Origin of the sequence: Chryseobacterium sp. SC28 (assembly GCF_003932955.1) — a bacterium.
Lineage (GTDB): Bacteria > Bacteroidota > Bacteroidia > Flavobacteriales > Weeksellaceae > Epilithonimonas.
In genome coordinates this window covers 57,284-147,637 of record NZ_QOVY01000005.1, presented here as the reverse complement: position 1 = coordinate 147,637, position 90,354 = coordinate 57,284, and the positions used below count along the sequence as shown (strand labels likewise).

General features: G+C 40.0%; 80 protein-coding genes, 6 tRNA genes and 1 pseudogene. 56 read left to right on the top strand and 31 right to left on the bottom strand.

Going from position 1 to position 90,354, the window contains the following annotated elements:
• Window positions 1-118 precede the first annotated feature (118 nt).
• On the bottom strand, window positions 119-2,905 hold the full coding sequence (gene uvrA / locus DTW91_RS05055; protein ID WP_125202302.1) for an excinuclease ABC subunit UvrA: 2,787 nt from the start codon (window positions 2,903-2,905) through the stop codon (window positions 119-121).
• Window positions 2,906-3,066: 161 nt separating this feature from the next.
• On the opposite strand from uvrA, the gene prmA reads away from it, so the two are divergent.
• The gene (prmA, locus tag DTW91_RS05050) at window positions 3,067-3,894 is read left to right on the top strand and encodes a 50S ribosomal protein L11 methyltransferase (protein ID WP_125202301.1); all 828 of its coding nucleotides are present in this window, start codon (window positions 3,067-3,069) and stop codon (window positions 3,892-3,894) included.
• A 40-nt stretch (window positions 3,895-3,934) separates the two neighbouring features.
• Here the strand turns inward: prmA and DTW91_RS05045 are convergent, their stop codons facing one another.
• Window positions 3,935-4,942, bottom strand: a complete 1,008-nt coding sequence (locus tag DTW91_RS05045) for an N-acetylmuramoyl-L-alanine amidase (protein WP_125202300.1) — start codon at window positions 4,940-4,942, stop codon at window positions 3,935-3,937.
• A gap of 134 nt (window positions 4,943-5,076) precedes the next feature.
• On the opposite strand from DTW91_RS05045, the gene DTW91_RS05040 reads away from it, so the two are divergent.
• The 5 genes from DTW91_RS05040 to DTW91_RS05020 all read left to right on the top strand — a co-directional run bounded on the left by DTW91_RS05040 (window position 5,077) and on the right by DTW91_RS05020 (window position 8,254).
• A tRNA-Ser gene (locus DTW91_RS05040) sits at window positions 5,077-5,163 on the top strand.
• Window positions 5,164-5,182: 19 nt separating this feature from the next.
• Window positions 5,183-5,257 (top strand) — tRNA-Pro (locus DTW91_RS05035).
• Window positions 5,258-5,302: 45 nt separating this feature from the next.
• A tRNA-Arg gene (locus DTW91_RS05030) sits at window positions 5,303-5,376 on the top strand.
• A gap of 186 nt (window positions 5,377-5,562) precedes the next feature.
• Window positions 5,563-6,210 (top strand): monofunctional biosynthetic peptidoglycan transglycosylase, encoded by a 648-nt coding sequence (mtgA, locus tag DTW91_RS05025; protein WP_125202299.1) that lies wholly within the window; start codon window positions 5,563-5,565, stop codon window positions 6,208-6,210.
• Between the two features lie 16 nt (window positions 6,211-6,226).
• Complete coding sequence (locus DTW91_RS05020; RefSeq protein WP_125202298.1) at window positions 6,227-8,254, top strand: recombinase; 2,028 nt, start codon at window positions 6,227-6,229, stop codon at window positions 8,252-8,254.
• On the opposite strand, the gene DTW91_RS05015 is transcribed toward DTW91_RS05020, so the two are convergent.
• Window positions 8,232-8,528, bottom strand: a complete 297-nt coding sequence (locus DTW91_RS05015; RefSeq protein ID WP_125202297.1) for a hypothetical protein — start codon at window positions 8,526-8,528, stop codon at window positions 8,232-8,234. The two genes, DTW91_RS05020 and DTW91_RS05015, sit on opposite strands and share 23 nt — an antisense overlap.
• A 153-nt stretch (window positions 8,529-8,681) precedes the next feature.
• On the opposite strand from DTW91_RS05015, the gene ychF reads away from it, so the two are divergent.
• The 5 genes from ychF to DTW91_RS04990 all read left to right on the top strand — a co-directional run bounded on the left by ychF (window position 8,682) and on the right by DTW91_RS04990 (window position 15,677).
• The gene (gene ychF, locus DTW91_RS05010; RefSeq protein WP_125202296.1) at window positions 8,682-9,773 is read left to right on the top strand and encodes a redox-regulated ATPase YchF; all 1,092 of its coding nucleotides are present in this window, start codon (window positions 8,682-8,684) and stop codon (window positions 9,771-9,773) included.
• A gap of 225 nt (window positions 9,774-9,998) precedes the next feature.
• Complete coding sequence (locus DTW91_RS05005; protein ID WP_125202295.1) at window positions 9,999-11,876, top strand: DNA topoisomerase IV subunit B; 1,878 nt, start codon at window positions 9,999-10,001, stop codon at window positions 11,874-11,876.
• Between the two features lie 68 nt (window positions 11,877-11,944).
• Complete coding sequence (locus tag DTW91_RS05000) at window positions 11,945-12,379, top strand: hypothetical protein (protein WP_228412654.1); 435 nt, start codon at window positions 11,945-11,947, stop codon at window positions 12,377-12,379.
• Entirely contained in the window at window positions 12,379-14,955 is a 2,577-nt protein-coding gene (locus DTW91_RS04995; RefSeq protein WP_125202293.1) for a DNA gyrase/topoisomerase IV subunit A, read from the top strand. The genes DTW91_RS05000 and DTW91_RS04995 overlap by 1 nt, the downstream gene beginning before the upstream one ends.
• A gap of 80 nt (window positions 14,956-15,035) precedes the next feature.
• The gene (locus tag DTW91_RS04990) at window positions 15,036-15,677 is read left to right on the top strand and encodes a rhomboid family intramembrane serine protease (protein WP_125202292.1); all 642 of its coding nucleotides are present in this window, start codon (window positions 15,036-15,038) and stop codon (window positions 15,675-15,677) included.
• A gap of 95 nt (window positions 15,678-15,772) precedes the next feature.
• Here DTW91_RS04990 and prmC read toward each other — a convergent pair whose 3' ends face one another.
• The 4 genes from prmC to mscL all read right to left on the bottom strand — a co-directional run bounded on the left by prmC (window position 15,773) and on the right by mscL (window position 18,696).
• Complete coding sequence (gene prmC / locus DTW91_RS04985) at window positions 15,773-16,636, bottom strand: peptide chain release factor N(5)-glutamine methyltransferase (RefSeq protein WP_125202291.1); 864 nt, start codon at window positions 16,634-16,636, stop codon at window positions 15,773-15,775.
• Window positions 16,637-16,639: 3 nt separating this feature from the next.
• Entirely contained in the window at window positions 16,640-17,401 is a 762-nt protein-coding gene (gene yaaA / locus DTW91_RS04980; RefSeq protein ID WP_125202290.1) for a peroxide stress protein YaaA, read from the bottom strand.
• Between the two features lie 91 nt (window positions 17,402-17,492).
• Entirely contained in the window at window positions 17,493-18,104 is a 612-nt protein-coding gene (locus DTW91_RS04975) for an L-threonylcarbamoyladenylate synthase (RefSeq protein WP_125202289.1), read from the bottom strand.
• Window positions 18,105-18,306: 202 nt separating this feature from the next.
• Window positions 18,307-18,696 carry a large conductance mechanosensitive channel protein MscL gene (gene mscL / locus DTW91_RS04970; protein ID WP_125202288.1) on the bottom strand — a complete coding sequence of 130 codons (390 nt, stop codon included), beginning with the start codon at window positions 18,694-18,696 and terminating at the stop codon, window positions 18,307-18,309.
• A 123-nt stretch (window positions 18,697-18,819) separates the two neighbouring features.
• Between mscL and DTW91_RS04965 the strand changes: the two genes are divergently transcribed.
• Window positions 18,820-20,310 (top strand): NAD(P)H-hydrate dehydratase, encoded by a 1,491-nt coding sequence (locus DTW91_RS04965; protein ID WP_125202287.1) that lies wholly within the window; start codon window positions 18,820-18,822, stop codon window positions 20,308-20,310.
• Window positions 20,311-20,351: 41 nt separating this feature from the next.
• Here the strand turns inward: DTW91_RS04965 and DTW91_RS04960 are convergent, their stop codons facing one another.
• Window positions 20,352-21,356 carry a DNA topoisomerase IB gene (locus tag DTW91_RS04960; protein ID WP_228412653.1) on the bottom strand — a complete coding sequence of 335 codons (1,005 nt, stop codon included), beginning with the start codon at window positions 21,354-21,356 and terminating at the stop codon, window positions 20,352-20,354.
• A gap of 153 nt (window positions 21,357-21,509) precedes the next feature.
• On the opposite strand from DTW91_RS04960, the gene DTW91_RS04955 reads away from it, so the two are divergent.
• From DTW91_RS04955 to rluF, 5 genes are all read left to right on the top strand, one after another.
• Window positions 21,510-22,409: a cell division protein FtsX gene (locus DTW91_RS04955; RefSeq protein ID WP_125202286.1), complete on the top strand. Its 900-nt coding sequence runs from the start codon at window positions 21,510-21,512 to the stop codon at window positions 22,407-22,409.
• Window positions 22,410-22,412: 3 nt separating this feature from the next.
• Entirely contained in the window at window positions 22,413-22,715 is a 303-nt protein-coding gene (locus DTW91_RS04950) for a DUF3098 domain-containing protein (RefSeq protein ID WP_125202285.1), read from the top strand.
• A gap of 90 nt (window positions 22,716-22,805) precedes the next feature.
• Window positions 22,806-23,624, top strand: a complete 819-nt coding sequence (locus DTW91_RS04945; RefSeq protein WP_125202284.1) for an undecaprenyl-diphosphate phosphatase — start codon at window positions 22,806-22,808, stop codon at window positions 23,622-23,624.
• Window positions 23,625-23,684: 60 nt separating this feature from the next.
• The gene (truB, locus tag DTW91_RS04940) at window positions 23,685-24,416 is read left to right on the top strand and encodes a tRNA pseudouridine(55) synthase TruB (protein WP_125202283.1); all 732 of its coding nucleotides are present in this window, start codon (window positions 23,685-23,687) and stop codon (window positions 24,414-24,416) included.
• Window positions 24,394-25,116, top strand: coding sequence for a 23S rRNA pseudouridine(2604) synthase RluF (gene rluF, locus DTW91_RS04935; RefSeq protein WP_125202282.1), 723 nt, complete (start codon window positions 24,394-24,396; stop codon window positions 25,114-25,116). Before truB ends, rluF begins: the two co-directional genes overlap by 23 nt.
• 2 nt (window positions 25,117-25,118) lie before the next feature.
• Here the strand turns inward: rluF and DTW91_RS04930 are convergent, their stop codons facing one another.
• The 6 genes from DTW91_RS04930 to DTW91_RS04905 all read right to left on the bottom strand — a co-directional run bounded on the left by DTW91_RS04930 (window position 25,119) and on the right by DTW91_RS04905 (window position 31,591).
• Window positions 25,119-26,444: a helix-hairpin-helix domain-containing protein gene (locus DTW91_RS04930; protein ID WP_125202281.1), complete on the bottom strand. Its 1,326-nt coding sequence runs from the start codon at window positions 26,442-26,444 to the stop codon at window positions 25,119-25,121.
• A 69-nt stretch (window positions 26,445-26,513) separates the two neighbouring features.
• On the bottom strand, window positions 26,514-26,846 hold the full coding sequence (locus DTW91_RS04925; protein ID WP_125202280.1) for a MerR family transcriptional regulator: 333 nt from the start codon (window positions 26,844-26,846) through the stop codon (window positions 26,514-26,516).
• A gap of 49 nt (window positions 26,847-26,895) precedes the next feature.
• Complete coding sequence (locus DTW91_RS04920; protein ID WP_125202279.1) at window positions 26,896-28,203, bottom strand: DEAD/DEAH box helicase; 1,308 nt, start codon at window positions 28,201-28,203, stop codon at window positions 26,896-26,898.
• Between the two features lie 141 nt (window positions 28,204-28,344).
• Window positions 28,345-29,181, bottom strand: a complete 837-nt coding sequence (locus DTW91_RS04915) for a GLPGLI family protein (protein ID WP_125202278.1) — start codon at window positions 29,179-29,181, stop codon at window positions 28,345-28,347.
• Window positions 29,182-29,231: 50 nt separating this feature from the next.
• Window positions 29,232-31,232, bottom strand: coding sequence for a M56 family metallopeptidase (locus DTW91_RS04910; protein WP_125202277.1), 2,001 nt, complete (start codon window positions 31,230-31,232; stop codon window positions 29,232-29,234).
• Window positions 31,232-31,591 carry a BlaI/MecI/CopY family transcriptional regulator gene (locus DTW91_RS04905; RefSeq protein WP_125202276.1) on the bottom strand — a complete coding sequence of 120 codons (360 nt, stop codon included), beginning with the start codon at window positions 31,589-31,591 and terminating at the stop codon, window positions 31,232-31,234. The genes DTW91_RS04910 and DTW91_RS04905 overlap by 1 nt, the downstream gene beginning before the upstream one ends.
• Before the next feature lie 180 nt (window positions 31,592-31,771).
• Here DTW91_RS04905 and DTW91_RS04900 point away from each other — a divergent pair.
• From DTW91_RS04900 to DTW91_RS04890, 3 genes are all read left to right on the top strand, one after another.
• Window positions 31,772-31,844 (top strand) — tRNA-Met (locus DTW91_RS04900).
• 300 nt (window positions 31,845-32,144) lie between these two features.
• Window positions 32,145-33,959, top strand: coding sequence for a 30S ribosomal protein S1 (gene rpsA, locus DTW91_RS04895; protein WP_125202275.1), 1,815 nt, complete (start codon window positions 32,145-32,147; stop codon window positions 33,957-33,959).
• Window positions 33,960-34,087: 128 nt separating this feature from the next.
• A complete protein-coding gene (locus DTW91_RS04890) occupies window positions 34,088-36,694 on the top strand; it encodes a T9SS-dependent M36 family metallopeptidase (RefSeq protein ID WP_125202274.1) in 2,607 nt (868 codons plus the stop codon).
• A 91-nt stretch (window positions 36,695-36,785) separates the two neighbouring features.
• Here the strand turns inward: DTW91_RS04890 and DTW91_RS04885 are convergent, their stop codons facing one another.
• On the bottom strand, window positions 36,786-37,088 hold the full coding sequence (locus DTW91_RS04885; RefSeq protein ID WP_125202273.1) for a YtxH domain-containing protein: 303 nt from the start codon (window positions 37,086-37,088) through the stop codon (window positions 36,786-36,788).
• 131 nt (window positions 37,089-37,219) lie between these two features.
• The gene (locus DTW91_RS04880) at window positions 37,220-38,551 is read right to left on the bottom strand and encodes a glycosyl transferase family 1 (protein ID WP_125202272.1); all 1,332 of its coding nucleotides are present in this window, start codon (window positions 38,549-38,551) and stop codon (window positions 37,220-37,222) included.
• Window positions 38,552-38,643: 92 nt separating this feature from the next.
• Between DTW91_RS04880 and DTW91_RS04875 the strand changes: the two genes are divergently transcribed.
• The 3 genes from DTW91_RS04875 (at window position 38,644) to ggt (ending at window position 41,910) form a co-directional block, all read left to right on the top strand.
• Window positions 38,644-39,567 carry a bestrophin family protein gene (locus tag DTW91_RS04875; RefSeq protein ID WP_125202271.1) on the top strand — a complete coding sequence of 308 codons (924 nt, stop codon included), beginning with the start codon at window positions 38,644-38,646 and terminating at the stop codon, window positions 39,565-39,567.
• The gene (locus DTW91_RS04870; RefSeq protein WP_125202270.1) at window positions 39,567-40,127 is read left to right on the top strand and encodes a pentapeptide repeat-containing protein; all 561 of its coding nucleotides are present in this window, start codon (window positions 39,567-39,569) and stop codon (window positions 40,125-40,127) included. The genes DTW91_RS04875 and DTW91_RS04870 overlap by 1 nt, the downstream gene beginning before the upstream one ends.
• A 94-nt stretch (window positions 40,128-40,221) precedes the next feature.
• Window positions 40,222-41,910: a gamma-glutamyltransferase gene (gene ggt / locus DTW91_RS04865; protein ID WP_125202269.1), complete on the top strand. Its 1,689-nt coding sequence runs from the start codon at window positions 40,222-40,224 to the stop codon at window positions 41,908-41,910.
• 80 nt (window positions 41,911-41,990) lie between these two features.
• Here ggt and rny read toward each other — a convergent pair whose 3' ends face one another.
• The 9 genes from rny to nadE all read right to left on the bottom strand — a co-directional run bounded on the left by rny (window position 41,991) and on the right by nadE (window position 49,491).
• Window positions 41,991-43,565: a ribonuclease Y gene (gene rny, locus DTW91_RS04860; protein ID WP_125202268.1), complete on the bottom strand. Its 1,575-nt coding sequence runs from the start codon at window positions 43,563-43,565 to the stop codon at window positions 41,991-41,993.
• A gap of 355 nt (window positions 43,566-43,920) precedes the next feature.
• Window positions 43,921-44,208, bottom strand: a complete 288-nt coding sequence (locus DTW91_RS04855) for a cell division protein ZapA (RefSeq protein WP_125202267.1) — start codon at window positions 44,206-44,208, stop codon at window positions 43,921-43,923.
• Between the two features lie 2 nt (window positions 44,209-44,210).
• Complete coding sequence (locus DTW91_RS04850) at window positions 44,211-44,513, bottom strand: hypothetical protein (RefSeq protein ID WP_125202266.1); 303 nt, start codon at window positions 44,511-44,513, stop codon at window positions 44,211-44,213.
• Between the two features lie 180 nt (window positions 44,514-44,693).
• Window positions 44,694-45,494: a porin family protein gene (locus DTW91_RS04845; RefSeq protein WP_125202265.1), complete on the bottom strand. Its 801-nt coding sequence runs from the start codon at window positions 45,492-45,494 to the stop codon at window positions 44,694-44,696.
• A gap of 1 nt (window position 45,495) precedes the next feature.
• On the bottom strand, window positions 45,496-46,221 hold the full coding sequence (ubiE, locus tag DTW91_RS04840) for a bifunctional demethylmenaquinone methyltransferase/2-methoxy-6-polyprenyl-1,4-benzoquinol methylase UbiE (RefSeq protein ID WP_125202264.1): 726 nt from the start codon (window positions 46,219-46,221) through the stop codon (window positions 45,496-45,498).
• Window positions 46,222-46,286: 65 nt separating this feature from the next.
• Entirely contained in the window at window positions 46,287-46,862 is a 576-nt protein-coding gene (locus DTW91_RS04835) for a hypothetical protein (protein WP_125202263.1), read from the bottom strand.
• A gap of 73 nt (window positions 46,863-46,935) precedes the next feature.
• The gene (gene ribD, locus DTW91_RS04830; protein ID WP_125202262.1) at window positions 46,936-47,973 is read right to left on the bottom strand and encodes a bifunctional diaminohydroxyphosphoribosylaminopyrimidine deaminase/5-amino-6-(5-phosphoribosylamino)uracil reductase RibD; all 1,038 of its coding nucleotides are present in this window, start codon (window positions 47,971-47,973) and stop codon (window positions 46,936-46,938) included.
• 26 nt (window positions 47,974-47,999) lie between these two features.
• A complete protein-coding gene (locus DTW91_RS04825; RefSeq protein WP_125202261.1) occupies window positions 48,000-48,653 on the bottom strand; it encodes a hypothetical protein in 654 nt (217 codons plus the stop codon).
• A 46-nt stretch (window positions 48,654-48,699) separates the two neighbouring features.
• A complete protein-coding gene (gene nadE, locus DTW91_RS04820) occupies window positions 48,700-49,491 on the bottom strand; it encodes an NAD(+) synthase (protein WP_125202260.1) in 792 nt (263 codons plus the stop codon).
• Between the two features lie 75 nt (window positions 49,492-49,566).
• Between nadE and DTW91_RS04815 the strand changes: the two genes are divergently transcribed.
• The 5 genes from DTW91_RS04815 to pheA all read left to right on the top strand — a co-directional run bounded on the left by DTW91_RS04815 (window position 49,567) and on the right by pheA (window position 53,621).
• On the top strand, window positions 49,567-50,550 hold the full coding sequence (locus DTW91_RS04815) for a gliding motility protein GldB (RefSeq protein ID WP_125202259.1): 984 nt from the start codon (window positions 49,567-49,569) through the stop codon (window positions 50,548-50,550).
• An 86-nt stretch (window positions 50,551-50,636) separates the two neighbouring features.
• Window positions 50,637-50,963, top strand: a complete 327-nt coding sequence (gene gldC, locus DTW91_RS04810; RefSeq protein ID WP_125202258.1) for a gliding motility protein GldC — start codon at window positions 50,637-50,639, stop codon at window positions 50,961-50,963.
• An 83-nt stretch (window positions 50,964-51,046) separates the two neighbouring features.
• The gene (locus DTW91_RS04805; protein ID WP_125202257.1) at window positions 51,047-52,198 is read left to right on the top strand and encodes a cystathionine gamma-synthase; all 1,152 of its coding nucleotides are present in this window, start codon (window positions 51,047-51,049) and stop codon (window positions 52,196-52,198) included.
• Between the two features lie 51 nt (window positions 52,199-52,249).
• Window positions 52,250-52,744, top strand: a complete 495-nt coding sequence (locus DTW91_RS04800) for a GNAT family N-acetyltransferase (protein WP_125202256.1) — start codon at window positions 52,250-52,252, stop codon at window positions 52,742-52,744.
• A gap of 28 nt (window positions 52,745-52,772) precedes the next feature.
• Window positions 52,773-53,621 carry a prephenate dehydratase gene (pheA, locus tag DTW91_RS04795; protein ID WP_125202255.1) on the top strand — a complete coding sequence of 283 codons (849 nt, stop codon included), beginning with the start codon at window positions 52,773-52,775 and terminating at the stop codon, window positions 53,619-53,621.
• Between the two features lie 4 nt (window positions 53,622-53,625).
• Here the strand turns inward: pheA and DTW91_RS04790 are convergent, their stop codons facing one another.
• The gene (locus DTW91_RS04790) at window positions 53,626-54,249 is read right to left on the bottom strand and encodes a hypothetical protein (protein WP_185144742.1); all 624 of its coding nucleotides are present in this window, start codon (window positions 54,247-54,249) and stop codon (window positions 53,626-53,628) included.
• A gap of 548 nt (window positions 54,250-54,797) precedes the next feature.
• Here DTW91_RS04790 and DTW91_RS04780 point away from each other — a divergent pair.
• The 3 genes from DTW91_RS04780 to DTW91_RS04770 all read left to right on the top strand — a co-directional run bounded on the left by DTW91_RS04780 (window position 54,798) and on the right by DTW91_RS04770 (window position 59,302).
• Entirely contained in the window at window positions 54,798-55,625 is an 828-nt protein-coding gene (locus DTW91_RS04780) for a GLPGLI family protein (protein WP_125202254.1), read from the top strand.
• Window positions 55,626-56,042: 417 nt separating this feature from the next.
• Window positions 56,043-58,820, top strand: a complete 2,778-nt coding sequence (locus tag DTW91_RS04775) for an RHS repeat-associated core domain-containing protein (RefSeq protein ID WP_228412652.1) — start codon at window positions 56,043-56,045, stop codon at window positions 58,818-58,820.
• A 20-nt stretch (window positions 58,821-58,840) separates the two neighbouring features.
• Window positions 58,841-59,302, top strand: a complete 462-nt coding sequence (locus DTW91_RS04770) for a hypothetical protein (protein WP_125202252.1) — start codon at window positions 58,841-58,843, stop codon at window positions 59,300-59,302.
• A 598-nt stretch (window positions 59,303-59,900) separates the two neighbouring features.
• Here the strand turns inward: DTW91_RS04770 and DTW91_RS04765 are convergent.
• A complete protein-coding gene (locus DTW91_RS04765; RefSeq protein WP_125202251.1) occupies window positions 59,901-61,292 on the bottom strand; it encodes an APC family permease in 1,392 nt (463 codons plus the stop codon).
• 219 nt (window positions 61,293-61,511) lie between these two features.
• Between DTW91_RS04765 and DTW91_RS04760 the strand changes: the two genes are divergently transcribed.
• From DTW91_RS04760 to DTW91_RS13055, 17 genes are all read left to right on the top strand, one after another.
• Complete coding sequence (locus DTW91_RS04760; protein ID WP_125202250.1) at window positions 61,512-61,913, top strand: phosphoheptose isomerase; 402 nt, start codon at window positions 61,512-61,514, stop codon at window positions 61,911-61,913.
• A gap of 236 nt (window positions 61,914-62,149) precedes the next feature.
• A complete protein-coding gene (locus DTW91_RS04755) occupies window positions 62,150-63,106 on the top strand; it encodes a D-2-hydroxyacid dehydrogenase (RefSeq protein WP_125202249.1) in 957 nt (318 codons plus the stop codon).
• 117 nt (window positions 63,107-63,223) lie between these two features.
• Entirely contained in the window at window positions 63,224-64,240 is a 1,017-nt protein-coding gene (locus DTW91_RS04750) for an asparaginase (RefSeq protein ID WP_125202248.1), read from the top strand.
• An 87-nt stretch (window positions 64,241-64,327) separates the two neighbouring features.
• Window positions 64,328-64,414: transfer RNA gene (locus tag DTW91_RS04745), tRNA-Ser, on the top strand.
• Between the two features lie 468 nt (window positions 64,415-64,882).
• The gene (locus tag DTW91_RS12690) at window positions 64,883-65,038 is read left to right on the top strand and encodes a hypothetical protein (protein WP_185144741.1); all 156 of its coding nucleotides are present in this window, start codon (window positions 64,883-64,885) and stop codon (window positions 65,036-65,038) included.
• 210 nt (window positions 65,039-65,248) lie between these two features.
• A complete protein-coding gene (locus tag DTW91_RS04740; protein ID WP_125202247.1) occupies window positions 65,249-65,980 on the top strand; it encodes a hypothetical protein in 732 nt (243 codons plus the stop codon).
• A gap of 96 nt (window positions 65,981-66,076) precedes the next feature.
• Complete coding sequence (locus DTW91_RS04735; protein WP_125202246.1) at window positions 66,077-66,346, top strand: hypothetical protein; 270 nt, start codon at window positions 66,077-66,079, stop codon at window positions 66,344-66,346.
• 64 nt (window positions 66,347-66,410) lie between these two features.
• Window positions 66,411-67,100: a recombinase family protein gene (locus DTW91_RS04730; protein WP_125202245.1), complete on the top strand. Its 690-nt coding sequence runs from the start codon at window positions 66,411-66,413 to the stop codon at window positions 67,098-67,100.
• Window positions 67,101-67,539: 439 nt separating this feature from the next.
• Window positions 67,540-68,154, top strand: coding sequence for a hypothetical protein (locus tag DTW91_RS04725; protein ID WP_125202244.1), 615 nt, complete (start codon window positions 67,540-67,542; stop codon window positions 68,152-68,154).
• 192 nt (window positions 68,155-68,346) lie between these two features.
• Window positions 68,347-70,011, top strand: coding sequence for a T9SS type A sorting domain-containing protein (locus DTW91_RS04720; RefSeq protein ID WP_125202243.1), 1,665 nt, complete (start codon window positions 68,347-68,349; stop codon window positions 70,009-70,011).
• Between the two features lie 8 nt (window positions 70,012-70,019).
• Window positions 70,020-72,938 carry a hypothetical protein gene (locus tag DTW91_RS04715; protein ID WP_125202242.1) on the top strand — a complete coding sequence of 973 codons (2,919 nt, stop codon included), beginning with the start codon at window positions 70,020-70,022 and terminating at the stop codon, window positions 72,936-72,938.
• Between the two features lie 39 nt (window positions 72,939-72,977).
• Window positions 72,978-76,712, top strand: coding sequence for a DUF6443 domain-containing protein (locus tag DTW91_RS04710; protein WP_125202241.1), 3,735 nt, complete (start codon window positions 72,978-72,980; stop codon window positions 76,710-76,712).
• 8 nt (window positions 76,713-76,720) lie between these two features.
• Entirely contained in the window at window positions 76,721-77,254 is a 534-nt protein-coding gene (locus DTW91_RS04705; protein ID WP_125202240.1) for a hypothetical protein, read from the top strand.
• A gap of 20 nt (window positions 77,255-77,274) precedes the next feature.
• On the top strand, window positions 77,275-77,715 hold the full coding sequence (locus DTW91_RS04700; protein WP_125202239.1) for a hypothetical protein: 441 nt from the start codon (window positions 77,275-77,277) through the stop codon (window positions 77,713-77,715).
• A 4-nt stretch (window positions 77,716-77,719) separates the two neighbouring features.
• A complete protein-coding gene (locus tag DTW91_RS04695; RefSeq protein ID WP_125202238.1) occupies window positions 77,720-77,989 on the top strand; it encodes a hypothetical protein in 270 nt (89 codons plus the stop codon).
• Window positions 77,990-78,224: 235 nt separating this feature from the next.
• Window positions 78,225-79,046 (top strand): MerR family transcriptional regulator, encoded by an 822-nt coding sequence (locus DTW91_RS04690; RefSeq protein WP_125202237.1) that lies wholly within the window; start codon window positions 78,225-78,227, stop codon window positions 79,044-79,046.
• 216 nt (window positions 79,047-79,262) lie between these two features.
• Entirely contained in the window at window positions 79,263-80,840 is a 1,578-nt protein-coding gene (locus tag DTW91_RS13055) for a recombinase family protein (RefSeq protein WP_410493723.1), read from the top strand.
• Here DTW91_RS13055 and DTW91_RS04680 read toward each other — a convergent pair.
• Both DTW91_RS04680 and DTW91_RS04675 read right to left on the bottom strand, forming a co-directional pair.
• Window positions 80,794-80,865: transfer RNA gene (locus tag DTW91_RS04680), tRNA-Glu, on the bottom strand. The two genes, DTW91_RS13055 and DTW91_RS04680, sit on opposite strands and share 47 nt — an antisense overlap.
• Window positions 80,866-80,923: 58 nt before the next feature.
• Complete coding sequence (locus DTW91_RS04675) at window positions 80,924-82,207, bottom strand: N-acetylmuramoyl-L-alanine amidase (protein WP_125202236.1); 1,284 nt, start codon at window positions 82,205-82,207, stop codon at window positions 80,924-80,926.
• 42 nt (window positions 82,208-82,249) lie between these two features.
• On the opposite strand from DTW91_RS04675, the gene DTW91_RS04670 reads away from it, so the two are divergent.
• The 8 genes and pseudogenes from DTW91_RS04670 to DTW91_RS04635 all read left to right on the top strand — a co-directional run.
• Window positions 82,250-84,871, top strand: coding sequence for a putative LPS assembly protein LptD (locus DTW91_RS04670; protein ID WP_125202235.1), 2,622 nt, complete (start codon window positions 82,250-82,252; stop codon window positions 84,869-84,871).
• A 48-nt stretch (window positions 84,872-84,919) separates the two neighbouring features.
• Window positions 84,920-85,300, top strand: coding sequence for a RidA family protein (locus tag DTW91_RS04665; protein WP_125202234.1), 381 nt, complete (start codon window positions 84,920-84,922; stop codon window positions 85,298-85,300).
• Window positions 85,301-85,303: 3 nt separating this feature from the next.
• Window positions 85,304-85,753 carry a hypothetical protein gene (locus DTW91_RS04660; RefSeq protein ID WP_125202233.1) on the top strand — a complete coding sequence of 150 codons (450 nt, stop codon included), beginning with the start codon at window positions 85,304-85,306 and terminating at the stop codon, window positions 85,751-85,753.
• A gap of 198 nt (window positions 85,754-85,951) precedes the next feature.
• Window positions 85,952-86,122, top strand: coding sequence for a lmo0937 family membrane protein (locus DTW91_RS04655; protein WP_125202232.1), 171 nt, complete (start codon window positions 85,952-85,954; stop codon window positions 86,120-86,122).
• A 154-nt stretch (window positions 86,123-86,276) separates the two neighbouring features.
• A complete protein-coding gene (locus DTW91_RS04650) occupies window positions 86,277-86,645 on the top strand; it encodes a hypothetical protein (protein WP_125202231.1) in 369 nt (122 codons plus the stop codon).
• A gap of 65 nt (window positions 86,646-86,710) precedes the next feature.
• On the top strand, window positions 86,711-86,992 hold the full coding sequence (locus tag DTW91_RS04645) for a YHS domain-containing protein (protein ID WP_185144739.1): 282 nt from the start codon (window positions 86,711-86,713) through the stop codon (window positions 86,990-86,992).
• Entirely contained in the window at window positions 86,973-87,650 is a 678-nt protein-coding gene (locus DTW91_RS04640) for an SCO family protein (protein ID WP_228412651.1), read from the top strand. The genes DTW91_RS04645 and DTW91_RS04640 overlap by 20 nt, the downstream gene beginning before the upstream one ends.
• A gap of 25 nt (window positions 87,651-87,675) precedes the next feature.
• Window positions 87,676-88,347 (top strand): annotated as a pseudogene (locus DTW91_RS04635) (superoxide dismutase); the annotation flags it as partial.
• A gap of 434 nt (window positions 88,348-88,781) precedes the next feature.
• Here the strand turns inward: DTW91_RS04635 and coaD are convergent.
• Together coaD and DTW91_RS04625 are read right to left on the bottom strand one after the other, a co-directional pair.
• Complete coding sequence (coaD, locus tag DTW91_RS04630; RefSeq protein ID WP_125202229.1) at window positions 88,782-89,267, bottom strand: pantetheine-phosphate adenylyltransferase; 486 nt, start codon at window positions 89,265-89,267, stop codon at window positions 88,782-88,784.
• A gap of 90 nt (window positions 89,268-89,357) precedes the next feature.
• Window positions 89,358-90,341, bottom strand: coding sequence for a D-alanine--D-alanine ligase (locus tag DTW91_RS04625; RefSeq protein WP_125202228.1), 984 nt, complete (start codon window positions 90,339-90,341; stop codon window positions 89,358-89,360).
• Window positions 90,342-90,354: the final 13 nt, after the last annotated feature.

Below are 90,354 nucleotides of genomic sequence, written 5' to 3'. Positions count from 1 at the left end.
ATCTGATTTTCAGATAAATATACGAAAAATTATTTGAAAAACCAAATATAAAACCCTGAATTTCAGCAATTTAATGAAAATTATTTGAAATATTTTTTAATGCGTTTGGCCTGCATTCCTACAATTTCTCCGCAATATACTTCGCCGTAGCAGACTCTTTCACTTTCACCAGATCCTCCGGCGTTCCTGCAAAAACAACTTCTCCACCGTATTTTCCGGCATTGGGACCGATGTCGATAATGTAATCTGCCGTTTTAATAATATCCGGCTGATGCTCAATCACCACAACCGAATGTCCCAATTCTATCAAAGCCTGAAGCGATTTCAGCAACTTTTTGATATCGTGAAAATGCAGTCCTGTCGAAGGTTCGTCAAATACGAAAAGCGTCTTTTCCGTCGTGACACCTTTCACAAGGAAGGAAGCGAGCTTCACCCGCTGCGCCTCGCCACCAGAAAGGGTGGAAGAGGATTGCCCAAGTTGCAGATAACCCAAACCCACGTCCTGCAAAGGCTGTATCTTGGTGGCGATTTTTTCTTCGTGGTTTTCCGAAAAGAATTCCAAAGCTTCGTCAACGGTCATATGAAGGATGTCGGAGATGTTCTTTTCGTCGTATTTTACTTCCAAGATTTCTTTTTTGAAACGCGTGCCGTGGCAAACTTCACATTCCAATTCTATGTCTGCCATAAACTGCATCGAGACGGTGATGATGCCCTCGCCTTTACATTCTTCGCAACGTCCCCCATCCACATTGAAGGAAAAATGTTTCGGTTTCAAACCTTGAACCTTCGCCGATTTTTGTTTCGCAAAAAGATCGCGGATTTCGTCGTAAGCTTTCAAATAAGTCACCGGATTGGAACGGGACGATTTTCCGATGGGATTTTGATCAATCAGCTCAATATTTTGAATCAGTTTTTTAGGAAATTCCACAGAATCATAATCCGCTTTTTTTCCGCCCATTCCGAGTTGGATTTGAATCGCATTCGTCATCACATCCTTCATCAAAGTAGATTTTCCACTACCGGAAACGCCGGTGATTACCGCAAGACATTCCAGCGGAACATTCACGTCGATATTCTTCAAATTGTTTTCACGAGCGCCTTTTATTTCAATGAAAGATTGCGGTTTTCTGCGTTTTTTAGGAACTTCGATTTTCATCTCGCCATTCAGATATTTCGCAGTCAGCGTATCAGATTTCATCATTTCCTCATAGTTTCCGTTGAAAACCAAATCACCGCCGAGATAGCCAGCTTCCGGTCCAATATCGATGATGTGGTCCGCAGATTTCATCACATCTTCATCGTGTTCTACGACGATTACTGTATTTCCGAGGTCTCGAAGTTGTTTTAAAACGCCGATCAGATTTTCCGTGTCTCGGGAATGTAAGCCAATACTCGGCTCATCCAAAATATAAATCGAACCAACGAGCGAACTACCCAAGCTCGTTGCCAGATTGATTCTCTGGCTTTCGCCGCCGGAAAGCGTATTCGAAGTTCTGTTTAATGTCAAATATCCGAGACCTACTTTCGTCAAAAACTCCAATCGGGTTTCAATTTCGTAAGTCAGTCGTTTGGCGATTTCTCGGTCGTGCTCATTGAGTTTTAAAGTTTTGATTAAGGGCAAAAGTTCGTCCAAGGGCAATTCGATGAACGACTGAATATTATGGCCGTCAATCTTCACCCAGCTCGTTTCCTCTCTCAATCTTAATCCTTCGCAAGTCGGGCAAAGTGTTTTTCCGCGGTAGCGCGACAGCATCACACGATATTGAATTTTATACAGATTTTCCTCCAGCATTTTGAAGAAATTATCGATGCTGGGAAACATTCTCGCTTTGTCGCCTCGCCAGAGCAATTGTTTTTGTTCTTTGCTGAGTTGATGATAAGGCTTGTGGATTGGGAAATCTTTCGTTTGTTTGATGAATTCTCTTTTCCATTCGCTCATCGTTTCGCCACGCCAGCAAGCCACGGCATCTTCGTAGACCGACAGGTTTTTGTTGGGAATTACCAGGTCTTCATCAATTCCGATCACCTTTCCGTAGCCTTCGCAAGTTGGGCAAGCGCCGTAAGGATTATTAAAACTGAAATAATGAACATTCGGTTCGTTGAAAACGATGCCGTCCAATTCAAATTTGTTGGAGAATTCCCGTACTTTTTCGGTGTCTGTATTTTTCAAAGAACAGTAGCCGCGCCCTTCGTAGAAAGCCATTTGGATAGAGTCGGCCAATCTTTGGAGGAAATTTTCATCTTCCTCGTAACTGAATCTGTCGATGACCAAATTAATCGTCATATCCTTCTCCGGCACGAATCCGAAACTCTCCAAATCCTCGATCCCGGCAACATTTCCATTAATTTCCAATCTGGTAAAGCCCGAGGCTTTGAGTGTTTTCAGTTGTTCTTGGAAATTTTTATGATCAAATTCCAGCGGCGCCAGCAGTAGAAAGGTAGATTCTTTTTTAGAATTTTTGATAAAATCAATAACATCGGTTACGCTGTCTTTCTTCACTTCTTCGTCCGAAATCGGGGAGTAAGTTCTGCCCACTCGCGCAAAAAAAAGTTTCAGATAGTCATAGATTTCTGTGGAGGTTCCAACGGTCGACCGTGGATTGGACGAAATTACCTTTTGTTGGATGGCGATCGATGGTGCCAGACCTTTGATGTCGTCGATTTTTGGTTTTTCTAATTTTCCCAAAAACTGCCGTGCATAGGAACTCAAACTTTCTACATAACGCCTTTGTCCTTCGGCATAAATGGTGTCGAAAGCCAAGGAAGATTTTCCACTTCCCGAGACGCCTGTGATCACGATCAGTTTATTCTTTGGAATAAGAACATCGATGTGTTTCAGGTTGTTGAGATGGGCGTTTTTAACGAAAAGAAATTTTTTGATATCGAGGTCGGTTGTTGTAGCCATAGTAAAAATGAGACTTACAAAATTACGGAAAATTAACCGATTGTCATAATATGAATTGGGTTCCGAATCGGAATGCCAAGACGTGGCAAAGTGGATTTTTAATGTCAAATTGTGCTGCTCGAAATGCCTTCAAAAAACCTAAATTTGCAAAAAATCAAACAATGGCAGCTTACCTGGAATTCAATTTTAAAATAAAACCTCTCCAACCCTGGAACGAAATATTGATGGCAGAACTGATAGAAATCGGTTTCGACAGCTTCACAGAAGAATACGATGGCATACTTGGCTATATCCAGAAAGACCTTTTCAACGAGGACGAACTGAAAAATATTCATCTCCTTCAAAATGAAGAAATCGAGATTTATTACACCTACAAGGAAATGCCGAACATCAATTGGAACGAGGAATGGGAAAAGAATTTCTCACCCATCAATGTGGAAGATAAAGTGCTTATCAGAGCAGAATTCCACGACTCGGACCCGCATATGCACGAGATTGTGATTCAGCCAAAAATGTCTTTCGGAACCGGGCATCATCCTACGACGCACCTGATGATTCAGCAAATGCTGGATATGGATTTGGAAAATAAAAAAGTGCTTGATATGGGCTGCGGAACTTCGGTTTTGGCCATTTTCGCAAAACAGAAAGGAGCTGGAAGAACCGTAGCCATCGATATCGACGAATGGTCTGTAGAAAATTCCAAAGAAAACGCTATCCGAAACAATGTAGAATTTGACATCGAACTGGGAACTGCCGACAATCTTGGCAAAGAAAAATTTGATGTCATTTTGGCAAACATCAACAGAAATATTTTGATTTCCGACATCCCAACTTATGTTTCCGTTTTGGAAGATGGCGGAAAACTACTGCTGTCCGGACTTTGCTTCTTCGATGTGGACGATATTCTGGAAGTTTGCACAGAACAAAACCTGAAACTTGAGAAGAAGATTCAGAGAGAAGAATGGGTTTCTTTGTTGTTAAGCAAATAATATAAAACCTCGATAAGCTGATTTTCGAGGTTTCAATCTATTACTTCTGTGGATACTTCTGAATCAAAGCCTGCAAAATCGCTAACGTCTCCGCATCCATAATCCCACTATAATTCGTCGGTCTGAAGTGGAATTGGAACGCTTCAATCGTTTGTTTCGTGGCTTTGTCCCAAACGCTACTCACCGGCGTTGCATAGCCAAACTGAACCAATTGTTGCTGAACTCTGAAAACAAATTCCGGATTGTTGTATTGAAATGTTATATCGTTCGTCGTTAAGATTTGATTGAGGAAAGTCTGCTTCGCCGTTTCGTCGTACCACATCCCGATTTGATATTCGTCGTACAATCTCTTCCACGGGAAAAGTGGTCCCGGATCCTGCTTCCTCGTTGGTGCGATGTCCGAATGCCCAAGAACGTTTGTCGGCGGAATGTTGTATCGCGTTACAAGATCTTTTACCAAAGCAGCCACTTTTTTGATTTGATCTTCCGGATATGGCGCGAAAATCCGGTAGCCGGTAGAGTCCACTTTGTAGCCCGTGTTGACGATCTCTACGCCGATAGAAGTGTCATTCAGTTGCTGATCTCTTCTCCAGAAACTGATGCCGGCGTGGTAAGCCCTTTTATTCTCGTCCACCAATTGGTAGATTTCTTTATCGGGCAAGCTATTCACGAGGTAATGCGCGCTTACCGACTGCTGCGTGAGGGTGGAAATAGATTTGGCATCGTCCAGAGCCGTGTAGTGAATAATAATGTATCTCTGGCGGAAATTTTGCCCGATAGAAGGGAAGTAGGTCTTTGTTACTTTGTATCCCGCCGGATTTGCGCTCACAATCGAGCCATAGCTTACGGTATTATCATTTTTGGTAATATCCGCAATATTGACTCTGTAATATTCGCCGTCATCCTGTTTGATTTCAGGCTTTTTTACTTGTACTGCAGGCTTCGGGAGGGTGTTCCCGGCGGCTGTTTTGCGTTGCACAGTTTTTTGTTGAGATCCGCAAGAAATTATGATTAATCCTAAGGTCGTGAGATATAACGAATTACGCATTGTAGGCTTTTTTTAGGTTTGAATTATGATTCAAAAATATGAAAAAAAAAGAATAAAAACTTTTGGCGGATATAGTAAACTCTCTTATATTTGCACTCGCAATTGAGCAATAACCCATCTCTGAACTATTGCAAGGAGAGTTGCCTGAGAGGCCGAAAGGACATGTTTGCTAAACATGCGTACTGGAAACGGTACCAAGGGTTCGAATCCCTTACTCTCCGCAACTACAGAAGACTTACTCGGGGCGTAGCGTAGTCCGGTCATCGCGCCTGGTTTGGGACCAGGAGGTCGCAGGTTCGAATCCTGCCGCCCCGACTTTTTGAATATTTTCCTCCGGAAATTTTTTATTTTGCAGCCTTCGGGTGCGTAGCTCAGCTGGATAGAGCATCTGCCTTCTAAGCAGACGGTCTCAGGTTCGAATCCTGACGCGCTCACTGGACTCACAATCTGTATTGTGAGTTTTTTATTTCTATTCCATCCTAAATTCCTAAAAATATTACGAACATATTCCATAACTGAATGGAGCGACCAACGCTACATCGGGAGGTATTTAAGTGTCGACCTTCTAATAAGGTAGGATAAAATATTTTTTTGTTTTATTTTCGCTTAAAATTTGATGTATGTGGAAGTTTATCAAAAGACTGATTTTCGTTCTGGTGATTGCCAATATACTGTTCATCGTTTTGGGAATATTTTTTAATCCTCCCATCACTTGGACACAGTTGGGAAGCGTCTTTAAATACGGAAAACTTCAGCGCGACTACATTCCCTATGATGAAATGGGAAGCAATATAAAAAAAGCCGTCATTGCATCGGAAGATCAGGCATTTTTCAGTCACAATGGTTTCGATTACAAAGCCATTGAAAAAGCCATCAAGAAAAATGAAAAAAAAGGGAAAGTAGTCCGAGGCGGCAGTACCATCTCGCAGCAGACGGCGAAAAATGTTTTCCTTTGGCAAGGCAGAAGCTGGATACGCAAGGGTCTGGAGGCCATCTACACCTTTATCATTGAGCAAGTTTGGGGTAAAGAGATTATCTTGGAAAGATACCTGAACGTCATCGAAATGGGGCAGGGCGTTTTCGGGATAGAGGCTGCCGCACAGTATTATTACAACAAGCCGGCAAAGGATCTTACCAAGACTGAGGCCGCATGGATTGCTGCCGTTTTGCCAAATCCCAAAAAATATGATCCGAAAAATCCGAGTCCTTATTTGCGAAAAAAACACAGTTGGATTTTGCGACAAATGAATCATATTGTTCTGAAATGATTACTTTTGTGATAAGATGGCAATTTCATTTAAAAAAAAAGACAGTTTCAGCACCATTCTGAAGAATTATTTCGGAGAACGAAATGAGACGCTGTCTTTGCAGCCTTTATCAGAAATCATAAAAAGCCTGAAGCGGGAGGAGCTGGGCGTTTTTACGGCCTATCTCAAAGACAACGAGACGATTAGGGAAAATCTGATATTTTATATCAACAATATTTTCAAGGACAAATCATTCAACCTTTCTTTGACGGAGGCGGATATTCTCTCGGAAAATGCATTTTTTCCGGAATTGAAAAAGCGACTCCTCAACAAAGTTCTGCCGCCGATAGAAAATGAAAACACCGTATGGTATCTCGTAGATAACGTCTTGGTAACGCCCAAGAAGGATCTCGAGTATTTTCAGAATTCGCCCGAAGACAAGATGAATGAGCTTTTCCAACTGCTGAAAATCGACCATTTTATCAGTCGACCATCTGTCAAAAAAGAACTTTTGTTTTCCCTCAACATCCTCGCGTGGCGCGTTATCGGAAATGTGCTGGATGTGGACGTCATGAAAATGGCTCCGGAATACCGCAATTTTGACAATCCTTTTTTGGCACTCCAAAATGAATTGGATCTAATCAATGCCCAGTTCAATGAAGATCCGGAGTTCAAATTTTCCTCCACAGACGAGCTTTATAAGCAGACGAAGATCTATATGGATCAATGTTTGGAATTTGTGGATATTGCCTTCAGCAATTCATCCAAATATGGGATTTCCAGCAAGACCAATCAATCTTTGCTCAAGATTCGGCAGCAACTGAATAGGATGTACGACATCCTAAAATTGTTCGTCATCGATGATGAAAAAGATTATCTGATCAACTCCAAACAGTTGTTTTTCAATATTTTAAAATACAAATCTCACAAAAATAACATTCGCGAGCTGGTGTCCGATAGCACCAGACTGATGTCGCACCTTATTACCAATCACACGGCAGAGACCGGCACGCATTACATCACGTCTACCTTCAAATCCTATATGACAATGTTTTGGAAGGCTTCCGGCGGTGGCGTCGTCGTTGGTGCGCTCTGTGTTTTGAAGATGCTGTACAGTTACATCCCGACCAGCGAGTTTGCCCACGCATTTTTGTTTTCTATGAATTACGCGATGGGATTTGTGATGATCTATCTGATGAATTTCACGCTCGCAACCAAGCAGCCCGCTATGACCGCTGCTACGATGGCGAAAGTACTGTCCGAGGGCAATAGCAGAAATACCTATATCGATTTTGCCCACTTGGTTTCGCAGTTATTCCGCTCGCAGTTTATCGCTTTTGTGGGCAATGTTTTGTTGTCATTTCCTGTGGCGCTAATTATTATTTACGGTTTGGAAATTCTTTTTAAGCAAAACTTTGCCTTTGATAAGTCGAGCAAATTGCTGCACGATTTGGATCCAATTCAGTCCAAAGCTATTTTGCACGCATCAATCGCCGGTTTTTTTCTCTTTATTTCAGGCATTATTTCCGGCAATATCAGCAACAACGCGGTTTTTTTTCAGATTCCTAAAAGAATTGCGAAAAACCATTTTATCAATTCTTTTTTCGGACAGCGTTTTGCGAAGCAACTTTCCATCTATTATTCTCGGAATTGGGCCGGGATTGTTTCCAATTTTTGGTTTGGCGTTTTTCTCGGTGCCACTGCGCCCATTGGGCTCTTCTTGGGTCTGGATCTCGACATTCGTCACATTACCTTTGCAGCGGGCAATTTTGCTTTAGGTCTTTATGGTAAAGATTTTGTCATCACCTCATACACGTTTTGGATTTGTTTCGCAACGGTTTTCATCATTGGATTTTTCAATTTTATAGTAAGTTTCGGATTGTCGATGCTGCTGGCATTCCGCTCCAGAAAAGTGGAAGCCAGCGAGGCAGGAGAGATTTTCAGAGAGATTTTCAGGTACTTTATCAAAAATCCGTTTCGTTTTTTTATTCCACTGAGATCAAGATTGGACGAGAGAAGCAAACAAATGATCGAGGAAATTACTACAAAATCAGCAGATCATTAATCAGAGATTCGTCTTTCAAAACCTCGCGGAATTTCTTAAGGAAAAAAGTCTTTCTCAGCCGGAAGTCATTCTTCAGCATTGCAGATTTTATTCGGATAATGAGAACTTGTTCTTTCAAATTCACGCTCACGATTTCTGCAAAAAGTTCTTCCGAAAGATAATCTTCCAAAAAATCCTTGATTTCAAAAGCCTTCAACTTGTCTTCGAAACCATAGCTTTTGGCAAAAGCATTGACCAATTCCGAAGAGAGATATTCGCGTTTTTTTCTGCTCATTTTGATTCGATTCCAAGCCTTAATTAAGACTGTAAAAGTAGAAAATTCAAATTCAAAAATCAGTATCTTTGCACGCTAAAAGTTGAAAGTTTAAAAGCGAAAGTTTTTGTGGTGCGCCTTAAGCCGAAACTTTAATCCAAAATCCTGTAATTTATGAAATGTGGAATCGTGGGTCTTCCCAATGTTGGAAAATCAACCCTTTTTAATTGTCTCAGCAATGCCAAAGCGCAATCTGCCAACTATCCGTTTTGTACCATAGAACCGAATTTGGGTACGGTTTCGGTGCCGGATCCGCGACTTTTTGAATTGGAAAAAATCGTCAATCCGGAGCGCGTTTTGCCCGCCGTGGTAGAGATTGTGGACATCGCCGGATTGGTAAAAGGAGCGAGCAAAGGCGAAGGCCTTGGCAATCAGTTTTTGGCAAATATCCGAGAGTGCGAAGCGATCATTCACGTTTTGAGATGTTTTGAAAATGGCAATATCATCCACGTGGAAGGGTCTGTAGATCCCATCAGAGATAAGGAAATTATTGATATAGAACTTCAATTAAAAGATCTTGAAACACTCGGAAAAGCAGTCGATAAAGCTAAAAAATTCATTAAATCCGGAAAAAAAGAAGATATCCAGGCATACGAAACTTTGCTCAATCTGCAAAAATTTGTCGAAGGTGGCAAAAACGTAAGAGAGTTTCCCGCGGATGATTTTGCAAAATCGGTCATTAGAGACATTCAGTTACTTACGAACAAACCGGTCTTGTATGTCTGCAACGTGGACGAAAATTCTATCAAAAACGGAAATCCGTGGATTGCCAAGATTGAGGAAATGGCCAAAAATGAAAATGCCGAAGTGGTAGTTTTGGCGGCACAAATCGAAGCTGATATCAATGAACTGGAGACTTTTGAAGAAAGACAAATGTTCCTGGAAGAATTGGGCTTGGAAGAGCCGGGCGTGAACAGATTGATCCGGAAAGCTTATGATCTTTTAAAATTGCAGACGTATTTTACAGCCGGCGTGAAGGAAGTGAGAGCCTGGACTATTGGAAAAGGCTGGACGGCGCCGCAAGCAGCCGGCGTGATCCATTCAGATTTCGAGAAAGGATTTATCCGTGCAGAAGTTATTAAATACGATGATTATATTAATTACGGCTCCGAAGCAAAAGTAAAAGAAGCCGGGAAATTATCTGTAGAAGGAAAAGAATATATTGTCCAAGATGGTGATATTATGCATTTTAGATTTAATGTTTAAAGGAATTACAACTTTAATTACATTAAAGATAAAAGCACTTTGCAAGTGATTTACATTAAAAATAAACGCACTTTGTAAGCGATATCATCGTTGGAGTTTTGTATTGAACTGCATTAAATAGTTATCAACATTGGTCAAAATTAATTCTCAAAACTTTCAAATTAAAATTCATTTCGCTATTTTTGTGAGTTACTGATTTTAAAAGAAAGCCAATCCAAATTTTATATGAGCGAAATAAATCCTGTAAACTATTCCGAAGACAATATCCGAACCCTCGACTGGCAGGAACATATCAGGCTGCGTCCCGGGATGTATATCGGCAAACTGGGCGACGGTTCTTCGGCAGATGATGGGATTTATATTCTTCTCAAAGAAATCATCGACAACTCCGTGGACGAGTTTGTGATGAAGGCCGGAAAACGCATTGAAATCAAAGTAGATGAAGGCAAAGTCACCGTTCGCGATTTCGGGCGCGGAATCCCGCTTGGGAAGGTCATCGACGCCGTTTCCAAAATGAATACCGGTGGGAAATATGACAGCAAAGCCTTCAAAAAATCAGTCGGGCTAAACGGTGTCGGTACCAAAGCCGTCAACGCCCTGTCCGCATTTTTCCGCGTGAAGTCGGTAAGAGAAAACCGAATGAAAATGGCAGAATTCTCGAAGGGAATCCTGACAACCGATTATCCCGAAGCCGACTCCACCGAAAGGAACGGAACGGAAATTACCTTCGTCCCCGATGAGGAAATTTTTATCAATTTCAAATTCCGAAAAGAATATGTGGAACGGATGCTGCGGAATTATGCGTACTTGAATCCCGGATTGACTATTCTTTTCAACGGCGAAAAATTCTACTCAGAAAACGGATTGAAGGATCTTCTGGAAGAGGAATTGGAAGGCGATATCCTCTATCCCATCATCCATTTGAAAGAAGAAGACATCGAAGTGGCCATCACCCATTCGGATAAATCTCAGACAGAAACCTATTTCTCGTTTGTAAACGGCCAGAATACTACCCAAGGCGGAACGCATTTGAACGCGTTTCGGGAGGCTTTTGTAAAAACAATTAGAGAATTTTACAATAAAAACTTTGAAGCAGCCGATATTCGCAAATCCATTATCGCGGCAGTTTCCATCAAAGTCATCGAGCCGGTTTTTGAGTCTCAAACCAAAACCAAATTGGGCTCCAACGAAATCGAACCCGGCGGAACTACGGTGCGAACCTTCATCATCGATTCGCTAAAAAACAAATTGGACAATTATCTGCACAGAAATCCCGAAACGGCCGAAGCCATTCTGAGAAAAATTATGGTCTCGGAGCGCGAAAGAAAAGAACTCTCCGGAATACAAAAACTCGCGAGAGAAAGAGCCAAAAAAGTGTCGCTCCACAACAAAAAACTCCGAGATTGTCGCAATCATTATAACGATCAAAAGGCGACCAGAAAGGCAGAAACGATGATCTTCATTACGGAAGGCGATTCGGCTTCGGGATCTATCACCAAATCGCGAGATGTAGAAACGCAGGCCGTCTTTTCCTTGAAGGGAAAACCGCTCAATTGTTTTGGACTGACCAAGAAAGTGGTTTATGAAAACGAAGAATTCAACCTGCTGCAAGCGGCGCTCAATATCGAAGAAAGTTTGGAAGATTTGCGCTATAATCACGTCATTATTGCCACAGATGCCGACGTCGATGGGATGCACATCCGGCTGCTGATGATCACATTTTTCCTTCAGTTCTTCCCAGATTTAATCAAAAATGGACATTTGTATATTCTTCAAACCCCGCTTTTTCGTGTTAGGAATAAAAAAGAAACCCGATATTGCTATTCTGATGCAGAACGTTTGAAAGCATTGGACGAATTGGGAAAGAATCCCGAGATCACCCGCTTCAAAGGGCTTGGAGAGATTTCGCCGGACGAGTTCAAACATTTTATCGGGAAAGATATCAGATTGGAGCCCGTTGTACTCGGCAAGGATCAAACGATTGCGCAGATTTTGGAATTTTATATGGGTAAAAATACTTCGGACAGACAAATGTTCATTTTGGACAATCTGGTGGTAGAAGATAATGATATCGATAAAAAAGAAAACCTTGAAACAGTCTGACAATGCGGTTGAGCAATAGAAATCGGATGCCGGTTTACAATTTTTTATATTCACTTTGTAGCATTTTTTTGATATTAGGAATAATAGCCTTTGTGCTGGAAATCAATACGTTTGATGTTTTGGGAAATAAATCTTGGATCTTGCTGTTGATTCCGGTTCTGCTGCTTCTTTTATTGTATTTCCTAGGAAGACCTATATTTGAATACGATAGCGACGGCGAAGCACTGAACTTCCGAAACAATCATATTTTGCTTGTGTTCTCAAAAAAAAATATAAAGGATGAATTTCCGAAATATAAACTGATCAAGTTTAATATCATCAATGCATTGATTTTCAAGAGATTGTATGTTTATATTTCCAGCAAAAAAACACACATCTCGATACTTAAATATGATATCTCTTTTCTAAGCAGGAAACAGATAAATGATCTTAAGTTCTCTCTCAACAAAGTAGTGAAAAATAATCAGGAAAATAAGCAAGAAGATAATACTGCAAAAGATTAATGGAAGAAAGCACACATCACGAGGAAAGCCTGAAAAAAGTTTCCGGTCTGTACAAAGATTGGTTCTTAGATTATGCTTCATACGTCATTTTGGATCGTGCGATTCCTTCTATTTTTGATGGTTTCAAGCCGGTCCAGCGCAGGATTATGCATTCGATGCGCGAGCTGGAAGATGGGCGCTACAACAAAGTTGCCAACATTGTTGGGAACACGATGAAGTACCATCCGCACGGCGATGCTTCCATTACCGATGCAATGGTGCAGCTGGGCCAAAAGGAGTTGTTGATCGATACGCAGGGAAATTGGGGCAATATTTTCACTGGCGATTCTGCAGCAGCAGCAAGATACATCGAGGCGCGGTTGACGCCCTTTGCCCTGGAGGTCGTCTTCAATCCGAAAACGACGCACTGGACCAAATCCTACGACGGCCGGAACAACGAGCCGGTAGATCTTCCTGTGAAATTCCCGTTGCTGCTTGCTCAAGGCGTAGAAGGCATTGGCGTAGGTCTTTCGACCAAAATAATGCCTCACAATTTCAACGAATTGATTACCGCTTCAATCCTTTATCTGAAAGGGAAAAAATTTGAACTTTTCCCGGATTTTTTAACGCAAGGATTGCTGGATGTCACCCACTACAACGATGGAAAACGAGGCGGCCGAATCCGCGCCAGAGCCAGAATTATCCAAAAAGACCGGCACACACTCTGCATCACGGAGTTGCCTTTTTCCAAAAACACCGGCGACCTGATCGATAGTATTATCAAGGCTAATGAACGGGGAAAAATTAAAATCAAAAAAATTGAAGACAACACCTCCGACGTCGTCGAGATCAATATTCATCTTCATCCCGATGTTTCGCCGGACAAAACGATCGACGCGCTTTACGCTTTTACGGATTGCGAAGTCCCGATTTCTCCAAATGCCTGCGTGATCGTTGGAGACAAACCAATGTTTCTTTCGGTTTCAGATATTCTAAAACACAATACCGACCACACCGTTGCGTTGCTGAAAAGAGAGTTGGAAATCGAACTTCACGAGTTGCAGGAAAATTGGCATTTCTCTTCTTTGGAAAGAATTTTCATCGAGAATCGTATTTACCACGACATCGAGGAGGTCAAATCTTGGGAAGATGTGATTTCTACCATCGATGAAGGTCTCAAACCGCATACACAAAACCTCTTGCGGGCGGTGACAGAAGATGATATCGTGCGACTCACCGAAATCCGAATCAAAAGAATTTCACGATTTGACCTCGATAAATTCAAGGAAAATATCTTGGCCTTAGAAGGAAAAATCGAACAAGTAAAATATCATTTGGAAAATCTAATACCTTATGCCATAGATTATTATACCAATATTCAGAAAAAATACGGAAAAGGAAAAGAACGAAGAACCGAACTGAGAATCTTTGATACCATAGATGCCTCGAAAGTGGCTGTGGCAAACGAAAAACTATATGTCAATCGTGAGGAAGGCTTTATAGGTACTTCGCTCAAAAAAGACGAATACCTCTTCGATTGTTCGGATATAGACGACATCATCACCTTCCAAAAAGACGGAACGATGAAGGTCGTAAAAGTGGAAGGCAAAACCTTTATCGGGAAGAATATCATACACGTAGGAATTTGGAAAAAGAACGATCAACGCACGGTTTACAACTGCATTTATCGCGAAGGCAGAGAAGGGCCCTATTATATGAAGCGTTTTTCCGTCACGGGCGTTACCAGAAATACAGAGTACAAACTCGCCTCCGACAAAAAAGGATCGGAGATGCTTTATTTCTCGGCCAATCCCAATGGTGAGGCAGAGGTAGTTTCCGTTTTGCTGAAACCCAATGCCAGAGTCAGAAAAAATAAAATCGACATCGATTTTTCTACAATTGCCATCAAAGGTCGCGATTCCAAAGGCAATCTCGTTACCAAATATCCCGTCAAAAAAGTAGAACTGAAGGAAGAAGGAATCTCGACCTTGGCTCCGAGAAAAATATGGTTCGACGATTCGGTGCGCCGGTTGAATGCCGACGGCAGAGGGACTTTGCTCGGCAGCTTCAAAGGTGATGATAAGATATTGACAATCAATTCGCAAGGCGAAGCCAAACTGGTTACTTTTGATCTGATGAACCGTTTTGACGACGATTATCTGCTCCTCGAAAAGTGGAAGCCGGAGCAGCCCATCACGTGCATCTATTTCGATGGCGATAAGGGTAAATATTTCGTCAAACGCTTTCTTCTGGAGAATACGACAAGCGTGCAGTCTTTTTTCAACAACGATAATCCAAAGTCGTTTTTGGAATTTGTAACGTCCGAAAGTGGAGCGGTCGCAGAATTGATTTTCCCCAAAATCAACGACAAGCAAAAAGATCCGGAAACTGTAGATTTAGACGAATTTATTACCGTCAAAGGAATAAAAGCTATTGGAAATCAATTGACTAAGGATAAAGTTAAAAGCATTAATATTACGATCCCGGAACCAACGGAAATCATCGAAGAAGAAGCTGCAACCGACGAAATGCCAGACGAAGATTTGGATGATGACGGCGGAACTATCGGAAGCCTTTTCGATGATGAAATGACTTAAAATTGAATATAAAACAAACGCCCGCAAGGGAAATTTTAACAAAATAAAGGGACGAAAAATCCTTTTTAAAAATAAAATATATGAACATCATATTGCTCGCTATTATCGTAATCACCTGTATCACAAGCTATATAGGATTCCAAAAACCCGAAGTGTTTGAGAAGTACAAGTTCGAAGTGGGCGCCATCCAAAGACGTAAAGAGTACATCCGACTATTGTCTGCTGGTTTTCTTCACGCCGATTTTATGCATTTGTTTTTCAATATGTTGACGCTTTATTTCTTTGCGCCCATCGCCTTATACGGCTTTCATGTTTACGGTTTTCTCATCATTTATTTTGGCTCGATGATTTTGGGCAACGTATTTTGCCTCTATCATTATCGCAACGTTCCGTCTTACTCTGCCATTGGTGCGAGTGGCGGCGTTTCGGGTGTGTTGTTTGCGGCCGTTGCGTTGGCGCCTAAAGAGTTGGAAATCAATTTTTTACCGGGTTATCTTTTTGGTGCGTTGTATTTTGGATATTCTGTTTATATGATGCTGAATCCCAAGCAATGGGACAATCTGGGTCACGCTGCGCATCTTGGAGGCGCATTTTTTGGGCTCGTTTACGCCATTATTATTTATCCGGAATTAGCGATGCAGAACGCGCTTTACATCGGGATTATGGCTTTGCCGCTGATTTATTTGGCTTATCAGATTTTCGTAAACAAGAAAATCGGCTAAGTTTTTAGATCTGATTTTTTGGAGCGGTAGTTTCAAACAAAACCGTTGTTGCGAATTTTAATAGGCTACGAATTTAGGGTGAGAATTTTTCAAGATTATTTTCGGCCGAAAATCATACGATCATTTCCAGAAATATCTTTCAAAAGATGAACTTTTGAAAAGCTGTCCTGAAATAATTCCAAAGTTTGTTGTCCCAATTTCTGATTGATTTCCAGAAACAAAAATCCATTTTTTGCCAGATGATTTTTGCAATCTTCGGCAATTTGTCTGTAGAAAATCAAAGCGTCCGAAGTGGGAGAGAAGAGCGCGAGATGGGGTTCAAAACCTTTCACAGCATCTTCAATTTCTGGGTTTTCTTCAGCTCCGATGTACGGCGGATTGCTGATGATGACGTCATAAACTTCATTGGTCTGAGCACTATCGAAGATTTCATTCAGATAATCTTTTTGGATAAAGTTGATTTCGGTTTTATGAAAATCTGAATTTTTGCGTGCGATTTTCAATGCTTCCTCAGAAATGTCAAGTGCCGTAACCGCCGCTTCGGGAAAATATTTTTTCAAAACAATCGGAATAATGCCGCTTCCGGTTCCAATATCAAGGATTTTGATTTCTTTCTTCGTTGTCCGTTCTTTTATCTTATTTATAGCTAATTCCAGCAATTCTTCAGTTTCCGGGCGTGGAATCAAAACGTGCTCGTTGACAAAGAATTTCAAACCAAAAAATTTGGTTTCGCCCAGAATCTGCTGGAATGGTTTTCCTGTTTTAAGTTCAGAAATGGCTTCTGAAAAACGATTAGAATTACTTTCGGACAGATTATTTTCCAAATGATTTCGCAATTCAATTTTATTCAAATTCAAAAAATAGTCGCAAAAAATCGAGAACAATTCCTGAATTTCCGATTTGGAATATAAGCCGGAAAGTTCTTCTTGAAATTGAATCTTGATTTCGGAAAGCTTCATAAATTATCTTGTAAAAACCAAATTACTTTCGGTAGAAAGCGACTCATCCAACAAATAATTTTCAGAATTGAATGCCTTCAATTCGTCCAAAGTTTGAACATTATTTTTGGCGCAAAAACGGAGCAGCATTCCTCTGGCGTGCTTGGTGTACACCACGATGGTCTTCAGTTTTCCATCAGATTGTATTTGCTTGAAGTCGAAATCGATTATTTTTCCTTTCAGTTTTTTGCGGTCAATCACTTTTGCATATTCCGCACTGGCAAGATTGATGAGCAATTCATCTTTTGCAAGTTCCGAATTTAATTGTTGTGTCACTTTTTCGCTCCAGAATTGATACAGATTTTTGTAATCGCCAAATCGGAAAGGTCTTCCCATTTCCAGCCGGTAAAGCATCACTTTGTCCGATGGTTTTAGCAATCCGTACAAACCCGACAAGATTCGGTAATTTTTTTGAAGATAATCAACCGCTGGTTTATTCAAAGTTTTCGCGTCCAAGCCTCGATAAACTTCGCCTGTGAAGGCAAACATCGCCGGCGCAGAATTTTTAGCAGTCGGTTTTGAGCTCCATTTCTGGTTTCGTTCCCAGTTCTCGTCTGCCAGTTTAGAAGAAATTTGCATCAGTTCTGCAAGATATTTTGGCGATTTTTCTTTTAAATAGGATTGTATGAATTCAGAATCCTTGATGAATTTTGGCGTCGTACCTTTCAGCAGTTCTGTCGAATTTTCTATGTTCATCAATTTGGCTGGAGAAGTAATGAATTTCATTTGGTTATTAGTTGATCGTTGTTTGTGGTAAGTCTGAAACTCGCGTAGATTTTAGTTAATATCTTGATTTTTTTGCTTGTATCTTGTTTCTTTACAAAACTCCTTTTCCTTGTCGGATGATTTCAGGTTCGCCGGAGGTAAGATCTACGATGGTGGAGGCTACATTGTCTCCATAGCCGGAATCGATTACCAGATCGACCAATTTATCATATTTCTCGGCAATCAGTTCCGGATCGGTAGAATATTCCAATATTTCGTCATCGGAACTAGTGGTGGTCGAGACAATCGGGTGTCCCAGCTTCTTGACGATCAACTGCGGAATCAAATGATCCGGCACGCGGATTCCGACGGTTTTATGACCCTTGTAAGCGGTTGGTAAGTTGCGGTTGGCTTCCAAAATAAAGGTAAACGGTCCCGGCAAATGGGTTTTTAGAAATCGGAAAGTGGAAGTTTCGATGGGTTTGGTAAATTCGGAAAGATGGCTGAGATCGTTGCAAATAATGGAAAACTGATGCTGATCGAGTTTGATTCCTTTGATCTGGGCAAGCCTTTCCATCGCTTTGTGATTATAGATGTCACAGCCAATGGTGTAGATCGTATCCGATGGGTAGATGATCACGCCGCCATTTTCCAAGACTTTAACAGCTTCGTCTATGAGGTTTTCCTGCGGATTTTGCGGATGTATTTTGAGAATTTTGGCCATAATCAAAGGTACAAAATATTTAAAAATTTTTCGTTTAAAGCCATATACTTATTACTGCGATGAAGAACCACATTTAGGAATCGTGCGCATTTTGTACAAGCATTTGGAGAGCGATTAGTGGAATAAATCTTCAAAACAAAATCCGCCACTCTTATTGCTTAGGAGACGGATTTTTGGTTTTTATTAAAATAAAAAAAAACAGTTAGGATTTTTTCTTCAGTTCATCGCGGATTTCCATCAGTAAGGCGTCGGTAGATGAGGGTTGTGCGGGCATCGTTTCTTTTTTTTCCTCGTTTCTTTTCAGGATGTTTATTCCCTTGATCAATAGGAACAATGCAAATGCGACAATTACAAAAGAGATGGCGGCCGCTAAAAAATTCCCATATTTTATGGCCGTTCCGGGCACAACCAGCTGAGATAAGTTTTCGGCATTCACAGCTTTCAGCGCAGGATCCAAAATCGCCGGGGTGATGATATCTTCAACCAGGGAGGTCACAATCTTTCCGAAAGCGCCTCCAATAATGACGCCTACTGCCAGATCAATCACATTACCTCTAACAGCAAAATCTTTAAATTCTTTAAAAAAACCCATAAGTCATAATTATTTAAAGGTGTTGTAACACAAAAATATAATTTTTTTCGATAATTCACATTACATTTGGCAAATGCCCCCGATTTTATTATTTAAATTTGAATAAATTTTTTTAGGTTTAATATGAAAATTCTGACTGCGGAGCAAATCAAGGCCTGCGATGCTGCCACCATCGCAAAAGGAATTTCTTCGGGAAACCTGATGGAGAAGGCCGCGAGAGCTTGCGTAGACTGGATCAAAATGAATTGTCAGTCGAAGCAGAAGTTCTCGATTTTCTGCGGCAACGGAAACAACGGCGGAGATGGATTTGCAATTGCCCGAATGCTCTATGAAAAAGGATTGGATACGGAAGTGTTTATCGATAAAAGCAACAAACAATTTTCGCCCGATGCCCATATTAATTTCAAAAAAATAAAACAACTCAGCGGAATCAGCATCAGGGATTTTTCCGATTTTTCTCCCGACAGCCACGAAAACGTGGTTCTCATCGATGCTATTTTCGGCTATGGTCTCAATAGGGAATTATCCGGATCGGTTAAAAAAGTGGTCGAAAAGATGAATCAACCGGCCGCGACGAAGATCTCCATTGATATCCCATCGGGGCTTTTTGCCGACCGATTGATTGACGAAAAATCCACAGTCTTCGAAGCAGATTTTACATTGACGTTTCAGTTTTACAAACGAAGTTTTCTGCATCCCGAAAGTGGCAAGTTTTGTGGAAAAATTATCGTTTTGGATATCGATTTGGATGCCGATTTTATTGCAAAAGCCGAAACCGGCTATTTCGTTATCGACGAAGATTTGATCCGAGATATTTACAAGCCTCGCGACGACTTCGCCAATAAGGGAACCTACGGAAAAAGTATTTTGGTCGGGGGCAGTTACGGCAAAATAGGAGCCATTTTGATGTCGAGTTGGGCCGCTCTGAGAACAGGAAGCGGTTTGACTTTCGTGATTGCTCCTGAATGTGGCAATTTCATTCTTCAATCTCAGATTCCCGAAGCGATGTTCATCAATTCCGGTGAAAAATATCTGGAAAAAATTGAAATTATAGATAAAGCCACGTACGGAATCGGGCCGGGCTTTGGCAAAGAGAAACACTCGCAGAAAGCCTTAGTGGATTTTCTCAAAAATCACGATCGCCCCATTCTTCTGGATGCGGACGCTCTAAATATTATTGCAGAAAATAATAAAAGCAAACTGATTCCCAAACATTCCATCATCACGCCGCATCCGTTGGAGTTTGAGAGACTTTTCGGTAGCACAGAAAACTCTTTCGAAAGATTGGAATTGGCTAAGCAGAAAGCAGAAGAGTTGCAGATTTTTATCGTTCTCAAAGATCATCACACCGCCATAATTACGCCGGACGGCCGGGTTTTTTACAACATTACAGGCAACTCCGGAATGGCCAAAGGAGGCAGCGGCGATGCGCTCACGGGAATTATCACGTCATTGATTTCTCAAAAATATGCCATCGAAGAAGCCTGTATTTTCGGAGTGTGGCTTCACGGGAAAGCCGGCGATCTCGCTGCAGAATCTTTCTCCAAAGAAGCAATGTTGCCCACTGATCTGATCCAAAAAATTGGAGAAGTTTTCAAATATTTGTCCGGTTAATTAGCCGGAAAGCGAGTGCAAATACGGGATAACTGTGCATCTTAGGCGCGCGACGCTTCATTTTTCAACTTTGATTTCAGCATATACAAGACACCCACTTCCGTTTCCGACAGATTCTCATTTTTCTTCAGTAATTTTTTTATTTCTTTTTGAAAATAATGGATGGTTTGCCCATTTTTATAATGCTCAAAAATCCTTGGATCTATGTACGAATCTCTTGCTACAGAAGGCGTATTGCCTAACTTTTCCGAAACGCCCACGATCGCATTTCTAATTCTCTTTTTAAGTTCGCTCTGTTGTTTTTTTTCGCAGACTCCCAGTTCATCCAAGATCCCCGCCGCAATCATAGTTCCGGCCCAAGTTCTGAAATCTTTTGCAGAGAACTCCTCGCCCATTATTTCGCGGATGTAATTATTCAAATCCTGGCTTTCGACGGTTATTAAATTACCATCTTTATCAAAATATTTAAACAATCTATAGCCGGGCAACTCCGCAATTTCTGAAATGACTTTGGATATTTTGGCGTCGATAATATGTTTTTCCTGAAATTTTCCCGATTTTCCTTTATACGAAAAGACCAGTTCGTCGCCGTCAATAGTCAGGTGCTTTTTTCGGATGGTGGTCAATCCGTAGCTTTGGTTTTGCTGCGTATACTTCGGACTTCCGGGTCGAAAATAGGCCGAATCCAAAAGCCGAACCATCGTGGCGAGTACCTTTTCGCGCGTCATTTTTTTCTTCCGAAGATGCTGACCGGTCACCCGCCGCATATGTTCCAGATTCTCAGCAAAATGCAAGATTCTATCAAACTTGTCCGCATCTTTTTTAGACCGGTATTTGGGATTATAAATATATTGTTTTCGCCCTTTTTGATCTCGACCCACCGCTAATATTTTTGCCCGTTTGTTGGTTGTAATCTCAACATCGGTCCACGCCGGTGGGATGGCCAGCGATTTGATATAAGTAAGGATTTCTTTATCTTTTGTTCGCTCCTCATTGCGGTCGAAATACGAAAAGTTTTTGCCGGAGCGCCGCCGTGTCAGCATCATAATTTTTGATTCTTGATGGGTTTCATAAACAATTAAAATGCCGATTTCAGGGTTTTGCCGAAATAAATGTTAAAGGCCGCTTTATGATTTTATTAACAGAGAGAACGACCGCTTATTAAGCGAAAATTTATATTTTAGCAGAAATTTTTATGGATGCCAAAGACAGTTGATGATTTCAATAAGAGCAGACTTAGATCCAGCAACATTACGGTGGTGATCAGTATTTCGCTCGTTTTGTTTCTTGTAGGTTTATTTGGATTAATATTAATCAATGCACAGAAATATTCCGACTATATCAAAGAACAGTTGGTGGTTGAAGTTTATTTTGACGAATATCTCGATCCCCGCGATTCTGCCAAAACACTGAAGTTGCAGCAGGAAACTTTCGAAAAAATAAAGCAACAGAATTACGTAAAACAAGCCCGATATATCTCTAAACAGGAAGCGACCGAGATCGCGAAAAAGCAGTTGGGGATAGATGCTGATGCGCTTTTCGAAGAGGACATTTTTCCTGCCTCTGTAGAAGTGACCTTGAAGCCGGAGTATGTAGATCCTGCAAAAATCGACGGCGTGGTGAACCAACTCAAGGCACTCGAGGGCGTGAAAGATGTGGCCAACGATAATAAATTGACCATCGATGTTTACAATAATCTCAACCGCATCTTGACTTGGATATTGGCATTTTCCCTTTTGTTTTTAATTGTGGCCATTGTCTTGATTAATAATTCGATTCGGCTCAAAATATTCTCCAAACGGTTCATTATCAAGACGATGCAGTTGGTGGGAGCAAAAAGAAGATTTATCCTCAAGCCATTTATAAAAGAAGCTTTGGTTCTTGGCTTGATTGGTTCTTTGATTGGACTTTTGGCTCTGGGCGGTCTTTGGTACTATTTTACAAGTCAGATCGGAACACCTTTCGTGCAGGATACCAACCAATATTTTTTTCTCGTTCTTATCATATTATTCATCGGGATTTTCATTACCGTTGCAAGTACTATCTTTGCAACTTGGAGATTCCTGCGAAGCAACGTAGATGATCTATATTACTCATAAATAATGGCAAAGAAAACAATCAAATCTGCCGCCAACCAATACGGCAAACCGTCTGAAAGTATTGAGAAAAAGTCGTTCTATTTCGGCAGCAAGAATTTCCGATGGATGATGATCGGTTTAGGGCTTATTTTCCTGGGATTCATTCTGATGATGGGGTCCGATGCAAACACAAGACCCGACGGAACTTTCGATCCCAATTATTGGAACGAAGATATCTTCTCTTTCCGAAGAATCCGCTTAGCACCTGTGTTGGTGATCGCAGGATTTGTAATCCAGATTTTTGCAATCCTGAAACGAAATAAATAATTTTTGACCTTAAAGATTGAACCATTAAAAGATTTGAATAGTCATTTGAATCTTTTAATTTTTTGGTCTTTTAATTTTTTAATCATTCAAATGGATTTAATCGAAGCAATCATTGTTGCCATTGTCGAGGGACTTACCGAATATCTGCCGATTTCTTCGACAGCTCATATGGGTTTTGCAGCCAGTTTGATGGGCTTGGAGGAAACCGAATTCTTCAAAATGTTTCAGGTCTCAATCCAGTTTGGCGCCATACTTTCTGTGGTGGTGGCTTATCACAAAAAGTTCTTTGATTTTACCAACTTGCAGTTTTATTACAAATTAGCATTTGCAGTTTTACCGGCTTTGGTCATTGGTTTTTTCCTCGATGATGCTATCGAATCTGTTTTAGGAAATCAAATTGCAATCTCATCTGTTTTAGTCTTAGGCGGTGTAGTCTTAATCTTTGCAGACAGCTGGTTCAAAAATCCTGTAATTCAAGACGAGAAGGAAATCACTGTCAAAAAAGCCGTCCTCATCGGGTTCTGGCAATGTTTGGCGATGATGCCGGGAACGAGTAGAAGTGCGGCTTCTATCATCGGCGGGATGACGCAGGGATTATCGCGAAAAGCAGCCGCTGAATTCTCGTTTTTTCTTGCGGTTCCTACGATGTTGGCGGTTACGCTTTATTCCGTTTTTGCAAAAACTTGGGGCAAAGAAACGGCAAGTCCAATGAAAGGTTACGAGATGATCTTGCAATCTCAGGATCATATTTTGATTTTCGTAGTTGGCAATATTGTCGCATTTATTGTCGCTTGGATTGCGATCAAATCGTTTATCAGTTTATTAAATAAATATGGTTTCAAGCCTTGGGGCTGGTACAGAATTGTAGTTGGGATAGCATTGTTGGTTTATTTTTATTGGTTTAAATAAATAATCCAAAATTAGCTAATCTTATGATTATTAATACCATACAAAATAAGTTCTTAAAATATGACTGCAGAAGATCTACAATCCGGACAAATATTTCTATTGGACAAACCTTTGGATTGGACCTCTTTTCAGGCGGTAAATAAGTTAAAATATAAACTCAAAACTGAGTTTAAGGAATTGCCCAAGAAATTCAAAATCGGTCACGCCGGAACTTTGGATCCAAAAGCAACAGGCTTATTGATCGTTTGCACAGGAAAATTTACGAAGAAAATCCCTGAAATTCAGGATGCAGCAAAAGAATATTGGACCGAAATCAAAATCGGTGGCCAAACCGAATCTTACGACACCGAAAAACCCGAAATCCTGCAAACCGATTTTTCTCACATTACGGAAGAACAGATTCACGAAACCTTAGCAAAATTCGTTGGCGAAATAGATCAGAAACCGCCCGTTTTTTCAGCAATAAAAATTGAGGGTAAACGCGCTTATCACCTTGCAAGAGCCGGCGCAGAAGTAGAAATGAAATCCCGAAAAACCACGATTCATTACCTTAATCATATAGAAATTAACTTGCCTTTCGTCTCCTTCACGGTTGGTTGCAGCAAAGGAACTTACATACGAAGTCTGGCGCACGAAATAGGTCGGGAACTTGGCGTGGGAGCCTATCTCACGCAATTGAGAAGGACAAAAATCGGTGAATTTTCTGTTGAAAATGCGAAGCCGGAATATCTCCAAAATGAGTTTACGTTTGCATCGAAACGTTTGGAAAATGGAAAAAATCAGAATCAATAAATATCTCTCCGAAGTCGGTTTCTGTTCCAGAAGAGCGGCGGATCTGCTGCTACAAGACGGAAGGATTACCATTAATGGAAAAATTCCCGAATTGGGAACTAAAGTTTCTGAGGAAGATGAAATTCTGGTCGATGGCAAATCCATAAAAAAAGTTGAAGAAGAATTCGTCTATATCGCTTTCAATAAACCGGTCGGAATCGTTTGTACAACAGATACAAAACGTGAAAATGACAATATTATCGAGTACATCAATCATCCCAAACGGATTTTCCCGATTGGAAGATTGGACAAACCCAGTGAAGGTCTCATTCTTTTAACTTCGGACGGCGACATCGTCAACAAAATACTGAGAGCCAGAAACAACCACGAGAAAGAATATATCGTGCGCGTCAACAAACCAATCACCGAAAAATTTCTGGAAAAAATGAGAAACGGCGTCCCAATTCTCGACACCATTACCAGAAAATGTGAGGTCGAAAAAATCGATACAATGAATTTCCGTATCGTTCTCACTCAAGGTCTCAACCGCCAAATCCGAAGAATGTGCGAACATCTGGATTATGAAGTGAAAAAGCTAAAAAGAATCCGCATTATGAACATCAAACTCGATTTGCCGGTCGGGAAGTGGCGCGATCTTACAGAGGCTGAACTTGCGGAACTCAATCAACTTCTTGGAGATTCTGCCAAAACTTTTGAGTAATTTTATTTTTCACCGACAAGGTAAAGTCTCATTTTTTCTTCGTACTCAGGTTTGAGTTTTAGGTATTTCCAGATCTTTTTGTCTTCCGGATTTGTAATTCGGTAAAAAATGATTCGATCTGCAGAATATCGGAAATAAGGATGCTTTTTTAACCAATCTTCGGGCGCAGTTGCGAGGGTGTATTTTGGAACATTTGAGTTGTCGAGCTTTGCTACGTAAATCAGTCTTTCGCCCAGCGCGCGGTCGATTTCATAGGTTTCGAGCAGTTGATTTTTGTTGATAAAACCGCCCAATTTTTTCCTAAAAGCCAAGATTCCGGCGGCGTCTTTTTCGGTAAAACCAAACTCCCGCAGTTGTTTAAAACTGATTTCATTAAGATTCACTTTTGAAAAATCCGTTTTTTCTAAGTTTTCTTCGGTCTTCGATTTTTCCAGAATAGATAGTCGGATCCAAGGTTTCATTTCTTCAAATTTTTCCGAAGAAATCACAAAACATTTCTGGATATCTTCCAAGGATTTGAAAGCGCCTCTTAGAATTTTGTCGCGGTAATTGACGATCACGTTGGCCTGCTTTTCCGAAAATCCCAACGCCTGCCATTGCGCTAGATCCAGCTGGTTGGGATCAAAAAACTGGTTGATTTTTACCGCTTCCTTTTCTTTTCGTTTTTCAAATGTTTTGGCCAGGTTTTCCGGTGTTTTGGCTTGCAAAATAAGGAAGGGCGACATTTGCAAAAACTGCTCGTCGCTGATGATAAAGCATTCCTTCAATTTTTCTTTGCTGATGAAACTGCCTCCCAGATAATTTTTGTATTTGAGAATTGCCGCCGCCTGTTTTTCGGAATAGCCGAGATTTTCCCAATCTTCTTGAGAATACAGATCGGGATTGAATTTTCCTTTAATATTTAGCCTTTTCTTTTCAAATGTTTTGTACCGAAAATTGTCTTTTTTCGCTTCAGAATTTGTTTCCGGAAGAAGGATGAAGTTTTGGAGTTGCTGATATTTCTCGTCAGAAACTGCATAGCATTTTTTGAATTGTTCCTTGGACAGGAACTTTCCACCCACGATTTCTTTATATTTCAGGATGGTTTTGACTTGCTTTTCCGAGAAACCCAGATTTTTCCATTGCTTTTCATCGATATCATTGGGATTGAAATCTGCCAAAATAATTTCTGGTTCCGATTCAGAAACAAAAGTAATGACGGGCGTTACCGGATGCTGGTTCTTTTTGTAAACCAAAAACGCAATCTGCCAAACTATTATCAGTATTCCAAAAATAGTGAGAAAGAAAAGTTGCCTTTTCCGGATTTGGAAAGGTAATTTGGGATTCATGATCGTGTTTTAACCAAAGTTAAAAAAAATCAATCGAATCTAAAATTATTAAGAAAAAAAAATTAAATTTTAGTCGTTCAACGAGTTTTTAAGCTTCAGAAGTTCAGCTTTGATGAATTCCAGCCGGTCGATGATGGTAATGGTTTCCGAGATTTTGGAGTTGGTCGTCAGCGCAATGCGGGCGCCGTCGAGCGTGTAACCTTTTTCTTTGACGAGATGATAAATCATTTTCAGATTCTCGATGTCTGCCGGTGTAAAATATCGGTTTCCTTTTTTGTTTTTTTTGGGTTTGATGATAGGAAATTCCTGCTCCCAGTAGCGGATTAGCGATGTGTTGACGTCAAAGGCTTTCGCCACTTCGCCGATGGAATAGTAGAGTTTGTCGGGGAGATTGAGTTTCATTTAAGTCAAAAAAACTTTTAGAAGAATACAAATTTAAATATTATATTGATTAATAAGCAATCTCGATTTTCACTTTCTTGCCTTTTAGTTTTTCATTAGCGAGTTTTTTCAGCAGTTCGATGGTTTTTTTTCGGTTGACGGCTACGTAAGAAGTCGTGTCTTTGACTTCTATCAGGCCGATGTCGTCTTTTTCAAGTTGTCCTTTTTTGATTAGATAGCCCACGATATCCACTTTGTTGACCTTGTCTTTTTTCCCGGCACTGATGTAAATCGTTTGGTTCGGTGTTCTCTCAGGAACTTGGTTGCTTTCCGAGACGTTTTCTTCCGGCGTGTTGCTTTTGATGAAGGGAAAATTCTCGTCTGCCGTCATTATTACATAAGCAAAACCTTTGGCGTTCATCCTCGCCGTGCGGCCGTTTCTGTGGATGAAAGCGTCTTCTTTCGGCGGCAATTGGTAGTGAACAATGGATTCAACTTCTGGAATATCCAAACCTCTCGAAGCCAAATCTGTTGTGATCAAAATTCGGGCAGAATCATTTCTGAATTTCAGCAAAGCACGTTCCCGCTCGTCCTGTTCCATTCCGCCGTGGAAGGTTTCTCGCTGGATGCCTTTTTCTCTCAGAAGTTCTGAGATTCTGTCAACTGCATCGCGGTGATTGCAGAATATCAAAGTTCTTTTGTTCCCGATTTTGCAAATCAACTGAAATAAGGTGTTCAGTTTTTCCGCCGATGTGGTCATCACTTTTCGGAGTTGGATATCGGGTTTTGCTTCATTTTCTTTGAGGAAATTGATTGTTTTTTCGTTATTAAGCTGAACAAATCTCGGGATGTTGTCCATCGCAGTTGCAGAAGTCAAGATGCGTTGCGAAAGCCCGGTTAGCGAACCGATGATGTATTCCATATCTTCCTGGAAACCCAATTCCAAAGCTTTGTCAAACTCGTCCAGAATCAAAGTCTTAATAGTTTCGGGAACGAAATTTTCGTTTTTCAGATGATAGGCAATTCTGCCGGGCGTCCCGATCAGAACTGCCGGGGATTCTATCAAATTATTCACCTCAACTTTTTTATCGTGACCGCCGTAAGCGACGGAAACTTTGAAATCCGTTCCCATCGATTTGAAAACCTGCTCGATTTGCAAAGCCAATTCTCTTGCAGGAACTAAAATTAAAGCCTGAATGCCTTTGACGTCGGATTTTAAATTTCTAAGAACAGGAAACAAGAACGCCAAGGTTTTTCCGGACCCGGTTGGCGACAATAGAACGATGTCGGTATCGTTTTCAGAAGCGCTGTATGTAGATTTCTGCATTTGATTTAGTTCCTCAATATGCAGCTTTTGAAGAATCGGCTGTAAGTCCATTTTGCAAAGATAGGCGATTCCGGAGAGGCTTGAAAATCGACGTGGTGTTAAATACAGGTTATCCTTAACCTTTCCGCAGAGCCGCTTCTCAAATTATAAAAAATCCCGTGAACCTGCGCTGTGGTGAGCTTTATTCTTTGATTATTTACTAATATCAAGTTCGATCCTATTATTATCTTTTTTGATTTCAGCTTTCAGACGGGCTTCTTGCTCTTTGACCCATTGGGCGGTGTCTCCATCTTTTCCGGTCATCACTACAATGGTGCCACCCAGTTGCATTTGTTTGATTCCTTGTGTCGGATCGTTTTCATATTCTTTGAACGCTTTTCGGAATTGTTTGGAATTGATGGCAAGCTCTTTTGCCTCAAAAACATTGATGTCCAAATCTCCAGTGATATTCTTGATTCCTTTCAGTTCCATCTTGTGCGAACCTGTTTGATCTTCAATTTTCACGATCAATCCTGGTAAACCACAGAATTTGTACGGACCATCCTGAATTGGAATATCGGGAGAAAACCATGCGATCCAATGTCGGCCGGCGAAATCTGTTTCCGCTTTTTGGGCGTTCCACTCGCCTATTTTTTCCTTTTCGGATGAGATTTTCCAGTTGATTTTCCTGTCTTCCGATATTTTGTATGCATCTATTCCCAGCCTCCTATGAAGATAAATTTTGTAATCCGGATACGTTTTGGTCACCGAATATCGCACATTTCCTTTTCGCATATCAGACCGCACATTGATAGCTCCTGTTGCGGCTAATTGTTTTTCAAGATCAACTTTCATCAAAGAATCGGAATGGAAAACCGTGTAACTGTAATATTTGGACCCGTCTTTTGAGGTATCAAGAAACATCATCTCTGTTTTGACATCGGCAAGATCCGTCGAATCTGGAACGAGTTTGTATTCGTAGATGAATCGCTTGTTTTGACCAATTGCAAAACTTCCGGAAAGGACAAAAAGTAAAAATATTTTTTTCATTTTTTGAGTTTAAAAAAGCCGGCGAACCGGCTAAAATGTTGGAACAAAATTTATTTGGTAATTATTCGGATAGAACTTGCACCTTCCTTTTTTATAACATCCATAGAAGAAATGAGATCGGGATTTATTTTATTCATTTCAGATGGGCTTACTTTTTTACCATTAATATAAATCACGGTGGCATCGTACGATGAAGGATTTTTTACATCGCTGATTACCAATAAATTACTATTATCTATTGTGGGAATCATACTGATTTTCATACGCGTGGCGTGGCGCATTTCCTTATTCAGTTCTTGCTGTTTCTTTTGAAGTTTTTTCTGCTCTTCCAGCAATTCCAGTTGCTCTTTTTGCAATTCTTTTCTCTTTTTCTCCAGTTTTTTCAGTTCTTTTGGTGACAAGTTTGGGCTTAAATCGTCGTTGAAATTGAAATTAAAATCCCTAAAAAAGTCATTGAAATCGGGAAAATCGCCCATATCAAATTTCATATTGGCATCTGCAAAACTATCTTTCAGGATCTTCTGCAAAGCGGCTTCATCGAAGATTTTTCCACTGTTTGCGGCGGCTTCTTTTGCCACTTTTTGCGAAAACTGTAGTCTTTTCTGAAATTCCGGTGAACTGTAAATCATTGCAACGGCTGCGTTTGCATTTTTTTCTGCATCTGTTATTCGTTTTTTAAACTCCGGAGAATTTACCATTTTCTCTACTTCTTTTCCGCGTTTTTCAGCATCTTCAATTCTCTTTTTAAACCCTGGAGAATTTACTTTCTTCTCCGCTTTCGCCGCCTGTTTTTCTGCATCGGCTATTCGTTTTTTAAATTCTGGAGAGTCATAAAATTTCGCAATCGCTCCGGATTGTGTTTCCAATGCCTTTTGATTTTCTCGAAAATGATTCGAATTCACAATGTTTTCGATTTCATTTCCCAGATTTTCAATATCCTTTTGCAAAACTTCAAATTCAGGTGTTTCGGTTTTATTTGCCTTCGCAAGTGCATTCAGTTTTTGGCTTTTTTCATTAATTTCTTTGCTGATCGCAGAAATCTTCATTTGATCTTCTCGCAAGGCATCGCTGTGGAGTTTCAGTTGTCGGGTATGAACTTCTGCAATACTGTCGATTTGCGACTTCGGTTTTATCGTGTCATTTTTCAGTTCATTTACCGCCATTTCTATCACGTTGTTGGTTTCTTTTATTTCTTTATTTTTTGCATTGACCATATAGGCGAACACCATGAAGAATAAAATCGGAAGGGCAAAAAGTTTGCGAGCGTAGCTGTATTTGGTTTGATTTTTTGTAAGCATTGTAAGTCTTTTTTTGAGGTTAGATGATAAGAAAGGACTCGTGACAGGAATGGCCGATCCGGAGAAATGACTTTCCAGAAGCATCTGCGCAAATGCCTTCGTATCGGATTTCTTCACTGCTTTGTGATCCGCCAAGTATTCGTGAATAAGATTGATTTCTTTGCTGATAAAATAAAATATGGGATTGAACCAAAACAGAGATTTTGCCAATTGTATGATCAGCTTATCCCAGCTGTGTTTTTGCCGGATATGCACCATTTCGTGTTTCAAAATCTGCTGTCCCAGAGCCGAATCCAGCTGAATTGATTCTTTCCAGAATAGGTTTTTAAAGAAAGAAAAAGGCGCCTCGTTCAAATTGGTTTGATAAAATTTGATTCCGTGGATCGTCTCGTTCGGAAACTGTTTTTTAATCGATTCAATTTTGGTAAGTCCTAAGATTAATCTGATCAGAAGAAGGATTGAAACCAGTCCAATAATTGCATAAAAAATTTGATAAATAGTGAGATCATGGCTTGTGTTTTTTGATGGATTTTGATGGAGTTGGCTGAGCAACAGATATACGTTCTGATTGGTTTCTATCGTGAAATAGGAAACCTTTATCAGTGGTAAAACCAAACTGATAATAACCGTCAGCAAAAGGTAAAAACGATTGTAATGATGAAAAGTTTTGTCCTTTAAGAATAGCAAATAATAGGTAAACATAACCCCGGAACAGAGAATCATCTTGCCCAAATAAAACATTAAAGCTTCCATCAGTCCTTGTTTTTAAGTTCATCCAACAAAAGTTCCAGATCTTGCACGCTGAGTTCATTTTTCTCTACCAGAAACGAAACAGCATTGGTGTACGAACCTCCAAAATAGTTTTTCACCAAGCTTTTGATGGATTTTCCGCTGTAATTTTCTTTACTAATCAGGGGGAAATATTCGTGCTGCCTGCCAAAGGTTTTGTAGCTCACAAAGCCTTTTTCCATTAAAATTTTTAGGATAGTAGAAATTGTGTTGGTATGCGGTTTTGGCTCGGGGAACAGCTCCAAAATATCTTTCAGAAATCCCTTTTTGATTTGCCAAAGATATTGCATCACTTGCTCTTCTGCTTTGGTTAATTTATTCATAATCTCTTGATTTTAAATATTCAATCTTATATCACTAAAAAATTAGTAGTACAAATTTAGAATTTAATTTTATTTGTACAACTATTTTTATAGTTAAAAGAAGTTAAAAATTAAATTTTTAAAATAAATAGCAATTTACTTGATTGGAAGCAAAAAAGCCGTATATTTGCACTACAATATCGCGAGGTAGAGCAGTAGGTAGCTCGTCGGGCTCATAACCCGGAGGTCGCACGTTCGAGTCGTGTCCTCGCAACTAGCTAAAAAGAATCCGTCTTATAAAATTATAGGACGGATTCTTTATTGTTATGCAGGAATGTCATTTTTTAAATAAAATGGCACTCCCAAATCTTGATAAATGTATTTGTATTAAGGACTGCGCGAAAATCCTACAGATGCGAAATTTTGCCATTCTAAATATTTTCCTTAATTTTGCACCACTTTTGTGAACGCACTTTTGGCGAAGTAAAACATTAACAATTAACACCTTCCATATTTTTCAGGATTCACAGCAAAGCCAAAGTCTGAATAATTAGGAATACAAATTTTTTAGAAAATGTCAAAAGAGACAAATTCAGCAGAGGTTCTATTGAACCAAAACGTAGCACCGGAACAATTTGATTGGGATTCTTTCGAGTCGGGCCTCAATGCAGAAGACCGAAGCGAGAAGAAAGAATTAGAAGAAATCTACAACGGTTCTCTCAACGATCTGGCAGACAACGATGTCATCATCGGCAAAGTGGTAAGATTGACGGACAAAGAAGCCATAGTGGATATCAACTTCAAATCCGAAGGTGTAATCTCTCTCAACGAATTCCGTTACAATCAAGGCCTGAAAGTAGGTGATGAAGTAGAAGTAATGGTGGACAGAAGAGAAGACAAAACAGGGCAACTGCAGCTATCTCACAGAAAAGCGAGAACGCTGAAAGCTTGGGATAAAGTAAACGAGCTCCACGAAACGGGAGAGATCGTCAACGGTTTTGTGAAATCAAGAACTAAAGGTGGGATGATTGTAGATGTTTACGGAATCGAGGCATTCTTGCCGGGTTCTCAGATCGACGTGAAGCCGATTAAAGATTACGACCAGTTCGTAGGTAAAACGATGGAGTTCAAAGTGGTGAAGATCAACCCTGAGTTCAAAAACGTCGTTGTATCTCACAAAGCGCTTATCGAAGCGGATCTTGAAGGACAGAAAAGAGAAATCATCGGTCAATTGGAAAAAGGCCAAGTTCTGGAAGGAACGGTCAAAAATATTACTTCTTACGGTGTATTCGTAGATCTCGGCGGTGTCGATGGATTGATCCACATTACGGATCTTTCTTGGTCCAGAGTGAACCACCCATCTGAAATTTTGGAAGACGGACAAACCGTAAAAGTGGTAATCCTTGATTTTGATGACGAGAAAACCAGAATTCAATTGGGTATGAAGCAATTGGAGCCTCATCCTTGGGATGCCCTTTCCGCTGACCTCAAAGTTGGGGACAGAGTCAAAGGAAAAGTGGTCGTTCTTGCAGACTACGGTGCATTCGTAGAGATTGCTCCGGGCGTAGAAGGCCTCATCCACGTTTCCGAAATGTCTTGGAGTACGCACTTGAGGAGCGCCGGAGATTTCGTAAAAGTTGGGGACGAAGTAGAAGCAGAAGTACTGACCTTGGATAGAGAAGATAGAAAGATCTCCCTTGGTATGAAGCAATTGAGCAAAGATCCTTGGGAAAATATCGAAGCCAAATATCCGGTAGGTTCTAAGCACGTTGGCACTGTGAGAAACTTTACCAACTTCGGCGTATTCGTAGAATTGGAAGAAGGCATCGATGGATTGATCTATATCTCAGACCTTTCTTGGACTAAGAAGATCAAACATCCATCGGAGTTCTGCGCCGTGGGAGATAAACTGGACGTGATCGTTTTAGAACTTGACACGCAAGCCAGAAGACTGTCCTTAGGACACAAACAATTGACGGAAAATCCTTGGGATCAATTCGAAACCAAATATGCCGAAGGAACCATCCATACCGGAAAAGCCGTAGAAGTACACGACAAAGGTGCATCTATCCAGTTCGAGGATGTAGAGGTAGAAGCGTTTTGCCCGTCAAGATTATTGGAGAAAGAAGATGGAACCAAAATCAAAAAAGGAGAAGAAGCCCAGTTCAAAGTAATCGAATTTAACAAAGAATTCAAAAGAGTAGTAGTCTCTCACACAGGAATCTTCAAAGACGAAGAGAAGAAAAACGCGAGAGAAGCTTCCAACAACAGATCGGGCAACAGCAATAGTAATAACGCATCAACATCTTCCAGCAACGAAGAAAAATCGACACTTGGTGATATCGATGCCTTAGCAGAATTGAAAAGAAAAATGGACGAGGCAAAATAAATTTCGTTATTTTTCCAAATATTTAGAAAGCATTCCGTTATTGGAATGCTTTTTTTTGTTATTACTATAGATAGTTTATTTTTTTTTAATAATTTTGACCAATTGTTTAATGAAATATAATAAATATTATGAAGAAAAGAAAACTACCCATTCTTATTACGGTATTTTCATTATTTACAGTAAGTTCTGCATTCGGGCAGCATTCTAAAACTGTAGTTGAAGATTACCTGCAGACAACCTCCGTACTCGGGAAGAATGTTACAAATAAAGATTTTGTAATCGCCTCGGAAGACGAGTCCCAATCTTTGAACGCTACAGTTGTTAAAATTCAACAGACATTCAATGCCATTCCTATTTTCGGAAATTCGGCCACGCTTTTGGTCAGAGATAACACTGTACTGAATTTTGCCGGAGATTTTACGGCAAGCGTTTCCAAAACAACAGGCATTTCTCAAGCCCAAACCCCTGAGAACATCCTTTTGAAAGTTATCGATAATCTGAAGATAGCCAATAAGCAATTCTACAAAATTTCACTTGCGAAGGGAGATATCAAAACCCCAACATTGGTTTATTATGATAACGGATCAGATCTCGTTCTTTCTTACGAGATGGAGTTTTATCAGGAGAATTCCGATAATCTTTGGCATATCGTGGCGGATGCCGGCACCGGAACAATCTACAGCCAAGATAACCTGACTCTTTCTTGTAGGTTTGGAGAGGGCACTTTTGACAGAGCGCCTATGCCTCAGGATGTGAGTCCTAAAGTAGCATTTCCTCAGACAGAAACAAAAAAATCTGCACCCTCGCTCTTGGTAAACAATGCTTCCTACAGAGTATTTCCGCTACCCGTAGAAGCGCCAACATTTGGCGAACGGTCATTGCTAAACAATCCGTGGGATATCACCGCTTCTTCTTTAGGTTGGCAGAACGATAACACCACAGAATATACTATTACCAGAGGAAATAACGCGTATGCCTACACTGATGAAAATAGCACCAACACCATAGGAGGACCATCTGCCGATGGCGGCGCTTCTCATATTTTCGACTTCGCATTTGACCCATCCAACGGATTAGACAGCTACAAAAATGCTGCGATTACAAATTTGTTTTATGTAAATAATAAAGTTCACGACGTTCTCTATAAATTCGGGTTCACAGAAACTTCCAAAAATTTTCAAGCCTACAATTTTGGGCGGGGAGGCTCGCAGAATGATTATGTTTTAGCAGAAGCCAGAGACGGAGCCGGCGTTTCAGATTTGTCTTTGGGATATTATAATAACGCTAATTTTGCAACCCCTTCCGATGGTGCAAGACCAAGAATGCAGATGTATATCTGGTTGGGCGCCCAGCCCTATTTTTCTTTTAATGGACCTTCTACCGTGGCGGGGACGACGATTCCTTCCATTGGGTTAGGCTATTTTGGACCGCCGTTATGGAAGAAAGCTGTCACCGAAGATGTTGCGATTTCGCCGATTCTTGATGCTTGTACCGAACTTCCAGCCGGTTCGCTTACCGGTAAAATCGGGATTGCACAGAGAGGAACTTGTAACTTTATCCTGAAAGTGAAAAATATAGAAAATGCAGGGGCCATTGCCGCGATTATCTTCAACTCGCCCGATGCCTCTTCAAGTCCGGGAGAAGCCGTTACCAATATGTCCGGAGATGGCGTTACCGTCATCAATATCCCATCGGTTTTTATTCCACAATCGCGAGGAGAAGCGATTACTGCGATGATTAACGACGGACAAAATGTCAATGTAACACTCAACTTGCCGGTAAGAGACGGTAGTGTCGATAATGGAATCATCAGTCACGAGTATGGTCATGGCTTATCAAATCGCCTCACCGGGACTTCGGTGACATGTCTCAGCTCCTCTGCGGATAAAGAGCAGATGGGCGAAGGTTGGTCGGATTTCTTAGCACTGATGCTGACGATGAAAGCCGATGACAATGCTGATGTTCCTCGCGGAATTGGCACTTATGCTACCAGCGAGCCAACAACAGGCGTCGGAATACGCCCGGCAAAATATTCTCCGGATATGGCCATTAATAACTTCACATACGGCAGTACCAACGGAATGGAATATACCAATGCATCGGGCGCGGTGGTTCCGGATGTTCACTCGATTGGATTTGTGTGGGCTACAATTCTTTGGGATTTGCATTGGAAATATGTAGAAAAATATGGTTTCAATAACAACTTGACGTCGGATCCGGCTTCAGGCTCAGCAAGGGTGTTCCAAGCAGTTGTCGACGGATTGAAATTACAAGGCTGTTATCCAACATTTATTATGGGTCGAGATGCTATTATTGCTGCAGACCAAGCTTCGACAGGTGGTGAAAATAAATGTCTCATCTGGAAAACATTTGCGAAAAGAGGTGTTGGAGTGAACGCCAGTGCAGGCTCTAAAACCAATATCAATGATCAAGTAGAGGACTTTACGGTTCCTGCCGAATGTTCTTTGGCCACAAACGAAGTGACCGCTGCCAAAGGATTCAGTATTTATCCCAATCCGGCGAAAAACGAATTTTACATAGACTTTAAAAATAACATTATTGGAAAAGTCAACGTGGAAGTTTACGATGCAGGAGGTAAATTGGTTCTTAGCCAACAAATCAGCCCGTCTGCCAAAGAAGCTGTCAATACACAAACTCTCCAAAATGGAATGTACGTTGTAAAGGTTTCTGGAATTGGCGTTACCTACAGTTCAAAAATGATTATTAGCAAATAGAACGTTCCTAGTTCTCTAAATAAAAAATATTTTAATAAGAGATATCAGAAAAAACCCGCCTCGAAAATGTTCGAGGCGGGTTTTTGTTATTTTATTCAGCAGCTTTTTGGGAATCGTTTTTCAATTCTTCGCCTGCCTGCTGAGCATCCGTTTTCAGCTCTTCAGCTTTGTTTTTTAATTGATCTGCCGCTTCAGCCGCTTTTTCTTTCAATTGTTCCGCTGTTTGGCTTGCTTTGTCTTTAAGATCAGATCCAAATTTTGTCAGATTGTCTTTTGCAGTGTTGATCGTATCTTTTACTTTTTGCTTTTCTTCGGGAGTTGCTTTTTTGTATCTCCACCAAGCCAGTGTTCCTAATCCTAACAGTGCCAATAGGCCTTTTCTTTTATTTCCCATGATATGATTTTTAAGTTAATATTGATTATTTAGTAGAAAAATCTATGCCAATAATTTGATATAATGAGTTTTTCGGCTTATTTCCTTAGATTTTGTTAAATTTTTAGATCAGTAAGATTAATTAATGCCGATCATTGCAGCAATGAAGCTAATTTTTTTGTCAATTCTCTTCGGCTAAATTCATTGATGTCTGCCAAATTCCTGATAGATTGGCCGCTTTTCCAATCTTTATAAACCGAAAAAATAAAATCCTGAATTTCCAAATTCTGAGTATAATCAAAATGCTTTCCGGCTTTCGTTTTACTCAGAATTACTTCAACATCTGCGTTTTTTGGGCCAAACGAGATGATTTTATTTCCCGTTGCCAGATATTCGAACAGTTTTCCCGGAATGATGCCTTTCGAATTTTCATTCGGAAAATTAGTGATCAAAAGCAAAGCCGAATTTTCCATTTCCTTCACAGATTCTTCGTGTGGCAAATAGCCCAGATTTCGGATATTATCTTTAAGAATAGAACGCTTAATCTCATTTAAGATTTTATCATCAACTCGCCCTACAAATTTCAGTTCAAAATCCTTAGCAAAATCGCGATGTTTTTCGCAAAGTTCTTTCAATGCTGTCCAAAGATTTTCGGGATTTCGGAGTTGTTCCAGAACGCCCACGTAGCTCAACGTAAATTTTCCAGAATCGTTCGTTTGCAAAAGCGGTGATTTGTCAATATCATTTTTTACAATTGTACGATTTGGTAATTCAAAATTTTTATCAAATCCATTAGTGATACAAAAAGCATTTGCGCCTTTCTTCCTGAAATTTTCCGCATCTGTGTAGCTTGTTGCCAGCGTCACATCGGCAGTTTCAAAAACAGATTTTTCCAGTTCTCGGTGCTTTTTATCGGAACGCGAAGTCAGTTTTAAATGTTTGTAATACGAAATCTCAGTCCAAGGATCCCGAAAGTCGGCCATCCATTGCAGATTTGGCAACTCTTTTTTCAATCCAAGTCCGATGAGATGCAGACTATGCGGTGGCCCGGTGGTGACGATGGTTTCAATATGATTTTCCGTCAGATATTTTTTCAGAAATTTGATAGAAGGTTTTACCCAAAATTTCCGGGCATCCGGAATGAAGAAATTGCCTCTGATAAAGATAGAAAGTTTAGCAAGAAAAGACTGATTCCGCCCCACATCAAATTGCCCACCCTTGAATTTCTGATTGCTCTTGCTAAAGATCTCGGCAATACGATAAGGCTCCCAAATTTTGGTTTTAATAACTTTCAGATCCTTAGGAACTTCCGTCTGCAAAGTCTCGTCAACCAAGGGATAGCTCGGATTTTCCGGCGTGTAGATGATGGGTTCCCAGCCAAAATCAGGCAGATATTTTGCAAATTTCAACCACCGCTGTACGCCCGGTCCGCCTGCCGGAGGCCAATAGTAAGTGACGATCAAAACTTTTTTAGAATTTTCCATGTGAGATTTTCGGCTGCACCAAAACTATTCAGTAAATTTAGCTGCGCTTTTGAAAGGTCTAAAATAGGACTTTTTTTGTAATTTATTCTACAATGATCATTAGAGAAAAACTCAGTTGGCTGGAAATGTTGTTTGTCTGGCGGGGCTCTGTCCTTCGCAAGATTATGCCGCAATTGCTGCTTATCACGGCTTTCTCCGTGGCAGTTCTTTATTTTAAAGGAACAATTTACGATTACAAGGTTCATCTCAATCCCGCCATTTTTACTCTGCTCGGCTTATCTTTGGCCATATTTATGGGCTTTTGCAACTCTGCCAATTACGATCGCTTTTGGGAAGGCCGCAAACTTTGGGGTTCCCTCGTGGTCGAAAGCCGATCTTTGACCCGACAAGTTCTGGCTTTGATCAATGATGATTCCCCAAATGCTAAAAGCAAAAAAGAAGAATTTGTACGAATAATAGCGGCATTTTGTTGGGCGCTTAATTTCCAACTGCGAAACAAAGATGCCAATCCCAAACTTCAAGCATTGCTTTCTGCGGAGAATTTCCTAAGGGTAAAAGACAAAAATTTTAAACCCGTGATTCTGCTAGATATCATGGCAGAATGGATCAATGCGCAGAATCAGGCGCAGAAAATCGATACCATTGTTTTGGTTTCTATGGATAACCAGCTCAATCTCTTTTCCCAAATTATCGGGGGTTGCGAGAGAATTGCCAATACGCCTTTGCCCTTTGCCTACAGCATTTTGCTCAATAGAACGGTTTATCTGTATTGTTTTTGGCTACCCTTTGGTCTGGTAGATGTAGTCGGTTGGATGATGCCCGTGATTGTCTTGCTTATCAGCTACACTTTTATTGCGCTGGATGCCATCATTCAGGAAATCGGCGAACCTTTTGGCGAGGAAGAAAATGATCTGGCGCTCAACAGTATTTGTGAGACCATCCAATTCTCAATTTTTGAGCAAGCACATATTCCGCAACCCACCCCCGAAGCTTCCAAAACTTATTTTTTAGACTAATGAAGTACTTCTCGGAGCAAAAATTCACAAAAATCAATTTCGAAAACCTCGAAAAAGCGGACTATGACAATTGCATCTTCACCGATATAAATTTTTCCGGGCAAAATCTTTCAGATTTCAAATTCTCAGATTGTGATTTCAAAGGTTGCGACTTCAGCAATGCGAAGCTCCATCAGACCGCTTTTCGCGACGTTATTTTTAGGAATTGTAAAATGATTGGGCTCGCTTTCGAAGATGCACATTCATTTAATATATCATTCAAATTTGAAGATTGTATTTTGGATCATTGTTCATTTTACCAGTTGGATATTAGAAAAACAACGTTCAAAAATTCCAGTTTGAAAGAAGTCGATTTTACCGAAGCCAACCTTTCCAACTCGTTTTTCGATCATTCAAATTTGACAGACGCCATCTTCGACCGCACGATTTTGGACGGTGCAGATTTCAAAAATGCCATCAATTTTTCCATCGATCCCAATAAAAATCAACTCAAAAAAACCAAATTTGCAAAAGATAATCTCGCCGGCTTGTTGGATAGCTTGCACATTATTATAGAATAATTTTTTTACCAGTTAGAATTCCCCTCCCTTGGAGGGGTGGATTTCAAAATAAATTTTGAAATTCGGGGTGGTTAATCATAAAATAAATATCAATATGAAAAAAATACTATACGCAATTTTCCTAATGTCTATCACGGTTTCCGCACAATATACGGATATCAACATCATCAAAGAAGTTAAAGTGAAAAACAAAGGCATTGTGGTTTCTGCGCATCCTTTAGCCAGCGAAGTTGGTGCAAAAATTTTGAAGCAAGGCGGTAATGCCTTTGATGCTGTGATTGCGACGCAGCTGGCTCTTGCCGTGGTTTATCCGCAAGCCGGAAATATCGGTGGTGGTGGTTTCCTTGTCGCGACAACTTCGGAAGGAAAGAAAATCGCATTAGATTACCGCGAAACGGCGCCTTCCAAAGCCTCTTTCGATATGTATTGGGACAAGCAAGGAAATGCCAATACCGATCTTTCTCAGAACGGACGACTCGCGGTTGGCGTTCCCGGAAGCATCTCCGGAATGTTTGAAACTTTGAAATATGCAAAACTTCCTTTTGAAACATTAATAAAACCGGCTATCGATTTGGCAGAAAAAGGTTTTGCCATTACCGAGCAGGAAGCCGGATTGCTCAATTCTCAGAAAGCAGATTTTCTTAAAAACAACAAAAATAAAATCGTATTTGTAAAAGATCAGGACTGGAAAGCCGGAGATTTGCTCATTCAGAAAGACTTGGCAGAGACTTTAAAAAGAATCCAAAAAAACGGCGAGAAAGAATTTTATCAAGGAAGAACGGCCGAATTGATAATTGCCGAAATGAAATTGGGAAACGGAATTATCCAAGCTCAAGACCTTAAAAATTATAAAACAAAGGAAAGAAAACCCCTGATATTCGATTACAAAGGTCATCAGATTATCTCGATGCCTTTGCCTTCCAGCGGTGGAATTTTGCTCGCCGAGATGCTGAAAATGGCTTCATTCCAGGATCTTTCCAAATACCAGCAAAATTCTGCTGAAGCAGTACAAATTATGGTTGAAGCCGAGCGACGCGCTTATGCCGACCGGGCAGAATATATGGGCGATCCGGACTTCAGCGAAGACAAAACTGAAATGCTGATCTCCGATGATTATCTGAAAAACCGTTGGAAATCTTACAATCCAAAACTGGCAACGCCCAGCAAGGATGTAGGAAACATCATCAATCCCAATCCAAAAGAAAGTACCGAAACTACTCACGTTTCCATCCTCGACAAATTCGGGAATGCAGTTTCTGTAACAACAACTTTGAACGGACTTTACGGAAGCAAAACTGTAGTTTCTGGAGCGGGATTCTTCCTGAATAACGAAATGGACGATTTCTCCATAAAACCAGGCGTCCCTAATATGTTTGGCGCCATTGGTGGAGAAGCCAACAAGATTGAACCCGGAAAAAGAATGCTCTCGTCGATGACGCCAACTTTGGTTTTGAAAGATAACCAAGTGAAAATCATCGTAGGAACGCCGGGTGGAACCACGATTCCGACCTCGGTTTTTCAGGCAATCGTAAATGTGATAGATTTTAAACAGAATGCCAACTTCTCTGTCAACACTCCGAAGTTCCATCATCAATGGTTGCCTGAAGTGGTACTAACCGAAAAAAACTTTCCGGAAACTACCATTAAAGCTCTAGAACAAATGAATTACAAAATCCAAAGAATCCCACAAATCGGAAGGACAGAAATGATTCTTGTGGACGAAAATAAAACGATTCACGCTGTTGCAGACGGACGAGGTGATGATTCCGTCGGGGTGGAGTAGCGCTTCGAAATTAGTATTTTCATCAATAAACAAAAGGCCTCCAAAATGTGGAAGCCTTTCATTATTATATCAACTGAAAATTATCTCGCGATATTCACAGATCTCGTTTCTCGGATTACCGTGACTCTTACCTGTCCCGGATAAGTCAGTTCATTCTGGATTTTTTCGGAGATGTCATACGAAAGCTGATGAGCATTTTCATCGTTCACTTTTCCGCTTTCTACCATTACTCTCAATTCTCTACCAGCTTGGATGGCATAAGCACTTGATACACCATCAAAGCTAAGAGCGGCGGCTTCCAGATCTTTCAGCCTTTGGATGTAAGATTCCAAAACCTGACGTCTTGCGCCCGGTCTTGCGCCTGAGATGGCATCGGCAACTTGCACGATTGGGGATAGCAGAGAGGTCATTTCGATTTCATCGTGGTGAGCACCGATTGCGTTGATAACTTCTGCGTTCTCACCATATTTCTCGGCCCACTGCATTCCCAGAAGGGCGTGCGGCAATTCGGATTCCTGCTCAGGAACTTTCCCGATATCGTGAAGTAATCCGGCTCTTTTTGCCAGTTTTACATTTAGTCCCAGTTCTGCGGCCATCGTTGCAGCGATGTTTGCAACTTCTCTGGAGTGTTGAAGCAGGTTTTGACCATAAGACGAACGGAACTTCATCCGGCCAATCACCTTCACCAGTTCCGGATGCAAACCGTGGATGCCAAGATCGATGATGGTTCTTTTACCAACTTCTATGATCTCTTCTTCGATTTGTTTTCTGGTTTTCTCGACCACTTCCTCGATTCTCGCCGGGTGGATTCTGCCGTCGGTAACCAAGCGGTGAAGAGACAATCTCGCGATCTCCCGGCGCACAGGATCGAAGCACGAGAGAAGAATGGCTTCCGGTGTATCATCTACAATGATTTCTACGCCGGTTGCTGCTTCCAAAGCGCGGATATTTCTACCTTCACGCCCGATGATTCTGCCTTTGATTTCATCCGATTCTATATTAAATACAGAAACCGAGTTTTCAACCGCTTGTTCTGTTCCAATTCTTTGGATGGTTTGGATCACGATTTTTCTGGCTTCACTTTTAGCATTAAGTTGGGCTTCCTCCATGATGCTTTGGACGTGTGCCGAGGCTTTGGTTTTAGCTTCAGCCTTCAAGGATTCTATCAGTTCGTTTTTGGCTTCTTCGGCAGAATAGTTGGCTATTTTCTCCAGCATTTCTACTTTTTGGGCTGTTGCAGCATCTAGATCATGTTGTTTTTTCTGTACCGCTTCCAGTTTTTTGTTGTAGTCCGCCAGTTGTTTTTCGAGGTCTTTTTCTAGTTTACCGACTTTGCTAAGTTCATCATTCAGTTTGTTTTCCTTATCCCTGGTACGTTTTTCGGCTTCCTGCATTTTTCGCTCTCGCGCCTGGATGTCGGCATCGTGCTGGGATTTGAGTTCTAAGAATTTTTCTTTGGCCTGAAGCTGTTTTTCTTTTTTGACGGCTTCTGCCTGCACATTGGCTTTTTCTATGATGTTTTCGGCTGTCTTTTTAGCATCTTCTACCACGTACTGCGCTTTAGAATTAAGAGAACTTTTCCCTATGAGAAGTCCTATCAGCGCTCCGATGAGAAGTGCAACGACACCAATGATGATAATGGTAATTGTATCCATAATTTATATATATTGAGTTTTATTTTTAATTGATTGTACAACGTAAAATGTACAATTACAAAGACTTCTCAGGTCTTTGCTTTTTTATCTATCATTCTGATTTATAATTCTTTATACATTTTATTTCATACATTTTACTTTGTACAATTGACTTTGTATATCGAACATAAAAAAAGCCTACAACAGTTCAGTTATAGAGTAAACTCCATAAAAACACGATTTGAACTGATTTTCACTCTCTGTAATCTGCGCAAGGCAGCACGCCATTGAATGAACTTTCGTTCGGTAATTTTTAATTGTTGAGTTTACTTCTTTGTGTTAGAACTATTGTAGGCAGCTTTGTAATTTGAAAAATTTATTTTTCCAATTGCTCAAGGAGTGCATTGATTTTCATCAGGCGCTCGTTTGTATTTTTAAGATTTTTCTCATTGTTTAAAGAATAAACTTCTGCATTGGCTCCGAGTTTCAAAACGCACATTGCAAGCGCATCCTGCTTGTCCTTCACATCGAAATTGGCTTCGAAGTCCTTGATCATACTTTCTATCTGCTTGCCGACTTTGCGGAGGGTTTCTTCCTCGGCGGCTGGCACATTCAGCGGATAGTTTCTTCCGGCAATATTTATTGTTATTCTTCTGAAATCCATCGTTATAAGCCGGTGTTTTGTAATTCGGCAACGCACATATCTATTTCTTTGACCAATCTGTTGATGTGATTTTTCATCAGTCGGTTATGTTCTGCGTTTCCGGATATTGCGGAATAAAGTTTTAATTCTTTGTTTTCCTCTGCTAAGATCTGGTTTTTGCGTTTCTCCTCTGCATATTCTTCCCGCAACTTTTTCAGTTCTTCCAACGTTTCTGCATGGTTTTCCGAAAGATCCTTAAACTTCTTATAAAGATTGAGAATCTTTTTCTCCAAAACAGAAAAGTTGTTTTCTAATTCGCCTAGCATTACCAGAATCAAATTCTAACTTTTACAAAAATAAGAAAAATTAATGATGATTTAACACGATATTTCTCTTTTGTGAAATATGAATGGTTTCTACTTGATTTTTAATGATTTAAAAAGCAAATAATTGGTAGTTTAGAAAAAATAAACTAATAAACTTTCAAAAACTTTGATCTTAATTTTTTACTCAAATTTCAGAACCAGCATAAAGGCTCTGGTTTGCAGCGTGGAAATGGCGGGTGTCCAGTACGGTGGTGTAGTCTCCTTGTCTTTCACAAGTTCGTTATTGGTAAAAAATGTGCCGCGGACGGCCGGTGTGAATTTGAATCTGCTGAAATAGAACTGAATCCCGATCTCGGCACTCCACCCGAAGTTGTGCGTCGTGGTGCGGAAAATATTCTGCTGATTGTCGTCTGTAGCAGTTTCGTTGGATTGCAAATTAATCAGATAATTGATGCCTGCCGCCGCATAAGGCCGCGAGTTGTACCAGCGGTCTCCGTGGATCTCGAGGAGCAGCGGGATGTCTATATAAGTAGATTTTACAATTTTTTTGGAATCTACATCCGTAAATTCCGGCAACGGCGTAAAGGGCAGGTTGTAGTTGGTTCCTCCGGCGTATTGATTCACGTGGTCGTAGGTATTGAAGGTCAAATCGCGCTGTACGAAGTGCAAACCGGGCTCCAGCCGAAGATCCAAGTATTCATTCAGCCTCATTTTGCCAATCAATCCGGCTCCGAAACTGAATGTAGCTTCGGATTCCACCAAATTTCTGTTGCCATCCATTCCGAAAATAGGGCTGAGGTTCATCTTGTAATCAAAATTATTGGCAGCGAGATAAAAACCGTAACTGAATTTTTTCAAATCAAAGTCTTCCAAGTTGTCCTGCCGATCTTTGGTTCTGAAAAGATTATTGAAAGTCTGAGCACCCAAATGGCTACTCAGAAGTACTGCAAATGATAAAATCTTGATAACTCGATGCTTCATTCTATTTTGTAGCTTTATAAATGGTGGCTATTCCGAAACTTAGTTTGGTGTATTCTACCTTCTTGAAACCGGTGCCGAGAAGAATATTCTTCATTTTTTCGCCGTAAGGAAAAGCGTTGACAGAATCGGGAAGATAGCTGTACGCCCGGTTGTCTTTGGAAACCAAGCGCCCGATGGCCGGCAAAATATTCTTAAAATAAAACATATAAAACGGCCCCAAAAATCCTTCAACTTTGGAGAACTCCAAGATATAAATACTTTTATTTTCTTTTACCACTCGTCTTAATTCAGCCAGTCCCTTCTCCAGATTTTCAAAATTCCGTACTCCAAAAGCAACGGTTACGCCATCGAATTTATTGTCTTCGAAGGGAAGTTGTTCCGCATCGCCTTTCTGCATAGATATTTTGCCGTCCAGATTCTGTTTTTTGATTTTCTCGATGCCCACGTTCAGCATCTGTTGGGAAAGATCGAGCCCCACGACCTCGGCGCCGGTTCCTTTTTGCACCGCAATCGCCAAGTCTCCGGTTCCTGTGGCAACATCCAAAACCAACTGCGGCTTGTCTTTTTTCAGCATATCCACCAATTTATTGCGCCAAAGCACATCTATTTTCATTGAGAGAACGTGATTCAAAAGGTCATATTTGGGCGCAATATTGTCAAACATATCTTCTACTTGACTTTTTTTGCTGCTCTCGGAATTGTAGGGTGTTACGCTGTTGTGATTCATTGATGAATGTTAATTTCTAAAATGATAATCGGTCTTTGAATGCGAATTGTATATAATTAATAGATTTACTGCAATTTGTAATAACTTTTGTAGTAATTTATAAAATCCTGTTTGCGGAAGATCTTGGATCGGCTTTCTACCTTAGCTACGTTTTTGATAACGCGGTCGTACTCTTCATCCAGATTATAGTAGAAATCCTCGGTGTAAAGTTTATTGATTTTTTTCACGTCGCCCAGATAGTGCTTTCGGTCTATCTCGATGCCGGGTAATGCAGCGATCAAAGAATCTTTGTTCAGGCCGTATCCGTAATATTGGGTATTGACATAATAATCTTCTCCGGCGATATTCAGCAAGCCTCGGTCTTTGTGGACGACGAAGGCAGAATCATACATCATTTTCTTGTTCTGGTCAAAAACCTTGATGGTGTTTGTTCCTTTTTTAAGATCAACCTTCAGATATTGACCCGCAGAAAGTACATTTTCCTCACCATTATTGATTTTGAAATAGTAGGTTTCCGGCGTCGGGTTGTCCACCAAATAGTAGTTTCTCTTGGCCAAAAACAAAAAGTAAATCGCAAATGCAAGAACCGTTATCAATATCGAAAAAATCAAACCTTTGGTGGAGGCGCTCAGATTTTTCATGGATTTAATCAAATTAAGGATGCGAATTTACGAATTTTTTGCAGAGCCTCTATTTTTATAATTCTGATATTGGTCAAGCCTTTGAATTCCTGAAAAAGAAAACCTTACAATCTCTAAGATTTTCCGTCTTTTCCGGTTTAAAATTGAAATGGGGCGCTTTTGTTCCATTTTCAAGATTCAGTTTTGGATTTTGAAAAATCATTGCTTCATCCCAAAGATTTTCATCGATGAATTGTTGCAGCGTAAACCTTCCACCTTCGATGATGACGGATTGAATTTGCAGTTGGTACAATTTTAATAAAATTTGAGCCGGAGAATTTTCTTTTTCTATTTTAATAAATTTAAGATGATTTTCCTCGCTATTTTTGATGGAGTTGAATACCACCGTTTCCGATTCTTCATTATAAATATGAAAACTCTCCGGAACTTCCAGCTTAAAATCTATTAAAATTCTAATGGGATTTCTCCCCTCAATTTCTCTCACCGTCAAGCTGGGATTGTCGCGAAGCGCCGTGTTTTTCCCTACCAAAATGGCGTGTTCCTCACTTCTCATTTGATGTACAAATTGTCTGGAAAGTGAGTTGCTGATTGGCGTCGGTTTGAAATCTTTGTCCAAAAAGCCATCCGCCGATTCTGCCCATTTTAGAATTATAAACGGCCGTTTTTTTTCATGAAAAGTGAAAAATCGTTTGTTCAGTTCCCGGCAGTCATCTTCCAGGATTCCGGACACCACCTCGATGCCTGCATCCGCAATGATTTTCTTTCCCTTGCCGTTTACTTTCTCGTGGCTGTCTATTGCGCCAATCACGACTTTTTTGAAACCGAGTTCCACGATTTTCAGAGCGCAAGGCGGCGTTTTTCCAAAATGGGCGCAAGGTTCCAATGAGACGTAAATCGTGGATTGGGGAATCAAATGTTTGTCAGCCTCTTTGATAGAATTGATCGCGTTGATTTCTGCGTGTGGCTCGCCCGCTCTTTTATGAAATCCTTCGCCGATGATTTTGTCGTTATGAACAATCACAGAACCCACCAAAGGATTTGGATAAGTGTTGCCCAGAGCTTTCTGAGCCAATTCTATACACCGCCGGATGTAAAATTCGTCCTTCGTCATTATCCAACAGTTAAAATTTGCTAAGACTATTTCTTTGATTCAACGGCCGTTGGCTTATAAGTGACGGGCGGAACCGGCGTGGTGATGATGGCTTCCATCAGTTGGTTTCGCTGTTTAGACAAGGCTTTCGTAGCATATTTCAAATCGCCGGCAATTCTTTTGGAAAAAGAAAAGATGACAAAAGATTTTTTGCCGCCGGCGTCGTAACTTTTGAAACGATCCATATTGTACTCTGCGTAAGGTTCTGCATCTTTTGAAACCACTGTCACGAGATAATCTACCACGATTTCTTTGCCATCGGGGCTTTCCGTCACGTTTACGAACGAATATTTGTCCTTAGTCGCCTCTTTTCTCTTTTCTACATATTCCACTTTTTGTTTTACGGCTGTCTCCAGCGGGATTTCTTTGTCGAAATACGAAATATTGATGAGCTCCTTGTAATTATTGAAATCATCATCTCTCATTATATATTGCTGCTGCGCCCAAGTGGGAGAGTTTTGCTTGCTCCAGGTCAGCAGGTATTCATTATTATTGAAGGTTAGCGGGCCGGGAATATTGAGCCGGTCGATGACTGCCGCGGGAGCAGCAGCCGTTGCTTCGTCCGTTTTGGTTTCCTGAGAATGAAAGGCAGAAGCGAAAGCGAAAAGACTAAAAGCAGAAAGTAGAATTTTAGTTTTCATAGATGGTTTTTTGATGTCTTAAATCTTGTGTTTTGTTTTGTGAGGCTTATTTCAGATCCTCGGGAATTTCACATATTGGGATCGGATTCATCTTGTGCTGCGTGGCATTGTGGAATTTGAGATAGATTTCCAGCACCTCTTTTGGTCTTCCGTCGAAATCTTCCGGGGTTTTCCCTTTTTTTTGCTGTTCCATTGCCCATTCCAGTTCGGGATAGCTGGCACCGATTTGGTCTTCATCCGTTTTGTCGGCATCCCAAAGTCCATCTGTGGGAGCAGCTTTTTGGATGCTTTCCAAGATGTCAAGTTCTTTGGCAATTTCGTAAATCTGAGTCTTGTACAGATCGGCAATAGGCGAGATGTCCACGCCGCCATCGCCGTATTTGGTGTAGAAGCCTATTCCGAAATCTTCCACTTTATTTCCGGTTCCTGTAACCAAAAGTCCATTGAGCTGTCCATAATAATAAAGCGTCAACATCCGGAAACGCGATCTGGTATTGGCTAGTGCCAGATTTTTGCTCCAGGCGCCTTCCTTATAATCATCCACCACTTTTTCAAAACTTTCGAAAACAGGTGTGAGATCCACAGTAAAACCTTCGACATTCGGGAAATTAGCTTTCAAAAAATCGATGTGATCCTGCGCTCTGTCCACCTGATCCGCTTTTTGGCGGATGGGCATCTCCAAAACCAAGGTTTTAAGCCCTGTTTTTGCAGCCAAAGTAGAAACCACGGCAGAATCTATTCCTCCGGAAACGCCTATTATAAAGCCGTTTACTTTTGCGTTGTTTGCATAATCCTTTAGCCAGTTGACGATGTGATTTATAACTTTCTGTGTCTGCATAATTTTTATTTTAAAATCCTTGATTCAAAATTTAAAGCAGTATTTTTGCTTTTCGAAAATCTTAATGTAAAAATAATGAAGTTTTTCCGATCTATCTCTTTTTCGGCTATAATTGTTTTTAGTTTATTCGCTTGCAAGAAGGAAAATAAAAATCAATGGGACGTCGAGATCAAGAATCCAGTCAGGAAAGTGCAGATCACCGATTTGTCCGGCGAGTTCTACAATTCTTCGGTCAATTTGGAAGATTTCAAAAAAAAATATCCGTGGTTTCAGGGCTCGGTTTCTGACGAAGATTACGGCGATCGGCGAAAAGACACGATGGAAATCCGCATTTACAAAGAAGCGATTTCTAAGATCAATCAGCGGAAGCTGCAAAAAGATTTGACCGAGCTTTTCTCGCATATCAAAAATTATTTTCCGAAATTTCAGCCGCCTCACGTCTATCTCTATTCATCGGTGGTAGATCCGCCAAGCGTTGTCGATCCTATTTTTTTGAGGGAAGACCGCAATATGCTTTTTGTGGATATCACAGGATTTCTGGGCGATGGAAACCATAATTATAAAAATCTCGATCTTTATTTCCAAAAATCGATGAACCCGGAAAATATGGTTCCGAAGATTTCCGCTTTTTATGCAGCGAGATTGGTTCCTCTTCTGCCGGATCAGCAGAAGTTTCTCGACCAAATGGTTTATCAGGGCAAAATTCAAATTTTGCAAGATGCGTTTTTGCCAAATGTTGCAGATCATTTGAAAATCAATTATTCCAAAGCGCAATACGATTGGGCGGTTGCGAATGAAGCCAATATTTGGAATTATTTCGTGGAGAATGATTTGCTTTTCAGTTCAGATCCCGATCTTGCCGAGCGATTCATCACGCCGGGGCCTTTCTCCAAATTTTATACAGAAGTGGATCGGGAAAGTTCGCCGCAGATTGCAATCTGGACAGGCTGGCAGATTTGCAAGCATTATTTGAAAGCCCATCCTGAAGAAAAATTGCAGGTTTTTTTGAAGAAAAATGCCACAGAAATTTTCAACGGATCGGGTTACAGACCGAAGTAATCATTAATGGCAATGATAAATTATTAATTATTTTTATTCAATCCATATTTTTCAATTTTTTAATCATTTAATCTGAATATAAGCAAATGCGTAAAACAAAAATCACAGTAGATATAGAGTTGGACGACAATCACGTTCCCGAAAAAATGACTTGGAATGCACAAGATGGCGGCGTGGAAAATCAAGAAACCAAAGCCGTGATGATCTCCGTCTGGGACGAGAAAACGTCCGAAGCTTTGAGAATCGATCTTTGGACCAAAGATATGCCCGTAGATCATATGAAGCGCTTTTATCATCAGATTATCATCTCTCTCGGGCAGACTTATCTGCGCGCAACCGGCGAAGAAGATGTTTCTCAGTGGCTGGAAGAAGTGGCTGAGGATTTCGCAGTGAAATCGGCAATAAAAATGTAGAAAATCAAGGTAGTAATTTAAAAGTCTAACAATGTAACAATCATTGATAGACTGGTAAACTGATCCATTAAAAAATTGATATTATGAAATTCAATACAAAAGTTATTCACGGCGGACAACAGCACGAGCCGGCAACCGGCGCAGTCAATGTTCCCATATTTTTAACCTCAACATTTGCACAGAAAAGCCCCGGACAATTGATTTCCGGTTACGAATATTCAAGGGGCGCAAATCCCACAAGACAGGCTTTGGAAGACAGTTTGGCAAGCATCGAAAACGGCGCGAGAGGTTTGGCTTTCGGTTCCGGTTTGGCGGCGATTGATTGTGTTTTGAAATTGCTAAATCCCGGCGACGAAGTCATCGCAGTGGACGATCTTTACGGCGGTTCTTACCGAATGTTCACCCGATTATTCGAGAAATACCAACTGAAATTTACGTTCATCGGTTTTGATAATGTGGAACAGTTGGAAAACGTCATCACTGATAAAACAAAACTAATCTGGCTGGAAACGCCGACCAATCCTTTGATGAAACTCGTGGATATCAAAATGGTCGCTGAAAACGTAGAAGGAAAAGATATTCTGGTGGCTGTAGATAACACATTTGCAACACCTTACATTCAAAAACCTTTGGATCTTGGTGCTGATATTGTGATGCATTCCGCTACAAAATATCTGGGCGGCCATTCCGACGTTATCGCCGGAGCACTGATTGCAAAAGACGCAGAATTGGGAGAGAAACTGCATTTCATCCAGTTTGCAAGCGGTGGCATTTTGGGACCTCACGATTCTTATTTGGTGCTGAGAGGCATCAAAACTTTGTCCCTCAGAATGCAGAGACATTCGGACAACGGTTTCGAGATTGCGAAATATTTGGAGAACCAATCTTTGGTCGAGAAAGTGTATTATCCGGGACTGTCGTCTCATCCGCAATACGATTTGGCCACGCTACAAATGGCGGATTTTGGCGGAATGGTTTCTTTCACTTTCAAATCGGGGAAGAAAGAAGACGCCATAAAATTTTTGGAAAATATCAAAATTTTCACGCTCGCAGAATCTTTAGGCGGCGTAGAATCTTTGGCAAACCTTCCGGCTTTGATGACGCACGCATCCATCCCGGAAGAGAAAAGAGCAGCGTTGGGAATCACCGATGATTTGGTAAGACTAAGCGTTGGAATAGAAGATGCAGAAGATCTCATTGCAGATCTGGAACAGGCTTTTAATTCCATTGGTTAAATTGTAAAATAGTGCATTTGTAAAATTGTTCAAAAAGGGCTAATAAAAAAAATGATTTTTCTGGACGCTACTTTAGATGACCTTCCAAAAATCGTAGAAATCTACAATTCTACGGTTGCGTCGAGGCTGGTTACGGCGGATTTGCAACCCATTTCTGTCCAAAGTAAAGTCGAGTGGTTTCATCGGCATAATAGTGCGACGAGACCGCTCTGGATGGTTGAGGATGATGAAAAAAACACAATTGGCTGGGTCAGTTTTCAGGATTTCTACGGCCGGTCGGCTTATCGAAAAACCGCTGAGATCAGCATTTACATCGACGAAAAATTTCGGGGAAAAGGTTTTGGTCAGGAAGTCCTAAAATCAGTTCTTGAAAAATGTCCCCATTTGGGAATTGAAAATCTGCTGGCGTTTATCTTCGCCCACAATCTTCCAAGTCTTAATTTATTTGAAAAATTTGGCTTTGAACTTTGGGGCAATCTCAAAAATATTGCCGACCTCGATGGCGAAAAACAAAGTCTTGTCATCTTGGGCAAATCATTATTATAATCTATTTTTGATTGTTTAAATTTTGTTAATGAAAATAGCATTCCTCGGTCCCGAAGCTTCTTTTACGCAGCTTGCTGCAACGCAATTGTTCCCAAATGAAGAACTATTTCCTAAGGTCAATATTTTGGATTGCTTTTTGGCGGTTCAGAACGATGAGGTGGACAAGGCGGTTGTTCCGCTGGAAAACTCGATAGAAGGGACGGTTTCTATGACCTTGGATTATCTGTATCAAACGCCGGAAATCAAGATTGAAGCGGAAGCCATAATGCCAATCGCGCATCATCTGATGATTCATCCGAGTCAGGAAAATCAGAATCCGATTGAGAAGATCTATTCTCATCCGCAGGCTCTTGCGCAGAGTTTTCATTTTTTGAATAAGAAATATCCGGATGTTCCGAAACAGGAATTCGCTTCCACAGCTGCTTCTGCAAAGCGTGTTTCCGAAAATCCGGATCGTAAAATTGCGGCGGTTGCGAATAAATTTGCGGCCAAACTATACGGTTTGAAGATTCTTAATGAAAACATCCACGATGTGGAGGAAAATCACACCAGATTCATCATCATTTCCAAGGCGGAAAATTCTTACGAGAATCAGCTGAAAAGTATCGGAAAAAAAACGGCGATGCTCATCACCTTGCCGGAGGATCACGCTGGAGGATTGCATCAGGTTTTATCGGTTTTTGCGTGGCGAAATATGAATCTTAGCAAAATAGAATCCCGCACGTTGAAAACCAAATTGGGGAATTATTTCTTCTTTGTGACCGTTGTCGGCGGTTGGGAGGATGTGCTTTACGTCAATTCTTTGGGCGAGTTGAAAGCGATTGGCGCTGATGTAAAGTTTTTGGGGAATTACAAGGAGTTTTTGCTGGAAGGGTAATAAATCATAACATTGAAATCTCTTTTTGAATATTTTCTCTTGCAATCTTCTCATATTTCTCTTTGAAATAATTCGTTTTAAAAATTTCGTCAAACTCAAGAAAGTGAGTTAATGCTTTTTTTCTTCCGGAATTGTAGAGAAAATCCGGATAGATGGCATATTCTTTTCTAATTTGATGTATGTAATTTTCATAAACTTTCCAATCTTTTCCAAGAATGGCTAAATCTGCATCGAGAAGAAAATTGGTGTCAGAATCATCACTTCTTTTGTGAGATTTTGTAGCAAGAATTTGATTGTAGATTTTAGAAATTCTGTCGTCTGAAATATTGAGTTTTTCCAAACGGGTTTTTGCAATTTCTGCGCTTTTTTCTTCGTTGTCTTTTGCTGTTGCTTTGTAAATAATGTCGTGATAGAAAACTGAAAATAACATTACGTTATAATCTGAGATTTCTTTTTTCACATTTTCCAATTCCAAGATCATATTCTCAAGATGACTGAGATTGTGGTATTTTCTGCTTTTTTGAGAATAGTTTTTTTCAATTTCTTTCCAATAATCGAGTATAAGTTTTTCGTTGTTGGAATACTTTGATATTAAATCTGAGAAAATAAAGTTGAGATCGATTGACATTTAATATTTGCTTTCACTGTTGTTCGATAAAACCAGATAAAAAAAGAAGCCAAATTAATGGCTTCTTAAAACTTATCGTAATTTTGAGTTGCAAAAATCAAATAACGATGAGCAAAAGTACATATTTTTCCAGTAAATCTGTTTTCGCCGTTATCAAAAAGAGATTAAAACGAAGTTGGGCATTTTCCAATTTGTTAGTTTTTGCAAAATCCATCTTTTCAACTATATCCAGTTGATGAAATTTTTAGAAAACCCGGAAAAAGACTGGGTTATCGACAAATCTGAGATAGAACAATTGTCTCTTTTTTGAAGCCTGTTTTTGAAAATGGGCTAAAACAAAAAAGTAAGTAATTGATTTACAAATAAATAAAAAATAAAACAGTCCAATTTTAATTTTTATCGGACATTAATGATATCTTTTGTAAGTTTATTATGTCGAAAAAGTTACAACCTCAAAACATTGTTAAAATTTAATAGAAAGGTTTTTTTTGCTCCTAGCAAATATTTTTACAATAATTGTCTAACAACCACTATTTAATAAATTTAATATGAAAATATTTATTTTGATTTTTGCCATAATTTTCGGATTAGTCAATGCCCAGACTCATCGCTTCATTTATGAATTTAAATTTAAGCAAAACCCTAAGCAAACTGAGTTTAAAAAAGAAAATATGACTGTGGATATTAATTCAGATAATATCAAATTTTATAACTATCATTATGTTACAATTGACTCAGCCAATATTACAAAAGGACAAAATAGCCAACTTTGGGACACTTCTACTCCTGTTGTTGTCCGGGTAAAAAATTCCAATACAAATAGCAATTACATTTTAATAAATGACGTATTTGTTTACAACACTGAAGACAAAATAAATTGGAATCTCGAAAAAGACACCAAAAAATTTGAGAACTATACTTTGCAGAAGGCAACAGCAACTTTTGGGGGAAGAAAATGGACAGCTTGGTTTTGTAAAGAAATAGATATTTCTGAAGGACCTTATAAATTTCGTGGTCTTCCCGGAATGATTTTTCAAATATATGACGACAAAAATAATTTTGATTTCACCTTAGTGAAAAGTTTTAAATTAAAAGCTACATATAGAACTCCATTCATTGAAAGTTTTTATGGGCAAAAACCAATAAAAACAACTCAAGAAAATATAGATAGAATGTTGATGAACGAATATAAAGATCCATATCACGAAACTCGTGATGAGTTCAAAAAAAATCCTAATATGACATTTAGCATTAATGGTGTGGATGTAAAAGACATCAGCCAATTTAAAGAATTGACTGAATCAAGACAAAAATTCATTCGTGAGAATAATAATCCTATAGAAATAGATAAAGCTATCCGTTATCCAGAAAAATAAAAAATATTCTATATTACCACACTCTTCAGAATATTAATGGCTGAAATAGCCCCAAGAATACGGTGATGAAAAAATTACTTATTATATACTATGATAACTATTGCCCAAACTGTACACGCTTTACTAATCTAATCTCAAAATTAGATTGGTTTAAACTTATACAAACAAAACAATTACGAAATAATATTCATATAAATAATGCTGTCGGGATAAATAAAAACTAAAGCTTTTGGGCAAAATAATTACGTCGCGAAGTATAAATTATACGATGCGATTGGCAGAATCAAGCAGGAGTCAGAACCTTATTTTGATACGGCAACCGAAGAACTGCCTTCAGGCGTCAAATGGAATACTGTTTTTTATGATGACAGCTATTTCCCCACAAAAGTAACTGCAACATCATTTAACAGCAAACAGATGGAAACTTCGGTTTCCGGAAGGACGACAACAGTTAAGGAGTTGAATGGAAATCTACGCACCACAACAAAGACTACAGATGTATTAGGGAATGTCATCACATCCACTGATAAAGGTGGAACAATCAGTTTCAGTTATAATGCCACCGGTCAGCAGATTAGTGCACAATACGGAACCAATATAGTCACAACAGCTTATGACGATTGGGGCAGGAAAACTGAATTCACAGATCCTTCTAATGGAATTTATAAATATGAATATGACGGATTTGGCAGGATTGTGATAGAGACCAGCCCAAAAGGGACCAAAGAATATGAATACAACAACTTTGGTCAGCTTTATAAACAAAAAGAATTATCCACAGATGGCACATCTACCAGCAAATCCATTACTTATGCTTACAACTCACAAGGATTAATCACCAGTAAAGTGGGGACAGCCAATGGCAAAGCATATAGTTCTTCCATAGATTATGACACCTACGGGCGCGTGATCTCCTCTTCTGAGAATAGCAATGGAAAGTATTTTACGAAGAAAGGCGTTACCTATGACGATAAAATGCGGGTAACATCTTATGAAAAAAGTTTGTATTCGTCTGGCATTTATACAAAGGTAACGATAGAAAATGTATATGATTCTTGGAGCGGAGAACTGTATCAGGTAAAAGATAAAACCCAGAATAAGGTTCTTTGGGAATTACAATCTGCCGAGGCAGATGGGCGGGTTCTCACAGCTAAATTAGGAGGAACTTCTATTGCTAACCAATATGATAGTAATAATTTCCTCTATACCACCCAACACAAAAATGCAAACAATAATGCTACGGTCTTGCAGATGATGTACAGCTTTAATGCGATTAAGAATGAGCTCAATAGCAGAACAAGAGGTGGTGATTTTAATATATCAGAATCTTTCCAATATGATGATAATAACCGCCTTGTTAACTGGACAGATCCCTCAACAGGAACATTTACCCAAAATGCGGTGAGGAATAGTTATGATGATAAAGGCAGGATTTTGAATAATGATCAGGTTGGGGAGATTAAATTTAATAATACCAATAAGATCTACCAAGCAACCGGAATGGTTCTGAATACTGCCGGCCAGCAGAACTTTAACCAAAATCTTCTGCAGAAGATCACCTACAATGAGAATAACGACCCAATCTTCATAGATGGCCTGAAAGGAGATGTCCGTTTTGAATACGGACTATCAGAAATGCGCCAAGAGGTTCATTACGGCGGCAATAGCTCCCTCCCCCTTGGGGAGGGCTGGGGTGGGGATTTTACCAAGTATTACAGCGAGGATGGTGGCTATGAAATTGTACGGAATAACCAGACTGGGCAGGAGAAGCATATTCTCTACATTGGTGGTGCCCCTTATGAGAGTAATATTGTATATTTGAAAGACTATACAGAGAGCAGCGGATCATATAAATTCCTACACAAAGACTATTTAGGCAGCATCTTAGCCATAAGTGATGAAACAGGTAATGCGGTAGAGCAAAGACATTACGATGCGTGGGGCAATTTTACACATCTTAAGATTGGTTCTCAAACAATGATAGTGGGTGTACAACAAGTAACAGACTATCTTGCCAATAACAACTTATTATTAGACAGAGGCTATACATCTCATGAGCATTTTTCAGAAGTAGGGCTTATTCATATGAATGGTCGTTTGTATGATCCAATACTCAGAAGATTCCTCAATGCAGATGAGAATATACAGGATCCATATAATACACAGAACTATAACAAGTATGGTTATGTGATGAATAATCCTCTGATGTATAATGACCCGAATGGGGAGTTTATCTGGTTTTTACCGGCAATTTGGGCAGCCACACATGTTTTTTGGGCGACCGTAATTACCGGAGCCGTAATAGGCGCTGCAATAGGCGCAGGTATGTACGCTATACAAGCTCAAATATCAGGAAATTGGTCTTGGGGAGGTTTCGGGAAATCAATACTAATGGGTTCAGTTACCGGAGCGGTCTCGGCGGGCTTAGGTCAAGTTTTTAGTGCAAGTGGCTTCTGGGGGTCTGTTGGTAACGCTGCTTTGGCGGGTGCTGGAAGCGATGGTGTTGCCTCTATCATAAATGGTACTAACTTTTTAGAAGGATTGACGAAAGGTGCCGTGATTGGAGGTGCTGTGGCTGGAATAACTTATACGATGAATTTTTATTCCAAGACTGGAGGAAAACAAGCAGGGGCTAAATTTGGAAATGGTAAAGCAGAAATAGATTTATCAAAAGGATTTGGAGCACATGATGTTGATCCAGAAGTTTTAAATACTAAAATTCAAGCAAAATATGTTGGGCAATATAGGGGTGTGAATGTTTATGAATCATCTGTCGGATTTGGTAGTGGGTCTCATTCAGGAGGACTAACTCTTCCACCAAATCAAATGGTTGTTGGCAAGGGAGCTTATTCTCTAAGAGATATATTTGGAAAATCTGGGACATATGATTTATTTACACACGAATATGGGCACGTATTGCAAGCGAAAAAAGTTGGGGAAGCAGCTTTCTATGATATAATTGCTACAAGTAGTTTGTATAGTGCAACGACAAATACATATGACGGCCATAACCAATTTTGGACTGAAACTTGGGCTAATCAATTATCTTATGATTATTTTAGTAATAGAAATTTAAGTTTTAATCTTTTAGCAAATATTGCAAAACCTCTTTCACAGAAGTATATAGATATTTTCACTAATTATCTTTCAATAAGAGGCTTTAGTATTCCTACATCTTGGAATACAATTCCGTAATAATTTAAATAAAATATGTAATGAAAAATCTTTCAATAATTTTTTGTCTTGTTATTTTGTCTTGCACTTCTAAAGTGAAAGAAGGAGCTGATTTAACTATCTATAATGAAACCCCATCAGATATCTTTATTATTGATAAATTTTCCTTTGATCAATCTCAGGAAAATAAAAAATTGGAAATATTTTCATATGGATATTATGCTAATACAAATAAAATTAGACCTTATTTAAACCAAGAATATATTACTATGTATACAAATAAGACTATATTTTTTCCTATAACGGAATATAATGATAATAAGGTTTATGATTATCTAACATTTTATTTCATAAAAAAAGAAAATTTAGAAAAAACTAAACAAGAATTAAACAAAAATAAACTTTATGATAGTATTAATATTGATTTAAACAAATTTCATCCTAAAGGGAATGATAATCATTTATATTTCGGCGAAAAAAAAATTGAATTTAAAAATTATTAAGAATTTATAAAATTATTGTTGTTCCATATATGTAGTTATTCTTTGTTACCGAGGTAAAGTTCTAAATTTGTTGGTGGAGAATAAAATCATTAAAAACCAATCTGGTGTTGCTAACTTTGTTAGGACACAATACTTATACTCTTTAACCTTAAGAGTATGAAAAAGATCAGAAAAATTACAGTTTAGAGTTTAAGATCCAAGCAGTATTTTTAAGTTAACAACGAGGCAATGTATCCTTAGTAGCTCAAGAATTAGGGATTTGCAAAGAAAGTTTAGTCATTGGAGAAAACTTCACAAAGAAGGTAAGCTTACGATGGAAAAACAAATTTCTTACTATCCTTTAAGAGAAGAATTACTGAGGCTTCGAAAGGAACTTGAAGAAACAAAGCTAGAACGTGACTAAAACAAAAAATTAAGTAATTGATTTACAACTAAATAAAAAATAAAAAAGTCCACTTTTAATTTTTATCGGACATTAATGATTTGATTTATTAATGCTTAGATATTCTTACAATTTCTTGGAGTAAAACATCTAAAATATTTTAAAAAGGGATCATATCATCCGGCTCTAAGAGCAGTCAGATTCGTTGCTTATAAACTAATTTATTTTCTCACTCTTCTTATTAATAAAAAAGTAAACCGGCAGCCCAAGCAAAATCAATCCCAATCCTGGCCACGTATATTGAGGTTTGTAAATAAATAAAAGAACACAGAAAACCGTTCCGATCAACAGATACAGAATTGGCGTGAAGGGATAAAGAAATGTTTTGTAACCCCGCTCCATTTCAGGTTTTTTGATTCTCAAATAGATCACACCAAAAACCGTGATCATATAGAAAAGAACAATCACGAATGAAATCATATCCAGAAGATCGCCGTATTGGCCGCTCAGGCAAAGCAAACTTGCCCAAATTCCTTGCATCCAAAGTGACTTTTCGGGAACGCCGTTTTTGTTGTTTTCAATGGCAGGTTTCAGGAACAATCCGTCTTTTGCCATCGTCTGGAAAACCCTTGCGCCAGCCAAAACGATTCCGTTCACACAGCCAAAAGTGGAGATCATCACAAGAATTGCAATGATAATAGTTCCCGCATTTCCGAACATTTTCTCAGCCGCCGCAACCGCAACTCTGTCATTGGCCGCAAAAGCGATAGAATCTCTGTCGAGCGCGTTCAGGTAAACGAAATTCACCAAAAGATAAAGAAGCATCACGGCAGAGGTTCCCAATATCATTGCTTTCACCACGTTCTTTTTAGGATTTTCGATTTCTCCGGAAATGAAAGTCACATTTTCCCAGGCGACAGAACTGAAAACGGAACCGACCATCGCAGCGGCGATGCCACCGAGAAGCGTGGCGCCGGAAATCCTTGTCCATTCCGTTTGTTTCAGGTTTTGAAAGGCGTCCCAACCATAACTCATATTCGAACTCCAATTGGATTTGTCGATCAAAATGAAACCTAAAATAATCAATCCAAGGAGTGCAATGATCTTTGAGGAAGTAAAAATATTCTGTAAGATTTTCCCGAACTGTACGCCTTTCGTATTCACAAAAGTGAGGAAAAGAATCACGACGATTGCCAAAATCTGAATCCAAGTGATTTTGAATTCGCCACTTTGGAAGATTGGTGCGGCGTCATTTAAAGAAGGAATAAGATATGCCGTAAACTTCCCGAAAGCGACGGCCACCGCTGCAATCGTCCCGGTTTGGATCACGGTAAACATTCCCCAACCGTAGAGAAATCCCATCATTTTCCCGAAAATCTCCGTGATGTAAGTATATTGTCCGCCCGCTTTCGGGAACATTGCCGAGAGTTCGCCGTAGCTGATTGCGGCTGCGACGGTCATCACGGCGGTGATCAGCCAGACCACGATGAGCCAATATCCGGATCCGAGATTTCGCATAATATCGGCACTCACGATAAAAATTCCGCTCCCGATCATCGATCCCATCACGATCATCACCGCGTCCCAAAGCTTGAGTTTCTTTTCCATAGTTTTTTTATTCTTCGTCAAATATAAAAAACATCTTTTGCATTATGATGACAATGACTGAATGAAAATTGAGATCTATATTTTTGGAAATTTGTTGAAGTTTATTTTTTTCGGGTCTTTTCGCAATTTTCTATAAAAATTAAGATTCTATTAAGCATTGGATCAGAACTTGTAATTGTGCCAAGAAAACGCTAATTTTGCAACTTCAATTGACCAAATATGGAATTAGAATACAAAGAACATCTCAGCCCAATGCTGAAAGGCGGTATTAAGAATTATCTGATCGATATCGATGGTACCATTACAGAAGATGTTCCTAACGAAGAGCCCGAAAGAATGGTGACTTGCGAGCCTTTTCCGGACGCATTGGAAACCATCAACAAATGGTATGACGAGGGTCACCAGATTTGTTTTTTCAGTTCCCGAACCGAAGACCTAAGAGAAATCACAGAAACTTGGCTCAAAAAGCACGGTTTCAAATATCACAGCGTGCTGCTTGGGAAACCGCGAGGCGGCAACTATCACTGGATCGATAATCACCTTGTAAAAGCAACACGATACAAAGGAAAATTCACAGATATGGTCGAGAAACAAGTGACGATAGAAGTTTTCCGCGAGTGAAAAAATAATTGTAATTAAAAATTCCCGGCGCTATAGGTTCGGGAATTTTTGATTTGGTGACGAAACCCATAGCCCTGATGGTAGCGGCATCCTTTTTTATTTTTTTTTGATTTCCGGTTTTTCGGATGGACAAGCGTTCTGAAAAACAAAAAAGATATAGCGGACAGCAGGATTAAGCTCCTAAACAAATAATTAACAAACAGAAATATTCTCTTTAAAAATATTAATTTATAAAAATGAAAGTACTTGCAAATGACGGCTTGACACAGTCCGGAATAGATGCGCTGAAAGAAAACGGCTTCGAAGTCATCACCGACAAAGTGGCTCAGGAAAATCTGATCACTTACATCAATGAAAACGAAATCACGGTTTTGCTGGTAAGAAGTGCGACGAAAGTGACCAAAGAAATGGTGGATAAATGCCCCAGTTTGCAAATCATCGGAAGAGGTGGTGTGGGGATGGACAACATCGAGGTGGCATACGCCCGAGAAAAGGGAAAACACGTGATCAATACGCCGGCCGCCTCGTCGGAATCGGTTGCAGAATTGGTTTTTGCGCACCTTTTCTCCGGTTGCAGATTTCTTCAGGACTCCAACAGACAAATGCCTATAAAAGGACACACCGAGTTTGCGAAGCTTAAGAAAAAGTATGAAGCAGGCACCGAACTGCGAGGCAAAACCATCGGGATCATCGGGATCGGGAGGATAGGGCAGGAGGTGGCCAGGATTGCGCTGGGACTGGGAATGAAAGTCATCGCCTCGGATACCAGAATCGGGAAAGCCAGCGTGCGCGTGGATTTCTACAACCAGCAATACATCAACGTCGAAATAGAAACCGAACCTTTGGACGAGCTGATCCAGCATTCCGATTTTGTTACGCTCCACGTGCCAGCTCAGGACGGACCTCTCATCGGGAGAGCGGAGTTGGAGAAAATGAAAACCGGCGCCGGCATCGTAAACTGCGCCAGAGGTGGCGTGATAGACGAAGATGCTTTGATCGAAGCGCTCGATAGCGGAAAGTTGTCGTTCGCAGGTTTAGATGTTTTTGACAACGAGCCAACGCCTTCCGAGAAAATCCTCAGCCATCCAAAAATTTCGCTGACGCCGCACACCGGTGCTTCCACAAAAGAAGCTCAAGACAGAATCGGTACCGAATTGGCCAATCAAATTGCGAGTATTCTTTTGGTGAAATAAAAAAAATTGGCTAGGCATAATGTCTTTAAGATTTTGCTAAAAAAATTTTGCAAGTCTGTCTTCTGAGGCAGACTTATTTGTTTTTAGGAGTCATATTAAAATTTTACTTTTGCGAATATGAAAAGGAAAGTACTTCTTATCTACACCGGCGGCACCATCGGGATGGAAAAAAATTATAAAACCGGAAGCCTTGTTCCATTTGATTTTTCTTCTGTTTTCAAACGAATTCCGGAGATGAATCTTCTGGAGTGCGAGGTGTCTGTGTATCCGTTCAAAAAACCGGTAGATTCCTCGGATATGGGTCCGGCGCAATGGCGTATGATTGCCACTTGGATTTACAAAAATTACAAAAATTACGATGGTTTCTTGATTCTTCACGGGACTGATACGATGTCTTACACGGCATCTGCCCTCAGTTTTATGCTAAGGAATCTTGGTAAGCCGGTGATTTTGACAGGTTCACAATTGCCAATTGGAGATCTGCGGACGGATGCCAAAGAAAATCTGCTGACGAGCCTTTATTACGCCAGTTTGTATGAAAATGACCAAGCCGTCATCCAAGAAGTTGCCGTCTATTTTGAGTACAAACTTTTGAGAGGAAACCGCAGTCTGAAATATTCTGCCGAGTTTTTTGATGCTTACCAAAGTCCGAATTATCCCATTATAGGGCAGTCGGGCGTGCATCTGAACGTGGACAAAAATGTTTTGTGGAGGCCGAACGGCGAAGTGGAACTGGATGATTATCTCAACGAGAATGTCCTGTTTTGGAGGATTTTCCCCGGCATGAATTTCGAATCTTTATTGGAGATAAAAACTGCTGAAGCCATCATTTTGCAGGTTTTCGGATCTGGGACGATTTTCAACAACGAGACCACGCAGAATGTTTTGAAAGAACTCAGAAACCGCGGGGTCGAAATCGTAGTCATCAGCCAGTGTATTTCGGGTGGCGTTCATTTCGGGAAATATATCAACAGTGATATTTTTACGCGGATTGACGCTATCAGCGGGAAAGATATGACGGCAGAATCTGCCATTACCAAAGCGATGCATCTGCTCAAAAATCCAAGATACAACAAGAGTTTCTCCGAACTCTTCAGCAAAAGTATTTGTGGAGAAATCACAGAAGATTTTTAAACTCTTTTTCTGCCGATATAAATAATCCGTCAAATGTGATTTAGCTTTGGGGGATTCATATATTTCATTATATTTGCAAGCTCAAATAGAGAGGTGTCCGAGTGGTTGAAGGAGCTACCCTGGAAAGGTAGTATGCGGGCAACTGCATCGAGGGTTCGAATCCCTTCCTCTCTGCGGATATTTTTTTAGGCACCTTTCGGGTGTCTTTTTTTTGCCTTTTCTTCAAAGGTTATCATTAATTTAAGATCACTACTTTTAATACCGTTTCCGTGATCCTCACACAGAGAAAACTTTGATAATTTTTTCCGAAAAAAAGACACTTAAAATTAAGTGCCTGAAAATGTTGCATTATTTTTTTGTAGCCCCTACAATACCGATCTCGAACCAACTAATGGCTGATTTTAAGAAAATCTACGAATTAAAGCCAGTTCTGGACATTCAACCGTACCGCTATCAGAGGCAGGCAAAAGTAGTGAGATTGCGGTCAGCAAATTAATTACATCCCTTATAATAATAGAACCAATAAAAAGTAATAGAATGTTAATATAGAATAACAGAAAGAAAGCTATAGAAACTTTACAGCTATTACTACTATAACCAGAAGCCAGATAGCGATTGTGATACTTAGTCTACAAACTGTATATGAGCAAAGAAGAGTTAGAGGCAAATAATTACACCAGATACAACACCTCAACAATGCAAGACTATGATATAGATGCCGAATGCGTAGGAGTGGATGCCGTAGGAGTAGGAGTTGCTACAATAAACGCCTTCTCAGATTTGGGGATAACAGTTTAAGACCTATTAGGCGGAGGCTGGGCTGAGGCAATACCAATGGAAACGGTTTCTCAGGGTGGTAAAATTGTGACTAAGCCGATGTACCGAAGGCGAGATGTACTGGGAGTTAAAACATTACATTTAATATCAAAAATATATAACTTACAATAAATCATACACTTACAGTTAAAAAATCTTGTTTTCATACAAGTTTTTTTGTATATTTAAGTAATGAAAATAACAGATTTACAGATAGTTACTGCAAATTTTACAGAGATGGAAGAACTGGGAAGCCTAAACTTCATTCTGGTTTCTGTGGAAGGCTTAGCCATAGCTCCAGAGCAGGAAGGTATGGAACCGCTCAGAGGTTTCAGCACCTACCAGATGAGATACCACCTTAAGACTAAGGATTTTATTTCCTGCTATATGCTCTATGCCAAAAAGCTGGAGAAGAAAGGTTTTGAAAAAATAATACAGCACCTACAGGTACTATGTGATAAGAATAAATCAAATAGAATTGCCTTGTTAGGTTCTGGTAAGAGCGGAGAGTTCTGTTTCAGACATATTGTTTCAGATTTCCTCCAAAAGAACAGAATACCTGTATCGGAGCACAAAGATGAGGTTGATATGGAAGTTCAGAGACAGCTCTGGCAATACGACCCTTACCAAGAAGCAGGTCATCACAATTTGCGGGACAAGTTTGTAGGTAATACTTTGGAAGGTTGTAAATGGATTTTTGCTTCTACAATGACAGACAATCCGCATCATTACACCCTTAGAAGAGATTTCGGCGATGATGAGCTGTTTCTCTCCATTGTGAAGCATATTCGTTACTTCGGAAGGTTTGAAGAGTTCAGCGGAATGATGTTCAGGTGCTTTCATTGGAAAAACTATAAATATTTTACTCATCCAGCAGATTTAATTGACATTAACACAGATTTAATTAATAAAGTTGAAATATAGTGTGTAATTTTTACTTATTGATTTTTAGACTATTAACAGTCTATTGGCAACAAAATGAGGCACACCTTACACGCACGCACGAGAGAAAGAATTAATATGAAAGTTTCCAGAATAACAACACGAAATAATCAACAGAAAATGATAGAGGCAATGATAACATCCGATTATTGTGTTTCCCATGCCTGTAGAATTGCTGGCATTTATCCTTCGACTCATTACCGTTGGCTAAAGAAAGATGAAAAATATGTGTCTGATTCCAAATTAGCTTTTGAGCGTGAAGAAAAAAGGCAAGACAGAATTTTTAAAAGATGGGAAGATAAATTCTATGCAGATTGGTTTAAAATGATAGAAGATATTAAAAGATAATAATCCGCTACGATTCATAGACGTGGGTTCAAGAACCATTACAAACAAACCAAACTACTGAAAAATGAAAAAATATATCGCTTACTACCGGGTTTCGACCAAACAACAGGGAAACTCTGGGTTGGGATTAGATGCACAGAAAACAATGGTAAGGAATTATCTCAAAGAAGATGATATTTTGATTGACCAGTTCGAGGAAGTGGAGAGTGGTAAGAACGACAACAGACCTCAGCTACTGAAAGCAATAGAGAAAAGTAAGAGTGAAGGAGCAACCTTGCTCATTGCTAAACTCGACAGGCTTTCAAGGTCGGCTACCTTTATTTTATTACTAAAAGACAGTAATATTGATTTCAAATGTTGCGATATGCCAGAAGCTAATTCACTAACAATCGGAATAATGGCTGTCCTTGCACAGGAAGAACGTTTACTTATCAGCAAACGTACTACTGATGCATTGCAGGAACTCAAATCCAAAGGAGTAAAACTTGGTAATCCAGAGAACCTAACTCCGAAAGCCAGAAAGATGGGAAGCGAGGCGATGAGGTTGAAAGCTATGCAAAATGACAACAATCGAAAAGCAACCGCTTTGATTGTTTCGTTGCGAAATGCTGGGAACAGTTATAACAAAATTGCTGACGAACTCAACAAAAGTGGATTCAAAACCAGCAGAGGTTGCGAGTTTAGCTCCTCACAGGTTTTGATATTGTATGACCGATTTTTGCGAACTCAAATAGAGATTCAAAAAACAGTTTAAAAATTCAAAATAAGGTCATAGTGCCAAAAGCGGAAAAAAGTTTCTACAATGGACTAAAAACCGCCAAATTTTGAATGTTAGAATTAAAATCATAACACTTAAAAATAAACATCAAACACCTATGAATAAAGGATTTTCGCTGGTACGAAGATTATTGAAATTATTTTATACATTTGTCAAATAACAAAACAGAAAATTATAGAAGAATAAACTTTAGAACATCATAACGAGTAGCGTTAGCTTTTATTTGTCCCTTTAAAACGACCAAATTTAAATAATTCGACAAAATAATAGTGATAACGCTCACGCTTCTGCGTGGGCTATTCCTATTGTCGAATGAGTGCTTGGTCGTACTTTAAGGGCGTAGGCTTTAGTCCCACGCTTTCTTATTTTAATAAACCCGCTTTCTTGGGACTGGAGGCACAAACTTCAAAATCCTATGAAAGTATTCAAGTTTATTTTAGCCGTTTTCTTTATTACGGCAGCTTTGGGCGGCGTGATCCAAAAGCAGTTTCCTGTCAGTATTGTTTTTCTCATCCTTGGAACCCTCCTCCTACCTCCTATTTCAGAACAAATCAAGGAAAATTTCAAATTATGGCAAAGCAAAGGGATAAGGTATGTAACTTACATTTTCTTGTTTTTCATTGCCGGAGCAACGATGGATAAAAGCAAATTGCCTAAAGCTGCTACCGGGAATGACAAAACTCCGACTGTAACTCAAACCGAAATTGACCGGACAGAGAAACCACATGTTGTTGAAAACGGCAAATCTGGGGTTTACAATGCCGATGGCGAGAAAATCGGAACGCAGGAAACGACTGCAGTAGATAATTCTATGGACGATTCGGATTTTTGGGACAACTACAGCCTGGAAGTCAAAGAGAGGATTCACGGGCTTATCCGGAATAAAGATTGCCAAGGATTGCAGATTGAATTTGAAACGGCGTACCAGAACAATGAGGCTCAGAAACGCAGGACAGGTCGGAACAATGCAGAACTTCTGGATTTTATAGATAACAATATGCGTAAAATGGATTGCTACAATAGGAAATAGTTTTAACGGCATTCCTGCAACCTCCTCCTTGCCATATTAAATAAAGCAAAATAAATTTTAATATGACGAGTTTTGTCGCTTGTCCTGATTAGATTTGCAGGACAATGTTAAGAAAATCATAAAAAAATTACAATTTATGAGCAGTGTATCACAAAATATTATTAATTTTCAAGCGTATAAAAAGTACAAATTATGAAAAAACTTTACCTCAGCTTATCCCTGTTAGCAGTGTGTTTTGCTGGCGCCCAAGAGGTGCAATGGCAGAAAAATATCCCTTCCGATACACAGGATTTTCTCTCCAATATGACCTCCACGGTTGACAGGCAGATACTTCTGTCCGGCAGCAGCATCAATACAAAAGCACAACAATTATCGACCGGTAGCCTACAAAACAATGGCTATGATTACCATGTCCTGAAACTCGACCAGCAGGGAAACAAATTATGGGATAAATACTTCGGAGGCTCAAAACACGATTATTTGATGAGTTCCATTGCTACACAGGAAGGTGGGTTTGCTTTGGTAGGCACTTCGTTTTCCAATATTTCTGGAGACAAGAAGGAAAATAATCTTGGCGGGAGCGATGTTTGGATAGTCCGTCTTTCCGAAACAGGGGAAGAACTTTGGCAGAAGACTTTAGGTACTAAAAGCAATGACGAGGCTTCGTCAGTTGTACAATCCACTGATATGGGATTTTTTGTCGCAGGGAACATCAATGACAATAGAAAGCTGTTCGGTTCTAAAGACATCTTTGTTTCAAAACTGGGCAGAGACGGCAAATTAATTAAAACCACTATTCTCGGAGGAAAATCTCTGGATGAGGTTACAGATATGATTCCGACAGCAGATGGCGGTATTGTTGTTTTAATTTACTCTACAAGTGGAAAAGCAGAGAACCTGAATAACTCCGAAACTCAAAATTCTGCTCAAGACAATAATTTTCAAAATGAAACTTCAAGACCGGAACTGACCTCAACGGTCAAAACTTTCATCGGTAAATCCGAGGATGGTTTTGGAGCTGGAGATTATTGGATTATAAAGCTGGACAAGAACGCCAATGTCGAATGGCAGAAGACCTATGGGGGAACTGGCGATGACCGTCCGAAAAGTATTGCCAATACTGAAAATGGCTACATTGTTTCAGGCGAAAGTACAAGTCAGTCATCCGGCAACAAGAAGGAAAACATCAAAGAAGGAACCGATCTATGGGTGCTTAATTTAGACAGGTCGGGTAATGAACTATGGCAAAAAAATTACAGTTTCGGTAACAGAGATGTAGTGATGAGCCTTGATGTCATCAGAAAGACCAATAAGGATAATTTCAGTGAAGACAAAGGATTTTTGTTAGGCGGATATACTCAGGCTGAGGAAAAAGTTAAATCCGATGATGAGAAATTCTGGATGCTTTACATAGACACCAACGGCAAAGAGGAATGGCGCAAGTATGTGGAAGGCAAGGAAAAGAAGAATGAGGAACGGTTGGTGAGTGCAAGACTACAAAGTGATGGCTCTTATCTTTTAGCCGGAACCAGCGCAGACCAGCTTGGCGAAGAGAACTGGAAGATCGTAAAGCTGGGCGACAAGCAGGTTGAAGACTTAATAGAAAGAAAGGATTTGCAGATTTATCCTAATCCTGCGAAAGATTTTTGTTACGTAGAATTGGATTCAGAGTTCAAAGACCAGGGTTCCAGAGAAGTGAAGATTACTGTTTATGATATGACTGGGAAGGTGATTCAGCAACTTACTACCAAGAACAAAGTGACCAAGATCAATACCAGTGGACTTCCGCAGGGTATTTATATTATAAAAGCCAGTACAGCGGATAAATCTTTGACAACTAAATTAATTAAAGAGTAAAACCAAATATGAGAAAAATTTATAATTTATTGTTTATCATAACAAGTATTACCTTGTTAAAATCACAGGCAACCATTGGAGGAGGTGGGCAAACGGTTCCCTCGGTCTCGTCTTTTTCCTCCTATATCAATTCCCCGGTTTCGCTCACGACTGGCATCCCGGATATCTCTTTTCCTCTGATGGGCTTGCCCACCAACAGCAAGGATATTACTATTAGCATGGCTTTGGCTTATCATCCGACTAATCTGAAATCAGACCAGCCAGCCAGTGAGGTTGGTGCGGGATGGAGTCTTTTCAGCGGAGGTGTTATTTCAAGAGATGTTGTAAACGTGCCGGATCATCTGGAAGACGAAAACTCTAATAACACTCCTAATTATACCCCAAATCCAGATTACTTCTTAAGTGATGTCTATTATTACAATTTTTCCGGATATTCAGGGAAGTTCAGAATAGAGAAAAACGGAACAGGGGGATTCAAAGCCATTATGCTGACCCCTTCTGCCCTCAGAGTAGAGTTTACCGGAACGGCTTATACTAATTATCAGGATTTTACCTCATTTACTATTACGGATGACAGAGGATACAAATATGTATTCAGTGACTTTGCCACTTCCTTTTACCCTGTTTCACCTCAGGCAAAATACATTTACAAAAGCGCTTTTTACCTGAACAAGATTATATCCCCTTCCGGGCAAGACATTGTGATTTTTCATAATCATCTTTATACAGAGCCACTTGCCCAATATCCATACTCATCACTTTCCACGCAGCTTTACAAGCTGGAAAGTATTGAATCGATAGGAAATGGAACAATAGACATTTCCTATACTTATACCCAAAACTCGGGCAATACTTATAATGACCCTTACCGCATCAATACTATAAAATTAAAGGATAGGAATGGAAACATTATCTCACAGTATGCTTTAGATTATACGGATATTTCTCATAGATTCAAAAATGTTTTAGGAGAGAATCAAACAGTGGTTAAACGGGCATTATGGAAGCTTAGAAAACTTGACAAAAACTCCGGATTAATTGAAACTACAAAATTCGGGTATGAATATTATGGATATGGAGAATATGGGGCAATTCCGGGGCAATATGGAGCCAGTTTTCTGCTTAATCCTGGCACAGAGCATGAAGCTTATTGGAATCCAAAGTATGATACCAAGGGATTATTAAAAACCATAATGCTGCCAACCGGAGGAATAAAGGAATATCTTTTTGGGGTCAATCAAAAATTTGAAGATAGAAATACACAACAATTCATCAACAATATAAAAAATACCCAATCCGTCTCTTATCCCGACCTGCAATATCTGACCAATTTTAATTCTTTTCAGGTAGATACCAATCAAAGTAGGTTCTATACAATACATGTCAGTAAAACAACAGGTATATATATTCGTTTTATCACTACAGAGATTTATCCCCAGGAATCAAATTATCCACCTCCTTCATTATATTTTCAGTTAAAGAAAAACGGCACGGTCATCAATGGAAATAAATCTGAGCTTCCCGGTTATACTGTAACCTATTATTATCTTAATCCGGGCGATTACACCATGCAATTATATGGGACAGGGGGAACTGCAGATGTTGAGTGTTATCAGATAGATTACCTGCCCCCTCCTTATAAAAATGCGAGAACAGTTGAAGATTCCGGACTAAGGATACAGACGATTAATTACTATTCAGGAATGAACGACCTCTATATGTCCATTCCTCCGGCAAGAACCGAAACGTTTGAATATACTCTGAAAAGTGATGCCAATTCTTCCAGTGGCACAGAGTTATTTACGCTTGGTGACCATAGTGTTCCCTACATCAATTATAAAAATGTAAAAACAACCAGAGAGACCGGTAAGGGCTATACGTGGTATTATTACAAATTGTTTGACGAGTTTCCGCCAACAACATTGATACAGAACACCTCATCCTTCCTTCCGTATTACAATCTGGTAAATAATGGGTTATTAACAAAAAAAGAAAATTATAACGCACAAAATCAAAAAATATCAGATGAAAACTTTGAGCCGGTATTTGGGGAATTAGAGCCGCAGTATATTCTTCATCCAGCCTTATCAAACCCCTATTATAAGACCTATACAAAAACGGCTTATATCAAAGAGCAGAAAATAACCAGCCATATCTATGATGCCTCTCAGAACAGTATGGAACACATTACCGAGATCAAGACCAATCCTTCTAATTTCGGAATATCATCACAAAAGCAGACACTTGCTGATGGTAGCACTACAGAGAACAATTACCAATATGCCACCGAAAAGGCAAGCCAGAACCAACACCTGATAACAGCCAACATCATAAGCTTGCCACTGGAATCCACGGCTAAACTAAATGGTGCCGAGGTCTCCCATACGGAAATCAAATTTGAAAATCCGGGTAGCCTTTTCCCTACCACTTCGTTGTCATATGCTGCGGATAGTTCACTTAAAGATAAGGTGACCTATGACCGGTATGATTCCAAAGGCAACCTTCTCCAGTATAGCACCCGAGATGGCGTACCTACCACCGTTATCTGGGGCTATAACCGTACCCAGCCGATTGCCAGGATAGAAGGTGCAAAATATGAGGATGTAATGACAGTTCTCGGGTTGGCTACCTCTTCGGATGCTTACACCGGGGCTGATATTGTGACCAAATCCGATCAGGATATAAATGATGCCACAGAAAATGAATTAAGGATTGCCCTAGAAACATTCAGAAAGAAAGGTCTGTTTAAAAACTATCTTATCACCACCTATACCTATGACCCGCTCATTGGTGTGACCAGCATGACATCTTCAAACGGGATGAGGGAGTTTTATTATTATGACAATGCCAATCGTTTGCAAAGAGTGGAAAATGCCGAACATCAGGTAGTGAAAGAATATAAGTATAATCCTAATTCTCCTAACTAAAAGGAACAGGATAATGGTTAATCCTTATTAATAAGAATCATGAAACAATATATCAAACTATTATATACCGGCTTTTTAGCCATCACAGGGATTTTACAGGCTCAGAATCTCAGTAGTAATGAAACCTATGTTTATAATCGCATCTACTTGGAACCGGTAACGTACAATGCGTCAAATCCCACTGCCAATAGCAGTGCAAAGCAGTTGCAGAACGTGCAGTATCTGGATGGTCTGGGAAGACCGAAACAAAGCATAGATATTGGTGCCACTTACAACGGGAAGGATATGGTCAGTACTTATTTCTATGACCCGGTTACCGGAAGACAGGATAAGCAATATCTTCCGGTACCAAAAGCCACCTTACAGGGCGCTTTGCAGAACGTCGCCGAAGCAGGTATCAACAGCTATTATGGTGTTACTAATGCTTTTGCGGAAATTAAAACCGAAAATTCCCCGTTGGCGAGGGTGTTGGAAACCGCTGCTCCGGGTGATGCCTGGCAAATGTCTTCGGGGAAAACCCAGAAAATGGCATATGGATTCAACACGACCGGAGAAGTCAAGAAATACACTGCAATATTCGACTATACTACTTTTGATGCTGCTCTTACCCAAACCTCTGCTTATCCGGCGAATACGCTCTATAAAACAACAGCTACGGACGAAGACGGAAGTGTCAATATTTCCTATAAAAATGGTTTGGGGCAGGTCTTGCTATCGAAAAGCAGAAACGGGACAGACGAGCTGGATACTTACTATGTGTATAACCAATACGGACAGCTGGCTTTCATCATTCCACCGGCTGCAAAAAACCAACCTCTGGATGATACTACCAAAAGCAACCTATTCTATCAGTATAAGTATGATGTCCATAACCGTCTTGTGGAAAAGAAGCTACCGGGCAAAGACTGGGAGCGAATGGTTTATAATAAAAAAGGGCAGGTTATCCTCTATCAGGATGCCAATCTGAAAAGTGGGAAATCCAATGGCGGAAGCACAGGTAGCGAAGCTTGGCTTTTCACCAAGTACGACCAGTTCGGCAGGGTGGTCTATACAGGTATCTCCCGGGATGGCACATCAAGGCAAAGTATCCAGGCGTATGTGGATAATCAGGTAAATAGCCTCACATCGCCTACCGGATATGAGGTAAAGCTTACATCTGCAGGATTTACATCCAATGGCATAGCCAGCTATTATAGCAACAATTCCTATCCTACGGTAATACAAACTTTGTTGTCTGTGAATTACTATGATGAATATCCGACAGTAAGCGGGACTCCTGCAAGGGATGCCACTATCCTTACCCAAACCACCCTATCCGGAGATAACCTGGCGGATAAAAGTACCAAGACCCTTCCGACGGCAAGCTATATAAAGAATATTTCGGATAACAAATGGACAAAAACCTATTTCTGGTATGATGAGAAAAGCAGAAATATAGGTGCTACAGAGATCAACCATCTGGGAGGTACTACCAAAACCTATACCCAGCTGGATTGGGCAGGACTGACCAAAAAAGTGGAAACCTACCATCAGCGCTTATCTTCGGATGCCATCGTAACAGTAAAAGAACGCTTTGAATACAGCTCGCGAAATTTTTTAGAAAAGCATTATCATCAGGTAGACAGTAACCCGGAGGAATTATTAGCCCAATACACCTATAATGATCTGGGACAAGTGACCAACAAGAAAGTAGGAGGCAACATCAGCTCACCATTACAATCCATCGATTATGCGTACAATATCCGTGGATGGCTCACCAAGGTGAATGACCCTGCCAACCTGAACGGAAAACTATTTGCCTACGAGCTGAGATATAATAACCCAGCAAATGCAAGCCTTGCTCCTGCACATTTCAATGGGACGATTACTGAAGTAGATTGGAACAGTGCAGCTGATGAAACCCGAAGAAGATATGGGTATCTGTACGATGGCGTCAACCAGTTGACCAAAGCTAATTATCAGGAACCTGACCATACGGTGCCGCAGCTGAAATTTTACGATGAAGAGGTCTCCTATGACTATAACGGGAATATTGCTACCCTGAAACGCAACGGGAGACCTGTAAAGGGAACTACTCCTAGTGTTGTGGATAACCTTACATACTTCTACAACGGTAACCAGCTTAGCAGAATTACGGAAGCCTCCGCCAACAAAAGCGGCTATCCGGGAGGCGGGCTTACCAATACCTATGACCCTAACGGGAATATGCTGACGATGCCGGATAAGAAGATCACACAGGAAATGCTCTACAATTTCCTGAACCTTCCTGAAAATATTGTGCAAAACACCACAGAGACGCAATATTATTACCGTGCAGATGGATTGAAGCTGAAGAAAGTATTTAGCCTTTCTTCCCAGGTCATAAAAACAGAATACCTGGACGGATTTGTTTATACCACACCATACAGCGGGGCTTTAAAAACTGCGGTGGAAGACGATAATGATGCAGCAAAAGAAGCCGCCACAGCAGGACAGGAGGAAGCATTGATGCTGGCTGAAAAAAGGCAGGTAGCAGTTATCGATACCGGAAATCCCGGAAATGTAGCGACCAAGCCTTATTTTTTCCCCACTGCCGAAGGTTTTTACGATTATGAAAATAAGCAGTACATTTACCAGTACAAAGACCATCTGGGTAATGTCCGCTTAAGCTATGCAAAGGATGCAGATGGCAGCGCAGAAATTCTTACGGCAAACAGCTATTATCCTTTTGGGCTTAATTTTATCAGCAGTGGTGATATGGTAGGGGTCTATAACCCTTCCACTACCTATACCAACTGGAAATTCGGAAGCAAGGAGCTGGAGACAACCAGCCAGTATGATTTCGGATGGCGACAGTATATGCCGGACATTGGCAGATGGAACGGGATGGATCAGCTCTCGGAGAGTTATGCTTCTACCTCACCGTATGCTTATGTCCTTAACAACCCGGTGATGATGTACGACCCGGATGGAAGGGTAAGCAGGGATTTCTTCAATTCTTTCTGGAATTCTACACCAAATGGCAGCACTTCTACGTGGACCAATACAGGAATGGGATTTGAAAGTGGTGATAATATATCGGTAGATTACAACGGAAACTATACCAGTCTTAATACCAATTACTCTAATGGAGGTATTGGAGAGAGGATATATAATATTTCTCCGGTTGTTTTTCAGGGAAAAGGGAACGCACAGACTTGGAATATGGGAGGCAATTACCTATATAATATCTGGGCAATGTCTGAAGCTTTTGGCAAAGCTGCCGGTGAATGGGACTTCCAGCAAAGAGCAGCAGCAGCATATACAAATTGCGGACATTGTAATGATAAGGGTGGTGTGATAATGATGGACAGTGTTTGGGATGTTTTGGGAATTGCTTTAGCCAATGCTAAGCCTGAAAACAAATATGCAGCGTTGGCTTTAGGTGGGTTGGCGATTGTTGCAAGTAAAGGGAGAGCAACTTCTTCTGTTGTGAAAGGAGAAATTGCTGCAGAAAGAGGAGGATTGAATCTTTTTAAATGGGGAGCAGAACAAACGGGTAAATTAGAATGGAGAGAAGGTGATTATATGCTTCATCTTCCCAATCAAGGAACTCCTAAATTGAATTGGAAAGCAAATTATGGTTCTTTAAGAAGGGAAATGGGATTAGGAAATCCTATATATGATTCATATCGTTTACCAAATGGCAATTTAATTCCTACGGGAGGATTCTTGAATGCAGAAAGATTTACATTACAAAGCAGAGGATGGACGTATAATCCTAGTGTTGGAGCTTGGATGCCACCAATAAAATAATTTAAATTATGGATTTTAATATACAGATAAAGACACAGCTTTTTCCAATATTTCAGAGATATGGATTTGAAATAGTTGAGGAATTTAAAAATGTTCTAAGATTTCAATCTTCTATTACTAAAATTAATATTGTACATAATCCATTTGAAAATTCAAATACAATCTGGGTAGGGAAAAGAGGAAAAACAGATATGATAGAAATAAATAATAATCTTCTTATTCTTTTTTTTAATTCACTCCTAAACTTAGACAAAGTATCTGTTGAAGTATTTATAAATAACTTAGTCATATTTTTTGAGAATGAGGGTGAATCGCTTCTCATAGGAAATAAAATAAATGATTTGGAAAAATTTGATTTAGAAAGGAGTAAAATTTATACTCAGAATTTGTTAAATCAACAAAATATAAATGCTGCGGATAAAGCTTGGCAACAGAACGATTATGAAAATTTTGTAAATATAATTAATGGATTGAATTATGAAAAGTTACCTAAACCATACTTATTAAAGTACAAGATTGCCAAGCAAAAACTTAATCGATAGACAAAAATCTTGCAATCCTTTTGGGTGGGTTGGCGATTGTTGCAAGTAAAGGGAGAGCAACTTCTTCTGTTTTGAGAGAAGATGCATATGCAGGAGTTAAAGCTGCATCTAAATATTTACAAGCCGCAGGAGTTTCAAGGTTAGACAGAATTGATATTTTAAAATCCTTTCAAATAGAAAGTATAAGTATGAGAGCCGCTGATAATGCAACGTTTGGATTAAGATTTTATGGAGGAAAAGCAGCTTCGGAAGGAAGATATTTGTTCCCTGCGTTTGATAATCTTACTAATCGTGTTGGTTTAGCATTGCCCGAAAAATGGAATAGTATGACTGGAATCAAACAATTTCAGATAGCTCCTGGTACACCATATATTTTTGGAAGAGCTGCTTCACAAGGTGGAATTTATACAGGAGGTAGTTACCAGATGTTTATTACTAATACAAACTTCTTAATAAAATAAAACAATGGACAAATCGACATTATCAGAAGACGAAATTTTTATGCAAAAATTACAGACTATAATTCAGAAAATAAATGAGGCTTATTATTTCACAGCTGGATATAACCGTTCATACGAAATTTTAATTGAAAGTCTTTCAGAAATTCGCAATATCTCAGATTTTTCAGAAGAGACAGAGGGAATTCTCTATTTTTTAAGAGATAGCTATAATGGAGATCGTAATGTGATTGAAGAATTACAAAAATTGCTTTTAAAATATAGGAAGAGAAAATGAATGAAGAACTTTTTTCAAATCTTAAGATAAAATTAGAATTATTCCTAAATAAAATTTTAGAAGAAAATATCTCCGATAAAAAATCTGTTCTAACCTTGCTTGGGATATTTAGGTGGTCAATATCACTGGGTTTTTACATTTTATATCCAAAATAAGATTGGAATTGATTTTTAAATTTTATATATTTGTATAACATTAATTATTATATTATATTTGTATAATAAAAATTAAAGTTATGGGATTGGACTTAAAAAAGATGCGTGCCTTGCAGGCGGATATTCATAAAAAAGCGCAGGAGGAAATGATGGAGAACATCTCCGAAAACCTCATCAACTTTGTGCTGGACGATGATATTGCAGATAGCTTCAAAAAAGAAAAAGGCAGGAGGATTACCGAGCAATCCAAAAGGGTCATCGGGCATTGGGTTAAGGAAGGCGTTATAACCGGAGAACAGCACCACGAGGGGGGCTGGTTCTACTTTGACCGCACCGAGTCTATTTGGATAGATATAGTGACCCATTTGCGTGGATTCGGGCTTAGTCTCAAAATAATAAAAACAATCAGGGAAAAGTTGTTTAATGAAGTTCAGCCGGGTTTTCGTATGATAGACTTTGCGATTATCCACTCTGTGCTGAGAAGCCATTACATTATGATGGTCAATCCAAACGGAAGCATCAACCTTACAACCTCTTGGCTTTATTCCGAGACTGTTAAAAAGGAGGTACTTCCGCCTCACATTATGTTTAACTTCTTTCATTTGGCAAAAGAAATTTTCCCGAACAACAATTTTGATGTTGCCATTGCAGACCCGGATAAACTTCCAGAACTGACCGATGAGGAAATGAAAATCTTGTACTACATCCGGACAGGCGACTTTAAAGAGATCAAGATCAAAATGCAGGAAGGCGAAGTGTATTTGCTGGAAGCACAGCAGGAGATGCAGGTTAATGAGAAATTAATAAACATCATCAGCAAAGCTGCCTATCAGGACATTTCAATTAAAATCGCTGATAATAAAATCGTACACATTACACGAACGGAAAGATTTAAGCCGTAAAAACAGCTTAATGCTATCAAATAAAGGACGGAAAACCTCCGCCTCATTTCAAACGGCTGACTGATTGAAGACCTCAAAGGTCAGTCTTAATTGAAATCAAAATGTTAAGTTTAGAAAAGTGCAAGGAAGTTTTGCACAAAGACAAAAAGAAAAAATTCACAGACGATGAAATTTCAAAAATCCGAGATTTTTTATATCAATTAGCAACTATTGAATATGAGCAGCGCAGCAGGAACAAGACAAAGGCGGGTAATCATTTACTCAAGAGTATCGACTGATGAACAGGCTGAACGTGGATTCAGCCTTTCTGATCAGGAAGAAAGGTTGCGGAAATACTGCGAGAGCAATAATTATGAAATAGTTGCACACTTCCAGGATGACCATTCTGCAAAAAACTTTAACAGACCGGCATTTCAAAAGATGCTGATGCAGCTTAGGTCAAAGATTTTAAAAGCCGATTTGTTTTTGGCTGTTAGATATGACCGGTTTTCAAGAAATGCTCAGCTGTCACTAGAAATGATAAGCGAGTTGAAAAAGTACGGGATTCAATTCAATACTATAGAACAGCAGGTTGATTTGAACAATCCTGAAAGCCTTTTGATACACCTCATCAATCTTGGATTACCTCAAGTTGAAAATGAGAGAAGGGCATTGAACACCAAGAGAGGTATGAGGCGGGCACAAAAGGAAGGTAACTGGATGGCAACTGCTCCCAGAGGATATAGTAATGTCCAAAAAAATGGAGAAAAATATATTGAGCCTAATGGAGATTCGGAACTAATAAGATGGGCTTTTCAGCAACTTGCAACAGGCTTGTTTACTATTGAAGATGTTAGGAGGCAGCTATTGAAAAAAGGCTTTAAAATTACAAAGTCGCCATTTAATAAACTTGTCAAGAATCCTGCTTATATGGGTAAGATAAAAATTGCTGCCTGGAATGATGAACCGGAAATCCTCGCAGACGGCAAACACCAGCCTATTGTCAGCGAGGAATTGTTCCTATCCGTACAGGACATTTTGGAAGGTAGGAAACATACTGCAAGACCAAAGCAAAGAAAGGATGAGAACTTTCCTCTAAGAGGCTTCTTAGAGTGTCCTCAGTGCGGGAATCCGCTCACGGCAAGTTTTTCAAAAGGAAGGTCTGCAAAGTATGGCTATTACCATTGCCAGCAAGGTTGCGGAGAGAGACAAAAATACGAGGAGGTTAATGATGCTTTTACAAATTACCTAGGCAATTTCACGGTCGAAGACGAAGTGTTAGAGCTATACTACCTCATCCTGCAAGATGTATTCAACAAAGACAAGAAGGACAAGGACAAAGAAGTAACGCACATAAAAGGGCTTATAGACAGCCTAAATAAAAAATTGGATTTACTGCTTGATAAGCTGTTGGAAGACCAAATAACTCAGCAGGACTATGAGAGGGGCAAGAAACGCTTTGAAGACGAACTGTACAGATTAGAGAGTCAGAAGCAAGAATTGGAGATGGAACATAATGATTTTATGGTAATGGTTCAGTACAGCTTTGGAATGTTGAAAGACTTAGGCAGTTATTATGAAAAATCCGAGATGGAAGTTAGACATAAAATACTCGGTTCGATATTTCCGGAAAAATTGATTTACGAGAACGGAAATTATCGAACCGCAGAAATCAATAGTGTAGTCCCTTTAATATGCAGTAATATCAATAGTTTCGGACAGGTTAAAGAAAAAAGGATTGCTAATATTAACAATCCTTCCTGTAAAGTAGCCTATAGGGGAATCGAACCGCTGTTGCAAGATAGAAAATCTTGAGTCCTAACCACTAGACGAATAGGCCATTTTTTTGGTGGACTGCAAAAATAGAGACTTTAGACGGGTTGGGCAAATCTTTTTGTCTATTTCAATTTTTTCTCGATTACAGTATTGGCAATTCCTTTTTGCTCCAGATCTTTCTGGGCTTTGACGGCTTCTTCCAGAGATTTGTACTTTCCGTAGGTGTAGTAGAACACGCCGTTTTCCTTGTTTCTAATGAGATCGGGAATCGTTTTCAAAATCGGGGATTTGGAATCCAATTTACCCTTTCCGGAATAGACTTCCAAAGTGTAGTATCCGGCTCCCAACGATTGATTGGGCACAAAGCTGATAGCACTTGCATTTCGGAAACCCGCATCTTTTGCTGTCTTTAGGTTTGTATCTCGTACGGAGGCATAGTTTGTGGTGCCGTAGTAATATTTGTACAGTCCGCCTTCTTTGATGGTAAGGATATATTTCAGACCTTTGAGTGCCGGATCGTCGGTGCTATATTTATTGGGCGTACTCATCAGCAAGATTCGGAAATCGTTTTTCAGGGGTTGTTCCGCCGGTTTTTCGGGCTCAGGTTTTTTGACGTTTCGGTCCACCATTTTTTTATAACTGACAATGGCATTGTAGATGCTTTCTGCGATGGCCTGCTGTCCTTCGTCTGAAGAGATATAACGGGCATCGTCATAATTATTGACAAAGCCGGTTTCTATAAGGATGGAAGGCATGGCATTCATTCTCAGAACGTGTAGATTTTCCTGTTTTACGCCTCGCGAAAGTCTTTTGTCTTTTTTCACAAAATTATCTTCGACGAGACCACCAATGATGAGGCTGGCTTCCAAATATTTGCTTTGTTGGATCTTCAGTGCGATGAGAGATTCCGGAGAGTTGGGATTGTAGGAGGCAAAGTTTTCCCGGTCTTGGTCGTCGAGGAAGATCACATCATTTTCTGCTTTAGCTACATCGAGGTTGGTTTTGTTTTGGTTGGGACCTTGGACGAAGGTCTCGGTGCCTTGCGCGGTTGCGCTCCTGCTCGATGAGGAGTTCACGTGGACCGAGATGAAAAGATCTGCATCGCTTTTGTTGGCGAGATTGGTCCGGTAAGTCAAAGACGGATATTCGTCAACTTTTCGTGTGTAGATGACTTTGTATTCTTTATTTTTTTCCAGCATTCGTCCCAATTTCAAGACGATGCCCAGCGTGATGTCTTTCTCCTGCACGGGGCCGAGGTCGGGATAGGTTCTGGTAGCTCCGGTATCACTGCCTCCGTGTCCTGCATCCAAAACCAGCGTGAATTTTTTTTGTCCATAAAAATTACTAAAACCTACGAAAACTACGAACAGCAGAAAAATTTTATTATAAAGTATCGACCTAATCATTTTAATCTTTAAAATTTAATTAATTTTGAACCCAATTTCAGAATGACTGCATTGGCTCGAAGTATCTTCAAAAGTATATTACTAATTTTAAATATCCTAATTTTTAACAATATTTTAGCACAATCTGTGACTCAAAATACTGATAAAAGTAATGGTGTGCGAGATTCATTAGATATCAATCGGGATTCTTTGAATATAAAGAAAGACACCGCTGTGGCAAAAGAACCGTTGGAAGATGTCGTAAAAATGAAAGCGGAGCAGAAAAGCAGTTCTTCCATTGCCAATAAGCAAACCACGCTGCACAAGAATGCCCAGATCATCTATCAGGATATGCAGATCGATGCAGATTACATCCGATTCGAGTGGGAGACCGGAAAGATCTATGCCCGAGGAGAGCAAGACGAGAAAGGAAAAATCATAAAACCGGCCATCGCCACACAAGCCGGAAAAAAATTTGAGTACAACGAGGTCATTTACAATACCAAGACCAAGCAGGCCATCGCCTTCAATGCGAGAACCGAGGAAAGTGAAGGAGTCATCGTTGCGCAGAAAACAAAGAAGTACAATGATTCGGTTTTCTTTATGAGAAAGGCAATATACACCACCGACGAATATTTTCTCAAAAAGAAAGACTCGCTTCCCGATTATCATATGTCGGCGCCGAATATCAAACTTCTTAAAGCAAAAGCAAATTCACAAATCGTGACGGGGCCGATCCAGATGTACATCGAGCAAGTTCCCACGCCTTTAATTCTTCCATTTGCAATTTTGCCATTCTCGGATAAAAGGTCTGCCGGTATTTTGATTCCGAGTTTTGGGGAGCGCCAGGATGTTGGTTTTTTCCTGAACGGATTGGGATATTATCAGCCTATTGGCGACCATTTCGATTTGAAAATTTTGTCAGATATATACACCAAGGGGAGTTGGAACTTGAGACCTGAGCTTAATTATTTGAAAAAATACCGCTATACCGGAAATTTTTCGGCCGATTATGGTTACACGGTGCGCGGAATCAAGGGTTTGGACGATTATTCCAAAACTAAAACCTACAGAATCGCGTGGCGGCACTCGCAGGATTCTAAGGCCAATCCTTATCTCACCTTCAATGCCAGCGTGGACATCGTAAGTACCAAGTTTTATAATAATACGGTGAATAATAATTATCTCTTTAACCAGAGTGTTCTCAACACGCAGCAGACCTCGCGAGTGAATTTGACCAAACGTTTCGTTGATTTCCCCGTTACGATCAACGCCAGTATGGCCTATTCCCAGAATTTTGCAACGGGACTGACGGATATTCGCTTGCCCGATATGACCGTTGCCATCAATCAATTTTATCTTTTTAAACCGAAAACCGGCGTGAGAACAGGTTTGCTGGAAAACATCAATGTGAATACGGGCTTGGCTCTCAGCAACTATGTGACCACCACCGAAGATCAGCTCTTCAAAAAAGGAATGTGGGAAGATATGAAAACGGGTGCCAAGAATAACATTTCTATGTCCACCAATACGACGATTGCCAAGTATTTCACTTTTACCATTGCCGCAAATGCAGATAACGTGCTCACGACCAAAACTTTGGAAAAAAAATACAATCCGCTGACGAATATGGTGGAAAATAATTTTAAAAACGGCATCGCTGGCTATTCCACATTCTCGGCCAGCACCAGTCTGCAGACAGTCTTATACGGCCAGAAGAACTTCAGCAAAACATCGGCAATAGTCGCGATCCGCCATATGATAACGCCCAGCATGAGTTTTAATTATTCTCCCGATTTCGGAGATGAGAGCTGGGGCTATTTCAAAAAATACGCCAATGCGCGGGGCGAGATGACGCCATATTCCATCTTCGAAAACGGAATCTACGGCGCACCCACTGCAGGACTGACGCAGAGTGTCGGTTTTAATATCAATAATAATCTGGAGATGAAAATCAGATCCAAAACCGATTCTACAGGCGTAAAAAAAGTAAAAATCTTCGAAAACCTTAACGTCTCCGGAAATTATAATTTTGCGGCAGAGCGCAACAAATGGTCTGTCTTTACGGTGAACGGACAATCTTCTTTCTTGGATAATAAACTCAATGTCAATACCAGCCTTACCATTGAGCCGTACGAAATTGTCTATCAGGAAGGAAGTGATATAGGCGTCCGGACAGAAAATTTTGGTCATTTCAGTTTGCAGGGTTTCAATCTTCAGCTGTCTTACCCAATGAGCGAGGCCATTTTCGGAAAGAAAGAAGAACTTTCCAAAAAATATAAAAAGAAGGGCGAAATCCGAAACGAGAATTATTTCTTTGATGATGATAATTATTCCCGCTATTCTCCGACTTGGACTTTGAACGTGAATGCTAATTATGCTTACACGAAAGGATTATCCAGGTTTGGCAATAAAGTTGCAACATTTGGTCTCGACGGGAGCATCAAGTTGACACCTTATTGGACGATCAATGGCAGCACCAATTATGACATCGAAACCAAAGAATTAGGCTACACGCGTCTCGGTTTTGCCAGAGACCAACGCAGTTTTACCATCACGTTCAACTGGGTTCCATTTGGACAGTATAAGGTTTATGATTTCTTTATCGGGATCAAAGCCAACATCCTGAGAGATGCCGTGAAGTATAAGCAAAGAAGTTTCACACAGCCCAATAGTCCTTTTTAGGATTTAGTAAAAATTTGTATAGTTTTGTAAAAAAACCAAGATTCAATAATGAAGAAGATTATTCACAGTTCAGACGCGCCGGCAGCCATCGGACCGTACTCGCAGGCAACGCTGGTAGGCGGAACTTTATACATCTCCGGTCAGATTCCGATAGATCCGGCGAGCGGAAAATTGGTGGAAGGCATCCGCAAAGAAACGCACCAAGTGATGAAAAATCTCGAAGCCATTTTGAAAGTTGCCGATATGGACTTTGGCAACGCCGTAAAAACTACTATTTTTCTTAAGAATATGGATGATTTTGCAGAGGTTAATGAGATTTACGCTTCTTATTTCAAAAATGAAAATTATCCCGCGCGAGAGACTGTGCAAGTGTCGTGTCTCCCGAAAAATGTGGATGTGGAAATCTCGATGATTGCTTTCAAAGATTAACAAATGAATTTCTGTAGGAATATCATCGGTGTATTGGCGGGCTTGGTAGTCGCTGCTCTCATTATTACATTGGGGATAAAGATCAATTCTTCGTGGATCACCTACAAGCAGTTTGCCCCGTTTGGGCATTGGGAAACGCTTCTGCAATCTGTCCAACACAAGGATTCTTTTTTTGTGGCGCTTTTATTTTTCGGAGGTTTGGGCGTGACTGTCGGGGGCGTAGTCACGGCGATGATTGTAAAATATGCCAAGGTGGCCTACGCCATTTTGATAGGCTTCATTATGCTCTTCATTGCGATGCTGGATATTATTATTTATCCGTATCATCCGGTTTTTTATAAGATTGCTATTTTTCTCATCTTCTTTCCGTTCTCTTGGATCGGCGGCAAAATTACCGAGGTCATCTACAAGCGACGAGAAGAGCGGGCCAAACAATTGCATGCAAAAAAATAAGAAACCAAACCGCCGCAGCACCTGTGACGAACTTAAAGATTTGGCGATCCTGACTGATTTTAAAATATGCTAAGTCCTTAATATTCAATTAAAATATCATTTAAATTCAAAAAATTTAGCCTTTATAAAAAACGCTTTTTGACAAAAAGGGCACAGAATGTGTATAGCTAAACGCACGAATAAACAAAATATAAACTTATGAGAAATCTTTTATGGCTCGTAGCAGTGATATGTATTATCATCTGGCTGCTGGGGATGTTGGGTGTAGTTCCGGGGATGAGTACCGGATATCTGATCCACGTGTTATTGGTAATTGCAATTATTGTAGTTCTTTACAATCTGATTTCAGGCAGGAAACCGCTTGATTAGCGGATACAAAAATGCAGTGCCGACAGCATTGCAATAGAAAATGCAACCCGTGCTTTCCACGGGTTTTTTGCTGTTTGCACTTATATTTATAATTCCGATTTTTTGACTTTCCAAATCCCAACTTTATGCTTTATATTTGTAATAATTTTGCAAAGTGAAAAGTGTATTTTCCTTTTTTATCATTTTTATGATGGCTTTTCGGCCGCTGATGCCTTTTGCCGATTATGCATTGAATTATAATTACATTTCGCAAGAACTTTGTAAAAACAAGAGCAGACCTCAATTGTTGTGCAACGGAAAGTGTTATTTGAAAAAAGAATTAGCCAAGACCACAGAAAATCCGGTAAAAAATGGTTTCAAATCCGGCATTTCTCATTTTGCGGATGTTTTTGTCGCTCAAGACGCTTTCTCCTTCCATCCGATAATTCCTATTAATTCCGATAATTCATATTCAAACGCGGAACTTAGTCTTTGTTATAAATTCTCACTGTTTTCCAAGATTTTTCATCCGCCTCTCATTTGATTCTTTTTATAAATGATAATGTTGCAAGAAATATTTACTATTAATAAAAATTGAATCTTAAAATTATGAACATAAAAATAGTCGCACTACAGATACTTATTGCTATATCCAGCTTATCTTGCGCGCAAGAAACACCAAAGGTAAAACACGTGGCGAAGATGAAGCCTTCCAACGAGCTCAAAAATGTCAAAGTCGCCAATACGGAAGACCCGATTTGCAAAATGAAAACCGCCGACTTTCTGAAAGATACCGTCATTTACAAAGGAAAAATTTATGGTTTTTGCAGCGATCATTGCAAAGCAGAATTCAAAAAAAATCCGGAAAAATATGTCAAAATTGCCAAGTAGAACTAAGAAGGATTCCCTCATCGCAGCTGCGGTGCTGATCTTGATTTTTTTGTTCATCGGCGTCGGTATGGGATATTTTAAAAAAAGCCTTTTCACCGTGATGAAAGTCCCGGAGTTCCGGCTGACCGACCAAAACGGGCAAAAGATCAGCAACCGAGATATGCTCGGCAAGGTCTATCTGGTAGAGTTTTTTTACAGCCGCTGTCCCACCATCTGTCCTGTGATGAATGCTAATATGAAATACATCGAGGAGGCCATAGACGATCCCAACTTCGCGATCATTTCCATCAGCATCGATCCCGCGAATGATACCCCCGAGGTGCTGAAGAACCACGCAAAGATGCTTGGCGCAAAATCGCCCAATTGGCATTTCCTGACCGGCGATAGAGATTACATCGGCCAATTAGCAGATCGGTTCGACATCTATGTTGGCGACAAAGAAGATGAAGCAGAAAGTCTAAACCACAGCGGAATGATCGCATTAGTTGATAAGGAGGGTAACCTCCGTTCCCGATTCGATGAGAACAATTCGCCCATCTTGTATTATTCCGGACTTAATTATGAAGATCGTGCGGGTAAGAAGCCTTCTTTGAGAGGGAAGTATCATCCCGATCGGGAGAAATTAATCGAGGACATCCGCAAATTATTAAAACAATAATTATTTTAATCTAAATCCAATTATTATGAAAATTTCACAACTGATTTTGATCAGCGCCTTGTCTGCCGCTTCTTTTCTAAGTGCGCAGTTCAAGCAAACCCCTTTGCCCTACGCCTACAACGCGCTGGAAGGTGCCATCGATGCGCAAACTATGGAAATCCATTACACCAAGCACGCCGCAGGTTATGTTGCTAACTTGAACAAAGCCATCGCCGGAACGCCTTTGGAGAAAGAAAGCCTTACAACCATCCTTTCTCACATCTCCAAAGAAAGTCCTACAGTGCGAAACAACGCAGGAGGACATTACAACCACGAACTGTTTTGGACTGTTTTGACGCCGGAAAAAAACACACAAGCTTCCGAGAAATTGGCAAAAGCCATCACAGAATCTTTCGGCAGTCTCGATGCTTTGAAAGAAAAAATGAGCAAAGCCGGAGCAGACCGATTCGGATCGGGTTGGGCCTGGCTTGTGGTAACTGCCGACAAAAAACTGGCCGTGACCTCAACCCCAAATCAAGACAATCCCCTGATGGATATCGCAGAAGTGAAGGGAACGCCCATCTTGGGAATAGACGTGTGGGAGCATGCGTATTATCTTAAATATCAAAACAGGAGAGCCGATTATCTGACTGCGTTTTGGAACGTCACCAACTGGAAGGAAGTAAGCAGAAGATACGAGATGGCAACGAAAGGAAAATTTGATGATTGGCAAGCTCTGAAAACCTTCCACGAGGTTATGTCGCAGACCTTTCACCCAAGCGAAGAAGGAAATTTGCAACCCGTAAAAACCAGAATTGGCGAATTGGTTAGCAAAGCCAAAGCCCTGCAGTCAGCTCCAATCCCTGCGGAATATAATAAACCCGCGGTGAAAAATTCTTTGGCAGATTTGGTAAAAGCAAGTCAAAATCTGGAAAAGCAAATCAAGAAAAAAGCATCCGACACCGAGATTACCAAAGCTCTTGCAGATGTACACGACACGTTCCACACGGTTGTGGGACTATGTTCTGCCGAAGATAAACATTGAAAATAGGAAATCGGACAAAAACCCTAAAGAAAATCCGTCTCCCAAGCATTGGAGGCGGATTTTTTTTCGCACCAAGCTCATCTGCGCCGACGATTTTTTGGAAATATCTATTCGTTTTGGTTGGCTTGTTTCGACACCCGCACAGCCTCGGGAACCATAATCTCGTAGTTGCCGCCGAACGAAATAATCTCTCTCACAATACTGCTGCTGATGAAGGATTTGCCGGACGAGGTGAGGAGGAAAATGGTTTCGATCGTATTATTTCTGGTCAAAGCACGGTTGGTCTGAGCAATCGATTTTTCAAATTCAAAATCGGCAGGATTGCGCAATCCTCTTAAGATGAAATTGACATTTTTGCTCTTGCAATAGTCGATGGTGAGACCTTCAAAATCATCCACTTCCACATTCGGAAACTTTTCGAAAGTTTTTCGGATAAATTCCTTGCGCTGCTCCAAGGAGAACATATATTTTTTCTGAGAATTCTTTCCGATAGCGATAATAATCTTGTCAAACAGCGGTACAGCACGTTCCACAATATCGTAATGTCCAAGCGTGATGGGATCAAACGATCCCGGGAAAACAGCAATTTTCATAGAAATTTTAAATTTTAGATCTTGAATTTTAGATTTGCTTATAATTTAAAATCTAAAATTTAGCATTTATAATTAATTTAGTATTTATAATTATTTTTTTAGAGCTTTCTCAACTTCGTTTCCACAAAGGTCTTTGATGGAAATGCCGTAGATCTTCGCCTGCTGCGGAAGGATACTTGCCGGCGAAAATCCGGGATTCGTATTCATTTCCAAAAGATAAGGAATTCCGTCGACAATAATGAATTCTGACCTCGAGAATCCACTCATTCCCAAAGATTTATAAGCTTGGATGGCGGTTTCTTCAACCTTTTTTGTGGTTTCCTCGTCAATTCTTGCCGGCGTTATTTCTTGTGAAGCGCCTTCATATTTCGCTTCGTAATCGAAGAATTCTTTGTCCGGAACGATTTCTGTAATTCCCAGCACAATGACTTCGCCTTTGTAATCCAAAACACCCACGGAAACTTCGGTGCCGTTCAGTGCCCTTTCGATGAGGATTTCGTCGTCTTCTTTATATGCCATTTCGATCGCCATTTGCAGTTCGGCTTTTTCCTTCACTTTTGAAATTCCGAGAGAAGAACCGCTTTGATTGGGCTTTACGAAAACGGGCAGTCCGAGTTCTTCCACGATTTTGTCGTCAGAAATTTCTTCACCTTTTCTCAGATAAATACTTTTGGCTGATGGGATTCCGTATTTGGAAAGAACCGCCAAAGTGTCTTTTTTATTGAAAGTGAGTGCGCTTTGGTAGAAATCACAACCTGTATATTTTTGTCCTACGGCGTCCCAATAGGCTTGCAAAATTCCGTTTTCGCCGGGCGAGCCGTGGATGATGTTGAAGCAGGCATCGAATTTCAGACTTTCGCCGTTTCCCAGATTTGCAGAAAAATCTGCTTTGTTGATGGGTTTTTTATGCTCGTTTTCGTCCAAAAAATACCATTCGTCTTTCAAGACCACTACTTTGTAAACATTGTAAATTTCCCGATCCAAAGAATCGAAAATCAATTGTCCGCTTTTCAAGGAAACTTTGTATTCATCAGAATATCCGCCCATTACGACGGCGATGTTTTTTTTGCGCATTCCGGAATTATAT

What these genes read in the sequence shown, in the direction of transcription:
- DTW91_RS04725 (WP_125202244.1), top strand. Translation starts at nt 67,540, where the DNA reads ATGAAAGTATTCAAGTTTATTTTAGCCGTTTTCTTTATTACGGCAGCT.
- DTW91_RS04835 (WP_125202263.1), bottom strand. Translation starts at nt 46,862, where the DNA reads ATGAAAAATCTGAGCGCCTCCACCAAAGGTTTGATTTTTTCGATATTG.
- DTW91_RS04765 (WP_125202251.1), bottom strand. Translation starts at nt 61,292, where the DNA reads ATGGAAAAGAAACTCAAGCTTTGGGACGCGGTGATGATCGTGATGGGA.
- DTW91_RS04740 (WP_125202247.1), top strand. Translation starts at nt 65,249, where the DNA reads ATGAAAATAACAGATTTACAGATAGTTACTGCAAATTTTACAGAGATG.
- DTW91_RS04720 (WP_125202243.1), top strand. Translation starts at nt 68,347, where the DNA reads ATGAAAAAACTTTACCTCAGCTTATCCCTGTTAGCAGTGTGTTTTGCT.
- DTW91_RS04805 (WP_125202257.1), top strand. Translation starts at nt 51,047, where the DNA reads ATGAAATTCAATACAAAAGTTATTCACGGCGGACAACAGCACGAGCCG.
- DTW91_RS04990 (WP_125202292.1), top strand. Translation starts at nt 15,036, where the DNA reads ATGAACATCATATTGCTCGCTATTATCGTAATCACCTGTATCACAAGC.
- DTW91_RS04750 (WP_125202248.1), top strand. Translation starts at nt 63,224, where the DNA reads ATGAAAAGGAAAGTACTTCTTATCTACACCGGCGGCACCATCGGGATG.
- DTW91_RS04955 (WP_125202286.1), top strand. Translation starts at nt 21,510, where the DNA reads ATGCCAAAGACAGTTGATGATTTCAATAAGAGCAGACTTAGATCCAGC.
- DTW91_RS04655 (WP_125202232.1), top strand. Translation starts at nt 85,952, where the DNA reads ATGAGAAATCTTTTATGGCTCGTAGCAGTGATATGTATTATCATCTGG.
- DTW91_RS12690 (WP_185144741.1), top strand. Translation starts at nt 64,883, where the DNA reads ATGAGCAAAGAAGAGTTAGAGGCAAATAATTACACCAGATACAACACC.
- DTW91_RS04965 (WP_125202287.1), top strand. Translation starts at nt 18,820, where the DNA reads ATGAAAATTCTGACTGCGGAGCAAATCAAGGCCTGCGATGCTGCCACC.
- DTW91_RS04705 (WP_125202240.1), top strand. Translation starts at nt 76,721, where the DNA reads ATGGATTTTAATATACAGATAAAGACACAGCTTTTTCCAATATTTCAG.
- DTW91_RS04905 (WP_125202276.1), bottom strand. Translation starts at nt 31,591, where the DNA reads ATGAATAAATTAACCAAAGCAGAAGAGCAAGTGATGCAATATCTTTGG.
- DTW91_RS04950 (WP_125202285.1), top strand. Translation starts at nt 22,413, where the DNA reads ATGGCAAAGAAAACAATCAAATCTGCCGCCAACCAATACGGCAAACCG.
- DTW91_RS04945 (WP_125202284.1), top strand. Translation starts at nt 22,806, where the DNA reads ATGGATTTAATCGAAGCAATCATTGTTGCCATTGTCGAGGGACTTACC.
- DTW91_RS04780 (WP_125202254.1), top strand. Translation starts at nt 54,798, where the DNA reads ATGAAAATATTTATTTTGATTTTTGCCATAATTTTCGGATTAGTCAAT.
- DTW91_RS04890 (WP_125202274.1), top strand. Translation starts at nt 34,088, where the DNA reads ATGAAGAAAAGAAAACTACCCATTCTTATTACGGTATTTTCATTATTT.
- uvrA (WP_125202302.1), bottom strand. Translation starts at nt 2,905, where the DNA reads ATGGCTACAACAACCGACCTCGATATCAAAAAATTTCTTTTCGTTAAA.
- yaaA (WP_125202290.1), bottom strand. Translation starts at nt 17,401, where the DNA reads ATGAAATTCATTACTTCTCCAGCCAAATTGATGAACATAGAAAATTCG.
- truB (WP_125202283.1), top strand. Translation starts at nt 23,685, where the DNA reads ATGACTGCAGAAGATCTACAATCCGGACAAATATTTCTATTGGACAAA.
- DTW91_RS05020 (WP_125202298.1), top strand. Translation starts at nt 6,227, where the DNA reads ATGGCAATTTCATTTAAAAAAAAAGACAGTTTCAGCACCATTCTGAAG.
- DTW91_RS04845 (WP_125202265.1), bottom strand. Translation starts at nt 45,494, where the DNA reads ATGAAGCATCGAGTTATCAAGATTTTATCATTTGCAGTACTTCTGAGT.
- DTW91_RS04710 (WP_125202241.1), top strand. Translation starts at nt 72,978, where the DNA reads ATGAAACAATATATCAAACTATTATATACCGGCTTTTTAGCCATCACA.
- DTW91_RS04995 (WP_125202293.1), top strand. Translation starts at nt 12,379, where the DNA reads ATGGAAGAAAGCACACATCACGAGGAAAGCCTGAAAAAAGTTTCCGGT.
- DTW91_RS04730 (WP_125202245.1), top strand. Translation starts at nt 66,411, where the DNA reads ATGAAAAAATATATCGCTTACTACCGGGTTTCGACCAAACAACAGGGA.
- DTW91_RS13055 (WP_410493723.1), top strand. Translation starts at nt 79,263, where the DNA reads ATGAGCAGCGCAGCAGGAACAAGACAAAGGCGGGTAATCATTTACTCA.
- DTW91_RS04640 (WP_228412651.1), top strand. Translation starts at nt 86,973, where the DNA reads ATGTCAAAATTGCCAAGTAGAACTAAGAAGGATTCCCTCATCGCAGCT.
- DTW91_RS04880 (WP_125202272.1), bottom strand. Translation starts at nt 38,551, where the DNA reads ATGGAAAATTCTAAAAAAGTTTTGATCGTCACTTACTATTGGCCTCCG.
- DTW91_RS04665 (WP_125202234.1), top strand. Translation starts at nt 84,920, where the DNA reads ATGAAGAAGATTATTCACAGTTCAGACGCGCCGGCAGCCATCGGACCG.
- DTW91_RS04930 (WP_125202281.1), bottom strand. Translation starts at nt 26,444, where the DNA reads ATGAATCCCAAATTACCTTTCCAAATCCGGAAAAGGCAACTTTTCTTT.
- DTW91_RS04875 (WP_125202271.1), top strand. Translation starts at nt 38,644, where the DNA reads ATGATCATTAGAGAAAAACTCAGTTGGCTGGAAATGTTGTTTGTCTGG.
- ychF (WP_125202296.1), top strand. Translation starts at nt 8,682, where the DNA reads ATGAAATGTGGAATCGTGGGTCTTCCCAATGTTGGAAAATCAACCCTT.
- ribD (WP_125202262.1), bottom strand. Translation starts at nt 47,973, where the DNA reads ATGACGAAGGACGAATTTTACATCCGGCGGTGTATAGAATTGGCTCAG.
- gldC (WP_125202258.1), top strand. Translation starts at nt 50,637, where the DNA reads ATGCGTAAAACAAAAATCACAGTAGATATAGAGTTGGACGACAATCAC.
- nadE (WP_125202260.1), bottom strand. Translation starts at nt 49,491, where the DNA reads ATGCAGACACAGAAAGTTATAAATCACATCGTCAACTGGCTAAAGGAT.
- DTW91_RS04925 (WP_125202280.1), bottom strand. Translation starts at nt 26,846, where the DNA reads ATGAAACTCAATCTCCCCGACAAACTCTACTATTCCATCGGCGAAGTG.
- DTW91_RS04755 (WP_125202249.1), top strand. Translation starts at nt 62,150, where the DNA reads ATGAAAGTACTTGCAAATGACGGCTTGACACAGTCCGGAATAGATGCG.
- DTW91_RS04910 (WP_125202277.1), bottom strand. Translation starts at nt 31,232, where the DNA reads ATGGAAGCTTTAATGTTTTATTTGGGCAAGATGATTCTCTGTTCCGGG.
- DTW91_RS04815 (WP_125202259.1), top strand. Translation starts at nt 49,567, where the DNA reads ATGAAGTTTTTCCGATCTATCTCTTTTTCGGCTATAATTGTTTTTAGT.
- DTW91_RS04660 (WP_125202233.1), top strand. Translation starts at nt 85,304, where the DNA reads ATGAATTTCTGTAGGAATATCATCGGTGTATTGGCGGGCTTGGTAGTC.
- DTW91_RS04825 (WP_125202261.1), bottom strand. Translation starts at nt 48,653, where the DNA reads ATGAAAACTAAAATTCTACTTTCTGCTTTTAGTCTTTTCGCTTTCGCT.
- rluF (WP_125202282.1), top strand. Translation starts at nt 24,394, where the DNA reads ATGGAAAAAATCAGAATCAATAAATATCTCTCCGAAGTCGGTTTCTGT.
- DTW91_RS04735 (WP_125202246.1), top strand. Translation starts at nt 66,077, where the DNA reads ATGAAAGTTTCCAGAATAACAACACGAAATAATCAACAGAAAATGATA.
- ggt (WP_125202269.1), top strand. Translation starts at nt 40,222, where the DNA reads ATGAAAAAAATACTATACGCAATTTTCCTAATGTCTATCACGGTTTCC.
- pheA (WP_125202255.1), top strand. Translation starts at nt 52,773, where the DNA reads ATGAAAATAGCATTCCTCGGTCCCGAAGCTTCTTTTACGCAGCTTGCT.
- DTW91_RS04885 (WP_125202273.1), bottom strand. Translation starts at nt 37,088, where the DNA reads ATGGGAAATAAAAGAAAAGGCCTATTGGCACTGTTAGGATTAGGAACA.
- DTW91_RS04690 (WP_125202237.1), top strand. Translation starts at nt 78,225, where the DNA reads ATGGGATTGGACTTAAAAAAGATGCGTGCCTTGCAGGCGGATATTCAT.
- DTW91_RS04670 (WP_125202235.1), top strand. Translation starts at nt 82,250, where the DNA reads ATGACTGCATTGGCTCGAAGTATCTTCAAAAGTATATTACTAATTTTA.
- DTW91_RS04850 (WP_125202266.1), bottom strand. Translation starts at nt 44,513, where the DNA reads ATGCTAGGCGAATTAGAAAACAACTTTTCTGTTTTGGAGAAAAAGATT.
- mtgA (WP_125202299.1), top strand. Translation starts at nt 5,563, where the DNA reads ATGTGGAAGTTTATCAAAAGACTGATTTTCGTTCTGGTGATTGCCAAT.
- DTW91_RS04870 (WP_125202270.1), top strand. Translation starts at nt 39,567, where the DNA reads ATGAAGTACTTCTCGGAGCAAAAATTCACAAAAATCAATTTCGAAAAC.
- DTW91_RS04855 (WP_125202267.1), bottom strand. Translation starts at nt 44,208, where the DNA reads ATGGATTTCAGAAGAATAACAATAAATATTGCCGGAAGAAACTATCCG.
- ubiE (WP_125202264.1), bottom strand. Translation starts at nt 46,221, where the DNA reads ATGAATCACAACAGCGTAACACCCTACAATTCCGAGAGCAGCAAAAAA.
- mscL (WP_125202288.1), bottom strand. Translation starts at nt 18,696, where the DNA reads ATGGGTTTTTTTAAAGAATTTAAAGATTTTGCTGTTAGAGGTAATGTG.
- DTW91_RS04790 (WP_185144742.1), bottom strand. Translation starts at nt 54,249, where the DNA reads ATGTCAATCGATCTCAACTTTATTTTCTCAGATTTAATATCAAAGTAT.
- DTW91_RS04715 (WP_125202242.1), top strand. Translation starts at nt 70,020, where the DNA reads ATGAGAAAAATTTATAATTTATTGTTTATCATAACAAGTATTACCTTG.
- DTW91_RS04675 (WP_125202236.1), bottom strand. Translation starts at nt 82,207, where the DNA reads ATGATTAGGTCGATACTTTATAATAAAATTTTTCTGCTGTTCGTAGTT.
- DTW91_RS05005 (WP_125202295.1), top strand. Translation starts at nt 9,999, where the DNA reads ATGAGCGAAATAAATCCTGTAAACTATTCCGAAGACAATATCCGAACC.
- prmC (WP_125202291.1), bottom strand. Translation starts at nt 16,636, where the DNA reads ATGAAGCTTTCCGAAATCAAGATTCAATTTCAAGAAGAACTTTCCGGC.
- DTW91_RS04770 (WP_125202252.1), top strand. Translation starts at nt 58,841, where the DNA reads ATGAAAAATCTTTCAATAATTTTTTGTCTTGTTATTTTGTCTTGCACT.
- DTW91_RS04800 (WP_125202256.1), top strand. Translation starts at nt 52,250, where the DNA reads ATGATTTTTCTGGACGCTACTTTAGATGACCTTCCAAAAATCGTAGAA.
- rny (WP_125202268.1), bottom strand. Translation starts at nt 43,565, where the DNA reads ATGGATACAATTACCATTATCATCATTGGTGTCGTTGCACTTCTCATC.
- DTW91_RS04915 (WP_125202278.1), bottom strand. Translation starts at nt 29,181, where the DNA reads ATGAAAAAAATATTTTTACTTTTTGTCCTTTCCGGAAGTTTTGCAATT.
- DTW91_RS05045 (WP_125202300.1), bottom strand. Translation starts at nt 4,942, where the DNA reads ATGCGTAATTCGTTATATCTCACGACCTTAGGATTAATCATAATTTCT.
- DTW91_RS04775 (WP_228412652.1), top strand. Translation starts at nt 56,043, where the DNA reads ATGGAAACTTCGGTTTCCGGAAGGACGACAACAGTTAAGGAGTTGAAT.
- DTW91_RS04975 (WP_125202289.1), bottom strand. Translation starts at nt 18,104, where the DNA reads ATGGCCAAAATTCTCAAAATACATCCGCAAAATCCGCAGGAAAACCTC.
- rpsA (WP_125202275.1), top strand. Translation starts at nt 32,145, where the DNA reads ATGTCAAAAGAGACAAATTCAGCAGAGGTTCTATTGAACCAAAACGTA.
- DTW91_RS04960 (WP_228412653.1), bottom strand. Translation starts at nt 21,356, where the DNA reads ATGATGCTGACACGGCGGCGCTCCGGCAAAAACTTTTCGTATTTCGAC.
- DTW91_RS04645 (WP_185144739.1), top strand. Translation starts at nt 86,711, where the DNA reads ATGAACATAAAAATAGTCGCACTACAGATACTTATTGCTATATCCAGC.
- prmA (WP_125202301.1), top strand. Translation starts at nt 3,067, where the DNA reads ATGGCAGCTTACCTGGAATTCAATTTTAAAATAAAACCTCTCCAACCC.
- coaD (WP_125202229.1), bottom strand. Translation starts at nt 89,267, where the DNA reads ATGAAAATTGCTGTTTTCCCGGGATCGTTTGATCCCATCACGCTTGGA.
- DTW91_RS05015 (WP_125202297.1), bottom strand. Translation starts at nt 8,528, where the DNA reads ATGAGCAGAAAAAAACGCGAATATCTCTCTTCGGAATTGGTCAATGCT.
- DTW91_RS04695 (WP_125202238.1), top strand. Translation starts at nt 77,720, where the DNA reads ATGGACAAATCGACATTATCAGAAGACGAAATTTTTATGCAAAAATTA.
- DTW91_RS04920 (WP_125202279.1), bottom strand. Translation starts at nt 28,203, where the DNA reads ATGGACTTACAGCCGATTCTTCAAAAGCTGCATATTGAGGAACTAAAT.
- DTW91_RS04625 (WP_125202228.1), bottom strand. Translation starts at nt 90,341, where the DNA reads ATGCGCAAAAAAAACATCGCCGTCGTAATGGGCGGATATTCTGATGAA.
- DTW91_RS04760 (WP_125202250.1), top strand. Translation starts at nt 61,512, where the DNA reads ATGGAATTAGAATACAAAGAACATCTCAGCCCAATGCTGAAAGGCGGT.